This window comes from Candidatus Accumulibacter sp. ACC007 (assembly GCF_907163205.1).
GTDB classification, from domain to species: Bacteria; Pseudomonadota; Gammaproteobacteria; order Burkholderiales; family Rhodocyclaceae; genus Accumulibacter; species Accumulibacter regalis.
The window spans coordinates 230,687-343,326 of record NZ_CAJQUD010000001.1; the positions used below are offsets into that span (position 1 = coordinate 230,687).

At 64.1% G+C, this 112,640-nt stretch carries 103 protein-coding genes, 1 pseudogene and 2 riboswitches (2 of these 106 running past the window's edge); of the genes and pseudogenes, 47 read left to right on the forward strand and 57 right to left on the reverse strand.

The features are described 5' to 3' along the window. A protein-coding gene (gene guaB, locus QZ634_RS00915) for an IMP dehydrogenase (RefSeq protein ID WP_291984764.1) crosses the window boundary here: on the reverse strand, positions 1-24 show its beginning. It extends 1,437 nt beyond the left edge of the window; the window shows 24 of its 1,461 coding nt (coding positions 1-24); the start codon lies at positions 22-24; its stop codon lies beyond the left edge, outside the window. A 62-nt stretch (positions 25-86) separates the two neighbouring features. Between guaB and QZ634_RS00920 the strand changes: the two genes are divergently transcribed. Continuing rightward, on the forward strand, positions 87-530 hold the full coding sequence (locus tag QZ634_RS00920) for a DUF4124 domain-containing protein (protein ID WP_291984765.1): 444 nt from the start codon (positions 87-89) through the stop codon (positions 528-530). A gap of 68 nt (positions 531-598) precedes the next feature. On the opposite strand, the gene QZ634_RS00925 is transcribed toward QZ634_RS00920, so the two are convergent. Together QZ634_RS00925 and QZ634_RS00930 are read right to left on the reverse strand one after the other, a co-directional pair. Further along, positions 599-913, reverse strand: a complete 315-nt coding sequence (locus QZ634_RS00925) for an RnfH family protein (RefSeq protein WP_291984766.1) — start codon at positions 911-913, stop codon at positions 599-601. Then, positions 906-1,349, reverse strand: coding sequence for a type II toxin-antitoxin system RatA family toxin (locus tag QZ634_RS00930; protein WP_291984767.1), 444 nt, complete (start codon positions 1,347-1,349; stop codon positions 906-908). Before QZ634_RS00930 ends, QZ634_RS00925 begins: the two co-directional genes overlap by 8 nt. Positions 1,350-1,427: 78 nt before the next feature. Here QZ634_RS00930 and smpB point away from each other — a divergent pair, with 78 nt between their 5' ends. Then, the gene (smpB, locus tag QZ634_RS00935) at positions 1,428-1,874 is read left to right on the forward strand and encodes an SsrA-binding protein SmpB (RefSeq protein ID WP_291984768.1); all 447 of its coding nucleotides are present in this window, start codon (positions 1,428-1,430) and stop codon (positions 1,872-1,874) included. A 193-nt stretch (positions 1,875-2,067) separates the two neighbouring features. Here the strand turns inward: smpB and QZ634_RS00940 are convergent, their stop codons facing one another. Continuing rightward, complete coding sequence (locus tag QZ634_RS00940; protein WP_291984769.1) at positions 2,068-2,820, reverse strand: FCD domain-containing protein; 753 nt, start codon at positions 2,818-2,820, stop codon at positions 2,068-2,070. Positions 2,821-3,086: 266 nt separating this feature from the next. On the opposite strand from QZ634_RS00940, the gene QZ634_RS00945 reads away from it, so the two are divergent. The 4 genes and pseudogenes from QZ634_RS00945 (at position 3,087) to QZ634_RS00960 (ending at position 7,967) form a co-directional block, all read left to right on the forward strand. Then, on the forward strand, positions 3,087-3,869 hold the full coding sequence (locus QZ634_RS00945) for a (Fe-S)-binding protein (RefSeq protein ID WP_291984770.1): 783 nt from the start codon (positions 3,087-3,089) through the stop codon (positions 3,867-3,869). Continuing rightward, positions 3,866-4,543 (forward strand): lactate utilization protein, encoded by a 678-nt coding sequence (locus tag QZ634_RS00950; RefSeq protein WP_291984771.1) that lies wholly within the window; start codon positions 3,866-3,868, stop codon positions 4,541-4,543. Before QZ634_RS00945 ends, QZ634_RS00950 begins: the two co-directional genes overlap by 4 nt. After that, complete coding sequence (locus QZ634_RS00955; RefSeq protein WP_291984772.1) at positions 4,540-5,979, forward strand: LutB/LldF family L-lactate oxidation iron-sulfur protein; 1,440 nt, start codon at positions 4,540-4,542, stop codon at positions 5,977-5,979. Before QZ634_RS00950 ends, QZ634_RS00955 begins: the two co-directional genes overlap by 4 nt. Before the next feature lie 181 nt (positions 5,980-6,160). Next, positions 6,161-7,967: pseudogene (locus QZ634_RS00960) on the forward strand (SLC13 family permease). A 494-nt stretch (positions 7,968-8,461) separates the two neighbouring features. Here QZ634_RS00960 and QZ634_RS00965 read toward each other — a convergent pair. From QZ634_RS00965 to QZ634_RS00975, 3 genes are all read right to left on the reverse strand, one after another. After that, positions 8,462-9,712 carry a nidogen-like domain-containing protein gene (locus QZ634_RS00965; RefSeq protein ID WP_291984773.1) on the reverse strand — a complete coding sequence of 417 codons (1,251 nt, stop codon included), beginning with the start codon at positions 9,710-9,712 and terminating at the stop codon, positions 8,462-8,464. A 589-nt stretch (positions 9,713-10,301) separates the two neighbouring features. Continuing rightward, positions 10,302-11,702, reverse strand: a complete 1,401-nt coding sequence (aspA, locus tag QZ634_RS00970; RefSeq protein ID WP_291984774.1) for an aspartate ammonia-lyase — start codon at positions 11,700-11,702, stop codon at positions 10,302-10,304. 141 nt (positions 11,703-11,843) lie between these two features. Then, on the reverse strand, positions 11,844-12,746 hold the full coding sequence (locus QZ634_RS00975; RefSeq protein WP_291984775.1) for a LysR substrate-binding domain-containing protein: 903 nt from the start codon (positions 12,744-12,746) through the stop codon (positions 11,844-11,846). A 293-nt stretch (positions 12,747-13,039) separates the two neighbouring features. On the opposite strand from QZ634_RS00975, the gene QZ634_RS00980 reads away from it, so the two are divergent. From QZ634_RS00980 to phnE, 5 genes are all read left to right on the forward strand, one after another. Next, a complete protein-coding gene (locus QZ634_RS00980; RefSeq protein WP_291984776.1) occupies positions 13,040-14,386 on the forward strand; it encodes a dicarboxylate/amino acid:cation symporter in 1,347 nt (448 codons plus the stop codon). Between the two features lie 69 nt (positions 14,387-14,455). Beyond that, complete coding sequence (locus tag QZ634_RS00985) at positions 14,456-15,946, forward strand: amino acid racemase (protein ID WP_291984777.1); 1,491 nt, start codon at positions 14,456-14,458, stop codon at positions 15,944-15,946. A gap of 160 nt (positions 15,947-16,106) precedes the next feature. Further along, the gene (locus tag QZ634_RS00990; protein ID WP_291984778.1) at positions 16,107-16,976 is read left to right on the forward strand and encodes a putative selenate ABC transporter substrate-binding protein; all 870 of its coding nucleotides are present in this window, start codon (positions 16,107-16,109) and stop codon (positions 16,974-16,976) included. Positions 16,977-16,981: 5 nt separating this feature from the next. Next, on the forward strand, positions 16,982-17,809 hold the full coding sequence (locus QZ634_RS00995) for an ATP-binding cassette domain-containing protein (RefSeq protein WP_291984779.1): 828 nt from the start codon (positions 16,982-16,984) through the stop codon (positions 17,807-17,809). A 53-nt stretch (positions 17,810-17,862) separates the two neighbouring features. Next, positions 17,863-19,422: a phosphonate ABC transporter, permease protein PhnE gene (phnE, locus tag QZ634_RS01000; RefSeq protein WP_291987929.1), complete on the forward strand. Its 1,560-nt coding sequence runs from the start codon at positions 17,863-17,865 to the stop codon at positions 19,420-19,422. A gap of 74 nt (positions 19,423-19,496) precedes the next feature. On the opposite strand, the gene QZ634_RS01005 is transcribed toward phnE, so the two are convergent. Together QZ634_RS01005 and QZ634_RS01010 are read right to left on the reverse strand one after the other, a co-directional pair. Next, the gene (locus tag QZ634_RS01005; protein WP_291984780.1) at positions 19,497-20,156 is read right to left on the reverse strand and encodes a peroxiredoxin; all 660 of its coding nucleotides are present in this window, start codon (positions 20,154-20,156) and stop codon (positions 19,497-19,499) included. 140 nt (positions 20,157-20,296) lie between these two features. Beyond that, positions 20,297-21,337, reverse strand: a complete 1,041-nt coding sequence (locus QZ634_RS01010; RefSeq protein ID WP_291984781.1) for an MBL fold metallo-hydrolase — start codon at positions 21,335-21,337, stop codon at positions 20,297-20,299. Between the two features lie 195 nt (positions 21,338-21,532). On the opposite strand from QZ634_RS01010, the gene QZ634_RS01015 reads away from it, so the two are divergent. Further along, positions 21,533-23,077, forward strand: coding sequence for a nodulation protein NfeD (locus QZ634_RS01015; RefSeq protein WP_291984782.1), 1,545 nt, complete (start codon positions 21,533-21,535; stop codon positions 23,075-23,077). Further along, positions 23,074-23,844 carry a slipin family protein gene (locus tag QZ634_RS01020; RefSeq protein ID WP_291984783.1) on the forward strand — a complete coding sequence of 257 codons (771 nt, stop codon included), beginning with the start codon at positions 23,074-23,076 and terminating at the stop codon, positions 23,842-23,844. The genes QZ634_RS01015 and QZ634_RS01020 overlap by 4 nt, the downstream gene beginning before the upstream one ends. Positions 23,845-23,855: 11 nt before the next feature. Here the strand turns inward: QZ634_RS01020 and QZ634_RS01025 are convergent, their stop codons facing one another. The 6 genes from QZ634_RS01025 to QZ634_RS01050 form a co-directional block, all read right to left on the reverse strand. Further along, the gene (locus QZ634_RS01025) at positions 23,856-24,638 is read right to left on the reverse strand and encodes an alpha/beta hydrolase (protein WP_291987931.1); all 783 of its coding nucleotides are present in this window, start codon (positions 24,636-24,638) and stop codon (positions 23,856-23,858) included. A 106-nt stretch (positions 24,639-24,744) separates the two neighbouring features. Next, positions 24,745-25,746 (reverse strand): ATP-dependent Clp protease ATP-binding subunit ClpX, encoded by a 1,002-nt coding sequence (clpX, locus tag QZ634_RS01030; protein ID WP_291984784.1) that lies wholly within the window; start codon positions 25,744-25,746, stop codon positions 24,745-24,747. A gap of 91 nt (positions 25,747-25,837) precedes the next feature. After that, positions 25,838-27,031 carry a multidrug effflux MFS transporter gene (locus QZ634_RS01035; RefSeq protein ID WP_291984786.1) on the reverse strand — a complete coding sequence of 398 codons (1,194 nt, stop codon included), beginning with the start codon at positions 27,029-27,031 and terminating at the stop codon, positions 25,838-25,840. Positions 27,032-27,053: 22 nt separating this feature from the next. Beyond that, positions 27,054-27,863: a ferritin-like domain-containing protein gene (locus QZ634_RS01040; RefSeq protein ID WP_291984788.1), complete on the reverse strand. Its 810-nt coding sequence runs from the start codon at positions 27,861-27,863 to the stop codon at positions 27,054-27,056. Further along, entirely contained in the window at positions 27,860-28,450 is a 591-nt protein-coding gene (locus tag QZ634_RS01045) for a DUF2946 family protein (protein WP_291984790.1), read from the reverse strand. Before QZ634_RS01045 ends, QZ634_RS01040 begins: the two co-directional genes overlap by 4 nt. 78 nt (positions 28,451-28,528) lie before the next feature. Next, positions 28,529-29,011: a glutathione peroxidase gene (locus QZ634_RS01050; protein WP_291984792.1), complete on the reverse strand. Its 483-nt coding sequence runs from the start codon at positions 29,009-29,011 to the stop codon at positions 28,529-28,531. Positions 29,012-29,262: 251 nt separating this feature from the next. Here QZ634_RS01050 and QZ634_RS01055 point away from each other — a divergent pair, with 251 nt between their 5' ends. Beyond that, positions 29,263-29,823 carry a hypothetical protein gene (locus tag QZ634_RS01055; protein ID WP_291984794.1) on the forward strand — a complete coding sequence of 187 codons (561 nt, stop codon included), beginning with the start codon at positions 29,263-29,265 and terminating at the stop codon, positions 29,821-29,823. Positions 29,824-29,885: 62 nt separating this feature from the next. On the opposite strand, the gene gcvP is transcribed toward QZ634_RS01055, so the two are convergent. The 3 genes from gcvP to gcvT are packed head-to-tail and all read right to left on the reverse strand — an operon-like array spanning position 29,886 to position 34,368. Next, positions 29,886-32,819: an aminomethyl-transferring glycine dehydrogenase gene (gcvP, locus tag QZ634_RS01060; RefSeq protein ID WP_291984796.1), complete on the reverse strand. Its 2,934-nt coding sequence runs from the start codon at positions 32,817-32,819 to the stop codon at positions 29,886-29,888. Between the two features lie 28 nt (positions 32,820-32,847). Beyond that, a complete protein-coding gene (gene gcvH / locus QZ634_RS01065) occupies positions 32,848-33,231 on the reverse strand; it encodes a glycine cleavage system protein GcvH (protein WP_291984798.1) in 384 nt (127 codons plus the stop codon). A gap of 48 nt (positions 33,232-33,279) precedes the next feature. Beyond that, positions 33,280-34,368, reverse strand: coding sequence for a glycine cleavage system aminomethyltransferase GcvT (gene gcvT, locus QZ634_RS01070; RefSeq protein ID WP_291984800.1), 1,089 nt, complete (start codon positions 34,366-34,368; stop codon positions 33,280-33,282). Positions 34,369-34,445: 77 nt separating this feature from the next. Next, positions 34,446-34,546, reverse strand: a riboswitch (glycine riboswitch). Positions 34,547-34,549: 3 nt separating this feature from the next. Then, positions 34,550-34,640: riboswitch (glycine riboswitch) on the reverse strand. A gap of 477 nt (positions 34,641-35,117) precedes the next feature. Here gcvT and QZ634_RS01075 point away from each other — a divergent pair. The 5 genes from QZ634_RS01075 (at position 35,118) to QZ634_RS01095 (ending at position 41,983) form a co-directional block, all read left to right on the forward strand. After that, complete coding sequence (locus QZ634_RS01075) at positions 35,118-35,939, forward strand: NF038130 family PEP-CTERM protein (protein WP_291984803.1); 822 nt, start codon at positions 35,118-35,120, stop codon at positions 35,937-35,939. 171 nt (positions 35,940-36,110) lie between these two features. Further along, entirely contained in the window at positions 36,111-37,646 is a 1,536-nt protein-coding gene (locus QZ634_RS01080) for an MraY family glycosyltransferase (protein WP_291984804.1), read from the forward strand. Positions 37,647-37,658: 12 nt separating this feature from the next. Next, positions 37,659-38,099, forward strand: coding sequence for a low molecular weight protein-tyrosine-phosphatase (locus tag QZ634_RS01085; protein WP_291984806.1), 441 nt, complete (start codon positions 37,659-37,661; stop codon positions 38,097-38,099). 285 nt (positions 38,100-38,384) lie between these two features. Beyond that, positions 38,385-39,578 carry a polysaccharide biosynthesis/export family protein gene (locus QZ634_RS01090; RefSeq protein ID WP_291984808.1) on the forward strand — a complete coding sequence of 398 codons (1,194 nt, stop codon included), beginning with the start codon at positions 38,385-38,387 and terminating at the stop codon, positions 39,576-39,578. A gap of 143 nt (positions 39,579-39,721) precedes the next feature. Next, positions 39,722-41,983, forward strand: coding sequence for a polysaccharide biosynthesis tyrosine autokinase (locus QZ634_RS01095; protein ID WP_291984810.1), 2,262 nt, complete (start codon positions 39,722-39,724; stop codon positions 41,981-41,983). On the opposite strand, the gene rlmB is transcribed toward QZ634_RS01095, so the two are convergent. The 8 genes from rlmB to QZ634_RS01135 form a co-directional block, all read right to left on the reverse strand. Further along, positions 41,980-42,762, reverse strand: a complete 783-nt coding sequence (gene rlmB, locus QZ634_RS01100; RefSeq protein WP_291984812.1) for a 23S rRNA (guanosine(2251)-2'-O)-methyltransferase RlmB — start codon at positions 42,760-42,762, stop codon at positions 41,980-41,982. The two genes, QZ634_RS01095 and rlmB, sit on opposite strands and share 4 nt — an antisense overlap. Before the next feature lie 94 nt (positions 42,763-42,856). Beyond that, entirely contained in the window at positions 42,857-43,933 is a 1,077-nt protein-coding gene (locus QZ634_RS01105) for a carboxysome shell carbonic anhydrase domain-containg protein (RefSeq protein ID WP_291984814.1), read from the reverse strand. A 129-nt stretch (positions 43,934-44,062) separates the two neighbouring features. Beyond that, positions 44,063-45,370 carry a sulfate adenylyltransferase subunit CysN gene (gene cysN / locus QZ634_RS01110; RefSeq protein WP_291984816.1) on the reverse strand — a complete coding sequence of 436 codons (1,308 nt, stop codon included), beginning with the start codon at positions 45,368-45,370 and terminating at the stop codon, positions 44,063-44,065. Further along, a complete protein-coding gene (cysD, locus tag QZ634_RS01115; RefSeq protein ID WP_043569499.1) occupies positions 45,370-46,290 on the reverse strand; it encodes a sulfate adenylyltransferase subunit CysD in 921 nt (306 codons plus the stop codon). Before cysD ends, cysN begins: the two co-directional genes overlap by 1 nt. Before the next feature lie 42 nt (positions 46,291-46,332). Next, positions 46,333-47,058, reverse strand: coding sequence for a phosphoadenylyl-sulfate reductase (locus QZ634_RS01120; RefSeq protein WP_291984818.1), 726 nt, complete (start codon positions 47,056-47,058; stop codon positions 46,333-46,335). Then, positions 47,055-47,582, reverse strand: coding sequence for a DUF934 domain-containing protein (locus QZ634_RS01125; RefSeq protein WP_291984820.1), 528 nt, complete (start codon positions 47,580-47,582; stop codon positions 47,055-47,057). Before QZ634_RS01125 ends, QZ634_RS01120 begins: the two co-directional genes overlap by 4 nt. Continuing rightward, positions 47,575-49,293, reverse strand: coding sequence for a nitrite/sulfite reductase (locus QZ634_RS01130; RefSeq protein WP_291984822.1), 1,719 nt, complete (start codon positions 49,291-49,293; stop codon positions 47,575-47,577). The genes QZ634_RS01125 and QZ634_RS01130 overlap by 8 nt, the downstream gene beginning before the upstream one ends. A 64-nt stretch (positions 49,294-49,357) precedes the next feature. Continuing rightward, positions 49,358-50,134 (reverse strand): sulfite exporter TauE/SafE family protein, encoded by a 777-nt coding sequence (locus QZ634_RS01135; RefSeq protein WP_291987933.1) that lies wholly within the window; start codon positions 50,132-50,134, stop codon positions 49,358-49,360. A gap of 107 nt (positions 50,135-50,241) precedes the next feature. On the opposite strand from QZ634_RS01135, the gene QZ634_RS01140 reads away from it, so the two are divergent. The 9 genes from QZ634_RS01140 to dksA all read left to right on the forward strand — a co-directional run bounded on the left by QZ634_RS01140 (position 50,242) and on the right by dksA (position 62,372). Continuing rightward, positions 50,242-51,189, forward strand: a complete 948-nt coding sequence (locus QZ634_RS01140; protein WP_291984824.1) for a CysB family HTH-type transcriptional regulator — start codon at positions 50,242-50,244, stop codon at positions 51,187-51,189. A gap of 325 nt (positions 51,190-51,514) precedes the next feature. Continuing rightward, positions 51,515-53,380, forward strand: a complete 1,866-nt coding sequence (locus QZ634_RS01145) for an HlyD family efflux transporter periplasmic adaptor subunit (protein WP_291984826.1) — start codon at positions 51,515-51,517, stop codon at positions 53,378-53,380. A gap of 13 nt (positions 53,381-53,393) precedes the next feature. Beyond that, positions 53,394-55,541 carry a PqqD family peptide modification chaperone gene (locus QZ634_RS01150; protein ID WP_291984828.1) on the forward strand — a complete coding sequence of 716 codons (2,148 nt, stop codon included), beginning with the start codon at positions 53,394-53,396 and terminating at the stop codon, positions 55,539-55,541. After that, on the forward strand, positions 55,534-56,451 hold the full coding sequence (locus tag QZ634_RS01155) for a hypothetical protein (RefSeq protein ID WP_291984830.1): 918 nt from the start codon (positions 55,534-55,536) through the stop codon (positions 56,449-56,451). The genes QZ634_RS01150 and QZ634_RS01155 overlap by 8 nt, the downstream gene beginning before the upstream one ends. A gap of 24 nt (positions 56,452-56,475) precedes the next feature. Then, positions 56,476-58,707 carry an IS4 family transposase gene (locus QZ634_RS01160; RefSeq protein WP_291984831.1) on the forward strand — a complete coding sequence of 744 codons (2,232 nt, stop codon included), beginning with the start codon at positions 56,476-56,478 and terminating at the stop codon, positions 58,705-58,707. A 15-nt stretch (positions 58,708-58,722) separates the two neighbouring features. Next, the gene (locus tag QZ634_RS01165; RefSeq protein ID WP_291984833.1) at positions 58,723-59,937 is read left to right on the forward strand and encodes a hypothetical protein; all 1,215 of its coding nucleotides are present in this window, start codon (positions 58,723-58,725) and stop codon (positions 59,935-59,937) included. Between the two features lie 25 nt (positions 59,938-59,962). Then, positions 59,963-60,862, forward strand: coding sequence for an efflux RND transporter periplasmic adaptor subunit (locus tag QZ634_RS01170; RefSeq protein ID WP_291984835.1), 900 nt, complete (start codon positions 59,963-59,965; stop codon positions 60,860-60,862). A 161-nt stretch (positions 60,863-61,023) separates the two neighbouring features. Beyond that, positions 61,024-61,776 carry a helix-turn-helix transcriptional regulator gene (locus tag QZ634_RS01175; RefSeq protein WP_291984837.1) on the forward strand — a complete coding sequence of 251 codons (753 nt, stop codon included), beginning with the start codon at positions 61,024-61,026 and terminating at the stop codon, positions 61,774-61,776. Between the two features lie 170 nt (positions 61,777-61,946). After that, on the forward strand, positions 61,947-62,372 hold the full coding sequence (dksA, locus tag QZ634_RS01180) for an RNA polymerase-binding protein DksA (RefSeq protein WP_291984839.1): 426 nt from the start codon (positions 61,947-61,949) through the stop codon (positions 62,370-62,372). A 159-nt stretch (positions 62,373-62,531) separates the two neighbouring features. On the opposite strand, the gene pnp is transcribed toward dksA, so the two are convergent. From pnp to QZ634_RS01215, 7 genes are all read right to left on the reverse strand, one after another. Continuing rightward, on the reverse strand, positions 62,532-64,643 hold the full coding sequence (gene pnp / locus QZ634_RS01185) for a polyribonucleotide nucleotidyltransferase (protein WP_291984841.1): 2,112 nt from the start codon (positions 64,641-64,643) through the stop codon (positions 62,532-62,534). 195 nt (positions 64,644-64,838) lie between these two features. After that, on the reverse strand, positions 64,839-65,108 hold the full coding sequence (gene rpsO / locus QZ634_RS01190; protein WP_043569481.1) for a 30S ribosomal protein S15: 270 nt from the start codon (positions 65,106-65,108) through the stop codon (positions 64,839-64,841). A 237-nt stretch (positions 65,109-65,345) separates the two neighbouring features. Continuing rightward, complete coding sequence (locus tag QZ634_RS01195) at positions 65,346-66,032, reverse strand: choice-of-anchor E domain-containing protein (protein WP_291984843.1); 687 nt, start codon at positions 66,030-66,032, stop codon at positions 65,346-65,348. Between the two features lie 133 nt (positions 66,033-66,165). Continuing rightward, positions 66,166-66,792 carry a molybdenum cofactor guanylyltransferase MobA gene (gene mobA / locus QZ634_RS01200; protein WP_291984844.1) on the reverse strand — a complete coding sequence of 209 codons (627 nt, stop codon included), beginning with the start codon at positions 66,790-66,792 and terminating at the stop codon, positions 66,166-66,168. 52 nt (positions 66,793-66,844) lie between these two features. Continuing rightward, the gene (locus QZ634_RS01205) at positions 66,845-67,426 is read right to left on the reverse strand and encodes a hypothetical protein (RefSeq protein WP_291984846.1); all 582 of its coding nucleotides are present in this window, start codon (positions 67,424-67,426) and stop codon (positions 66,845-66,847) included. 31 nt (positions 67,427-67,457) lie between these two features. Then, positions 67,458-67,928 (reverse strand): ProQ/FINO family protein, encoded by a 471-nt coding sequence (locus QZ634_RS01210; protein ID WP_291984848.1) that lies wholly within the window; start codon positions 67,926-67,928, stop codon positions 67,458-67,460. A 96-nt stretch (positions 67,929-68,024) separates the two neighbouring features. Beyond that, positions 68,025-70,010: an SDR family oxidoreductase gene (locus QZ634_RS01215; protein ID WP_291984850.1), complete on the reverse strand. Its 1,986-nt coding sequence runs from the start codon at positions 70,008-70,010 to the stop codon at positions 68,025-68,027. A 178-nt stretch (positions 70,011-70,188) separates the two neighbouring features. On the opposite strand from QZ634_RS01215, the gene QZ634_RS01220 reads away from it, so the two are divergent. The 4 genes from QZ634_RS01220 to QZ634_RS01235 all read left to right on the forward strand — a co-directional run bounded on the left by QZ634_RS01220 (position 70,189) and on the right by QZ634_RS01235 (position 73,801). Beyond that, positions 70,189-70,764: a phasin family protein gene (locus QZ634_RS01220; RefSeq protein ID WP_291984853.1), complete on the forward strand. Its 576-nt coding sequence runs from the start codon at positions 70,189-70,191 to the stop codon at positions 70,762-70,764. A gap of 251 nt (positions 70,765-71,015) precedes the next feature. Further along, a complete protein-coding gene (locus QZ634_RS01225; RefSeq protein WP_291984855.1) occupies positions 71,016-72,233 on the forward strand; it encodes a patatin-like phospholipase family protein in 1,218 nt (405 codons plus the stop codon). Between the two features lie 104 nt (positions 72,234-72,337). Further along, positions 72,338-72,979 (forward strand): TetR/AcrR family transcriptional regulator, encoded by a 642-nt coding sequence (locus QZ634_RS01230; RefSeq protein ID WP_291984857.1) that lies wholly within the window; start codon positions 72,338-72,340, stop codon positions 72,977-72,979. Between the two features lie 48 nt (positions 72,980-73,027). Next, a complete protein-coding gene (locus tag QZ634_RS01235) occupies positions 73,028-73,801 on the forward strand; it encodes a hypothetical protein (protein WP_291984859.1) in 774 nt (257 codons plus the stop codon). On the opposite strand, the gene QZ634_RS01240 is transcribed toward QZ634_RS01235, so the two are convergent. After that, positions 73,720-75,324, reverse strand: a complete 1,605-nt coding sequence (locus QZ634_RS01240) for a wax ester/triacylglycerol synthase family O-acyltransferase (RefSeq protein WP_291984861.1) — start codon at positions 75,322-75,324, stop codon at positions 73,720-73,722. The two genes, QZ634_RS01235 and QZ634_RS01240, sit on opposite strands and share 82 nt — an antisense overlap. 78 nt (positions 75,325-75,402) lie before the next feature. Here QZ634_RS01240 and QZ634_RS01245 point away from each other — a divergent pair, with 78 nt between their 5' ends. Further along, positions 75,403-75,663, forward strand: a complete 261-nt coding sequence (locus QZ634_RS01245) for an acyl-CoA-binding protein (protein ID WP_291984863.1) — start codon at positions 75,403-75,405, stop codon at positions 75,661-75,663. Positions 75,664-75,691: 28 nt separating this feature from the next. On the opposite strand, the gene QZ634_RS01250 is transcribed toward QZ634_RS01245, so the two are convergent. From QZ634_RS01250 to QZ634_RS01265, 4 genes are all read right to left on the reverse strand, one after another. Continuing rightward, complete coding sequence (locus QZ634_RS01250; RefSeq protein ID WP_291984864.1) at positions 75,692-75,970, reverse strand: polyhydroxyalkanoic acid system family protein; 279 nt, start codon at positions 75,968-75,970, stop codon at positions 75,692-75,694. Positions 75,971-75,991: 21 nt separating this feature from the next. After that, positions 75,992-76,789, reverse strand: coding sequence for a ribosome small subunit-dependent GTPase A (rsgA, locus tag QZ634_RS01255; protein ID WP_291984866.1), 798 nt, complete (start codon positions 76,787-76,789; stop codon positions 75,992-75,994). Positions 76,790-76,854: 65 nt separating this feature from the next. Continuing rightward, entirely contained in the window at positions 76,855-77,196 is a 342-nt protein-coding gene (locus QZ634_RS01260) for a 4a-hydroxytetrahydrobiopterin dehydratase (RefSeq protein WP_291984868.1), read from the reverse strand. A gap of 26 nt (positions 77,197-77,222) precedes the next feature. Then, positions 77,223-78,461: a M48 family metallopeptidase gene (locus QZ634_RS01265; RefSeq protein ID WP_291984870.1), complete on the reverse strand. Its 1,239-nt coding sequence runs from the start codon at positions 78,459-78,461 to the stop codon at positions 77,223-77,225. Between the two features lie 44 nt (positions 78,462-78,505). On the opposite strand from QZ634_RS01265, the gene orn reads away from it, so the two are divergent. After that, on the forward strand, positions 78,506-79,051 hold the full coding sequence (gene orn, locus QZ634_RS01270) for an oligoribonuclease (RefSeq protein WP_291984872.1): 546 nt from the start codon (positions 78,506-78,508) through the stop codon (positions 79,049-79,051). A gap of 21 nt (positions 79,052-79,072) precedes the next feature. On the opposite strand, the gene QZ634_RS01275 is transcribed toward orn, so the two are convergent. The 4 genes from QZ634_RS01275 to trxA all read right to left on the reverse strand — a co-directional run bounded on the left by QZ634_RS01275 (position 79,073) and on the right by trxA (position 83,009). Then, positions 79,073-80,752, reverse strand: a complete 1,680-nt coding sequence (locus QZ634_RS01275) for a glycosyltransferase family 39 protein (RefSeq protein ID WP_291984874.1) — start codon at positions 80,750-80,752, stop codon at positions 79,073-79,075. Between the two features lie 82 nt (positions 80,753-80,834). Further along, positions 80,835-81,050: a 50S ribosomal protein L31 gene (gene rpmE / locus QZ634_RS01280; protein WP_043569451.1), complete on the reverse strand. Its 216-nt coding sequence runs from the start codon at positions 81,048-81,050 to the stop codon at positions 80,835-80,837. Positions 81,051-81,186: 136 nt separating this feature from the next. After that, positions 81,187-82,443, reverse strand: a complete 1,257-nt coding sequence (rho, locus tag QZ634_RS01285) for a transcription termination factor Rho (RefSeq protein ID WP_291984876.1) — start codon at positions 82,441-82,443, stop codon at positions 81,187-81,189. Between the two features lie 239 nt (positions 82,444-82,682). Next, a complete protein-coding gene (trxA, locus tag QZ634_RS01290; protein ID WP_042333888.1) occupies positions 82,683-83,009 on the reverse strand; it encodes a thioredoxin TrxA in 327 nt (108 codons plus the stop codon). Positions 83,010-83,205: 196 nt separating this feature from the next. Here trxA and fdxA point away from each other — a divergent pair, with 196 nt between their 5' ends. Together fdxA and fadD are read left to right on the forward strand one after the other, a co-directional pair. After that, the gene (gene fdxA, locus QZ634_RS01295; protein ID WP_043569446.1) at positions 83,206-83,529 is read left to right on the forward strand and encodes a ferredoxin FdxA; all 324 of its coding nucleotides are present in this window, start codon (positions 83,206-83,208) and stop codon (positions 83,527-83,529) included. Between the two features lie 382 nt (positions 83,530-83,911). Continuing rightward, positions 83,912-85,588 (forward strand): long-chain-fatty-acid--CoA ligase FadD, encoded by a 1,677-nt coding sequence (gene fadD, locus QZ634_RS01300; protein ID WP_291984878.1) that lies wholly within the window; start codon positions 83,912-83,914, stop codon positions 85,586-85,588. A gap of 61 nt (positions 85,589-85,649) precedes the next feature. Here fadD and QZ634_RS01305 read toward each other — a convergent pair whose 3' ends face one another. Continuing rightward, on the reverse strand, positions 85,650-86,264 hold the full coding sequence (locus QZ634_RS01305) for an ankyrin repeat domain-containing protein (protein WP_291984879.1): 615 nt from the start codon (positions 86,262-86,264) through the stop codon (positions 85,650-85,652). 314 nt (positions 86,265-86,578) lie between these two features. On the opposite strand from QZ634_RS01305, the gene QZ634_RS01310 reads away from it, so the two are divergent. The 7 genes from QZ634_RS01310 (at position 86,579) to ftsB (ending at position 92,778) form a co-directional block, all read left to right on the forward strand. Then, complete coding sequence (locus tag QZ634_RS01310; protein ID WP_291984881.1) at positions 86,579-87,646, forward strand: ABC transporter substrate-binding protein; 1,068 nt, start codon at positions 86,579-86,581, stop codon at positions 87,644-87,646. Between the two features lie 17 nt (positions 87,647-87,663). Then, positions 87,664-88,206: a hydrolase gene (locus QZ634_RS01315; protein ID WP_291984883.1), complete on the forward strand. Its 543-nt coding sequence runs from the start codon at positions 87,664-87,666 to the stop codon at positions 88,204-88,206. Positions 88,207-88,311: 105 nt separating this feature from the next. After that, positions 88,312-89,955, forward strand: coding sequence for a CTP synthase (locus QZ634_RS01320; RefSeq protein ID WP_291984885.1), 1,644 nt, complete (start codon positions 88,312-88,314; stop codon positions 89,953-89,955). Next, positions 89,952-90,788: a 3-deoxy-8-phosphooctulonate synthase gene (gene kdsA / locus QZ634_RS01325; RefSeq protein WP_291984887.1), complete on the forward strand. Its 837-nt coding sequence runs from the start codon at positions 89,952-89,954 to the stop codon at positions 90,786-90,788. The genes QZ634_RS01320 and kdsA overlap by 4 nt, the downstream gene beginning before the upstream one ends. Next, a complete protein-coding gene (locus tag QZ634_RS01330) occupies positions 90,788-91,084 on the forward strand; it encodes a DUF1330 domain-containing protein (RefSeq protein WP_043569435.1) in 297 nt (98 codons plus the stop codon). The genes kdsA and QZ634_RS01330 overlap by 1 nt, the downstream gene beginning before the upstream one ends. 25 nt (positions 91,085-91,109) lie before the next feature. After that, positions 91,110-92,393, forward strand: a complete 1,284-nt coding sequence (gene eno, locus QZ634_RS01335; protein WP_291984889.1) for a phosphopyruvate hydratase — start codon at positions 91,110-91,112, stop codon at positions 92,391-92,393. 28 nt (positions 92,394-92,421) lie between these two features. Then, a complete protein-coding gene (gene ftsB / locus QZ634_RS01340) occupies positions 92,422-92,778 on the forward strand; it encodes a cell division protein FtsB (RefSeq protein ID WP_291984891.1) in 357 nt (118 codons plus the stop codon). An 84-nt stretch (positions 92,779-92,862) separates the two neighbouring features. Here ftsB and QZ634_RS01345 read toward each other — a convergent pair whose 3' ends face one another. Continuing rightward, positions 92,863-93,564, reverse strand: coding sequence for an SIMPL domain-containing protein (locus QZ634_RS01345; protein ID WP_291984893.1), 702 nt, complete (start codon positions 93,562-93,564; stop codon positions 92,863-92,865). 256 nt (positions 93,565-93,820) lie between these two features. Here QZ634_RS01345 and QZ634_RS01350 point away from each other — a divergent pair, with 256 nt between their 5' ends. Next, positions 93,821-94,291, forward strand: a complete 471-nt coding sequence (locus QZ634_RS01350; RefSeq protein ID WP_291863487.1) for a peroxiredoxin — start codon at positions 93,821-93,823, stop codon at positions 94,289-94,291. A gap of 2 nt (positions 94,292-94,293) precedes the next feature. Then, on the forward strand, positions 94,294-94,794 hold the full coding sequence (locus QZ634_RS01355) for a peptidylprolyl isomerase (protein ID WP_291987935.1): 501 nt from the start codon (positions 94,294-94,296) through the stop codon (positions 94,792-94,794). Between the two features lie 47 nt (positions 94,795-94,841). Here QZ634_RS01355 and QZ634_RS01360 read toward each other — a convergent pair whose 3' ends face one another. The 3 genes from QZ634_RS01360 to mutS form a co-directional block, all read right to left on the reverse strand. Next, positions 94,842-95,984, reverse strand: coding sequence for an ABC transporter substrate-binding protein (locus QZ634_RS01360; RefSeq protein ID WP_291984895.1), 1,143 nt, complete (start codon positions 95,982-95,984; stop codon positions 94,842-94,844). 86 nt (positions 95,985-96,070) lie between these two features. Continuing rightward, positions 96,071-97,027 (reverse strand): metallophosphoesterase family protein, encoded by a 957-nt coding sequence (locus QZ634_RS01365; protein WP_291984897.1) that lies wholly within the window; start codon positions 97,025-97,027, stop codon positions 96,071-96,073. Next, entirely contained in the window at positions 97,024-99,603 is a 2,580-nt protein-coding gene (gene mutS / locus QZ634_RS01370; protein WP_291984899.1) for a DNA mismatch repair protein MutS, read from the reverse strand. Before mutS ends, QZ634_RS01365 begins: the two co-directional genes overlap by 4 nt. Before the next feature lie 344 nt (positions 99,604-99,947). Here mutS and QZ634_RS01375 point away from each other — a divergent pair, with 344 nt between their 5' ends. After that, positions 99,948-100,793 carry a SapC family protein gene (locus tag QZ634_RS01375; RefSeq protein ID WP_291984901.1) on the forward strand — a complete coding sequence of 282 codons (846 nt, stop codon included), beginning with the start codon at positions 99,948-99,950 and terminating at the stop codon, positions 100,791-100,793. Positions 100,794-101,253: 460 nt separating this feature from the next. Continuing rightward, positions 101,254-102,423, forward strand: coding sequence for a Fic family protein (locus tag QZ634_RS01380; RefSeq protein ID WP_291984903.1), 1,170 nt, complete (start codon positions 101,254-101,256; stop codon positions 102,421-102,423). A 519-nt stretch (positions 102,424-102,942) separates the two neighbouring features. Here QZ634_RS01380 and QZ634_RS01385 read toward each other — a convergent pair. The 10 genes from QZ634_RS01385 to QZ634_RS01430 form a co-directional block, all read right to left on the reverse strand. Continuing rightward, positions 102,943-103,428 (reverse strand): PaaI family thioesterase, encoded by a 486-nt coding sequence (locus QZ634_RS01385; protein ID WP_291984905.1) that lies wholly within the window; start codon positions 103,426-103,428, stop codon positions 102,943-102,945. A 63-nt stretch (positions 103,429-103,491) separates the two neighbouring features. Continuing rightward, entirely contained in the window at positions 103,492-103,803 is a 312-nt protein-coding gene (locus tag QZ634_RS01390) for a YdhR family protein (RefSeq protein WP_291984907.1), read from the reverse strand. Between the two features lie 183 nt (positions 103,804-103,986). After that, positions 103,987-105,906, reverse strand: coding sequence for a 2Fe-2S iron-sulfur cluster-binding protein (locus QZ634_RS01395; protein WP_291984909.1), 1,920 nt, complete (start codon positions 105,904-105,906; stop codon positions 103,987-103,989). 101 nt (positions 105,907-106,007) lie between these two features. Further along, positions 106,008-106,505, reverse strand: coding sequence for a hypothetical protein (locus QZ634_RS01400; RefSeq protein ID WP_291984911.1), 498 nt, complete (start codon positions 106,503-106,505; stop codon positions 106,008-106,010). Then, positions 106,498-108,069: a hydrogenase iron-sulfur subunit gene (locus QZ634_RS01405; RefSeq protein ID WP_291984913.1), complete on the reverse strand. Its 1,572-nt coding sequence runs from the start codon at positions 108,067-108,069 to the stop codon at positions 106,498-106,500. The genes QZ634_RS01400 and QZ634_RS01405 overlap by 8 nt, the downstream gene beginning before the upstream one ends. A gap of 187 nt (positions 108,070-108,256) precedes the next feature. Then, a complete protein-coding gene (locus tag QZ634_RS01410) occupies positions 108,257-108,721 on the reverse strand; it encodes a tRNA (cytidine(34)-2'-O)-methyltransferase (RefSeq protein WP_291984915.1) in 465 nt (154 codons plus the stop codon). Further along, positions 108,718-109,539 (reverse strand): SCO family protein, encoded by an 822-nt coding sequence (locus QZ634_RS01415; RefSeq protein WP_291984917.1) that lies wholly within the window; start codon positions 109,537-109,539, stop codon positions 108,718-108,720. The genes QZ634_RS01410 and QZ634_RS01415 overlap by 4 nt, the downstream gene beginning before the upstream one ends. Positions 109,540-109,646: 107 nt before the next feature. Then, positions 109,647-110,543, reverse strand: a complete 897-nt coding sequence (cyoE, locus tag QZ634_RS01420) for a heme o synthase (protein WP_291984920.1) — start codon at positions 110,541-110,543, stop codon at positions 109,647-109,649. 160 nt (positions 110,544-110,703) lie between these two features. After that, positions 110,704-112,398 (reverse strand): cbb3-type cytochrome c oxidase subunit I, encoded by a 1,695-nt coding sequence (locus QZ634_RS01425; RefSeq protein WP_291984921.1) that lies wholly within the window; start codon positions 112,396-112,398, stop codon positions 110,704-110,706. A gap of 14 nt (positions 112,399-112,412) precedes the next feature. After that, positions 112,413-112,640, reverse strand: the 3' portion of a protein-coding gene (locus tag QZ634_RS01430) for a cytochrome c oxidase subunit II (protein ID WP_043564523.1). 312 nt of this gene lie beyond the right edge of the window; only the last 228 of its 540 coding nucleotides appear in the window; the start codon falls outside the window, past its right edge — the gene reads right to left on this strand; its stop codon occupies positions 112,413-112,415.

The following is a 112,640-nucleotide window of genomic DNA, read 5'->3' on the forward strand; positions in this document are numbered from 1 at the left end:
CAGCGCCCGTTGGATTAAACGCATAGCCTTTGATCCGAGGTCACAAAAACGTATTATACAGCGTGCTCCCTTACCGCTGACCGCCCATGAAGCGCATTGCTCTTGCTGCCGCCACGCTGCTTGCCGCCTTCGCCGCGCAGGCACAGATCTATCAATGGCAGGACGAAAACAACAAGACGGTGATTTCCGACCGACCGCCGCTTGGGAAGGTCAAGGGCGAGCGGCAAATCGAAGCCGAGGCACCGGCGGCAGCCGGCGGAAACGGCAAGACGCTGGCGGACCGCGAGATGGACTTTCGCAAGCGGCAGAAGGAAGCCCGGGAAGGCGCCGAAGAGGCCGACAAGGAGCGGCTCGTCGCTGCGCAGAAGAAGGAACACTGCGACGAGGCGCGTCGCTCGCTGCAGATGCTGGAGTCCGGCGAGCGCGTGGCGATGCGTGACAGCAGGGGCGAACGCTACTTTCTGGATGACGCCCAGCGCGCGCAGGAGATCGTCAAGTTGCGCCAGGACGTGCAGGTCAACTGCCGCTGAGCGAAACACGCGCGAAACACGCGCAAAAGACGCACAAAACGGCAGAAAACCACGGCAAGCGAGGTCGGCTACTCGCCCTCGCCAGCGCCTTTTTTCATGACCTTGCCTTCGGCGGCGCGCTGCTTGCGCACTTCTTTCGGATCGGCGATCAGCGGCCGGTAGATCTCGACGCGGTCCTGATCGCGCAGCACGGCGTCGGCTTTGCTGAGTTTGCCGAAAATGCCGATCTTGTTCCTGGCGAGGTCGATTTCCGGGTGCTTGTGCAGCAAGCCCGAAGCGTCAATCGCCTGCCGCACGGTGCTGCCGGTCGGTAGCTGCAGCTTGACCGGCTGCTGCTTGTCCGGCAGGGCGTAGATGACGTCGATGGCGAGCAGTTCAGGCATGGGGCAAGCCGTGCACTTCGTTGGCGCGTTTCACGAAGGCATCGACGAAGGTGTTGGCGATCTGGCTGAACACCGGACCGATGACTTTTTCGAACATCTTGCTGGAAAACTCGTACGACAGCTGGAACTCGATCTTGCACGCGTAGTCGGCCAGCGGCTTGAAGCGCCACAGACCGTCAAGGCGGCGGAACGGGCCATCGACCAGGCGGATTCTCATCCACTGTGGCGACTCCTTGTCGTTCTCGGTGGTGAAGTGCGAGCTGACATTGCGGTAGCTGATGTGCAGGGTGGCGACCGTTTTCTGCTCGTCGCGAAACTCGCAGCGCGTCTGGCTGCACCACGGCAAAAATATCGGATAGTCCTCGACGCGGTCGACAAGGTCGAACATCTGCTGCGATGAACGTTCGATCAACACCGATTTCTTGACCATGGCCATCCTCTGCCGTACTCCGTCAATCCTGTAGAATCAAACATTCTAGCATTCCACACCTTCAATTTCCCGAGAAAAGGCACCATGAGCATCGTCGCCAACAAGAAGGCTTTTCATGACTATTTCATAGAAGAGAAGATCGAGGCGGGCTTGGTTCTGGAAGGCTGGGAAGTGAAGGCGATTCGCGCTGGCCGGGCGAGTATCAAGGAGGCCTATGTCGTCGTCCGCAATGGCGAGGTTTTCCTCTTCGGGATGCACATTACGCCGCTGATGGAGGCGTCGACGCACGTCAAGCCGGACGCGGTGCGCACCCGCAAGTTGCTCCTGCACGCCAAGCAAGTCAGCAGGATGATCGGCCAGGTCGAGCGGGCGGGCTATACGCTGTTGCCGCTCGACCTGCATTTTCAGCGCGGGCGCATCAAGGTCGAGATTGGTCTCGCCAAGGGCAAGAAGCAATACGACAAGCGGGAAGCCGACAAGGACCGCGACTGGGTGCGTGAAAAGGCGCGCCTGATGCGCGCCAAGGTCTAGTGTAGTGCAGCATTCTTGATGAGACTTTTGGCGACGGCTGAAAGCAGGGCGAAAACCCTGTGGTGGCTGAAACTCGCAGGGTCCGTGCCGGGGCGGCCCGCGTCGCCACCCCTGACGATCGTGCCCCACACCCCGTCATTGCGAGGAGGCGAAGCCGACGCGGCAATGACGAGCGCGCTGGCGTGGTGCCGCCTTAGCTGAAGTGGCGCAGGGAGCGCTGCTGTCGCTGCTCCGAATCGGCAGCTTCCTCGAGTCGCTGGCGGACAAAGGCGATGTGTGCCTGCGCCGCCAGGCGGGCGGTTTCCGGCTGGCGGGCGCGAATCGCGTTGCGGATTGCCAGATGCTGCGCCATCAGTTGCCGCCCGGTCTCCGCGCTGACCGCGATCTCGCGAAGGTTGCGTCGTACATGCTCGTGCAGCAGTCGCAGGACACTCCCCACCAGATGACCGAAAAGCACGTTGTGCGCCGACTCGGCAATGGTCAGGTGAAAAGCGACATCGGCAGCGACCTGCGCATGGCGGTCGTCACTGGCGTAGGCGGCGTCGAGTTTCACGTACGCCTGTTCGAGACGTTCCAGGTCGCTCTCGGTTGCCCGCCGCGCGGCCAGTTCGGCGGCCGACGCCTCGATCAGGTAGCGGAATTCAAGGACATCTTCCTGCAGGCAGGGGTGTTGATCGATCAGTTGCTGCCAGGGATCCGCGAAGCTGGCTTCGAGCCGGTCGGTGACATAGGTACCGCCGCCGTGGCGGCTGACCAGCAGGTCCCGCGAGACGAGCTTCTTGATGGCTTCGCGCAGTGACGGGCGCGAGACACCCAGTTCGATGGCCAGTTCGCGTTCGGCGGGCAGGCGGTCGCCGGGTTTCAGGGAGCCCTCGAGAATGCGCGTCTCGATCTGATGGGCGACGGCATCCGGGATGCGCGGGAGGGTGAGCTTGGCATAATTCATGTTAATTTGTCGGGGTCCTTGGCGCGCGCGCCAGAATTGTCGCCGGTGAGCAGTGGTCTTACCAATTCTCTCCCTGGCGAAGTCTGAGAATATTTTGCTGGCCTCTTCGCTTTGCCAATCAGATCAGGCAAGTGTAACGTCAAAGGCTGGGCTAATGGTGTGCAATGGCACCAAAACTGCGGTAGATTGACAAAAGCGCGGGGCGCAATTAGAGTGGCGTGCAATTGGTCTTACCACTTTTGCGGGCAATGGCAGAGGAGACGAGCATGAACGCAACAGGCAGCCGCCACTATCCGGACAAGCCGGCCAAGGTCTACCTTTTTGGCACCTGTCTGATCGACATGTTTTGCCCGGAAGCGGGAATGAATGCCGTCCACCTGCTCGAGCGCGAGGGAATCGAGGTGCTTTTTCCGGCCGACCAGACCTGCTGCGGGCAGCCGGCGCACAGCAGCGGCTTTCCCGAACAGGCGCGCGCCGTCGCCCTGGCGCAGTTGCAGCTCTTTCCAGAACCCTGGCCAGTGATCGTTCCCTCCGGTTCCTGCGCGGGCACCATGCGCCACCACTATCCGGAGATGTTTGCCGACGATGCGCGCCTGCAGGCGCAGGCCAGCGCGCTCGCCGAGCGAGTTTTCGAACTCAGCGAGTTCCTGGTGCAGGTCGCCAGGGTCAGTCTGACTGATCGGGGTGGGCCGGCACGTGTCGCATTGCACACTTCATGCGCGGCGCGGCGCGAGATGGGCACGCACGAGCACGGCCGTGCACTGCTGGCGCAGCTGGCGGCGGTGGAAGTGGTGATCCACGAACACGAATCGGAGTGTTGCGGTTTCGGGGGCACCTTCTCGCTGAAGCACCCGGCGATCTCGTCGGCGATGGCTGGCGACAAGGTCGACGCGCTCAAGGAGACCGGTGCCGAAACTTTCCTGTCCGCCGATTGCGGCTGCATGCTCAGCCTGAACCACACCTTGCAGAAACGGCGTGACGGTTTTCAAGGCCAGCACCTGGCGACTTTCCTGTGGCAGAGGACGGGCGGCGAAGGGGGGCAGCGATGAGCGCGCGTGACAACATCCTGCGCCGGCTGCGCGCCGCGCCGCAAGGCGAGGCGCCGCTGGCGCCCGACGTGCCGGCTTTCTACGCGGCGGTCAGCGCCTCGGCGCCGCCCAGCACGCGGGCATCGAGAATCGAGCTGTTCTGCGAGAAAATGGCTTTTTGGCGCGGCGAGGTCGTCCGCGTGAGCCGCGCCAACTGGCCGCAAAAGCTGCGCGAGATCTGTGCAGAAAAGGGCGTGCGCTCGCTCCTCCACGGCGAAGCGAGCGTGCACGCCGAAGCGCTGAAGGCAGCCGGCATCGCCGGGCTCAAGCCTTACGATCGCCCGCTCGGCGAGTGGAAGAAGGAGCTCTTCGAAGACACCGACGCCGGCTTCACCTCGACCCGCGGCGGTATCGCCGAAACCGGCACGCTGATCGTCTGGCCGGACGCCAGCGAGCCGCGGCTGATGTCGCTGGTGCCGCCGATCCATTTCGCGCTGCTCGACGCCGACCAGCTTCACGACACGCTCTTCGACGCCATGCACGCGCAGCGCTGGAGCGACGGCATGCCGACCAATGCGCTGCTGGTTTCCGGTCCGTCGAAGACCGCCGACATCCAGGTCACCCTGGCCTACGGCGCGCACGGTCCGAAGGAGCTGGTGGTGCTCTTGCTGGTCAATGAGGAGGAAATGCAATGAACAGCCAGCCGCTCGATTTCGTCCCGGCCAGCGAGTTCAAGCAGCGGGCTGCCGACGCCGTCGCCGACGACCACCTGCGCAAGAGCTTCCGCGGCGCGATGGACTTCCTGATCGGCAAGCGTGCCGCCCAGTTTCCCGATCCTGCAGCGCTCGAAAGCCAGCGCTCGCTTGCCGAGCACATCCGCAAGTACAGCCTGGCGCGGCTGCCCGAGCTGCTCGAACAGCTCGAGCGCAAGCTGACCGAAAACGGTGTGCAGGTGCACTGGGCCGAGACTGGCGAAGAAGCCTGCGCGATCATCGTCGGCATCGCCCAGCGTCACTCGACGAAACTGATGGTCAAGGGCAAGTCGATGGTCAGCGAGGAGGTCGAGCTCAATCACGCCATGGCCGACGCCGGTATCGACGCGCTGGAGAGCGACATGGGCGAGTACATCGTCCAGCTCGACGGCGAGAAGCCCTCGCACATCATCATGCCGGCGATCCACAAGACCAAGCAGCAGATCGCCCGCCTGTTCGCCGACAAGGTGCCCGGCGCCGGCTACACCGAATCGGTCGACGAACTGATCGGCATCGGCCGCGCCGTGCTGCGCGAGAAGTTCATGAGCGCCGAGGTCGGCCTGTCGGGCGTCAACTTCGCCGTCGCCGAAACCGGTACCCTGTGCCTGGTCGAAAACGAGGGCAACGGGCGCATGTGCACCACCGTTCCCGAGGTGCATATTGCGATCACCGGCATCGAGAAAGTGGTCGACAAGCTCGAACACGTACCGCCGCTGTTCGGCCTGCTGACCCGCTCGGCAACCGGGCAGGCGATCACCACCTACTTCAACATGATCAGCGGTCCGCGCAAGCCGGGCGAGAAGGACGGCCCCGGCGAGATGCACCTGGTGCTGGTCGACAACGGGCGCACGCAGGCCTACAGCGACGAACAGCTGCGCTCGACGCTGCAGTGCATCCGCTGCGGCGCGTGCATGAACCATTGCCCGGTGTATACGCGCATTGGCGGCCACGCCTACGGCACGACCTATCCCGGTCCGATCGGCGAAATCATCTCGCCGCACATGCTCGGCCTGAATGCCACCCACGTCCTGCCGACCGCGTCCAGTCTCTGCGGTGCCTGCGGCGAGGTCTGCCCGGTGCGCATCCCGATTCCAGAGTTGTTGGTCCGCCTGCGCGAGGAGGCGCAGCACGATGCGCGTCCCGGACACGCACCGCTGCGCGGTCAGGGCGCCGCCAAGAGCCGCCTGGTCGATGCCGTGTGGTCGGGGTGGGCAGCCCTGTACACGCGCCCGGCGCTGTATCGGGCCTTCGGCTGGCTGGCGACGCGTTTCCGTGCGCTGACCCCGCCGATGCAGGGCGGCTGGACCGTCAGCCGCACGCCGATGAAGCCGGCAGCGCGAACGCTGCACGAGCTGATGGCGGCGAGAAGAAAACGGTGACGCGGTCGCTCGGCGCCGGCGGCCCGCGCTGCGCGGTGGCGGTGCTGCTCCGGTGATTCCCGGTCGCGGCGCAATAGACTGAGAACGCATAACCGGCGAACTTTTTATTCTTTTGCAGTCTTTGGAGTTTGCGCTACCTTGGCGCGCCCGGTTCGTCTCCACCTATTGCAAAGACCCGTCGATGCCGCTTCCCGAGTCCCTCCACGCCGTGATTGTCGGCCTGACCCTGATCGCCCTGTTTGCGTGTTTCGTACGCGAATGGCTGAAGCCGGATATCGCGGTGATGAGCGCAGTGGCCCTGCTCATGGCCCTCGGCCTGCTGTCTCCGAAGCAGGTGCTCAGCGTGTTCAGCAACAGCGCGCCGATTACCATTGCCTGCCTGTTCATCATCAGCGGGGCGCTGAGCAAGACCGGTTGCGTCGATCGTCTCGGTGACTGGCTGGGGGCGATGGCCGGCCGCAGCGAGCGTCGGCTGCTGTTGGCCATGCTCGCCGTAGGTTTGCTGGTGTCGCCGTTCATCAACAATACGCCGGTGGTGATGGTGATGATTCCGGCGGTGATCTCGATGGCCGGGCGATACGGCGTCGCACCATCGCGGCTGCTCATTCCTCTCTCGTACGCGACCATTCTCGGCGGCATGATCACCATGGTCGGGACCTCGACCAACATCCTCGTCGATGGCGTTGCGCGCCAGCAGGGGCTCGCGCCGTTCCGGATGTTCGAGGTCAGTGCTCCGGCCATCGTCATCGCCTTGATCGCCTGTGCCTTGATTCTCTGGCTTGCGCCGCGCTTCCTGCCCGCGCGCGAAACGCTGACGCAGCAGTTCACCGGCAGTGGCGACCGCCTGTTCATGAGCGAGCTGTTCGTGCCGGAAGGCTCGCACCTGGCCGGACAAACCCTGCACCAGGCGCGCCTGGCCAACGGCACGATCAAGGTGTTGAAGCTGTTTCGCGGCGACGACGAGTGCTCCGCACCATCGCCAGAGACCGCACTGATGGTCGGCGACCGCCTGGTGGTTCACAGCCGCAGCAGTGCGATGATGGATCTGCGCAGCAGTACCGATCTGATGGGGGTACAGGCGCAGGTGACCGATCGGCATGACCTGGAAACGCTGCGCCGGCGTGGCGTGTTGATGGTCGAGGCGATCGTCGGCCAGACCTCACGCTACGTCCTGCGCCCGATCCGCGACCTCGACCTCGCCGCCCGCTACGGCATCCATCTGGTCGCCGTGCATCGCAAGAACGCCTCGATTGCCGACATCGGCGACGACTTTCAACTGCAGTTCGGCGATGTCCTGCTCGTCGAAGGAACGCTGGCCCAGGTCAAGCGCTTCTGCGAAAACGGCGATCTGTTTGCCATCACCGAGGGGCACGCGCCGGCGAACAATCATCGCCAGGCACCGATCGCGCTGGCCACCATCGTCGGCGTGATGACGCTGGCGGCGTTCAACGTGATGCCGATCGAAGGGCTGGCGATCATCGGCGCGGTGGTCGTCGTGGCGACGGGCTGCCTGCGCGCCGACGAGGCCTACAAGTCGATCGAGTGGCCGATTCTGGTGCTCATTTTCGGCATGTTGGCACTGAGCATCGCCATGCACGGTTCCGGGCTCGACCGATTGCTGGCCAGCGCACTGGTCGACGTCGGGGGGGGGGTTGTCGCCGTGGATGATGCTCTCGCTGGTGTTTCTGATCACCTCGATAGCCACCGAGTTCATCAGCAACAATGCCGTGGCGGTGTTGTTCACGCCGATCGTGATCGGCATCGCCGAGCATCTGGGCGTCGATCCGCGCCCCTTCGTCGTCGCCGTGATGTTTGCCGCCAGCGCCAGCTTCGCAACGCCGATCGGTTACCAGACCAATACCTTGGTCTACACCGCCGGCAATTACCGCTTCACCGATTTCGCCCGCCTCGGCATCCCGCTCAATCTGCTGGTCTGGCTTGCGGCGAGCGTGCTGATCCCCGTTTTCTGGCCGCTGACGGCGGTTTGAGCGAAGGCGCTTGTGTCGTGTTTCATTCTTGATGCGACTTTTGGCGACTGCTGAAAGCAGGGCGAAAACCCTGTGGCGGCTGAAACTCGCAGGGTCCATGCCGGGGCGGCCCTCGTCGCCACCCCCGGCGCTCATGCCCCACACACCGTCATTGCGAGGAGGCGAAGCCGACGCGGCAATCCAGAGGTTTTGCTGTTCGCGTGGTCGATGCGGTGGAAGATAGCAAGAGGAGGGGACTGGATTGCCGCGTCGGCTGCGCCTCCTCGCAATGACGAGCGGGCTGACGTGTTGCCGCCTTTCCCGACGAGACTTTCAGCAAGCCCGACAGAGCAGCGCGCAACCCCTGTGGTGGCTGGGATGTCTATGTTCCACCCAGCGTGCAACACTACATCAGCGCCCTTCGCCCGTTTCGCTTGCGCTTCGTTCGCTTGCTTTCCGTCAGGCGAAAAAAAGCCGACGCAGGGCGTCGGCTTTTCCGTGTTGCGATGAAGCGATCAGGCAGTCTTGCGGCGGCGCGAGGCACCCAGACCCGCCAGGGCAAGGCCCAGCAAGGCGAGTGAAGCGGGCTCCGGAATCTGGCCTGGCGTACCGGGCGTGGTGTCGGTCGTCACCGCGTTCTGGCTCATCTGAACGTTGCCGGTACTGGCGAAGGTCAGGCCGGTGACGAAAGCCAGGGGATCCAGGGGGTCGAGCATTGCGCTGGTTTCGATCCCGAGAATACGGAAGCGATCGACACCGAGGCCACCGAAGAAATGCTCGATTCCGGCGGTGAGGGTATCTTCGAGCAACCAGTTGCTGCCGTTCCACAGATAGAGGTCAAAGAGGCCATCGCCGATATTTGGCAGCAAGACCGACGCGAACAGCGGGCCGGAGCTGACCAGGTAGTCGTAGCCCGTGGCGACGATCGGGTCAATGAAGATCCGCTGATTCAAGACGATGTTGAAGTTGAAGTCCCAGCCGTTCGCAGTGGCGACCGGCAAGAGCGGGTTGCTGGCGCTTGATCCGTTGGGCGGCGTGCCGCCATCGCGAAAAGCAAAGGTCCACAATCCCGGCGAGGCGAGAGCAACGTTGCTGGTGTTGACCAGTTGCAGGACGTCGTTGGTGAAAGAACCCGGCAAGGCGAAGAAGTTGGTGCCGTCGCCGGCGTCAAAGCCCGCCTGCGCCGGGGTGCCGCCGAGTCCGGCGACGCCGCCGCTCGCGCTGCCGGTGGTCCATTGCAGGATGTTGTAGCGGAAGTCGGCATCGAAATTGCCGGCGCCCGTCTCGGCCCGGTTGCGCAGGACGAGCTGGAAGTCATTGATCTTGTCGACGTTCCGGTTGTAGTAGCCGACCTGGTCCCAGGTCACGACCACGGTATTCGCATTGGGCGAAGCGACATAAACGTTGTTGCTGAAAGGAGGGCCGCCGGTCTGGCCGCGGGTGTCAACGTCTGCCCAAAACGGCGCGATCATCGGCTGGTTCGAGATCGGGAAGGCCTGGGGGGTGAATGAGCCTACCTGAGAATTGAAGGTGATGTTGCCGTTGTTGTTGATATAGAACTGGTTGTAATTATTGCCGAAGAAATTGACGTCGAAGGGCAGGTTGATCAAGTTCGACGAGCCGTCATCGTTGGCCAGCATGGCGAGATCGCCGTAATTGCGATCGCCGCCGAAGCCGTTCAACAGCGGCACGGCGAGTGCGCCTTGCGTTCCGGCCGCCATCAGCAGGGCTGCAATGGCGAGTTTCTTGATGCTTGGGGTTTTCATGGTGCCTCCTTGGCTGGATCATGGGCAACGCCGAAACGGGTCTTCAGCGGTGGTGATTTTCTGAGGTGGATGCTCCGCGGGAAGGATATAAACGGAGTTTCTGCATGAGAGTACAAAGCATAAGTCGTGCCAATTTCTTTGGCGATTGACTATCCATTGAAAAACAATGTCTTGAAAGGGGCGTGTGGGAATCCGCCCGTGGTCGTGTACCGCGGGCTGTAAAATTTTCCGACAAATAAGGGAAAATAATCGACTCAGGGCGCGTGCACGGCACGGCATTTTTCGGGCGGGGCGTGAATAATTTCCTGTCTTTTTTTGCCGGCGAAGGTGGCGCGCGGCAAGGGCGGCCAGGGCGGCAAGGGCGGCAAGGGCGGCCAGGGCGGCCAGGGCGGCCAGGGCGGGAACGAACAGGCGCCGCTACTCGGCCAGGGCGGCGCGAAAGCGGCGGCTGCGGAGCGGTCGGCAGGGTGGCGGCGAGCACGGCGCCGGCGCCGGAACGAGGCGAGCATCGCCCCGTTGCCGGAATTTCCGGGTGCCGCCGCGACCGCGGGCGATGATCAGAGGCGCGGGCGTGCGGGGTGCGCCGCTTTCAGTCGCCGCTGACGCGGGGTGCGGTAAGGACGTCGGGGCGCAAGGCCCTTTCGAGTTCCTCGCGCGTCATCAAGCCTTTCTCCAGCACCAGCTCGGTGACGCTACGACCGCTGCGCAGGGCCTCGCGCGCCACCCAGGTGGCGTTCTGGTAGCCAATGTGGGGATTCAGCGCGGTGGCCAGTCCGGCCGAACTGCGTACCCGCTCGGCGAGCAGTTCGCGGTTGGCGGTAATCCCCTTGATGCAGTTCTCGGTGAGCGTCCGGCAACCGGCGGCGAGGTGCTCGATGCTCTTGAACAGCGAGTGGCCGATGATCGGTTCGAAGGCGTTGAGCTGCAGTTGCCCGCCTTCCGAAGCCATGGTGATGGTGACGTCGTTACCGATGACTTCGAAGGCAATCTGGTTGACCACCTCGGGGATGATCGGGTTGACCTTGCCCGGCATGATCGACGAGCCGGCGGCCCGCTCGGGAAGGTTGATTTCGTTCAGCCCGGCTTGCGGTCCGCTGGAGAGCAGGCGCAGGTCGTTGCACACTTTGGAGAGCTTGCAGGCGACGCGTTTCAGAACGCCTGACAACTGCACGAAGGAGCCGGTGTCCTGGGTCGCTTCGATGAGGTTGTGCGCGGGAACCAGGCGTACGCCGGCGAATTCCGAGAGCAGTTTGGTGGCCAGCTTGGCATAGCGGATGTCGGTGTTGATCCCCGTACCGATCGCCGTTGCCCCGAGGTTGACCTCCTGCACCAGCGCGATGGCCTCGTGCAGGCGCGTACTGTCTTCGGCGATCATCACCGCATAGGTCATGAATTCCTGGCCGAGGGTCATCGGCACGGCGTCCTGCAGCTGGGTGCGTCCCATTTTCAGCACATCGGCGAACTCGTTGGCCTTGGCCTCGAAAGCGTCGCGCAACGCGCTCATGGCGTCCAGCAGGTCCTTGATGGCAAAGACGATGGCCAGCTTGAGGGTGGTCGGGTACACGTCGTTGGTGCTCTGCGCCATGTTGACGTGGTTGAGCGGGTGCAGCTCTTCGTAGTCGCCCTTGGCGCGTCCCAGTTTCTCGAGGGCGAGGTTGGCGATGACCTCGTTGGCGTTCATGTTGGTCGAGGTGCCCGCACCGCCCTGAATGACATCGACAACGAACTGATCGTGGTACTTTCCGGCCTCGATATCCTTGCACGCGGCCATGATGACGTCGGCACGCCGGTCGTCGAGGTGGCCGAGTTTCTGGTTGGCGCGCGCGGCCGCGCGCTTGACGAGCGCTATGGCGCGTATGAGTTCGGGATAGCTGCTGATCGTCCGGCCGCTGATCGGGAAGTTTTCAATGGCGCGCAGCGTATGGATACCCCAATAGACGTCGGCGGGGACTTCACGGTCACCAAGCAGGTCGTGTTCGGTGCGAGTCATGGAAGAGGGCATGGTAGGGGTCCGGTTGAGAGAAGGGGTTATTGTCGTCTGCAGAGCGCCTCCGGGTGATGCTGTTTGCGAATTGTCGATGCTGCGTCTGCATGGGGCTTTCGACAGGGAAATCTCCGGCCGGTTCGGCCATCAGCGTGCCGCCGCGCCGACGCAGACGTTCCAGATGCGTTCGACCTCGGGACGGCTGAGCTCGGCCTGGCGATAGAGCGAGATCCCCAATTGCGCCGTGTGGCGGTCGTCGCCCGCGTGCACGAGGGCGCCGGCGGCAAGTTCGTCACGCACGGCGAGCTCGGGGATCCAGGCGATTCCTGCGCCGGCCAGGACGCCGCTCTTAAGCACGTCGGACATCGAGCACTCGTAGCGAAAATCCAGTCTTGCTGCGAGATCCTCGCGATCGATCACCGACGCCGTCAGGCGGCCGAGGTAGCTGCTGCTCGGATAGCAGAGATAGGGGAGTATCGCCTTGCCGGTCAGGGGATAACGCGCCGAACCATGGCTCTCCGGCGCACTCACGGGTACCAGCCGCTCGCTGGCCAGCGGCGCGGAGGGGTAGCGGTTCATCTGGGCCAGCGTCGGCAGTGCAGCGCTGCTGTACGCCAGCATCAGGTCGCAGTGTCCGGTGAGCAAGGCTTCGATGCAGCCGGCGACGTTATCGGCAATGACCCGCGCCTTGATTGCCCCTGTGCTGGCCTGCAAGCCGGCGTGCCAGTCGGCGAAGAAGCTGACGGCGATGGTGTGTGAGGCAGCGATGGAGACGATTTCCCCGGACTTTGGCATCAGCCCTTGCGCCTCCTCGCGCCCGTTGCGCAGGTTGTCCAGAGTCTCCTGGGCCGTCTTGCGGAAGGCGTCTCCGGCCGGAGTAAGGCTGATCGGAAAGAGGCTTCGATCGATGAGCACGGCGCCGACCCAGTATTCGAGATTGCGGATTCGCCGACTGAACGCTGGCTGGGTGACGTTGCGCAACTCGGCCGCGCGCGAGAAATTGCGGGTAATCGACAGGGTCAGGAAATCTTCCAGCCAGTTTACTTCCATGCAATCCTCCGTTTATTCTCCGCCGCCCTTGGCGTCACCTCCGGGATCAGTTTTCTCCATGTTAACCGGGAAGCGCTGGTCCCATGCAATGTTTGCATGGGCTGTTCAAGAATGGAACTGGACGAGGCGTCGAGCGCTCCGTATAAGATGCGGTCGAGGTCGATGAACGGGGCCTGAGTCCCGTGACTGCGCTGCTGCCCGCCTGGACCCTGCGGGTCCGGCAGCGTTTTGGGTCAGCTGATACGGCAACTTACCATGGCTCGGACGTCCCGAGCCCAGATCAGGAGGAAACGATGGGGAATTCACCGACACGCGCCCGCGGCGGGATGTTCGCATTCTGGACGGGTATGCAGCTCTGGAAACAGATTTTCATCGCCTTGACACTGGGCCTGGTCTTTGGCGTGGTGCTCAATCAGACGGGCAACGCGGACCTTGCCAAAAGCATCAAGCCGGTTGGCGACCTGTTCATCCGTGGCATCAAGATGCTGATCGTGCCGCTGATCTTCGTTTCCCTGGTCACCGGCGTGGCGTCGCTGCGCGATTTGTCGACCATGGGCCGCCTGAGCCTGAAGACCATCGCTCTCTATCTCGGCACGACGGCGGTGGCCATCACCATCGGCCTCGTTCTGGCGACGGTCTTCGAGCCGGGTGTGGGAATCGACCTCGGCGCTGGCAAGGCCGTCGTGGCCAAGGAGGCGCCCACGGCAGTGGATACGATTCTCGGCCTCGTACCGACCAATCCGATGGCGGCCTTTGCCGAAGGCAACGTCCTGCAGATCATCGTTTTCGCCATCTTTGTCGGTATATCGATCACGCTCGCCGGAGACGCTGCCAGGCACGTGCGCAACTTCTTCGAATCGGCTGCGGAGGTGATCTACAAGCTGACGTCGATCATCATTTCCTTCGCTCCCTACGGCGTCTTCGCACTGATGACCTGGGTCGCCGGTACCTACGGGATGGACGTCCTGGCCCCGCTGGCGAAAGTGATTGCCATGGTCTACGTCGGCTGCGTCATCCACGCCGTGGTCGTCTATGCCGGACTGATCAGGTTCGTCGCCGGCCTCAATCCGGTACGCTATTTCCAGGGCGCCGTCGAACCGATGATGGTCGCCTTCACGAGCACCTCAAGCTCGGGAACGCTGCCGGTGACGATGATGTCCTGCGAGCGCAACCTGGGTGTCTCGCGTAGCGTTTCAAGCTTCGTGTTGCGCCTCGGCGCGACCATCAACATGGATGGTACGGCCCTGTATCAGGGAGTTTGCGCCGTGTTCATCGCGCAAGCCTACGGCCTGGACCTGAATTCCAGCCAGTACCTGACGATCATCCTTACGGCCACCCTGGCGTCGATCGGGACGGCTGGGGTCCCCGGCGCCGGACTGATCATGCTTTCTCTCGTGCTGACCTCGGTCGGCTTGCCGCTGGAGGGGGTGGCGATCATTGCCGGCATCGACCGCATCCTCGACATGGCCCGTACGGCGCTGAACGTGACCGGCGACTGCGCAGTCGCTTGCGTGGTTGCCCGCAGCGAGGGCCAACTCGATGAGACGGTCTTCAACCGCGCACATGTTCTCCGCGCCGACGCCGATGTCGTCGGCGCCCCGGAAGCGGTCGCGGCGCCGTCCTCGCAATCCACCAATTGAGCGGCCGGAGGGGGCGCGGGTAGTCTTCGCTCCCTCTGCGCGCTCCAGCCTTCCCTTTTCAGGTACGTGATGAGCAAGCGGCGATTCGCGGCGACCAGTGACAGCAAGACCCTGGGTAAGCACCGCTATGGCGTGGTCGGCGGCCTGGGGGTCGTCGCCGGCGCCGACCTGCTGCTGAAGATGATTGGCGCGACTCAGCGCAGGCCGGACATGCGTGACGTCGACATCGCTTTCGAGCAGCGGCACTTCGATAGCGGGCCAAGCATTGCCGACGAGAATTACAATCCAGGCCGGCGCAAGTTCTACGTCTACAACACGCTCAAGGACATGGAGGCGCGCGGCATCGACACCGCCCTGGTGCCGTGCTTTGTGTCACACACCTTCCTGAGCGAGATCACGCCCGAGCTCGACATGCGCGTGATCAGCCTCTTTGACGCCTTGCGTGACTGGCTGGCGCGCGAGCATCCGGCGCTGCAGACGATTGGCGTATTGACCTCGACCTACGTGCAGAAATCGGCAATCTTCGAGCGCCAGTTGGGCTCCCGATACCAGATCGTCTACCCGCATCCGGCGGTGCAGTCCGACAAGCTGATGCGTGCCATCTACGGGCCCAGCGGGGTCAGGGCGGGACACCACGGCGGCGAGTGCGTCGAACTGCTCGCCGAGGCCTGTCATTGCCTGGTTGCCAGCGGTGCGCAGATCATCGTCCCCGGTCTGACCGAAGTGTCGGTCCTGATCGACTCGCTGCGCCCGCTGCTTGCCGTTCCGGTCGTCGATTCCAATCTCGTCTATGCCGAGTATGCGCTGGGCTGCGAAGCGGCGCCGCCGGTGCGCGAGTTCAAACTCGGGGTGGTGGGTGGCGTCGGGCCGGCAGCGACGGTCGATTTCATGCATAAGGTCGTGCGCCTGACCGGCGCTGCGCGCGACCAGGACCACATCAAGATGATGGTCGAGCAGAATCCGCAGATTCCCGATCGGACCGCCAACTTGATCGGCAGCGGCGCTGACCCGACGATCTCGCTGCTGGCCACCTGCAAGCAGCTCGAAGCGGGTGGCGCAAACGCCGTGGCCATCCCCTGCAACACGGCGCACGCCTTTGTCGACCGCATCCAGCCCTACCTCGGCATTCCGATCGTGAACATGCTGTCCGAAGTGGTTCAGCATATCCGCTCGCAGATGCCTGCCGTTGGCCGAGTAGGGTTGCTGGCCACGTCGGGAACGGTAAGCAGCGGCGTTTATCGCGAAGTTGCCGAGGCGGCAGGGCTGCGCCTGCTGGTTCCCGACGACGCGGTTCAGGATCTGGTCATGGCGGCGATCTACGGCGAGCGGGGGGTCAAGGCAGGATTCACCTCCGGCGTGTGCAGCGACCATCTGGCGACGGCGATCGACCACCTGGCCAGCAAGGGTGCCGAAGTGATCATTCTCGGCTGTACCGAACTGCCGCTGATTGCCATCGATGTCGGCGTACGGCGATCGATCGTTCTTCTCGATCCCACGGAAATCCTGGCCGCCCGCTGCGTCGCGCTCGCCGGCGCGTCGACCGTGGAAGTTCGTCGGTGAGGGGACGGACGTCCTCGCTTGCCTGATCGTGTGCGTCCGGCTATAGTCCGCCGGCGGTCCAGGTACCGCTTTGATTCTTGCTAGCGGCCGCGCTTCGACGCCGGCCGCGTTCAAGCTGCGGCCCACTCCGTGCTGTGGCGGGTCTTTACAGGGAGTTCCAATGGTCCACTTCTCGCGCCGCCTGGCGCTCAAAAGCGCGCTTGTCTGCGCCCTCGTCAGCTTGTTGTTCAACACCGCTGCGGCTGCTGACACCGTGCTGCGCGTCTCGGCGATTCCCGACGAGGCGCCGACCGAACTGCAGCGCAAGTTCGCGCCGCTCGGCAAGTATCTCGAGAAGGAACTGGGGATGAAGGTCTCCTTCGTTCCGGTGTCCGACTACGCGGCAGTCGTCGAAGCGCTGGCCAGCGACAAGCTCGATCTGGCGTGGCTTGGCGGTTTTACCTTCGTGCAGGCCAACATCCGTACCAAGGGAACGGCCATCCCGATCGTGCAGCGCGAGGAAGACGCCAGGTTCACCTCGAAGTTCATTACCGCCGACCCGAATATCAAGACACTGGCCGACACCCGGGGCAAGGTCTTCGCCTTTGGCTCGCCGTCGTCGACTTCCGGCCACCTGATGCCGCGCTACTTCCTGATGCAGGACGGCATCAACGCCGACAGCGACTTCAAGAACGTCGCCTTCTCGGGCGCGCATGACGCGACGGTGGCTTTCGTGGCTTCGGGAAAGGCCGACGCCGGGGTGCTCAATGCGTCGGTCTGGGCGAAGCTGGTCGAGCAGCAGAAGGTCGATGCGAAGGTGCGCGTGATCGCCACGACGCCGCCGTACTTCGACTACAACTGGACCGTTCGTGGCGATCTCGATCCGGCGCTGATCAGGAAGATCGAGGCGGCTTTCCTGAAGCTTGACGCCAGTAACTCGGAGCACGCCGAGATTCTCGCCCTGCAGAGGGCCACGAAGTTCATCCCGACAAAGAAGGAGAACTACGCCGGCATCGAGCAGGCAGCGAAAGCGGCTGGCCTGCTGAAGTAGTCCGCTTGTTTCACCTGCATGACGTTGGGTTGACGCACGGCAACGGCTTCGTCGCCCTGCGCGAGGTCGCCATGGCGGTTCAGGCCGGCGAACAGCTCGCCATCGTCGGTCCTTCGGGGGCGGGCAAGACCACCCTGCTGCGCCTGATCGGTGCCGCCCTGCGTCCGAGCAGGGGGTCCATCGATCTGCACGGGGGCGATCCGTGGACGCTGTCGGCGGCCGAGCTGCGCCGCTTGCGCGCGCGCATCGGCGTGGCGCATCAGGCACCCCCGCTGCCCCCGCGGCAGCGCGTGGTGACCGCGGTTCTCGCCGGCCGCCTCGGGCAATGGCCGTGGTGGAAGGGAATCGCCTCGCTGGCTTATCCCGTCGATATCGTCGGCGCACGCGCGGCGCTGGCGCGACTCGACCTCGGCGAACGGATTTTCGATCGCTGCGACCGCCTCTCGGGCGGTCAGCTGCAGCGCGTCGGCATTGCCCGCGTGCTTTATCAGCAAGCGCAGCTGGTCCTTGCCGACGAGCCGGTCTCTGCCCTCGACCCGGCGCTGGCGCTGCACACCGTGCAGGTATTGAGCAGCGACGCCGCGGCGCGCGGGGCGACGCTGGTCGCCAGTCTGCACGCGGTCGACCTGGCGCTGTCGTGTTTTCCGCGCATCGTCGGCATGCGCGACGGGCGGATCGCTTTCGACCGCCCGGCCGCCGAGGTCGACGAAGCGCTGCTGAGCGAGCTCTACGCCACCGAAGGCGGCGGCTTGCCACTGCTCGCTGGCGAGCCGGCAACGCTTCCGTCGCCGCTCGCCGCGGGTGGGCCACGGCGCGGCACCTGCTGGCGGTGAAGCACCCCCGCGACCCGGCAGCGCCCGGGCGGGTCGCCGCTCTGCTGCTGGCGATGGTCATCCTCTGGCCGCTGGCGGTGGTCGGCGAATTTCGGCCGTGGATCCTCTTCGAAGCCCAGAACCTGCGCGTCATGGGCGGCTTTCTCGCCGCTTTTCTGCCGCCGGCAAGCGGGAGCGAGTTTCTTGCCTATTTGGGCCGCGCGACGCTCGAAACGCTGGCCATCGCCAGCGCGGGCATCGCGCTGGCCTTCGTCCTCGCCGTGCCGCTGGCCATGGCCACGACGCAGGCCCTGTCGATTTCACGCCTCGGTCCGGGAGTGGGGCGGCGCCGTGCCGAATGGCTGCGGGCGGCCCTGCGGATGTTGCTGGTCGTGCTGCGTGGCCTCCCCGAGCTGGTCTGGGCGCTGCTTTTCGTGCGCGTCTTCGGCCTTGGGCCGGCCGCCGGCGTTCTGGCGCTGGGGCTGACCTACGGCGGCATGCTCGCCAAGGTCTATGCCGAAATCCTCGAGTCTGGCGACAGCCGGCCGGCGCGGGCGCTGCTCGAAGCCGGTGGCAGCCGCCTGCAGGCGCTGTGCTACGGCCTGCTCCCTGGTGCTGCGCAGGAACTGACTTCCTATACCGTCTATCGCTGGGAGTGCGCGGTGCGTGCTTCGGTGGTCATGGGCTTTGTCGGCGCCGGCGGGCTCGGCCAGCTCATGGATCAGTCGATGCGCATGCTCAACGGTGGCGAGGCGGCCAGCATCCTGCTCACCTTCCTGCTCCTGGTGCTCGCCGCAGACGCGCTCTCCGGCCTGTTGCGCCGCCAGCTTGGCAACCCCGCTGCCCGCGCCGGTGCGCCGGCCGTCGGCCCACGGGCGCTGGCGTGGTTGCTGCTGCTCGGCAGTGCGTTGCTGGCCAGCTACGTGTGGCTTGACCTGGGGCTTGCCGCCCTGCTCAGCCGCGCGGCGCTGGCGTCGATGGCCGACTACTTTCGTGCTTTCTTCCCGCTCGATCTCTCGCCCGGCTGGTTGGCGAAAGTCGCCTGGGGGTCCCTGGAAACGGTCGCCATTTCCGCCCTGGGGACGCTGCTTGCGGCGTTAGCCGGCCTGCTCCTGGCCTTGCCGGCGTCGGGGCGCTACGGGCAGGGGCTGGAGCAGCTGACGCGTTTTCTGCTCAACGCCCTGCGCTCGGTGCCGGAACTGGTGTGGGCGACGCTGATGGCGCTGGCCGCCGGGCTTGGGCCGTTTGCCGGCATTCTGGCCTTGGCGCTGCATACCAGTGGCGTGCTCGGGCGCCTGTTCGCGGAGGCCCTGCAGAACGCGCCGCCACGGCCTCGCGACGCCCTGCTCGAAGCCGGCGCGCCGTCCGCTGCCGCGTTCCTCTACGGCACTCTGCCGGAGGTGTCGCCACAGCTCATCGCCTACTCGCTCTACCGCTGGGAAATGAACATCCGTATGGCAGCCATTCTCGGCTTCGTCGGTGCCGGTGGCCTGGGGCAACTGCTCTACGTCGAGCTGTCGCTCTTCCACTACGCGCAGGCAAGCACGGTGATCGCCGCCATGCTCGTCCTTTCGATTGCCGTTGACGCCGGTAGTGCCTGGCTGCGTCGCTGGCTGGCTGCGCCGGGCGCCTGAAGGCGTTGCCGGTGCTTGCCGGCGGCGCGGTCGCGCTTGCTGCGTTCCCGGCCGCCAAGTCATCTACACCCGGCCTACTTGGGCTGGGTGACGACGCGCAGGTAAGGCTTGAGCGTTGTCCAGCCGCTTGGATACTTGGCCCTGGCAGCTTCGTCCGACACCGACGTCGGGATGATCACGTCTTCACCCGGACGCCAGTTCACCGGCGTGGCCACCGTGTGCTTGGCGTTGAGCTGGATCGCATCGAGCGCTCGCAGGACCTCGGAAAAGTTGCGTCCGGCGCTCATCGGATAGGTCATGGTCATTTTTATCTTCTTGTCCGGACCGATCAGGAATACCGACCGAACGGTGGCGTTATCGACCGCCGTGCGCCCCGCCGCGTTGCCGCTGGCGTTGGGGTGAATCATGTCGTAGAGCTTGGCGACGACCAGTTCGGTATCGCCGATAAGCGGGTAGTTCAGCGCCGTGCCCTGGGTTTCGGCGATGTCGTCGGCCCAGCTCAGGTGATCTTCGACGCTGTCGATCGACAGGCCGATGACCTTGGTGTTGCGGCTGTCGAAATCTGGCTTGAGGCGGGCGAGATAGCCGAGCTCGGTGGTGCACACGGGGGTGAAATCCTTGGGGTGGGAAAAGAGGATGGCCCAGCTGTCACCGATCCATTCGTGGAAATGAATCGTGCCTTCGGTGGTCGGGGCAGTGAAGTCCGGCGCTTCGTCGCCTATGTGCAGGCCCATGGTTGGCTCCTTTTTGCTGTGCGTGGGAAAACAGGGGGAGGTAAACAGTGAGAATCAAGAGGTAAAGAGGGAAGCGCCAGCGTTGGCCGCCTGTGCGCTACTGCCTTTACCCCTGGTCGACTTGCCACCTTTCGATTGACCTACGGCTCTGCTCCCGAGTTCAACGGATACGCGGCCACGCGCCAGGCTTTCATGCCGCCGTCGAGGGCCACCACGTGCGGGAACCCCATCTCGCGGAGGGTGGCTGCGGCCAGAGTCGACACCTGACCCAGTTCGCAGCAGGTGAGGATGCGCCGCGTCGGGTCGGGCAGCTCCTGGTTGACCCGCAACTCGAGCTGACCGCGCGGCAGCAGGCGGGCGCCGGGAACATGGCCGCTTTCGTAGGCTTCGCGCTCGCGTACGTCGAGGACGATCAAGTCCTTGTCGGCGGCTTCGACGCGTGCCTTGAGCTCGGGCAGGGACATGAACGGCACTCGGGCAGCAGCCTCGGCGAGCAGCTGGGCGACCGACTTGCCACCGCTCATGTTGGTGCGCAGCGCCTCGGTGACATGCCTGGGCATCGACAGGTTGAGCTCGCGCATCATGTCGACGAAGGCGGCACGGTCACGCTTCTGCAGGCGCGGGTTGCTGGCGATTTCCTCGCCGATGGTCGAGCTTTGCCGGCCCTTGTAGTCGTGTGCCGGGAACACCCTGACGCTGGGCTCGAGTTTCAGCAGGCGCTGGAAGAGGCTGTCGTAGAGGGCTTCCGGATCGCCGCTGGGCAGGTCGGTGCGCCCCGTTCCGCCGATCAGCAGGGTATCGCCGGTGAACACGCAGTCCTCGATCTGCAGGCACATCGAGTCGCTGGTGTGACCGGGCGTGTGCATCACCTGCAGGCGTAGCCGCCCGAGCATCACCATTTCGCCGTCACCAATGCGCATATCGACGAAGGGCGCGGCACTCGTTCGGTACATCAGCACCGGCACGGCCAACTGTCGGGCCAGTTGCCGGGTCGCCGAGAAATGGTCGGCGTGGGTGTGGGTGTCGATCAGGTAACGGATACGCAGGCCGTCGCGGGCGGCGAGCGCCAGATAGTGGTCTATCTGACTGATTTCCGGGTCGATCAGTGCCGCCGAGCTGCTGTCGCTGCAGCCGACGAGGTAGGACTGGCAGCCGCCAGTGGCGATTTGTTCGAGAATCATTGCGTCATCCTCCTGTCTGGCCAAGGGAAGCCTCACCGCTGCGCAAGGCCGGGCAGCGCCCGGCGGGTGCTTGTGTGCCATGGTAGCGCAGCTTGGCGATGCTCGCGTGATGCAGAAAAGAAAGCGTGCGGCAGGTGTTTGGGCTACTTTGAGGTGAGGGGAATTGCGGCATTCCAATCCTGAAAGGGGAAACGGATGAAGGCGCTGTTCAGTCGTCCCGCAGGGCGATGGTCCATCGTTGCTGGTCGCGGCACCTGGCCACGGCTGCTGTGCTTGCTGGCGCTGCTGGCGATGTCGGGGCTGCCGGGCATGGCCGGCGCCGGCCCGGGCGTTGCGTCGGCTGCGCCGGTGATCGTGCTCACCGTCCAGGACGCAATCGGTCCGGCCAGCGCCGATTACGTCGTGCGCAGTCTGCAGCACGCGCGCGATCAGGGTGCGCCGCTGGTCGTCCTGCGGATCGATACGCCGGGTGGGCTGGATAGCGCGATGCGCCAGATTGTCCAGGCCATTCTAGCGTCGCCGGTGCCGGTGGTGTCCTACGTCAGTCCGCAGGGCGCGCGGGCGGCGAGCGCGGGCACCTACATCCTCTACGCCAGTCACCTTGCGGCGATGTCGCCCGCGACGACGCTGGGTGCCGCGACGCCGGTCTCCATCGGACTGCCGGGAGGCGCGCCGAATCGCCCGGAGCCGCCGCCCTCGTTGCCGGCGCCGGCAGCCGCGCCCGCTTCTAAGCCTGTTTCTGAGCCCGCTTCTAAGCCTGCTTCTGAGCCTTCTTCCAGGCCCGTTCCGGCCTCCGAACCCACTCCGGCGGCAGCACCGCTCGCCGGCGACGCGATGAAAACCAAGCAGATCAACGACGCTGCGGCGTTCATCCGCGGCCTCGCGCAGCAGCACGGTCGCAATGCCGAGTGGGCCGAGCGTGCGGTGCGCGAAGCGGTCACCCTGACCGCTTCCGAAGCCTTGCGCGAGAAGGTCATCGACGCCGTTGCCGTCGATCTTCCCGATCTGCTGAGCCAGATCGACGGTCGCAGCGTGCAGCTGCAGAGCGGCAGGCTGACGCTGGCCACGCGCGGTCTGGAGACGCTGGAGGTGCTGCCCGATGCGCGGCACCGGCTACTGTCGGTGATCGCCAACCCGAGCTTTGCGCTGATCCTGATGATGATCGGCATCTACGGCCTGATCTTCGAGTTCTCATCGCCGGGTTTCGGTGTTCCGGGCACGGTCGGCGCGATCTGCCTCTTGCTGGCCATGTTTGCGCTGCAGATGCTGCCGGTCAACTACGCCGGCCTGGCACTGATCGTGCTCGGTATCGGCTTGATGGCCGCCGAGTTACTGACGCCGACCTTTGGCGTACTCGGAGTCGGTGGCGTTGCCGCGTTCATCGCCGGTGGCCTGCTCCTTTTCGATCGTGATGTGCCGGGGTTGGGTGTGCCGCTGCCGCTGCTCTTCGGCCTGGCCGCCAGTTCCGCGGCGTTGATCCTGCTCGGCGGCAGCATGGCCCTGCGCGCACGCCGCGCACCGGTGGTCAGTGGGCGCGAGGAGATGATCGGCGCCAGCGGCGAGATCGCCTCGGTAGACGGCGACGAGGTCTGGGTACAGGTGCACGGGGAGCGCTGGCGCGTGCGCGCCAGCGGCCCGCTGCACGCGGGCCAGCACGTGCGCATCAGCGCCATCGACGGTCTGACGCTCGAAGTGCAGGCAAACGACGACTCTTCCTCAGCAAAAGGAGAAACACCATGATCTTCGAACTCAACCTGGGACTGGGCGGCGTCCTGGTGCCGATCTTGCTGATTCTGCTCATCGCCTCGCTGCGCATTCTGCGCGAGTACGAGCGCGGTGTGGTCTTCCAGCTCGGCCGTTTCTGGAAGGTCAAGGGGCCGGGACTGGTGATCGTCATCCCCGGCATTCAGCAGATGGTGCGCGTCGACCTGCGGGTGGTGACCATGGACGTCGAGCCGCAGGACGTGATCTCGCGCGACAACGTCTCGGTGAAGGTCAACGCCGTCGTCTTCTTCCGCGTCGTTGACCCGCAAAAGGCGATCATCCAGGTCGAGCAGTTCCTCATGGCCACCTCGCAGCTCGCGCAGACGACCTTGCGCGTCGTTCTCGGCAAGCACGAGCTCGACGAGATGCTGGCTGAACGCGAACGGCTTAATCTCGATGTGCAGAAGATCCTCGACGCGCAGACCGACTCGTGGGGAATCAAGGTCACCAACGTCGAGATCAAGCATATCGACCTCAACGAGTCGATGATCCGGGCCATCGCCCGCCAGGCCGAGGCCGAGCGCGAGCGGCGGGCAAAGGTGATTCACGCCGAAGGCGAAAAGGAAGCGGCAGCGGCACTGCTGGAAGCCGCGACGATGCTCGCGCAGCGTCCGGAGGCGATGCAACTGCGCTACTTGCAGACCATGACCCAGGTCGCCGGCGACCGGGCAACGACGGTGATCTTGCCTTTGCCGCTCGACCTGCTCGCCGCCTTGAAACCGCGGGCGACCGCAGATCGTTGATGGCGCCCTGGTCAGGGTGCCTTGTCGGCCAGCAGGAAGTCGACCGCCTGTCGCCACCAGGCGTCGTCGAGGCGAGAAAACCAGTCGTTATGCTCGGCGCCGGCGATGACCTCCAGTCGTTTCGGTTCGGCGAGTGCCGCGTAAAGTGCGCGCCCGAACTGGGGCGGGACGATGGTGTCGCCGGCAGCGACGGCGACCAGGACCGGGCGCCCGAACGACGCCAGGTGGGCGACGCTGTCGTAACGGTCGTGCAGCAGCCAGCGCACGGGCAGCAGCGGGTAGTGGTGAGCGGCAACCTCTTCGAGCCGGTCCCACGGCGTGATCAGCAAGAGGCCATCGACCCTCTCCCGCTGGGCGGCGCTGGCGGCTGCTGCCACGCCGGCACCCAGCGATTCGCCAATGACCAGCAGCGGTCCACCGTAGCTGCGCTGGGCGAGAGCAATCGTCTGTTCGGCGTCGGCGACCAGGCTCTTCTCGCCCAGGTCGCCGCTGCGCGGGCCGTAAGCCGGATACTCGGCGAGAATGACGCGCAGACCGAGCCGCTTCAGTGCGCCGACGTAGAACCGACGGTGGCCGGCATGGCCGGCGTTGCCGTGGAAAATGATCGCCGTGGCGCGCACCGCGCCGTCGGGTTCGGCGAGCAGGCCGCGGAAGTCGGACGCCGTCGGCCACGGCGACAGGCCGCCGGACGCGCGCTCCATGTCGGCGACGCTGGCCCGCTCGGGGAAGTAGAGGAGCTGGTCCTGGAACATGCTGATTCCTGCCAAAACAATCAGATAGACGAGTAGCACCATGCGCGCAGTACGCACGATACGCACCAGCGGCAAGGCGGCATCGCCTTGCGCACGCCTGTCGCCAGGCGATCCGGCGGGCGGCAGCGACGAAGCGGCCAGCGCGGGCTTACTTCCTGCCGACAAGGCGGGGGTCTTCGAAGAGCGAGGCGATCTCAACCCTGGCAATCTCCGGGTGGTCGGGAACGACGTAGAGAATCGGTGTGATCAGCTCCTCGAAGATGCCGCGCAGGCTGCGCGCGCCGGTCTTGTACTCGATGGCAATTTCGGCGATCTGCTCGAAGACCTTGGGGCCGATGCGCAGGTCGACGCCTTCGCCACGAAAGATCTCGATGTACTGGCGATAGATGGAGTTCTTCGGCACGCTCATGATACGCACCAGCATCGCCTTGCTCAGCTGATGCAGGTTGGCGATCACCGGCAGGCGACCGGTGAACTCGGGAATCAGGCCGAACTCGAAGAGGTCGGTCGGCTTCACCCGCTTGTTCAGGCGATCGAGGATGTTCTGGTTGTCGTCGGCCGAGGTGGCGATGAATCCGAAGCCATGGGTCTTGGCCATGATGCTCTCGATGCCGACAAAGGCGCCGCCGCAGATGAACAGCACATTGCTGGTGTCGAGGTACTGATTGTCCTTGAGCTTGACCGGCGAACCTTCCATGATCTTCAGCAGCGCGTGCTGCACGCTTTCGCCGGAGATCGCCCCGGACTGGGCGTTGGTCGCTTTCAGCTTGTCGATTTCATCGATGAAGACGATGCCGCGCTGGGCATTCTCGATGTTGCCGTCAGCCCTGTCCAGCAGCCGCTGCAGGATGGCCTCGATTTCTTCATTGACGTACTTGGTCTGGGCCAGCGAAGTCGCGTCGGCGGTGACGAAGGGAACCTTCAGCATCCTTGACAGGGTGTCGCAGAGCAAGGTCTTGCCGGTTCCCGAAGGGCCGACGAGGAGCACATTGCTCTTGGCGATCGCGCCCTTGTCGTGCGCGAAAGTGGCGATCTTCCGATAGTGCGAGTAGACGGCCACGGCGAGGACCTTCTTGGCGTCTTCCTGGCCGATGACGTACTGATCGAGATACTTGACGATTGCGCTGGGGGTGGTTTCTCTGGCTAGCAAGCGGGTGGTCCCAAAGTCGACGAAGGGTTGCGGCAGGCGCTCATCTTATGCCGAAACCAGTCTTGGCGCCCGGCCGGCGAAGCGGCTCCACTCAGGCGCTGCGCTGGGGCCGGATGAGCATCAGGTAGGACAGCGGCGCGAGCGCCGTGCACGTGGCTACACCCGCCGCCAGCGCCCCGCCACCGCTCGGTAGCGCGTGCCCGACGGCGATGCCGACCACGGCGGCGAGGGTCATCTGCACGCAACCCATCAGCGCCGACGCCGACCCGGCCATGGCCGGATACGGGGCCAGTGCCTTGGCAATCGCGTTCGGCATGACCAGGCCGGTGGCCACGGTACAGAAGAACATCGGCGCGAGAATGGCGGCAATGCTGTTTGCTCCCGAGAACTCCAGGGCCGCCATGCTCGCGCCGGCGACAGCGCCGAGGCAGGCGCCGAAAGCGAGCAAGGTATCGCCACCGAAGCGCTTGACCAGTCGGCCGGAAGCGAGAGAGCCGACGACATAGCCGGCGACGACCAGTCCGAAACTCATCCCGTAGACCTCCGGCGTCAGGCCGTATCTCTCGCTGAGCACGAACGACGACGCCGAGATGAAGGCGAACAGCGCGCTGTAGGAAAAGGAAAAGGTGAGGACGTAGCCAAGGTAGCTGCGGTTGGCGAGCAGCAGGCGGAAGTTGGCGAGGAGCTGACGGGGATGCGTCGCTCGCGGGTTGCGCTGGACGTTGCTTTCGCGGAGCAGGTGGGCGACGGCAATGACCTGGACAGCACAGACCAGGAGCAGGATGACGAAGTTCGATTGCCAGCCGAAGAGTACCGTCAGAAAGCCGCCCAGCGTCGGCCCGAGCAGCGGCGCGATGGCCATCGCGCCGCCCATGTAGGCGATGATGCGTGCCGACTCGGCGGCCCCCCAGACGTCGCGGACGACGGCACGGCCGAGGACCGGTCCGGCGCAGGCGCCTATCGCCTGTACGAAGCGCGCGGCAATGAGCATCTCGATGCTCTGTGCCAGGATGCAGGCGACGGTGGCCAGGCCGTAGATGGCCAGTCCGCCGAGCATCAGCGGCCGGCGACCGAAGCGATCGGAGAGCGGTCCGTAGAACAACTGGCCGACGGCAAAACCGGCCAGGAAGACCGACAGCGTCAGCTGCACGCCGGCCGCGTCGCTGCCGAAGACGCGCGCGAGCGTCGGCAGCGCGGGCAGGTAGAGGTCGGTGGACAGGGGGCCGAGGGCGACCAGCGTCGTGAGCAGCAGCGCGAGGCCGAAAGAGGGCGCCGGGGCAGTCATTCTGCCTCGCCCGGTTGGCGCGTCATGGCGCCTGCAAGGCTGCCAGTTCCCGTTCGTCGAAGCCCGCTGCGCGGCGCGCTTCAAGGTTGAAAGGTCCGCGCAGGCGAGGCGCACGATAACGCTGCGCGAACTCGGCGTAGCAGGTCACCGGGTCCAGCCCGCGTTCTGTGCACAGCCAGCGGTACCAGCGGTTGCCGATGGCGACGTGGCCGATCTCGTCGGCGAGGATGATGGCCAGGATCGCTGCACCGCGCTGGTCGCCGACGTTTTTCAGCTTGTCGCGAATCGGCGGTGCCGCGTCGAGGCCGCGCGCTTCGAGCGTTCGCGGCACCAGCGCCAGCCGGGCCAGGACATCGTTGCTGGTCCGCTCGGCCATTTCCCAGAGGCCGTCGTGGGCGGGAAAGTCGCCGTAGGCGTAGCCCATCGCTTGCAGATGTTCGCTGAGCAGGGAGAAGTGGCGGGCCTCTTCGCCAGCGACGCCGATCCACTGGCGATAGAAGTCGGCCGGCATGGCGTCGAAGCGCCAGACGATGTCGAGCGCCAGATTGACGGCGTTGAGTTCGATGTGAGCCAGCGAATGAATCAGCGCGGCACGTCCTTCGACGCTGTTCACCGGCCGCCTGGCGAGTTGCGCCGGTGGCACCAGCGCTGGCCGGGCCGCGCGGCCGGGGAGCGTCTCCACCGCCAGTCGGCACGTGTCGGGCGCGGCGACGATCTGGCCGTCGTCGCCCAGCGCAGCGGGTGGCGTCAGCACGATACTGTGGACCGCCTGGCACTTTTCGTCGGCGGCCGACAACAGCAGCGCGTCGAGCGCGAGCTGCCGCAGGGTCAAGGCGCAGTTCCCGGCGGTGCTTCCTGCGGTGAGGCAATGAAGCCGTAGCGTTGCGGAACTTCACAGCGGCGCACCGTCCGCACGGGAAGGCGTTGCTCTTGCCAGACGAGGGTCAGCGCGCCGACCTCGCCAGGCTCTCGCGCGATGGCCGCGAGCAGGGCGTCGTCGTCGGCGACGGCGCCGTCCGCCAGGCGCAGGCAGGGGAGCAGGGCCGGCAGGTCGCGGTCGCAGAGCAGCGCGATCCCGGGCGGAATTTCGAGCAGCAGATTGCCTTCCTCGTCGATGGCGGCGCCGCGCAGTTCGTCGACCGTCTCGCCGACCTGCGTTTCGAGGCGATTCGGCGCCGGCAGGTGCACAACCCATGGCGTGTAGTCGAGAGCGACGAAAACGCGTTGCGGGCCGTTCTGGACGAAGTAGTTGCCGTCCTCGTCGTGCGCGTACTGCCGATTGAGGAAATCGCTGAGGCCGCGATGGCTGAGCGTTTCGCCGCGCATTCGCCAGCGCCCGCGCTGGTCGAGCGACAGCCAGCCGTAGCAGGCCGGTACGTTCGGCCAGCGCAGCATGGCGCTGAAGTCAGGCGTCGGCATTGGCGGCTTGCTTCACAGGGGGCGGAAGCGGTTGCCGGACAAAGGTCTGGCAGGGCTCCGAGGTCACTTGCGCAGGCTTCACAGGAGGGCTTCGATGTCCTTGGTGATGCTCTCGGGCGCGGTCGCCGACGCGTAGCGTTCGATTACCTCGCCCTGGCGGTTGACCAGGAATTTGGTGAAGTTCCACTTGATGCCCTCGCTGCCGAGCAGGCCGGGAGCGGCCTTCTTCAGATACTGGTAGAGCGGGTGGGCGTGCTCGCCGTTGACGTCGATCTTGGCAAACATCGGGAAGGCGACACCGTAGTTTTTCTGGCAGAAGCTGGCGATTTCATCGGCTTCGCCGGGTTCCTGCGCACCGAACTGGTTGCAGGGGAAGCCCAGCACCTCGAGGCCGCGCGGGTGATAGCGCTGGTAGATGTCCTCGAGGCCTTCGTACTGCGGCGTGAAGCCGCAGTTGCTGGCCGTGTTGACGATCAGCAGAACCTTGCCGGCGTAGTCGGCAAGCGACTGAACGCCCCCTTCAAGGCGCTCGGCGGAGAACTCGTAGATTGGTGCGCTCATGGTCATCGTCTCCTGGAGAGTGGCGGAGTGGGGAAGTCTGTGGAGGAAGGGAAGTGTACCGAGAAATTGCCCCCCGTGCGTACGCCTGCCCTGCGCTGCAAAGCCCTTTGCTTGTTGCGGCCTGGGCCATCTCTTCTTACCATTGGCTGATGCGACGGACCCCGTCCGGCAACCCTGAGCAGCGAAGTCGACCGATGAACCACGCGAAAAGTGTTCCTGGTGCTGAGCGCCGAGTGCTTGTGGCGCAGCTCGTGGCGTTCGCGCTGTGGCTCGGCGGTTGCACCAGCATGGCGGAAAACGGTGAGCCAGGGCACCGCTTCGGCGAGCGCTCATGGGACAGTCTGCGTACGGAGATTCAGCTTGCCGAGCCGGCTGCGAACGAAGTGGTCGTGGTCATCAACAACAATGCCGCGCTGGGCAATCACGCCGGGATTTTCGCCGGTGAGCGCCTCAGCGATCCGGCCGGGAGCTACAAGAACGTGCGCGCCAGATCGCCCGCTTGGCAGCGAGTCAGCCTTGCCGACTACGTTGCCTATCAAATGGACGATGGCCTGAGAATACAGATCTATCGCTTTACGCTATCGGAGCAGCAGTTTTCAGACGTCGTCGCGCGTCTGCCGGAGGCCGACAGCGCGCTGCCCCTGTTCTGTGGCGCGGCGGTGCAGAACGCGCTTGCCGGCATCGGGCCTTTCGCGGGCATCGACGCGACGTGGTGGACCTCGCCGGCCGAGTTGGCGCGGCGACTCGAACCGCTGACCGACGGCGCGAAGGCCGTCGGCGTCTGCCTGTGGCCCGATGGCCTGCCTTGTTGAGGAGCAAGCATCCGGCGTCGCCGTGCCTGGCTTGAAATCGGGCGACACTGGCTCAGGCTGCCTCAGCTCGTCGCTTCTTCCTTGGCGTCCACGGCGTCGATCGGAATGCAGGAACAGAACAGGTGGCGGTCGCCATGAACGTCATCGACCCGATTGACGCTCGGCCAGAACTTGTTCTCGGCGACGTAGGGCAGCGGCAGGACGGCCTGCTGGCGGCTGTACGGTCGTTTCCAGTCACTGTCGACGATGTCGGCCTGGGTGTGCGGGGCATTCTTTAGCGGGTTGTCGTCGTTCGGCCAGTGGCCGAGTTCGATCTGGCGGATTTCCTCGCGGATGGCGATCATCGCGGCGATGAAGCGGTCGAGCTCGGCTTTCGACTCCGACTCGGTCGGCTCGACCATCATCGTTCCGGCAACCGGGAAGCTGACCGTCGGCGCGTGAAAACCGTAGTCCATCAGGCGCTTGGCGATGTCGGTCTCGGAAACGCCGGTGGCTGCCTTGAGCGGGCGGATGTCGAGGATGCATTCGTGCGCCACGCGGCCCTGGCTGCCGGTGTACAGCACCGGGTAGTGCTGGCGCAGGCGACTGGCGACGTAGTTGGCGTTGAGAATCGCGACCTGCGTTGCGCGCGTCAGTCCGCTGCCGCCCATCATGGCGATGTACATCCACGAGATCGGCAGGATTGACGCCGATCCCCAGGGGGCTGCAGCCACGGCACCCTGGCGCTGGTGTGGTCCGCTGACTGGCTGCACGCTGTGGTTGGCCATGAACGGCGCCAGATGCGCCTTGACGCCGATCGGCCCCATCCCCGGACCGCCACCCCCGTGCGGGATGCAGAAGGTCTTGTGCAGGTTCATGTGGCTGACGTCGGCGCCGATCAGGGCCGGTGAAGTCAGGCCCACCTGTGCATTGAGGTTGGCACCGTCCATGTAGACCTGGCCGCCATGGGCGTGCACGGTGGCGCAGATCTCCTGGACGGATTCCTCGAAGACGCCGTGCGTCGACGGATAGGTGATCATCAGGCAGGCGAGGGTGGCCGCGTGCTGCGCCGCCTTGGCAGCGAGGTCGCCGAGGTCGATGTTGCCCGAGTCGTCGCAATCGACGACGACCACGCGCATGCCGCACATCTGTGCCGTGGCGGGGTTGGTGCCGTGTGCCGAGCGCGGGATCAGGCAGACCTTGCGTTGCGTCTCGCCGCGGCTGGCGTGATAGCGCGCGATGGCCACCAGACCGGCGTATTCGCCCTGTGCGCCTGAATTGGGTTGCATGCAGATGGCGTCGAAACCGGTGATCACCTTGAGCCATTCCTCGAGTTCGCCAATCATCTGCAGGTAGCCTTCAGCCTGGTCGAGCGGCGCGAAGGGGTGGATGTCGGCGAACTGCGGCCAGGTGATCGGAATCATCTCGCTGGTGGCGTTGAGTTTCATGGTGCATGAGCCGAGCGAGATCATCGAGTGGTCGAGCGCCAGATCCTTGCTCTGCAGCTTCTTGAGATAGCGCAGCATCTCGTGTTCGGTATGGTGGGTGTTGAAAACCGGGTGCGTGAGGATGGCGTCGCTGCGCAGGAAGGCCGGCGGCAGGCCGGGGTCGTCGTGGCGCAGTTGCTCGTCGAGTGGTCCGAGGTCGGCGTTGATCCCGGCGAGGAGCTTGATCAGCACGCTGATGTCGGCTTGCGATGTCTTTTCATTGACCGCGATCCCGAGGATTCCGGGAGCGACCTGGCGCAGGTTGTAGCCGGCATCGAGAGCCGCCTTGTAGGCGCTCAGGGCGTGCCCGCCGAGGTCAACGCACAGGGTGTCGAAGAAATGCCGCGTCGCCACCTCGATCCCGGCACGGCGAAGGCTTTCGGCGAGGATGGCGGTCAGCCGGTGAATTCGCCTGGCGATGGTGCGCAAGCCTTGCGGGCCATGATAGACGGCGTACATGCCGGCGATGTTGGCCAGCAGGACCTGCGCGGTGCAGATGTTGGAGTTGGCCTTTTCGCGACGGATGTGCTGCTCGCGCGTCTGCAGCGCCATGCGCAGCGCCTTGTTGCCACGGCGGTCGATAGAGACGCCGATGATGCGGCCGGGCACCGAGCGCTTGTATTCGTCGCGGGTGGCGAAAAACGCCGCGTGCGGACCGCCGAAGCCGAGCGGGACGCCGAAGCGTTGCGAGGAGCCGAGGGCAATGTCGGCACCCATTTCGCCCGGCGAGCGCAGCAGGACCAGCGCCATCAGATCGGCAGCGACGGCCACGACGGCGCCGCGCGACTTGACGGCGGCGATCGGGCCGCTGAGGTCGCTGACTTCGCCGCGTTCGTTCGGATACTGGAAGAGGGCGCCAAAGACCTCCTGTTGCGCGGCCACTTCCGGCGTGCCGAAGACGAGGTCGAAGCCAAAATACTCGGCACGCGTCCTGACGACGTCAATCGTCTGCGGGAAACAGCCCGAATCGACGAAGAAGCGGTTCGATCCCGACTTGCTCACCCGGCGCGACATGCTCATTGCTTCGGCAGCGGCGGTCGCTTCGTCGAGCAGCGACGCGTTGGCCAGTTCCAGACCGGTGAGGTCGATGACCATCTGCTGGTAGTTGAGCAGCGCCTCGAGTCGACCCTGCGCGATCTCCGCCTGGTAGGGTGTGTACGCGGTATACCAGCCAGGGTTCTCCAGCACGTTGCGCAGTACGACGGCGGGGGTCAGTGTGTCGGCGTAGCCAAGGCCGATCATCGCGTGCTGGACACGGTTTCGGCCGGCCAGCGCCCGTAGCGCTGCGAGGGCTTCACGCTCGGGCCGTGGCTCGGCGAGGGCCAGCGGTGCGCGCAGGCGAATCGCTGCCGGGACCGTCTGATCGATGAGCTGCTCGAGGCTGGACACGCCGATGCTGGACAGCATGGCAACGGTTTCGCTGGCACAGGGACCGATGTGGCGAGCGACGAAATCGTCGCGCTGTTCGAGTTCGGTGAGCGTCGGGGAATCGGCGAGCTGAGAGGGTTGCTGCGCGGGCGTGGCGTCCATGGCGTTTTCCAGTGGCGATGCGATTTGCCTAGGCGGCGTCTACGAGTTGCTGGTAAGTGGCGGCATCGAGCAGCGCATCGAGGTCACCGGCAGCGGCGGGCTGCATTTTGAACAGCCAGGCAGCGTAGGCGTCTTGGTTGACCACTTCCGGGGTCTCCACGGCGGTCGGGTTGATGGCGACGATGCTTCCGGTCACCGGTGCGTAAACGTCGGATGCGGCCTTGACCGATTCGACGACGGCCACCTCCTGATCGGCGGAAAACTCGCCGCCGACGTCCGGAAGTTCGACGAAAACGAGGTCGCCAAGCAGCTCCTGAGCGTGGTCGGTGATCCCGACGGTGATCGTTCCGTCGGCTTCGACGCGGACCCATTCGTGATTCCTGGTGTACTTGAGGTCGCTGGGGGTATTCATTTCCACTCCTGACAAATTAGATAAAATTTAACGACTAACAATTGGAAATCAAACAAGAATGTTTCCGTTTCGCACAAAGCAAGGCTTGACGACCCGGGCCGCGAGCAGCTTGTCGCGAATCGCCACCTCAACGCTGTCGCCAACGGCGACGGCGAGCGGCAGGCGGGCCAGGGCGATCGCTTTCTGCATCGTTGGCGAGAAGCTGCCGCTGGTGATTTCACCAGCACCCTGCCTGGCAATAACCTTCTGGTGCGCACGCAGTACGCCGCGCTCCGCGAGCACCAGGCCGAGAAATTGCTGCTGCTGTGGCCGGGCGACGAGCGCCGCCTTGCCGACGAAGTCTCGTTCGGCGACGAGATCGACGGTCCACGCCAGGCCGGCGTCGAGCGGCGAAACGTTTTCGTCCATATCCTGGCCGTAAAGATTCATTCCCGCTTCGAGGCGCAGCGTGTCGCGGGCGCCGAGGCCGCAGGGCTGGACGCCGGCAGCGGTGAGCCCTGTCCACAGTTTGCTCGCCTGCCCGGCGGGCAGCGTGATCTCGTAACCGTCTTCACCGGTGTAACCGGTGCGGGCGATGAAGAAATCCCCGCTGCGCGCGGCGAAAAATGGTTTCAGCGATTCGCACGCCGAACGGGAGTCAGGCAAGACCTGCCAGACCTTCTGGCGGGCGTTCGGTCCCTGCACGGCGATCATGGCCAGGGCGTCGGCACCCTCGCGGCGTGGCGTGATCGTTGCGGCAAGCTGCCAGTCGGCGAGGCGGGCAGCCATCCAGCGCAGATCCTTCGCCGCCGTGGCGGCGTTGATCACCACCCGGTAGCTGTTCTCGTCGAGGTAATAGACGATCAGGTCGTCGATCACTCCGCCGGCTTCGTTGAGCATCGCGCTGTACAGCGCCTTGCCCGCGACCTGCAGCTTGTCGATGTTGTTGGCGATCAGGCGGCGCAGGAAAGCCGCGCTGTCGCCGCCGCCGATATCGACCGCGCACATGTGCGAAACGTCGAACATGCCGGCGTCGCGACGCACCGCGCGGTGCTCCTCGATCTGCGAGCCGTAGTGGAGAGGCATCTCCCAGCCGCCGAAATCGACCATTCTTGCGCCGCTTTTGAGATGGTCTTCGTTGAGGACGGTTTTCTGCATCGTATCAAACCCTTGTGAGAGATTGTTGAGGTTGATTCCAGAAACGAAAAAGGGGCGAACTCGCATCGAGTTCACCCCCCTGTCCATGTACCTGAGAGATTTTGCGGTGGCAAGGTGGTCGCCGCCGCACGCCCCATCGGTGGGCGCTGCACCGACAGGCGCGCGCCGCTCTCCAGAGTTCATTGCACGAACGGTCCTTTTTGCCTGAGCGTTTCCGGGTGGATTGCGCCTTCGGCGGCGGCTGCCTTGCCGCCCTCTCCCCTTCGCGCCGCAACTATAGCGCGCTGTCCGGCGTGCTCGCAAGTGCGCTGCGGACAGCGCGCAAAGGCGTGCAGCAAGCCGCAATGGCATCTTGACCGCTGATCGCGTTGGCAGTCATGTGGCAGGCGCGCAATGCCGTGTCCAATTGCCGGCGAGGCGCGAGCGGGCGGCGGAAAGCCGCCTTTCGGCAAGGGCTTCCCTGTCGGCTGCTATACTTCAGGGGTAGAGGGGGTCGTCACGGCACGCCAAGTGTCGGGTTTTTTTACACGACCCTCTTGGTTCCCCGCTGGGGGCATTATAAGTGGCGGATTTTATACGCATTCATTTTTTGGCATGAAATTTGCTTTGTGTGTACCGAGTCAGGTTTTGTCGAGGGAAGCAGGCGCGGGCCTGTGTGGCATCCCAGAAACCAAGACTTGTTAAGCCCATTCAACCCTCATCAACCGGTTTCCGACAAGGGCTGGTACTCGATGTCAAAGGAGTCTCTTATGAAAGCATTTTGCAGCAAGACAAAGATCGCCCTGGCCGTAGCGGCCCTGGTGGCGTCGGCCGGCGCGTCAGCCGTCTCAATAGCGCTTGACCCAGTCCCATTTGCGGGGCCTGGCGTTTATACCGTCTGGAGTGAGACCTTACCCGGTGTGATCACCAACACCGGCCCTCAGACCCCGGCTGCTGCGCAGGCTGTGTTGAATGGCAACGGAAACGTCGAGCTGTCCAAGCTTGGTGGCCCGGTCACGACCATGACCGGTATGGTGGGTGCCCATCAGGTGGTCATGAGCAGCCTGATTCTGACCGACTGGACCGCGAACGGCAACGCGCTGGCGACCCGCTACATTACCGACGCCTTCGCCTCGGTCAACCAGATCCTGAGCGGAACCCAACTCACCGCCTTGACGGGTATATTCCTGGGTAGTACGGCCGGCTACGGACGCGTCAGCGATCCGAACGTTTCGTACGTCGAGACCTCTGCCAACGGAACGATCTACGTCGGCCTCGATGGATTTCTCAATGCGAGTCCGGTCCTGAACGCGCTGGTTGCTGCCGTCAATGCGGCGCTTCCCGGAACGGCTGACGACCTCGCACCGGTTGCCGATGGCGCGCAGGCCAGTGAGGTGGTCAAGGTGCAAGTTGATGGCGCATCATGGCAGTATCTGTATGGCTTCTCGGCGACGCCGACGGGCTATTCTGCGCCGGACCCGTTCCACTCCTTCAGCGGTTCATACCGCTTGCAGGTTCCCGAGCCCGAGTCGCTGGCACTGCTCGGCATCGGTCTGCTCGGTCTTTGCCTGAGCCGTCGTCGCCGTGTGTGACAACGGTTGAACGCTTCTCGGTGAGAGAGTGTTCTTTGATTGTGGTCGAAGAGCCCGCAAGGGCTCTTCTTGTCTGGGGCTGATCGGTTTGTGACGTCCCCGCCTGGGCATGCTGATGTTGATGCAGGGGGCCAAGGCGCAGGCAGGGAATAGTGAGTCGTGGAGGTGGCCATGGAACTGGCCCTGTTGTTTTGCGCCTGTTTATTGATTTCCGGTGTGGCCATCCGGCTGGGTGCGGATCTGGCCGATCGCCTGGGGATCGTGGACCGCCCGGGGGGGCACAAGCAGCACGAGGCGAGCACGCCATTCGTCGGTGGGGTGGGCATCGTTGCCGTCCTGCTCAGCCTGTTCCTTCTCCTTGACCCCTTGTTCGGCGGTCTTGCCCTTTCCCCCCTGCAGGGCATTTTGATTGGTGCGCTGATCCTCTTTCTGACCGGCTTTGCCGATGACATTGTGCACCTCAGCTTCAAGCTGCGTTTTGTCGTTCAGGCGGCGGTCGCCCTGTCAATGGTGTTTTTTGGTGGGGTCGAACTGCTGTCTTTCGGAGAGCTTCTTCCTGGCGTGCAGTTTGACCTTGGTTTGCTGTCCATCCCACTGACCGTTTTCGCCACCGTCGGCTTGATCAATGCGGTCAATATGATCGACGGGATCGACGGGCTGTCGGGCTCGATAAGCCTGGTCAGCCTGGTGCTTGCCGGGATGGTGGCCCTTATCGCGGGCCAAAGCGCCTATGCGGTCCTCATCGTCGCGCTGATCGCTGGCCTTGCCGGCTTCCTGTACTACAACCTGCGCTACCCGGGGAACAGCCGGGCGCGGGTGTTTCTCGGCGATAACGGCAGCATGGTGCTCGGCTTCTTGTTTGCCTGGCTGTTCATCGCCCTGTCGCAGGGCAACTCGCCAGCGATGACCCCGGTGACTGCTCTGTGGCTGTTTGCGCTGCCGCTGATGGATACGGTTGGCGTCATGTTGCGCCGCATCTGGCTGCGCAAGTCGCCGTTCCGACCCGACCGTCATCACTTGCACCACCTCTTCGTTCGTGCCGGCTACCGGGTCTGCGATGTCGTCGCGTTTGCCGCTTTCGCGCAGCTTTTCCTCGGTCTGGTGGGCGTCGGTGGCCTGCTGCTGGGGGTTCCCGAATATCTGATGTTCTGGCTATTCGTGGGTGTTTTTGTCGCTTACTTCCTGGTGATTCTGCGCCCATGGCGGCTGGTGCCCGGACTGCGCCGGATCAATCGTGCCTTTGGCCTTCCTTCGGTTCAGGTACGCGGCATTTTCGTTGGCTACGTTCGCAAGGAGAAGTTCCCCGAGCTGCTGGCCTCGATCGGTGAGCAGTTGAGTGCCACCAGCTATGACTACCAGTTGAGCGTCTACCAGACAGACCGCGCCGCGAGCGACGGCCGCAACGTTTACTGCGTGGTGCACGTTCCGGTGAATGGCGATGAGCGCCTGATCGGCAAAGTTCAGCGTGACGCATCGGCAATCAAGAAGCACCTGTTTGGGCAGCACGATGTCGAGGTTCGCCTGTTCATTTGCCGTCAGAGCGAGAACGACCTGCGCAGCAGTCCTTCGGCAGGCGGCGCCACGGTTGGCCAACGTGGCCGCGAACGGCGCTCTGCGCGCACTACCCTTCTCTACTCGATGGAGCGCGGTGGTGGTACCGTGGGCCCCGGCGGAGTGGGGTTCGAAGTCAGCATTCCTCCGGCGTGATGGGGAGCTGAGGTGTTCAACCGAATTCTCACCGTTTGCACCGGCAACATCTGTCGCAGCCCGGCGGCCGAATTTTTCCTCCGCCAACGCATCGAGCAGGTTGGCCGACCGGTTGAGGCTCAGTCAGCGGGTATCGGTGCGCTGGTCAATCATCCCGCCGAGGAGACGACCTGCTCGATGATGCAATCGCGCGGCGTTGATCTCAGCGCTCACCGGGGCAGCCAGTTGACCCGCGAACTCCTGCGCTGGGCCGAACTGGTGCTGGTGATGGAACCACACCATCGCGACGCGGTGCTGGCGCTGGACCCCACTGCGCGCGGAAAGACCTTCCTGCTCGGGCACTGGACGAATACCGAAATCCCCGATCCCTATCGGCGTGGGGACGAAGCGCACGCGGAAGCACTGCGTCTGATCGAAGCCGCTGTCGAGCCCTGGGTCACGAAACTCGGCTGAACAAGCCGAGCCGTTGCGTGGGCCATTGCGCTGCGACGTGAAATAGAGCACGCGGAATCACCCCGAACGGCGTTATCCTGCGGGCGTGATTCAGAGGAAACCCCCGCATCACCAACAGCATCGGCGCCGTGTTTTGCGCTGCGTTCTGACCTGTCGGATCGGCAGGCACGGCGCAGAGCTGGCGGCTGAATTTGCGGCGCCTTCGCTCGCGATGTACACTTCGCGGCGCTTTGTTGCCCGGGCGTGTCGGCGAGAACAAGTACGAATAGAAACGAGGAGCTATCCATGAAATTGTCGCTTGCGGTGCCTGATCGAATCCGGCACCTCCTGATTGGTATTGCCGCCATTGCCATGACTGGCTGTAGCCTTGTTCCGGGCAACCAGAGCTACAGCAACCGCGAGGAGTCCGCGGTGATGTTACCGGTCCAGCAGGGGGACGCACTGGTACCGTCGAACGTCAAGATCAAGCCGATTACTGCCGAACTGATCGTCGACATGTTCAAGGCGGCGCGGCCGCCGCGTGGCGACGGCACCAGCCTCGCCGGCGTGGCGACGAAAGACGCGCCGCGTCCCGGCAGCAGCGACGCCAGGCCGACGCCCGAGTACAGGCTCGGGCCTGGCGACATCATTTCGATCATTGTCTGGGATCACCCCGAGCTGACCATTCCGGCCGGCAGCTTCCGCACTGCGGAGCAGGCGGGCACCGTTGTCGCCGACGATGGAACGATCTTCTTCCCGTACGCGGGCGTGCTCAACGTCCAGGGCAAGACGACCGGCGAGGTACGCAAGCTGCTGTCGGCCAAGTTGGCCAAATACATCGAGCAGATTCAGCTCGACGTGCGCATGGTCGCTTTTCGCAGTCAGCAGGTCTATGTCGTCGGCGAGGTGGCGAAACCGGGTATCCAGCAAGTGACCGATATTCCGATGACCGTCGTCGAGGCCGTCAACCGCGCCGGTGGCTTCACGCCGGAGGCCGACTATAGCCGCGTCTTGCTCACCCGTCGTGGCGCCACCTACCTGGTCGATATCCAGGCGATGTACGATTTTGGCGCGACGGCACAGAATGCCCTGCTTGAGCACGGCGACATCATCAATGTTGCCGACCGCAGTTTCAACAAGATCTTCGTTCTTGGCGAAGTCGTCCGGCCCGGCTCGCAAGTGATGAACAAGAAACGCTCGACGCTCGCCGAAGCGCTCAGCGACGCCGGCTACATCAACCAGGCGACCTCCGACCCGCGCTGGATCTACGTCATGCGCGGCGACACCGAAACTCCCGAGCTCTTCCATCTCGATTCCCGCCTGCCTGACGCGATGCTGCTCGCTGACCGCTTTCCGCTGCGTCCGCGCGACGTGATCTACGTCGATGCCGCCGCAGTCGTACGCTGGCAGCGCGTGATCTCCAATATTCTGCCGACAACGACGATGCTCTATCAGACGAGCTTGACGCAGTACCCGCTTTTCGGCGCACGGCAGCCGTAAGCGTCTGACGGGTGCTGGACCTGAGCCGGACTTTTTCGCGGGTGGTCCGCTGGCTGCACAAGCCAGCGGCAGAAACCCGCCAACCTACTTGACACCCCATAGCGCGTCGCCACATAGCTGGTGGCGGCAACCACGGACGATCGATGGATAACGACCAGTCACAGACCTCCTTCAATACGGCCGGTGCCGCCGGCCGGTCCGGCGCTCAGGCGCCAACGCAGTCGCTGCAGCAGACGTCCTCGGAAGACGACGACGAGGGACTGGCGCTTGGCGAGATCATCGCCGTGCTCATGGATTATCGCTGGCTGATTGCCGCGGTGACCCTGTTTGCCCTCGTCCTCGGCCTGGCCTGGGTGTTTGTCGCCAAGCCGATCTACCGGGCGGATGGCCTCTTGCAGGTCGAAGAGAAGAGTTCCGGAATGGGCTCTCTCAAGGCCTTGCAGCCCTTGCTCGGCGAAGAGACGAGCGTATCCGCGGAACTCGAGATTCTCAGCTCGCGGATGGTCCTTGGCCGGGTGGTCAAGAAGCTCAAGCTGGACATCGTTGCCGTTCCCCGGACATTTCCGTTGATTGGCGGTGCGCTGAGCCGGCGCTACGACGGTGACGATCCGAATTCGCCGTGGCTGGGTTTGTCGAGTTTCTCCTGGGGCGGCGATCGCATCCAGGTCGATTCGCTCGAGGTTCCGGCACAAGCGCTGGACATGCAGCTGACCCTGGTCGCCGGTGACGGGGGTGGCTTCGAAGTGATGGATGGGGACGGGCAGTCTGTCCTCAAGGGCCAGGTCGGAACACGTGCCAGTGGCCAGGATTACTCCATTTTCGTTGCCCAGCTCAAGGCGCGCCCAGGGACACGCTTCCGGCTGATGAAACTCTCCGCCGAAACCGCGGTGGACAATCTGCGCAGGAACTACTCGGTCAAGGAGCGCGGCAAGAAATCGAGTCTCCTCGAGCTCAGCCTGACGGGTGGCGATCCGGAGCAGATCGGTATCGTCCTCGACGACATCATGAATACCTACCTTCGCCAGAACGTCGAACGCCGTTCGGCCGAAGCCGAGAAGACGCTGGCCTTTCTAGAAACCCAGCTGCCTGCGCTCAAGACACAGGTCGACAGCGCCGAGGCGGCGTACAACAACTATCGTCAGAGTCGCGGCTCGCTCGATTTGAGCCTGGAAACGCAAGGCGTGCTGAAGTCCCTGGTCGAGGTCGAAAACGCCGCCGTACTGCTCAAGCAGGAGCGTGACGAACTGCGCCAGCACTTCACTCCCGAACACCCCAGGATTCAGGCGGTGGACAACAAGCTGCAGCGTCTCACTGAGCGCCGCAAGTCCTTTGACGCCGACGTGGCCGCCTTGCCCGATACGCAGCAGACGGTTCTGCGCCTGGCGCGTGACGTCGAGGTCTCGAATCGACTGTATACCGAGCTGCTCAATACCGCCCAGCAGTTGCGCGTGTCGAAGGCCGGGACCGTTGGCGACGTGCGCATCATCGATTCCGCGGCCGTCGGTCGCGAGCCGGTCGGCGCCAAGCCGATTGCCATTCTGGGCATTGCGCTGCTCCTCGGCGTGCTGTTCAGCATGGTCATCATCTGGCTGCTACGGGCGCTGCGCGTGGTCGTCGAGGACCCGGAAATCATCGAGTCCCAGCTCGGCCTGCCGGTCTATGCAACGGTGCCGCATAGCAAGATGGAAATCGATTTGCAGCGCCGAGCAAAATCCGGCGTCGGCGAATTGCTGGCCGTCTCCTTTCCGGAAGACGACGCCGTCGAGAGCCTGCGCGGCTTGCGCACAACGCTCCACTTCGCGCTGCTTGACGCACAACGCAACTCGCTGTTGATCACCGGATCGAGCCCCGGTCTGGGCAAGAGCTTCATTTCCAAGAACCTGGGCGTCGTGCTGGCACAGGTCGGCAAGCGCGTGGTGATCGTCGATGCCGACCTGCGCCGCGGGCATATCCACAAGGAGTTCGGCAGGGAGCGCGCGCTGGGCGTCTCCGAGTACGTCGCCGGGCAGGCTACGCTGGACGCCGTTCTTAAAACGACCTCTGTGGCCAATCTGTGTGTGGTGTCGACCGGCCAGATTCCCCCGAATCCTTCCGAACTGCTGATGCACGAGCGCTTTGCCACGCTGCTGAGCGCACTCGGCGAACGTTTCGACACGGTGATCGTCGATGCGCCGCCGGTGCTGGCGGTTTCCGATGCGGCGATCATCGGTCGTCATGTTGGCGCCACGCTGATGGTCGCCCGCTCAGGAAAACACCCGATCCGCGAACTCGAGCAGGCGGTCAAGCGCCTCAATCAGGCCGGCGTCGAGGTCAAGGGCTTCGTCTTCAACGATCTAAATGTCAGCCGCCAGCGTTACCGCTACGGCTACAAGGGCTACGTCTACCGTTACTCGTACAAGACTTAGGCGCTGGGACCGGGGCTCGGGAGGGGGCCCGGAGTACTGGCCGGCGCGCGCCGGCGGCGTGCCTCGTAGAGGCATACGCCGGTGGCCACCGAGACGTTGAGGCTGGCCACCGAGCCGAGCATCGGGATGTTCACCAGTTGGTCGCAGGTTTCACGGGTCAGGCGGCGCAGGCCGTCGCCCTCGGCGCCGAGCACCCAGGCGCAGGCCGTTGGCCATTGGGCGGTATAGAGGTCGTCGCTGGCGTCGGCATCGGTGCCGACGACCCAGATTTCCCGTTCCTTCAACTCGCGCAGGGTGCGCGCAAGATTGGTCACCGTGACGTAGGGCACCGTTTCGGCGGCGCCGCTGGCCACCTTCACCGCCGTCTGCGTCAAGCCGACCGCGCGATCCTTGGGGGCGATCACCGCGTGCGCGCCGACGGCGTCGGCCACCCGCAGGCAGGCACCGAGGTTGTGCGGATCCTGAATGCCGTCGAGAACGAGCAGGAAGGCCGGTTCGTCAAGGGTGTCGAGAACGTCGTCGAGTGTCACGTGTCGCTGCGCCGCGTCGACGGTGGCGATCACTCCCTGGTGGCGGGCGCCAGGCGCCATGGCCTGCAGGCGTGCGCTGTCCACCGGCAGCACGCGCACCGTGGCGAACTCCGCGTGGCGAACCAGATCACGCAGGCGGGCGTCATGGCGCGCCGCGTCGACGTAGATTTCACGTATCGCACCGGGGTCGTGACGCAGTTTGGCGAGCGTCGAATGAAAACCGAAGATCAGGCGTGAATTCTGGGACATGGTAGGCAAGGCCGACAGGGAAAGGGCGCGATTCTAACAGTTTGCCGCCTCGCTGTCGGTTCGCTGGCCACGGCTCGGCGGCCGGCCAACTCGGCTACTGCTTGCTGGCGATCGCCTCCAACGTTCGCGAGCGCCAGTCGAGGACTGCCGTGCGCGTCGTCATCTGCCCGCCCAGGCGGGGAAATTCACGGCGAATGACGTCGGCGGCGAAGCTCGACAGGAAGCTCGACTTGAGCTCGGCACGGGCGCGGTCGACGCCGATCTCCTCGTACGGTACCGACGCCAGGAGCAGAAAACCATCGTCCGGGATGCGTCCGGCCTGCATGTTGGCCTCGATGATGCCGGCCGCCCTGCGGATCGGAACGTCCAGGTTGGGGCTGTAGGGGCCGATGATCAAGGCCACGTTGGGCGTGTGCAGGAAGTCGAAACCGCGACCCAGACAGATCGTCCACTCGCGGTGCTCGATGTCCAGCAGGCGCTCGCGACTGCGGATCTGCGAGCGTACGCTCTCGATATGTTCGAGATTGCCGTGCAGCAGTGGCAGCAGATCGGCGCGCATCTGTGCCGGCATGTCGGGCAGCAGGGCGGCGAGGCGCTGCTCGAGCGTCGTCCGGTCGGCGGCCGTCAGGTTCGCCAGGTGCAGCTGCTCGCCCGCCGTGCCGTGGATCACCAGGGCATCCTCGTCGGTTTCGAAACCACAGACCAGCGGATAGACGGTCGCATGATCGCCGCCGAAAATGTGTTCGACCTGGCGGCGTATCTCGTAGGTGTGGGCGATCGCCGCCGCCGTGTCGTAGTCGAAGCCCGCGCAACCGCGCTTCGGCTCGCCTTGCGAATAGTGGTAGGTGACCAGGAAGAGCACATGCCGACCGGCGCTGACCACGCGCTGGACATGGTGGGCGAGCACCTCGCCGAGGTGCGGCCAGCCAAGGTCGAAGATTCCGCCGAGGTTGCGAAAGGGCATCAGCAGGCCGACCGGCGTGTTGGTCGCCACCGGGATGTTGATGCGCCCGTCCATGCACTTGAGGACGGCGATTGCCGTCGGGTGCTCGGCCTGATAGCGCTGGCGGGCCAACCAGGCTTCCGGGCTGCGGTACATCGCCGCATGGCGGTCGGCCAGACCGAACAGCCAGTCGATGCGTTCGGCGATCGGCTTTCCGTGAATATCCATGGCCGCAGCAGCCTCGCGAAGAAACGGTCGCGCGGCGACCGGACGTTTCAGCGACCCGTACACCGCTGAACGCTATGAAGTATCGGTGGCGTCGGCGTTCAGGTCAAACGCTGCCGCGAAGCGTGCCGATCAGACGATCATGCCGGCGCCGATGGTGTTGTTCGACGACTCGTCGATGACGATGAAGGCGCCGGTGCCGCGGCTCTCCGCGTAGGGGTCGGCGAAGATCGGTTGCGCCAGTTTGAAGCGCACGCGGGCGATGTCGTTCATCGCCAGGCGCTCGGAAGCCTGCCGTTCCATGGTGTTGATGTCGATCCGGTAATCGATGCCGGCGAGCATCGCCTTGCTGTCGCGCGTGGTATGACGAATGAGGTACTTTCGGCGCGGGTCGAGCGGCGCTTCCGCCAGCCAGCAGAGCATGGCGTCGATCTGCTTGCTGACCATCGGCAGTTCGCCGCTCTTGACGATCATGTCGCCGCGCGAGATGTCGATCTCGTCGTCGAGCAGAATGGTCACCGACTGCTCGGCGACTGCACGCGGCACCGATTCGGCGAGAACCTGGATGTCCCTGACGCGTGTTTCCAGCCCCGAGGGCAGCACCGTCACCGCGTCGCCGATGGCCAGCTCGCCGGACTCGACACGGCCCATGAAGCCGCGGTAGTCGTGCAGCTCCGGGTTGGCCGAATCCTGCGGACGGCACACGTATTGCACCGGGAAGCGGAATTTCTCGGCGTGCGCGCTATGCACCGCCGGCACCGTTTCGAGGACCTCGATCAGACTCGGCCCCGCGTACCAGTCGAGGCGTTCGCCGCGCTCGACGATCATGTCGCCGTGCAGCGCCGACATCGGCATGAAGCGTACATCTTTGATTCCCAGCTTGCCGGCAAAGGCCAGGTAGTCGGCCTTGATGCGTGCGAAGACGTCCGGTGAGTAGTCGACCAGGTCCATCTTGTTCACCGCCACGACGACGTGCGGGATACCCAGCAGGTGCGCAATATAGGAGTGGCGGCGGGTCTGCGCGAGAACACCCTTGCGGGCGTCGATGAGGATGATCGCCAGGTCGGCTGTCGACGCGGCGGTGACCATGTTGCGCGTGTACTGCTCGTGGCCCGGGGCGTCGGCGATGATGTACTTGCGCGTGCCGGTGGTGAAGTAGCGGTAGGCGACGTCGATGGTGATTCCCTGTTCGCGCTCGGCCTGCAGGCCGTCGGTGAGCAGCGACAGGTCGACGACGTCGAGGCCGCGCTTTTCGGACGTGCGCTGGATGGCGTGCAGGGTGTCGGCGAGGATCGTCTTGCTGTCGTAGAGCAGGCGGCCGATGAGCGTGCTCTTGCCGTCATCGACGCTGCCGCAGGTCAGAAAGCGCAGCAGGCCGTTGTCGGGGACGTCTTCCAGGGAGAATGCTTGCATGGGTTCAATGGGGTCGATTGCGGACATCAGAAATAGCCTTCCTTCTTGCGTTGCTCCATCGACGCGTCCGAGGTCTGGTCGTCGAGGCGGGTTGCGCCACGCTCGGTGATCGTCGTGATTGCCGTCTCGGCGATGATCGCCGCGACGCTGTCGGCTTCCGACTCGACCGGCGCGGTGCAGGTGATGTCGCCGACGGTGCGAAAGCGAACCATCATTTCCTCGACCACGTCGCCGGGCTTGACCGGTGTCACCGCGGTCACCGGCAGCAGGCCGCCGCTGCGGCGAACGATGGGGCGGCGGTGGGCAAAATAGATCGACGGCAGTGCCAGTTGCTCGCGTTCGATGTATTGCCAGACGTCGATTTCGGTCCAGTTCGAGATCGGGAAGACACGAATGTTTTCACCCTTGAAACTGCGTGCGTTGTAGAGATCCCAGAGCTCGGGGCGCTGGTTCTTCGGGTCCCACTGGCCGAATTCGTCGCGGAAGGAAAAAATCCGTTCCTTGGCGCGTGCCTTTTCCTCGTCGCGGCGCGCACCGCCGATGCAGGCGTCGAAGCCAAATTCCTCGATCGCTTCGAGCAGCGTCACCGACTGGTGTTTGTTGCGCGGTTCGTCGGCCGATTTCAGCACCACCGTGCCGCGTGCCATCGAGTCTTCGAGCGAGCGAACGATCAGCCGCTCGCCGAGTTCGGCGGCGCGCTGGTCGCGGAAAGCGGTGACTTCCCGGTAGTTGTGGCCGGTATCGATGTGCATCAGCGGGAACGGGAAGCGGCCCGGGCGGAAAGCTTTCTCGGCGATGCGCAGCATGCAGATCGAGTCCTTGCCGCCGGAAAAGAGCAGCACCGGGTTGCTGCACTGGCCGGCGACCTCGCGCATGATGTGGATGGCCTCGGATTCGAGCCAGTCGAGATGGGATAGGGTGACACTTGAGAGTGCTGCGCTGCTCATGGTTGACCTGTGTGATTCATCGATTGTTTGTCTTGGCGGGTGTCAGGCGCGCTTGATGTGCAAGCCGCATTCCTTCGATTCCGGATTCTCCCACCACCAGCGGCCGGCGCGCACATCTTCTCCGGGCGTGATGGCGCGCGTGCACGGCGCGCAGCCGATGCTCGGGTAGAACTGGTCGTGCAGGGCGTTGTACGGCACCTGGTTCTGCTTGAGGTAGGCCCAGACTTCGCGTTCGCTCCACGCAGTGAGCGGGTTGAATTTCTCCAAACCACCGCTGCCAGGGTCGAAGCTACGCACCGGCAAGCCTTCGCGGGTCGCTGATTGCTGCGCGCGCATGCCGGTGATCCAGGCCTTGCGGCCGGCCAGCGCGCGCTGCAGCGGTTCGACCTTGCGGAAATGGCAGCAACCCTTGCGCAGCTCCACCGACTCGTAGAAAGCGTCGATGCCGTTCTCGCGCGTCCAGGCTTCGGCCAGATCGTGGCGTGGATAGTACAGGCGCAGCGCCAGGCCGTAGTGACTCTTCACCTTGGCGATCAGCGCATAGGTCTCGGCCGGCAGGCGGCCGGTATCGAGCGAGAAGATCTCGATGGCGAGTGCATCACGGACGATGAGGTCGGTGAGCACCATGTCTTCGCCACCGAGACTGCTGGCGAACGCCGCTGGCGAGAAGTCGTCGGCGATATCGCGCAGCAGGCGCCGCGCGTCGGCGACCTTGCTCGCCAGCGCGTCGAGCAGCGCCGGGTCGTCGAGCTTGCCGAGGTGGTTCATGCCGCCTCCTTGCCGTCTTCCGGGCGCCGCCGGAAGAGCGGTTGCGGCTGGTCGACCGCCGCCTGGTAGGTGTCGCTGAACACCGCCAGGCCGGCAAGCGCTTTTTCGAGGTCCTTGTCGGCGCGCAGTGCGTAGGCGTCGATCCCGCAGCGGCGCATGAAGAACAGCTGATCCTGCTGGACGTCGCCGAGGGCGCGAATCTCGCCTTTGTAGGCGTAGCGCTCGCGCAGCAGACGGGCGCTCGAGTAGCTGCGGCCGTCGGTGAACTTCGGGAAATTGACGCCGATCACGGCCAATCGGTCGAGGTCGTCAGCCAGCGCTTCCGGGCCCTCGCCGGCGTCGAGCCAGACGCCAATGGGTAGGCTGGCGGCGACGATCCCGTCCCTGCGCGCGAGCCACACGGCCAGCGGCAGCAGCGTCGGTTCGTCAGGCAGGGTGACGCTTTCCGGCGTCTCGCCCTCGGCCAGCGTCAGCACCTGCCAGTGGTCGTCGACGATCTGCGTGTTCTTGATGATCCTAGGCATTGACGATTTCCTTTGCGTTGCTGTCCTTGCCGGCGACCTTGGCGGTTCGGCGACGGTCGCGGCCGGCGTAGGCGCGCGCCTTGAAGGGCTCGACACCGACCCGCTGCCAGGTGTCGATGAAGCGCTCGCTGGCGGTGCGCTGTTCGAGATAGACGGCGATCAGCGCCTCGATGACCTCCGGCACTTCCTGCGCATAGAACGAGGGGCCGATGACCTTGCCGATCGTCGCGCCGTTGCCCTGCTGGCCGCCGACGGTGATCTGATACCACTCCTCGTCGTTCTTGTCGACGCCCAGGATGCCGATGTTGGCGACGTGATGGTGGCCGCAGGAGTTCATGCAGCCGGAGATGTTGAGCGAGATGTCGCCAATGTCGTAGAGATAGTCGAGGTCGTCGAACCTGTCGTTCACCGCCTCGGCGATCGGTAGCGAGCGCGCGTTGGCCAGGGCGCAGAGGTCGCCGCCGGGGCAGCAGATCATGTCGGTCAGCAGACCGATGTTGGCGGTTGCCAGGCGTTGGCTGCGCGCAATCTGCCAGACTTCATGCAGGTCGCCCAGCCTGACGTCGGCGAGAATCACGTTCTGTTCGTGGCTGACGCGCAGTTCGCCGAAGCTGAAGCGATCGGCAAGGTCGGCGACGGCGACCATCTGGACGTCGCTGATGTCGCCGGGAGCGACTCCCGGCGCCTTCAGCGACAGCGTCACGGCGGCGTAACCCGGGGTCTTGTGGGCGTGCACGCAGCGCTTGACCCAGTTGGCGAAGGCCTTGTCGGTATGCAGACGGGCACTATGCACGGGGTCTTCGGCGGTCAGCGTCTCCCAGGCCGGCGGCACGAAATGGCGCGCGATACGGTCGAACTCGGCGTCGGTGACCGTCGTCTCGCCGTCGCGCAGATGCGCCCACTCGGCTTCCACCTGGCGCGCAAACTCCTCGATCCCGAGTGCCTGGACGAGAATCTTGATGCGCGCCTTGTACATGTTGTCGCGGCGACCGTAGCGGTTGTAAAGGCGCAGGATGGCTTCCAGGTAGGAGAGGATGTGCCGGCGCGGCAGAAACTCGCGAACCACCTTGCCGAGGATCGGCGTGCGCCCGAGACCGCCGCCGACGAGGACCTTGAAGCCGATCTCGCCGCGCTCGTCGCTGACCACCTCGAGGCCAATGTCGTGCGCCCGGATCACTGCGCGGTCCTGCGCCGCGGCATTGACGGCAATCTTGAACTTGCGCGGCAGGAAGGCGAATTCCGGATGGAAAGTCGACCATTGGCGCAGCAGTTCGCAGTACGGGCGCGGGTCGACCAGTTCATCCGGCGCGACGCCGGCAAAGTGATCGCTGGTGATGTTGCGGATACAGTTGCCAGAGGTTTGCACGGCGTGCATTTCGACGCTCGCCAGCTCGGCCAGGATTTCCGGCGTTTCCTCGAATTGCGGCCAGTTGAGCTGCATGTTCTGGCGGGTCGTGAAGTGCCCGACAGCGCGGTCGTAGCGGCGCGAGATTTCGGCCAGTTTGCGCAGCTGCGCCGACGAGAGCATGCCGTAGGGGATGGCGATACGCAGCATCGGGCCGTGCCGCTGGATGTACAGCCCGTTCTGCAGGCGCAGCGGACGCAGCTCGTCTTCCGAGAGTTCGCCGGCCAGATGACGCTCCATCTGGCCGCGATACTGGCTTACCCGCTCGTTGATCAGTTGTTGGTCAGTACTGTCGTAGCGATACATGGGTCGCTCCTTATATGAATGAAGCCATGCCTGCCATTGCGTGGGCCAGGCCGGGCACGGGCATCTACTGGGCGATCAGCTTGCCGCCGATCAATAGCAGCATGCACGCCAGAATGGGGCGAAGAATACGGTCCGGGACTTTTGCCGAGGCGTGGCTGCCGAGCCAGATCCCGGGCAGCGAGCCCAGCAGCAGGCTGCCGAGCAGCGACCAGTCGATGCTGCCGAGCAGCCAGTGACCGAGGCCGGCGACCAGGGTCAGCGGCACGGCGTGCGCGACATCGCTGCCGATGATGCGGATCGTCGGCAGCCTGGGGTAAAGGTAGAACAGCACGGCGACGCCGAGTGCGCCGGCACCGACCGATGACACGGTGACCAGGACACCGAGCAGCGCGCCGAAGGCGACGGTGATCGGCGCCCGCAGTTGTGTGTGCGCACCGTCGTCGGCGTGTGCGAGCGCGTGGGTCTGCAGCTGGTGGCGGAAGATGATCGCACCGGCGGTGAGCAGCAGGGCGATCCCCAGCGAGACCGAAATGACGTGCGAAACCTCGGCGCTCTGCTTGGGCAGGAACGACAGCCCCCAGACGGTGAGCAGCGCGGCCGGAATGCTGCCGCTCGCCAGCAGGCGCGTGATGCGCCAGTCGACGTGGCCCTTCTTGGCATGCACGAAGGTGCCGCCGGCCTTGGTGATTGCCGCGTACAGCAGGTCGGTACCGACTGCCGTTGCCGGGTGGACGCCGAAGACCAGCACCAGCAGCGGCGTCATCAACGAGCCGCCGCCGACGCCGGTGAGCCCGACGATGGCGCCAACGACAAAGCCCGACAAGGTGAACATCCAGTCCATCAGCAATGAGCCATAGCGGAAACGAGCGCGCATGGTAGCAGCAGGTGGTTTGATCGAAAAAGAATATTCAGTTAGATTGTTATAACCAATAGCAATTAAAGGCGGCAATGAAGCTCCAGCAACTTCGCTATCTCGTCGAAGTGGCGCAGCGTGGCCTCAACGTGTCCGAGGCCGCGGCGGCGCTGTATACCTCGCAGCCGGGAATCTCCAAACAGATCAAGCTGCTTGAAGACGAACTCGGAGTGATCGTCTTCGAACGCAGTGGCAAGCGCCTTACGGCGGTCACCGAGCCGGGCAGGGCAGTGCTCGAAATCGCCGAGCGCATCCTGCGCGACGCCGAGAACATCCGTCGCGTCGGCGAGGAGTATGCCGGCGGTGACTCCGGCAGCCTGGTCATCGCCACGACGCACACGCAGGCGCGCTACGCGCTTCCCGGCGTGGTCAAGCAGTTCGTCGAGCGCCATCCCCGCGTGCGGCTGTCGTTGCGCCAGGGTCATCCGACGCAGATCGCCGAATGGGCGCTGAAAGGCGAGGCCGACATCGCCATCGCCACCGAAGCCCTCGACCAGTACCCGCAGTTGCTGATGCTCCCCTGCTACCAATGGGTGCACTGCGTGATCGCTCCCGACGGGCACGCCATCCTTGGCGAGAAGTCCTTATCGCTGACGTCGCTGGCACGCTGGCCGCTGATCACCTACGACTCTGCCTTCGCCGGTCGCTCGCGGATCAACAAGGCCTTCGAGCTGGCGCAGTTGACACCCAACGTCGTGCTCACCGCCATCGACGCCGACGTCATCAAGACCTACGTCAGCCTGGGCCTGGGCCTGGGCATCATCGCCAGCATGGCTTTCGATGCGGCCCGTGACGCCGGTCTGCAGGCGCTGCCCGCCGAACACCTCTTTGGTTCGAACACCACGCGCATCGGGCTGCGCCGCGGCAACCACATCCGTCGCTACGAATACGAATTCATCGAACTGTTTGCGCCGCAGCTGACGCGAAAGGCGGTCGATATGGCGATTGCCGGTGCGCGGCCGGACGCCGAGTATCAGCTGTAAAGCGGCGATTTTCGGGTGTTCTGCTGGCCTTGAATTGCGCAGCCAGGTTGACTGGCGGCGCGTTGCCAATGGCTGTCGCCGCCGGCTGTATCGGCCGCCGCGATGTCTTGCGAGTCGGAGCGGGCAAGGATTGCTGGCTTTACGGTGGGCAGTCGTGACCCACGCCACCAGCGTGAGAAGTGACGAAGGGTGTTGGCGAGCAGTTTCTTGAGTAGTTGCGTCAATGAAAACAGTGGCTTGCAGATAAGCTTTTTGGCTTGGCTACAATCTATGGCGTCGCTTTACGCTCCATTCGCCATTGCTGCTCTGGTTGCGAGGTCACCACTTGTCTTCCAGTTTCTCCACTTCGAGCGCGCCAGGCGCAGGCCCGTCGCCCGGCTCTGGCGATCACCCCAGGCGGGCGCACGACGACGCGCTGTGGGGGGCTTTCGCTTCAGCGCAGACGTCGAGCGAATTCTGCAGCAGCTGGCTGGCACTGCAATGCCTGCAGGTCACTGACGTGCGCGCTGCGCTGCTGCTGCTCGAGCAGGGCAGCGGCACCTTCGTTCCGGCCGCCGTCTGGCCGTCCGAGCAGACCGACGTCACTTATCTTGCGCCAGCCGCTCAGCAGTGCCTGAGCGAGCGGCGCGGTCTTCTGCTTGCCGGCCAGCCGGGCGCGGTACTGGTCGTCGCCTATCCAGTAGAGCTCGAGGGACAGGTGCATGGGGCGGTCGTGATCGACGTTGCCGAACGCCCGGAAGCGGCACTGCAACTGGTGCTCAGGCAACTGCACTGGGGAATCGGCTGGATCGAGACGCTTTTCCTGCGTCGCCAGAATGGTGACGACGCGCAGGCCTTGCAGCGGGCGCGCATCGCTCTCGACGTGCTTGCCGTGGCGGCCGAGGAGGCCCGCCTCGAGTCCATGGCCATGGCCGTGGTGAACGACCTTGCCAGCCGTTTCGACTGCGACAGGGTTTCGCTCGGCGTCGACCGGGGAGGGCGCGCGCGCTTGCTGGCCATGTCGCACTCCGCGTTCTTCGAGAAGAAGAGCCAGTTTGTCGCCAGTCTCGAAAACGCCATGGACGAGGCGCTCGATCAGCGGCGCAGCATCGTTTTCCCGCCCGCGGCGGAAAGCTCCGGCGCGATTGCCATTGCTCACCGCGATTTTGCCGCGACGCGAGCGGTGTGCTCGGTGGTGCTCGCCAGTCGCGGCATCGGCGTTGGCGTACTGACTTTCGAGCGCAGTCAGGGGACGCCTTTCAGCGGCGACGAAACGACGGCCTTCGAGGCGGTCAGCGCCTTGCTCGGGCCGCTGCTCGATAGCCGGCTTGACCAGCATCGCTGGTTTTCCGGTCGCCTGGCCGACCAGCTGCGCGGTTTGGGGCGGCATCTCAAGGATCCCCGCCGGCCTGGTTTTCGCGTTGCCATGGCTGTCGCCCTGCTCGTGTTGCTGAGCCTTTTCGTGCTTGACGGCGATTATCGCGTCAGCGCCAGGGCGGTCGTCGAAGGTGCGGTGCAGCGCGCGGCGGTGGCCCCCTTTGATGGTTTCCTGCGCCAGGCGCCGGTACGTGCAGGCTTTGTCGTCAAGCAGGGACAGCTGCTGGCGACGCTCGACGATCGCGATCTGCACGTCGAGCGCCAACGCTGGCTATCCGAGCGCGAACAGCACAAGGCGCGCTACCACGAGGCACTGGCCAAGCACGAACGCGCCAATGCCAATGTCGCACTGGCGCAGATGTGGGAAGCCGACTCGCAACTGGCGCTGGTCGACGAGAAGCTGGCGCGTGCCAATATCGTCGCTCCCTTCGACGGCATCGTCGTCTCCGGCGATCTCAGCCAGCTGCTCGGTTCGCCGGTCGAACAGGGCAAGCTCCTTTTCGAACTGGCGCCGCTGGACGCCTATCGGGTGATCCTGAAAGTCGAGGACCGCGATATCCGCGATGTGCGCGTCGGCCAGTCGGGTCGCCTGGTGCTCACCGGGCTGGCCGGTGAAGCCCTGCTTTTCGAAGTGCGCAACGTGTCGATGGCCGAGGCCGAAGACGGCAGGAATACCTTTCGCGTCGAAGCGCAACTCGAGCGCAGCGACCTCAAGCTGCGTCCCGGCATGGAAGGGGTTGGCAAGATCAGTGTCGGCGAAGAGAGCTATGTGTGGATCTGGACGCATCGCCTGAGCGACTGGCTCCGCATGCAGGCCTGGATCTGGTTGCCGTAGGGCGCTGACAGCCATGGCCGCCCCTTTCCTCAGCGCCTCGTGGTATCGCGTCGCCGAGCTGCGCCCCGAGCTGCGCGCGCACGCGCGCATCCATCGTCAGCGCTTTCGCGGCGAGCCGTGGTACGTGCTGCACGATGGCGCTTCGGGCAAGCTGCATCGTTTCAGTCCTGCCGCCTATCGGGTCATCCAGCTGATGGACGGCCAGCGAACGATCGACGAGATGTGGACCGAGGTCGCCGCAGAAGCCGGCGAAGACGCCCCGACGCAGGACGATGTGATCCGCCTTCTGGCGCAACTGCACGCCGGCGACCTGCTGCAGGCCGACCTGCCACCCGACGTCGACGAACTCGCCGAACGTGGTCGCAAGCAGAAGCGCCAGAAACTGTTGCAGAGCTTCATCAACCCGATGTCGATTCGCATTCCCCTGTGGGATCCGGACGCCTTCCTGAACCGTACCTGGCCGCTGCTGCGGCCGATTTACGGCCCACTCGGGGTCGTGCTGTGGTTGCTGGCGGTGCTGCCGGCGATCGTACTCGCGGCTGTGAACTGGCATGAGCTGACGGCCAACCTCAGCGACCAGGTACTCTCGGCGCACAACCTCTTCCTGCTCTGGCTGGTCTATCCGCTGATCAAGGCACTGCACGAACTCGGCCACGCCTATGCGGTCAAGTCCGGCGACGGCGAGGTGCACGAGATGGGCGTCATGCTGCTCGTCCTGGCGCCGATTCCCTACGTCGATGCGACCGCCGCCGGTGCCTTTCGCAACAAATGGCGGCGGGCGCTGGTCGGCGCCGCCGGGATGCTGGTCGAGCTGTTCGTTGCGGCGCTCGCCATGGCCGCGTGGGTGATGGTCGAGCCGGGCCTAGTGCGCTCGGTCGCCTTCAACGTGCTCTTCGTTGCCGGCGCGTCGACGCTGCTCTTCAACGGCAACCCCCTGCTGCGTTACGACGGCTACTACGTTCTCGCCGATCTGATCGAGATTGCCAATCTCGGCAATCGTTCGAATCAATACTGGCAATGGCTTGCCAAGCGCTACCTGTTCGGCGTCACGAGCGTCGAGCGACCTCAGGCCACTACTGGCGAGCGCCGCTGGTTTCTCTTCTACGGGGCGGCGTCTTTCGTCTACCGGACGCTGGTGATGATCGTCATCACCCTGTTCATTGCCGGGGAGTTCTTTTTTGTCGGGGTCGTGCTGGCGATATGGGCCGCGACGACGATGTTCGTGCTGCCGATCGGCAAGGGCCTCAGCTATGTGATTTCCAGCCCCGAGTTGCAGCGCCAGCGGACGCGTGCGCGCATCGTCACCTTCGCTTCGCTGGCGCTCTTTCTGGCCTTCGTGCTCGCGGTGCCGATGCCCCTGCGGACGCACGCCGAAGGCGTCGTCTGGGTTCCCGATAAGGCCGAGGTGCGTGCCGGTGCCGACGGCTTTGTCGAGCAGCTGCTGGTTCAGCCAGAGGAGCGCGTCGAGGTCGGCGATCTCTTGCTGGTCACGGCCAGACCGACGCTGTCCGCCGAGGTCGAGCAGGCGCAGGCACGGGTACGGCAGCTCGAGGTGCAGTACACCGCGCAGATGTTCGACGAGCGCGTACAGGCGGCGACAACCCGCGAGGATCTGCGCCGGGAAAGGTTTGCCCTGGCGCGCGCCGAAGAGAAGCTCGATGCGCTGCTGGTTGTCGCCGCCGTCTCCGGCGCGCTCAAGCTGGCGCGGCCACAGGACCTGCCGCAGCGCTTCGTGAAGAAAGGCGAGCTGCTTGGCTATATCGTCGACGGTTCGCCGCGGCTGGCGCGGGTGGTCGTTGTCCAGGATGACATTTCCCTGGTTCGCGAAGCGCGCGACGAGGTGCAGGTAAAGATCGCCGACCGACTCGAACACACCTATACCGCGCGCCTGATACGCGAGGTGCCTGGCGCGCACGAGGAGTTGCCAAGCAAGGCGCTGTCGATCGAAGGGGGCGGCCAGCAGGGCACCGATCCGCGCGACCCGAAGGGCCTCAAGTCGCTGCACAGGCTGTTTCAGTTCGACCTCGAACTGCCGCCGGAGGTGGGGCCGCTGCACATTGGTACGCGCGTCTACGTGCGTTTCCACCACCGCGCCGAGCCCCTCGCCGAGCAGTGGGCGAGGCGGCTGCGACAGCTCTTCCTCTCGCGCTTCGATGTCTAGGGCCTTGCTCGAGCGCTGGCAGGTGCATGAGTTCGCTCCAGGACTGTACCCGGAGCGTCGCGACCCCAAGGACGATCGTCTCGACCGCTTCCTTGGCCGTCTGCTGGGGCGCTGGGCGCAGGCGGGCTCGCCGCTGCGCCTGCACAGGCTGCGCCGTTTTGCCGAGCGCGTACAGGCGCTGGAAGACGCCTTGCTGGCCGACGACGACGCGGGATTGCGCAGCCGGGTGCTGGCCGTGCGCGCGGCCCTGGCCGTCCAGGGGCCAGCCGAGGCGCTGGTTGCCGAGTGTTTCGCGCTGGTGCGCGAGGTCTGTTCGCGCCAGCTCGGCCGGCGCCATTACCCGGTACAGCTGATGGGCGGCTACGCGATGCTGGGCGGCGCGCTGGCCGAAATGCAGACCGGTGAGGGCAAGACGCTGACCGCCGTTCTAGCGGCGGTGACGGTGGGCCTTGCCGGTGCGCCGGTGCATGTGATCACGGTCAACCCCTACCTGGCGGCTCGCGATGCGCAGTATCTCGCGCCGGTCTATGAGTTTTTCGGCTTGCGCGTCGGCCTGATCGTCCCCGACCAGGAGCCTGCGCAGCGCGTCGTGGCCTACGCCGCCGATGTCACCTACTGCGTGAACAAGGATCTGGTCTTCGACTATCTTCGCGATCGGATTACCCGGAAGCGTGTCCGCGGCGGTCAGCGCGCGCTGCTCGACGGCTGGTTGGCGGCGCAGCGAAGTCCGGCCCAGGGGAGCGCCAGCGTCCTGCTGCGCGGCTTGTACTTCGCGATCGTCGACGAGGCCGACAGCGTCCTGATCGACGAGGCGAGAACGCCGCTGATCATCTCCAGCGACGTCGACGACCCGAACGGGCGCGCCCTCTACGAGCCTTACCTTTTCCCAGATCTCCGCTGGACACCGTAGCAACTTTTCGCTATGGTTTCGCCTATGGATATGGCGAAGCGGCTGTGGGAAGGTGATGCCCTGGCGTACGTACGGGAAATGGCCGCGCGTATCGGCATGACGCGCACGCGCTTGTCGCAAGTCGTTTGCGAAGCCTTCGATTTTCGGGACCCCTTGGGGCGCTTGCGCGAGATGACGTGTCGCAAAGTTCTGGCGAAGATGGCAGCGCGGGGGGATGTCGTTCTGCCGGGGACGCAGCGCAGCATTCCAGCGCGAGGAGCGCTGGCCGTGGTGGAGAGCGGCGCGGTGACCTGCGAGTTGGCCGAACTGGGTCGGGTCGAGCTGGTCGACGTTACCGGTGAGGCAGCGCTGTCGCCGGTGTGGAATGGCCTCATGGACACTCACCACGAACTGGGCAGTGGCCCGTTGTGTGGCGCACAGTTGCGCTATCTGATTCGCTGCGAGCACTTCGGCTGGCTCGGTGGTCTGGCCTTCTCGGCGGCCGCCCGCCGTCTGGCAGACCGAGAAGCCTGGCTGGGCTGGAGCGAGGACGAGCGTCGTGAGCAACTCCAGCACGTGGCCTGCAATTCGCGCTTTCTCATTCTTCCCGGGATTCGCGTGCCCAACCTGGCTTCGCATGTGCTTGGCTTGGCCGTCCGACGCTTGGTCCGTGACTGGCCGAAGCGTTACGGTATCGCCCTGTGGGCGCTCGAGACCTTCGTTGCCCCGCCGCGTCTGGGCACGAGCTACCGCGCCGCGAACTGGCGCGAGATCGGGGAAAGCCGCGGTCGTGGCCGGCAGGACGGCCAGCATACGGCCGAGCGGACAAGGAAGCGGGTGTTTCTCCATCTCATCGAGCCGCGCCGCTTTCCGCGTGCCGGACCGCCCGCGACACCAGAGACCGATTGGGCTGCCGCGGAGTTTGCGGGCCTTGAACTGGACGCGCGTTTGCAGCGTCGTACAGTGGCCCTGGCGCGCCGCTTTCAGGCCCGTCCGACGGCCAGCCTGCCGCAGGCCTGCGAAGGCCACCTGGCCGAGCTCAGAGGCGCTTATCGCTTGTTCCAGCACGAGAAGGTCACCATCGATACCCTGCTTGCTCCTCATTATCAGGCCACCCAGGCACGCGCTGCCCAGGAACCGCTGGTCCTGGCGGCCGTCGACAGCTCGGCGTTAAATTACTCGGCTCATCCGGCCACCGACGGGCTGGGACTGATCGGCACGACGGTCAATGGGCCGGTCGGACTGTGGCTGCATGAGACCCTGGTCTTTACGCCCAGTGGCGTCCCGCTCGGGCTGATCGACGTCCAGCATTGGCGGCGTGACCCGGCGGAGCATGGCAAGAAGCGCACGCGCAAGAAGCGGCCGATCGAAGAAAAAGAAAGCGGCAAATGGCTCAAGAGCTTCGACCGGATAGAGGCCGCCCAGCGCGCTTGTCCGCAAACCCGATGGGTGATGGTCGCCGACCGCGAGTCGGACATCTATGAATTCTTTGTCAAGGCCAGCGACGCCACGGCCGGCGTGCTGGTCCGGGCGCAGACAAACCGCCATCTGTGCTCGGACGAGCAGGCGCATCTGTGGCCGGCCCTGGCCGCCGCGCCGGTCGCCGGAACCTTCACCGTGCAAGTCGCGGCCGGCAATGGCAGGCCAGCGCGCGAGGCCACCCTCACCGTGCGTGTGCAGGCCGTCACCCTCAAACCGCCACGCGACCAGACGCGACTGGGAAACGTGCCGGTGTCGGCCATCTGGGCGCACGAAGAACATCCGCCCGAGGGCAGCTCTGCCCTGGAATGGATGCTGCTGACCACCGTGCCGACCCGTACCTTCGATGAAGCCTGTAGCCGTATCGAGTGGTATTGTCGCCGCTGGGGAATCGAGATTTATCACCGCACGCTGAAAAGCGGCTGCCGCATCGAGGACCGCCAACTCGGCTCGGCCAAATCACTGAAGGCCTGTCTGGCGATCGACATGGTCGTTGCCTGGCGGATCTTCCACCTCGTCCATCTCTCCCGCCAGCACCCCGACTTGCCCTGCACCACCTATTTCGATGACGATCACTGGAAGGCGCTCTACGGCTTCGTGCACCGCACGCCCATCCCCCCGGACACGCCACCGACTCTTCATCAGGCGGTGCAAATGGTCGCTCGCCTCGGTGGTTTCCTCGGCCGTAAGAGCGACGGCGAACCCGGCGCTCAAGTCCTCTGGATCGGCATCCAGCGACTCGATGACCTGACCAGCATGTACCGCGTCTTCGCTACACCTCCACCACAAGCTCCTTGAGCCCCGCGCCAACCCATGCCCAGTCACCTTACAGACCAGCGTAATAACAACTCGCTACCGTCTGCTGGCACGATGTGGGTAAGGGTAAGCTACGAGCAGGCGCTGGCGCTGGCCGCCAGCCTGAACGGCAAGGGCCATTACCTGCTCCGGGCGCAGGAACGCAGCATCGAACTGACCGACGCCGGCCGGGCGGCGGTGGGCGAGTTTGCCTGCGGGCTGCCCGGGCTGTGGCGCATCCCGCGGGCGCGCGAGGAACTCGTCGAACAGGGGCTGTCGGCGCTGCATCTTTTTCAGCTCGACCGGCATTACATCATCGCCGACGACAAGGTGCAGATCGTCGACGAGTACACCGGTCGGGTGATGGCCGACCGTTCGTGGGAGCGTGGCCTGCACCAGATGATCGAGGTCAAGGAAGCGCTGGCGATCAGCAAACGACGCGACACCATTTCGCGCATCACCTATCAGCGCTTCTTCCGTCGCTACCTGTGCCTGGCCGGGATGAGCGGCACGGCAACCGAGGTGGCACCGGAAATGCGTTCGGTGTACGCGATGGACGTTCTGCGCATCCCGCCGAATCGACCGATTGTGCGCCGCGACCTCGGGCAGCGGGTATTTCTCGACGGCGACCGGCGCTGGGCCGCGGTGGTGCAGCGTGCGGCCGAAATGTGCCGTGCGGGGCGAGCAGTACTGATCGGAACGCGTTCGGTGGCGGCTTCCGAGCTGGCCGGCGTGCACCTGGGCGCAGCCGGACTGGCGCATGCGGTGCTCAACGCGCGCCAGGACCAGCGCGAGGCGGAGATCATCGCCGACGCCGGTCAGCCGGGGCGGATCACCGTGGCCACCAACATGGCCGGGCGGGGCACCGATATTCTGCTCAGCCCGGAGGTTCGCCAGGCGGGCGGTCTGCACGTCATTCTTTCCGAATACCACGATTCGGCGCGCGTCGATCGGCAGCTCTTCGGCCGTGCCGGTCGGCAGGGCGATCCCGGATCGTGCGAAGCGATCGTCGCGCTCGATGATGAATTGTTTCTCGCCCATGCTGCAGCGCTGCTCGGCTGGCTGCGGGCGCGCGTTTCAGAGGCCGGGCTGCTACCGGCGCCGCTGGCGCGCGTGCTGCGTCAGTCCGCGCAGGCAGCGGCGGAGCGACAGAATTCGCGGGTGCGCCGGCAGACCGTCGAGATGGACAAGCGAGTGGAACAGTCTCTGGCGTTTGCCGGAAGAGGAGAGTAGGAAGATGCCGAGTCGGACAAGTCGAATGAGGGTGAGCGGATTCGGGAGCGCAGTGCTGCTGGCGTTGTTGTGGGCGGGCAGGGGGCTGGCCGACGAGTTCGACTGCATCATCGAACCGAGCAAGACCGTCGACGTGCGCGCAGCGAGCGAAGGTCTGATCGATACAATCTGGGTGGATCGTGGCGATCTGGTCAAGAAAGGCCAGGTGCTGGTGACCCTCGATTCGGGTGTCGAACGCGCGGCGACCGAAGCAGCGCATTATCGTTCGACGATGCAGGGAAAAATCCGCACCGGCGAAAGCCGCGTCGAGTTTTCGACGACGAAGTACAAGCGGCGTGAGAAGTTGGCGGGCCAGTCGTTCATCTCGCTGCACGATCGCGACGAAGCCCTGACCGAGAAGCGGCTCGCCGAAACAGAGCTGCTCGAAGCCCGCGACGACCGTCGCCTGGCGGAGCTTGAGTATCGGCGTCTGTCCGAGCAACTGCGCCTGCGCAGCATCGAGAGCCCGGTCGACGGCGTGGTCGTCGATCGCCTGCTCAGCGCCGGAGAGCTGGCCGACAATCGTGACCTGCGCAAGCCGATTCTCAGACTGGCCGACATCGGCACCCTGTACGTCGAGGTGCTGATGCCGCTTGAGGCTTTCGGCAAGCTCAACGTCGGCGAGAAGGTCGAGGTATTTCCGGAAGCGCCGATCGGCGGGCGGTACACGGCGACGGTGCGGGTGATCGACCGCGTGTTCGACGCCGCCAGCGGGACTTTCGGCGTACGCCTCGAACTGGCCAATGCGGATTTGAAACTGCCGGCGGGAATCAAGTGCCGGGCCAGCTTTCCGGCGATCACCGGTGGCGCGGGCGGACCCTCGTCGAGCTTTTCTCGCCAGGAAGGCCAGAGCGCCGCGCCAACCCCGTCCGGGAGGCCGAGGTAGCCGCCGCCGGCCATGGCGGGGAAAGGCCTTCCCGGCTATAGTGGCCGCTGACCCGCAGGCTGTGCCAGGCCGTTCGCCGGTCGCGGCGGCGAGCCATCGACGCGAACCGGCGGCCGGCACAGTGCTCACCTTTCGACCCGCTACTCTGTGGAGGATTTTCGATGAACAGGCCGCCCGCGTCAGCAGCAAAGCCCAAGGCGGCAGCGCCTGGCAAACGGACAGGGAAGAAAGCCGCGGCGCCGGCGAAGCCGATCGCGGCCGCGGCCAGCGATCCCGGTCTGGTCGACCAGGTGCGTGCCATGGCTGGCAGGCTGCTTGACGTCAGTTCGGCGGCCGGTGTCGCCGGGCGAACGCTGGAAATGGCGAGCAAGGTCTCGCGAGCACTCCTCGACGGGCAGGCCATCGAGGCCGCGTCGGAAGTGTTGCGGGTGGTGCTGCCGAGCGCCGCCGAGTCCGCCGCCTGGGCCAGGACCGGGGCGGCCGTGCGCAGGATGCGTGAGCGCGCGGGGCTGACGATTGCCGAACTCGGCGTGGCCATCGACCTCAAGGACCCGTCGCTGGTCGAAGCGCTGGAGAACGGGCGCCTGGCGGTGTCGTTCGAACTCATCCTGCGACTGGCGGCGGTCCTTGGTCGCCAGGATCCGATCGGTTTCGTCATGGGCCTGACGCGCACGGCCAACCCGGAGCTGTGGGAGAGCCTTGAAGAGCTCGGCGTCGGCAAACTGGTGCTGCAGTCCGTGCGCGAACATCAGTTCGTCAATGTCTATCGCAGCAACGACGACGCGCGCACCCTCAACGACGAGGAATTCGCCGAGATTCTCGGCTTCACGCAGGCCGCGTTCGAGATGGCGATGGCCCAGCGCGCACGCTACAGGCAGAGCCGTCGCGGCCCTGCCGCCGACGTCGCTGAGTGACGCGTTTGGCTGACGGAGTCAGGTGAACGATCGCTGTCGGGAGCATTGCCAGGGCGCTGCCGCAGGGGCCGGAAAACGGTGCTTGCGCCGGCCGGCAGCGGTCCGTCTGCTTGCCAGACGGCGCCATTTCTGATATTTAGTCGTCTCTTTTGCAATCAGGGTCTTCGAACATGGCTGATGAGTTGACGTACAAGCATTTCACCCCTTACGTGCCGCAAGCGGGCGAGGAGTACATGAACAGCAGTCAGCTGGCTCATTTTCGCGGCATCCTCGAGGCGCTGAAGCAACAGCTCATCGAAGACATCGAGCGTACGGTGCATACGATGAAGGACGAGGCGACTGTTTTCGCCGACCCCAATGACCGCGCGAGCCAGGAAACAGACATCGCCATCGAACTGCGCAACCGCGACCGGGAGCGCAAGCTGATCAAGAAGATCGAAGAGACGGTGGAACTGATCAACAGTGGCGACTACGGCTATTGCGCTGCTTGCGGAGTCGAGATTGGCATCAAGCGTCTTGAAGCGCGTCCGACGGCGACGATGTGCATCGACTGCAAGACCCTCGAAGAAGTGCGCGAGAAGCAGATGGCCAAGTAGCTGGCGGGCGCGTGTAGCCGCAGGACGTAAGCGCGAGGGACGACACCGCCGGCTGGCGAGCGGCAGGGCGCTTGCCCGCCGTGGCCAAAAAAAGGACGCCGAGGCGTCCTTTTTGCTGCGCACGACAGCGGCTCGCTGGCCGCCGTCAGGCGATGCCGGTCAGGCGGCCGGCGGCACGCCGCCCTCCTCGACGGTGAGCGCCTTCATCGACAGGCGGACGCGTCCCTTCTCGTCGGCTTCGAGGACCTTGACGCGGACCTTCTGGCCATCCTTCAGATAGTCGGCAACGGCATTGACGCGCTCGTTGGCGATCTGCGAAATATGCAGCAGGCCGTCGCGACCGGGCAGGATGCTGACGATGGCGCCAAAGTCGAGCAGCTTGAGAACCGTGCCGTCATAGACCTTGCCGACTTCGACGTCAGCGGTGATCGACTCGATACGTGCCTTGGCGGCGTCGGCGGCCTCGCCGCTTACCGAGGCGATGGTGATCGTGCCGTCGTCCTTGATGTCGATGGTCGTCCCGGTTTCCTCGGTGATGGCACGAATGACTGCGCCGCCCTTGCCGATCACGTCGCGGATTTTCTCCGGATTGATCTTCATCGTGTACAGGCGCGGGGCGTAGGTCGACACCTCTTCGCGGTGCGCCGACATCGAATCCTGCATCTGCTTGAGAATGTGCAGGCGGGCTTCGCTGGCCTGCGCCAGCGCAATCTTCATGATTTCCTGGGTGATGCCCTGGATCTTGATGTCCATCTGCAGCGCGGTGACGCCGCTATCGGTACCGGCAACCTTGAAGTCCATGTCGCCGAGGTGATCCTCGTCGCCGAGGATGTCGGTCAGGACGGCGACCCGATTACCTTCCTTGATCAGGCCCATGGCAATGCCGGCGACGTGGGCCTTGAGCGGTACGCCGGCGTCCATCAGGGCCAGCGAGGCGCCGCAGACCGAGGCCATCGAGCTCGATCCGTTCGACTCGGTGATCTCCGAGACGACACGGATGGTGTAGGAGAAGTCTTCCGGCGACGGCAGCACTGCGAGTATGGCCCGCTTGGCCAGGCGGCCGTGGCCGATCTCGCGGCGCTTTGGCGTTCCGACGCGCCCGCATTCGCCGGTGGCGTAGGGCGGGAAGTTGTAGTGCATCATGAAGCGCTCGCGATACTCGCCGGCCAGTGCGTCGATGATCTGTTCGTCACGACCGGTACCGAGCGTGGCGACGACGATGGCCTGCGTTTCGCCACGCGTGAACAAGGACGAGCCGTGTGCGCGCGGCAGCACGCCGGAGCGGATGGCGATCGGCCGGACGGTGCGCGTGTCGCGACCATCGATGCGCGGCTCGCCGGCCAGGATACGGCCACGCACGATGCGTGCCTCGGCGTCGGAAACCATCCGGCGGACGGCGCTGGCGTCGGGGGCGTTGTCGTCGGCGGTCATGGCCTCGACGGCGTAGGCGGTGATCTCCTTGAGGCGCTGGCTGCGCAGGCCCTTGCTGGTGATCCCGTAGGCTTCCTTCAGCTCGCCTTCGACGAGTTGGTCGAGCTTGGCGTGGACGGCCTCGTTTCTGGCGGCAGCTGACCATTCCCAGTCCGGCTTGCCGGCTTCATCGACCAGTTCGTTGATGGCGGTGATCACTGCCTGCATCTGCTGGTGGCCGAACATCACGGCACCGAGCATCACCTCTTCGGACAGTTCCTTGGCCTCCGATTCGACCATCAGCACGGCCGCCTGCGTTCCGGCGACGACCAGGTTCAGCTGGCTTGCGTCGAGCTGGCTGGTGCTCGGGTTGAGCACGTATTCGCCGTTGAGGTAGCCGACCCGGGCGGCACCGATCGGGCCGTCGAAGGGAATGCCGGAGATCGCCAGCGCGGCCGAGGCACCGATCATCGCCGGGATGTCGGGGTCGATTTCCGGGTTCAACGACATGACCATGGCGACGATCTGGACTTCGTGGTAGAAGCCCTCGGGGAAGAGCGGGCGCAGCGGCCGGTCGATCAGGCGCGAGGTCAGCGTTTCCTTCTCGGAGGGACGACCCTCACGCTTGAAAAAGCCGCCGGGGATCTTGCCGGCGGCGTAGGTCTTTTCGATGTAGTCAACGGTCAGCGGGAAGAAATCCTGGCCGGGTTTGGCGGTCTTGTTGCCGACCGCGCTGACCAGGACGACGGTGTCGTCAACCGAGACGATGACCGCACCACCGGCCTGGCGCGCGATTTCGCCGGTTTCCAGGGTGACCTGATGGGCGCCATAGGCGAAGCTTTTCTTGACGATATTAAACATTGTTGCCTCTCTCAATAGTCTGGTACGTGCCTGCCCACGACTCCGGCAGGGACTTCAACAGCTCAACCATTCAAACGACGTACCAATATGCCAGCCGCGGCAGCAGAAACAGCGGCGCAGCCCGCGTGGGGCTGGCCGCTGGCGGCTCTGGGAATGGCCTGCACCTCCGACCGCAGGGCGGATCGGCGAGCGGGCCTATTTGCGCAGGCCGAGACGCTGAATCAGGGTGCGGTACGAATCGACGTTGGTTTGCTTCAGGTAATCGAGCAACTTGCGGCGGCGGCTGACCATGCGCAGCAGACCGCGGCGCGAGTGGTTGTCCTTCTTGTGCTCTCTGAAGTGACCGGTAAGGTCGTTGATGCGCGCGGTAAGCAGCGCTACCTGGACTTCGGAAGAACCGGAGTCGCCGGCAGCACGCTGGTACTCGGCCATGATTTGAGCTTTCTGCTCAACATTGATCGCCATGTCAAACTCTCTTTCGTAAGAACGACGCAGCCCCAGTTTGATAGAGCCGACGCCAGATGGATGAAGGGTGGGATTCGCTCGGCGAAGCGAACCCGCGATTCTATCTTGCGGGCGGTCGGGCGGCAAGGAGTGTGTTTTCCGCCGTTCGCCGCGGGTGGTCGGCGCGAGGCCGGCAGGGCAAGAAAAAAGCCGCTCCTGGGAGCGGCTTTTCCGGCGACGCAGACCTGTCGTTGTCGATCAGGCCTTGCGACGGCGTGCTGCGCCGAGGCCGAGCAGAGCAAGACCGACCAGCGCCATCGAGGCAGGCTCTGGTGTCTGGTTGCGAGTCTCGTATTCATAGGCGATTCTCGCGCCGCAGGCGGCTTGGGTGGTCTGAGCGAAGGACACCTGACCACCACCGCCCAGCAGAGTGACGCCACTCAGCGAGCTGCAGCTGATGCTGAATTGTTGGCCGGCCCCGTCTGTGGAGAAGATTGCCAGGATCGGGTTCAACGTCAGCGCGTCCAGAACTGCCGAGCCACTTGCCGTGAGCAAGCCGGAGTTAAACGTTCCACCAGCAGCCAAGGTTTGGAGGCCCGTCGGGTTGGTGAGCGAGATCCGAGGATTGCCACTGACGATAATGCCATTGAGCGGAGCGAGCGAGCTGGTGTAATTCAGGAAAACATTGCCCGTTGCAATGACATCTTGCGACTGCTGTGCGCTGTTGCTCAGCACAATGGTCATCTCGTCCTGGCCGGTGAGCGTCAGGACGGCGCTGGTCAGGGTGCGGGTACCTCCCATCGTGTCGAACAGGCCCAGGTTGCCGCTTTGGGAAATCTCGGTCCCCTGCAGGGGGTTGCTGAATTGGTAGGTGAGGAAAGCCGCGTGTGCCGCACCGCTACCCAGGGCGGCGAGAACTGCGCCGGCCAAAAGCTGTTTTTTCATTATCGTATCCTTCCAGTGAGTAGGTATGGGTGTCTCGTATGCCGTGACTACTGCGCTCGGCAGCCACTTGCCGTTACCAAGCACGTACCATGCCAGCATAAAAAACTCCATAGTTAGCAATGGCTTGCACAATTCACTCGATGTTGTTGGCCGTTTTGTGTAAAAAATTCCGACAGTGATGGCGGCCCACTTCGCTCAGCTCTGCCGCATCGTTGATGTTGCGGAAAGCGTCGACCTGGTCGTCAAAAGGTACCTCGACACGTTCTAGCATCCCGTGCCACAAGTCGATCTTGCGCCCCCCCCTGGCCAGGAAGTCGGTCAGTTGCGGAAGGAGTTCGCGCCGGCAGAGCGAGAACACCGGCTGTGCCCGCCCGCCGCTGCGTACCGTGGCCAGGTCGGCGCCGCTGCTCAGCATCGCCGTACGCAGGCGGGCGACGAGATCGGTCGGCAGGAATGGCGAGTCGCAGGGTGCGGTGAGCAGCAGCGGGTGCGCCGAGCGACTCAGCGCGGCGTGCACGCCGGCGAGCGGGCCGGCAAAGCCGGCAATCTCGTCGGCGATGACCGGGTAGCCGAAGCTCGCGTAGTGAGCGGCGTTGCGATTGGCATTGATCAGCAGCTCGTCGACCTGTGGCGCGAGGCGCTCGATCACCCAACGGACAAGCGGCTTGTCGGCAAGCAATTGCAGCCCCTTGTCGACGTTTCCCATGCGCCGGCCGAGGCCGCCGGCCAGGATCACGCCGCTGATCGGCGCGTCGTTCATTGGCCGCCTGAGCCGGTGCGCAGCGATGTTGCCCGCGAAGGCTTGCCGGACGTCATGCGAAGCCGGGTAGCCAGGCGCTTTGTGGCGTCGGGATCACGGTTTCCAGCGTGCCTTGAAATACGGCTTCGATCACCGGTGGCTCGCGCCAGCGCTCATTGAGGAAAGTCAATCCAACTTCTTCGACCAGCGCGCCTTTCCAGTAATGATTGGCGATTTCGTCGAGTGTCGCCAGGCTCAGGCTGTGCGGCAGGCGCAGGTAGTCCAGCCAGCTGGCATCATGAAACGAACAGCGGTAGGTCCCCTTGCTCCGCGCCGGCGTGAGGGCCTTGCCGAAAACGCGGGCTGGATGCTTGCTGCGGAAGGTCTCCGCGTCGACACGGGTGGCAAAGAGCACGACGGCGTGCAGGCGGCTTGGGAAGTGCTGGTACAGGCGTTGACGGAAGTACTCGAGGTGGTACTCGGCAAAATAGTTCTGAACGGTCGCCATGCGGTCTGCCGCGAGTGCCTCGGCGAAGGGGTTGCCGATGAGAATGTCCCAGCCTGGCAGCTCGCCATCGCCATCGCCATCGCCATCGCTGTCCAGCCAGGCGTACAACTCGAGTGTGGTGCTGTCCCTGAGCAGGTGATCCATCATTCTCTGGCGAGTTGTGAACGGCGCCGGGCGGTCACGTGCTGCGGCCGAACTTCTCGACCAGTTGGCCGAGCTTGGCCGCGTGCTGGCGCTCCTGGGCTTCTGCCTGGCGCTGCATCTTGCGCTGTTCGGCTTGTTTTTTCAGGCGCTCCTTGACCAGTTCGGATGCATGCAGGCGTTGCTCCGGCGTTATTTCGCCGGCGGGCTGGCCGTCGAGGTCGACCCGGCCAGGGGCCTTTTCGCTCGCTTTCAGGTAGCGTAGCGAGTGCGTGTGGATCCCCAGCGCGATACGCAAGGGCTTGCGCTCGAGACCCGGCAGTCGCGCCATGAGTTGTTTGTCGATGCCGATGGCCAGTGGCTGGCAGTCGCGGAAGACCGGAAATCTTTCCTGCAGGTCCTTCAACAATTGGCGAGCGTTCTGGGCCGGAAGCGGTTTGTCCGGCGGGCTCGCCTGCGGGTTGAGGGCGTCCGGGCTGGTTTCCGGGCTAGCGGTGGGTGTATTCATGAATGGTGGGCTTGATAGTGTGTTTGGCGCAAAGGCAGGAAGGAAAAAGCGCAGGGAATCTGCGCTGCGCAGCGGCGTAGACTGCCCCGGCCCGGGTCAGAAGTGAATTCCGCGCATCACTTGCGAGAAGGCGATCTGGTCCGCAGTCTGTGGTGCCGTCTCACCCGGTTTGTGCGTGGCGGCGCTGGAATCGGTAAACATGCGGAAGCTGGTGTTCATCATGATCTGCGCCGCCTTTGGCGTCAGCGAGTGCAGCAAGGCACCGAAGATACCCAGTCGCGTGGCGATACGCACCGGTTTGTGGATGATCGCTTCGACAATCAGGTCGGCGGCTTCTTCGGGCGATAGCGTCGGCACCTGCTCGTAGATCTTCGTCGGTGCAATCATTGGCGTGCGCACCAGCGGCATGTTGATGGTCGTGAATTCGATGCCGCGGTCGGTAAACTCGGAGGCGGCGCAGCGCGCCCAGGCGTCCATTGCCGCCTTCGAGGCGACGTAAGCCGAGAAGCGCGGGGCGTTGGTGAGGACGCCGATCGACGAGATGTTGATGACCTGTCCCTTGCGCTTGGCAAGCATTCCGGGCAGCAGACCCATGGTCAGCCGCAGTGCGCCAAAATAGTTCACTTCCATCGTTCGCTCGAAATCGTGGAAGCGGTCGAAGGAGTTTTCGATGCCGCGGCGAATCGAGCGCCCGGCGTTGTTGACCAGGATGTCGACGCCTCCGTGCTGGTCATTGAGCGTCCTCACAAGCGCGTCGCATTGTTCCTTGTCGGCAATGTCGACCGCGTGGGTGATCAGTTGCAGACCGGCGGCCTCGAACTCCCGGCGGGTTTCGTCGAGCGTCTGTTGATCGCGGGCGATGGTGATGGCGATGGCCCCGGCCTCGGCCATCTTGCGGATGGTCGCCCGGCCGATCCCGGACGAACCGCCGGTGACCAGCACCACTTTGCCCTCGATCTGGCCGCGCAAGGTGCGATCGATGAACAGGTCCGGATCGAGGTGGCGTTCCCAGTAGTCCCACAGGCGCCAGGCGTAGCTGTCGAGCGGCGGCACGCCAATGCCGCTGCCCTTGAGTGCGCGTTGCGTTTCGCGGCAGTCGAAGCGGGTCGGGTAGTTGATGAAGTCGAGGATATCGTCGGGCAGCCCAAGGTCTTTCATGACGGCGCTGCGGATGCGTCGCACCGGGGTAAGGGCAAACATCGCCTTGCGCACCGAGCGCGGGATGAAGCCGAGCAGCGCGGCGTTGATGCGCATCGCCATTTCCGGCGCGTGCGCCGCGCGCGCGAAAGTGTTGAGCAGGTCGCCAACGCGCATCGGTGTTGGATCGGTGAGGTGGAAGCAGCGACCGTCTTCGTTCTTGAGGTGCGCGATGTGGTCCATCGCGGCGACCACGAAGTCGACGGGTACGACGTTGATGCGCCCGCCCTCGATGCCGATGGTCGGCATCCATGCCGGAAAGGCCTTGCGGATCTTCTGGATCAGCTTGAAGAAGTAGTAGGGGCCGTCAATCTTGTCCATTTCGCCGGTGCGCGAGTCACCGACGACGATGGCCGGACGGAATACACGCCACGGGATCGAGCACTCCTTGCGCACAATGCCTTCGGAATCGTGTTTGGTGCGGAAGTAGGGGTTTTCCAGGTTTTCCGCTTCGTCGAACATGTCTTCGCGAAACAGCCCTTCGAAAAGTCCGGCCGCGGCGATCGAACTGACCAGATGAAAGTGCCTGGCGGCGATCTCCTCGGCCAGTTGCACGGTGTTGCGCGTACCGTCGACGTTAGCCCGCTGTTGCTCCTCGGCGCTGGCCTTGAGGTCATAGACGGCCGCCAGATGAAAGAAGTGATCGATCTTGCCTTTCAGCTTGCGAATATCGGTTTTCGAGATTCCGAGCTTGCCCTGTGTCAGGTCGCCGACGATGGCGATGACCCGCTTGTCATCACTGTTCCAGTATTCGCGCAATTCCCCGAGGCGCTCTGCTTCGACGCTGCGTACCAGAAAATAGACGACTGCGCCCGGGCGAGCCAAGAGCCTTGCAATCAACCGCTTGCCGATGAAACCAGTGGCGCCCGTAACGAAGTAATTCATTGCTGTCTCCCGAAATTCATGGCCTTGTTGCGCATTGGGTATTTGCTAGACTGTCGATTCCTAGGCGCTGCACTCTAGGCCTTTAGTGTGCGTCCTCTAGATATTGTCACTAGACTGGCTTTCCAGGGCAAGCGAAAAAGCTTGTCACCTTTTGATTGGTACGTTCAAGGAGATGAAGATGGGCAAGAAACTCAAAGAACTGGCGGGTGACGTCAAAGAAAACCAACTGGCATCGACGGTCAAGGATTCTGCCCAGCAGATCTGGCTGGCGGGTCTGGGTGCTTTTGCCAAGGCACAGGAAGAGGGCGGCAAGGTGTTCGACGCGCTGGTCAAGGAAGGCGAGAGCATTCAGGCGAAAACGCGCAAGGCCACCGACGAGAAGATCGCCGAAGTGGCGGGCAAGGCAACCGGTACCTGGGATCGTCTCGAGCACGTTTTCGAGGATCGCGTGGCGCGGGCGCTGGGAAGCCTTGGCGTACCGAGCAAGCAGGATATTGATCGCTTGTCCAGACGCGTCGTCGATCTGAGCGCCGCCGTGCAGGCGCTGACTGAAGGGAAGCCTGTCGCCAAAGCGGCCGCTCCAAGAGCCGCCGTCAAGTCGACGACGCAGGCGGCGGCAAGCGTCGCGCAGGCCGTTACGGCGGCCAAACCGGCTGTCCGCAAACCTGCGCCGCGTAAACCTGCGGCAGCAAAGCCGGCGGCTCCGGTCACTCCCGCCGACGTGCTGAATACCCTTCCCAAGAGCGGCGAGTAGTCGCGTCGCCCGCTTGCGGCGGCTGCGCTGACTCCGGAAGCGTCGGGCAGCGTTTCATGGCGCGCAGCGGGCTCGCCCCCCCGGGTGAGCCCTGGCTGCCCCACCGCCGATGACCCGCGATCAGGCGGCAGTCCTGCGCCGCCACTGTTCGCGCCATGCGGCGTGCGCTGAAACATGGATGCAGGGCCGAGATCGAGGCGGGGTCTCGTCGACCGCCATAGGCTGCTTCCTTCGACGATAGGGGCTACTCGATGACTGCTACAGGCAGACGTTCCAAGATCGCTCTGGCGCTCGCTGGCGGCGGTCCGGTCGGCGGTATCTATGAAGTCGGTGCGATGGCCGCGCTGGCCGAGGCACTGGAAGGCGCCGACTTTACGGCGTTCGACATCTACGTAGGTGTCAGCTCCGGGGCGCTGCTTTCGGCCTCGGTCGCCAACGGGCTTGGCCCCGCTTCGCTGGCCAGGATGCTCGTGGAAAACGATAGCAACGAAGTGTTCGACCCCGGCGTGCTGTTGCGGCCCGCTTTCGGTGAATACCTTCGGCGCGCCCTGTCGGTGCCGGTGCTCTTCTGGTCATCGCTGCGCCAGTACCTCGCCGACCCCTGGCATGTTCGTCTGCTCGAGGCTTTCCAGGGCCTCAGCCATGCCATTCCGACCGGCGTTTTCAACAACGCCGGAATTGATGAGTTGCTCTGCAAGCTGTTTTCGAGCGGCGGGCGAAGCAATGATTTTCGCAAGCTCAAGCACCGGCTGTTTCTGGTCGCCACCGACCTCGATAGCGGGGAATCGGTGGCCTTCGGCTCCGCGGGTCACGACGACGTGCCGATTTCCGTCGCCGTGCAGGCCAGCGCCGCCTTGCCCGGTCTGTTTCCGCCGGTGAGGATCGGCGAGCGCTATTTCGTCGATGGCGCCCTGATCAAGACCCTGCACGCTTCGGTCGCGCTGCATGAAGGGGCCGAGTTGGTGATCTGCATCAACCCTCTGGTGCCCTTTGATTCCCGCCTGGCGGCCAGGCGGCCGGCTCACGAGCGGCCGACGCCGGCGCCCGCACATCTGGTCGAAGGCGGTCTGCCGGTCGTCCTGTCGCAGACCTTCCGCGCCATCATCCATTCGCGCATGCGTACCGGCATGGATCGCTACCGGCTGGAGTTCAAGAATGCCGACGTGGTGCTCTTCGAACCAAGCCGTGACGATGCCGACATGTTCTTCACCAATGTCTTCAGCTATCGTAGCCGTAGTCGCCTGTGCGAGCATGCCTATCAGCGGACCCGCAAGGACCTCTATCAGCGGCGCCACGAACTACGGCCGATTTTCGAACGGCATGGCATTCACCTGAATCTCGGCGTGCTCAAGGATCACACGCGATCCTTGCTGTCACGCAGGCGCCGCCCCGATCTGGCGACCAGCGTCAGCGCGCTGGATTCGTCCTTGGCCGATCTCGAGCTCTGGTTACAGGGGCAAAAAGGCTGATCGTTTCGATCCCGGCGTTGGCCTTCAGGCAGGTGGCGTTCCCTGCGCTTTGCGGCGGTGCTATGCTGACCGCTGTCGACAATCATCATGGCGATAGGGTGCTGATGGAAAAGAAGCCCAAGCGGCGGACCCGCGAGCGAATCATCGAGACCAGCCTGCGGCTGTTCAACGACTTTGGCGAGCCGAACGTGACGACGACCGTGATTTCCGACGAGATGAACATCAGTCCCGGCAACCTCTATTACCACTTCCACAACAAAGACGAGATCATCGAGGCGATTTTCGTCGCTTTCGAGCGCGAGATCGAGGAAACGCTCGCTGCGCCGACGCGCCGCCTGGCCGACGTGGAAGACATCTGGCTGTTCCTGCATTTGCTGTTCGAACAGATCTGGAAGTATCGCTTCTTCTATCGTGACCTCAACGATCTGCTCACCCGCAATCGCCTTCTCGAGATCCATTTCAAGCAGATCATGGCGCACAAGGTGCACACCGCGACGATTCTCTGCGAGGGCCTGGTGTCGACCGGTGCCATGCGTGCGACAACGCTGGAACTGCGTGCGCTGGCGACAAACATGGCGGTGATCGCCAGTTACTGGCTGTCTTTCGAGTACGCCTGCGATCCGCGCGGCAAGGTCGAAAGCGATCGTATTGGACGAGGTGTGTATCAGGTGATGGCGATGATTTCGCCATTTCTGCTTGAAGAGTCGAAAGGACTGCTCGAAAAGTTGTCGCGAGAGTATCTCTGACCATAAGCGCTGGCTCGCGGTGGCGATTCACGAACCTGGAGGAAGATCATGGCCTGGCGCAAGTTTCCCTATCCCGAAAAAGCCTATAGCTATCCCGGTGCTGCGCTGCAGAAGAACTGGGCACGCCTGCATTGCGGCGACTGCGAGCCGTTTCCGGATGATCCGAAAGTAGCGGACGCCTGGCGCAGTTATCACTCCGGAGACTTCGGCCAGGCCGTCGAATCGGGTCTGGCCTGTGGTCCGGCCGGCTACAACGTGGCCAACAAGGCGGCCGCCATCTACGCGAATTACCTCGAGACTGATGACGAGCGCAAGTGCGCCCTGCTCCTGGAGGTCGCCCGACGCTGCGAGGAGCAGCAGAAGGAAGCGCCGACCGATGCCAATGGCTGGTACCTGCATGCCTACGCCCTCGGCCGCTACAGCCAGAGCATCTCGGTGGTAAAGGCGCTGGCGCAAGGCCTGGGTGGCAAGATCAAACACAGCCTGACGCAGGCGCTCGAACTCGAGCCGAGGCACGCCGATGCGCACGTTGCTCTCGGCGCCTATCACGCCGAGGTCCTCGACAAGGTCGGGGCGATGGTCGGCGGGCTCACTTACGGCGCCAAGAAGAGTACCGGTAACGGTCTCCTCGAAGCGGCTCTCAAGCTGAATCCCGATTCGGCGATCACGCGCATTGAATATGCGAATGCACTGGTGATGATGTTTGGCAAGGCGAAAATGAAGGACGCCGAACGCCTCTATCAGGAAGCCGCGGATTTCGTGCCGATGGACGCGATGGAGCGTCTCGACGTCGAAGCTGCGCGCGCCGAACTAGCCGACTGAGGTCTCGCTGCCGCACGCGGGCCGCGCGCGCCGCGGGCCAGGTCTTCGGCAACGGCGTTCGGGTCGGCGAGCCGGTCGACAGGTTGCAACAGGACCAGCCAGAGCAGCTTTTCGAATTCGTCGGCAAAGCGATCGACGATGTTCTGCGGATCGTCGACCATGCTCTTGTCGGTGAGTAGGCCAAATTGTACCCGGCCGTCGTAGGAAAGGACGCTCACGCCCATGCCGATGTCGCCGGCCTGCGGGACCCAGACCATCTGCTGGTCGATCCTGGCGCCGGCAAAATAGCGGGCTTGCTGCGCGCCAGGGACGTTGGTCATCACCGCGGTCGTCTTGCTGGCCAGCACTTTGAGCACCTGTTCCTCGACGAAGCTCGGTGCCATGCCCGTTGCTCCGAGCAGGGTGAAGGTCAGCAAGGCTTGATAGGAGCCCTTCAACGCGGCCATCCGGGCACGGATTGCATACAGCCTGGCGAGCGGGTTGCCGATGCCGATAGGTAGTTCCAGCGCGACCAGGCCGAAGCGGTTGCCAAGCGTCTCGACGTCGTCCGGCGCACGCAGATTGACCGGCACCATGACGCGGATTTCAGTGTTCTCCACGCGGTCACCCTTGGCCACCAGGTAGCCGCGCAAGGCGCCGGCCACGCACGAGAGCAGGGTGTCGTTGACCGAGCAGCCGAGCAGCTTGCCGCAGGCCTTGATCTCCGCCAGTGACGCAGGTTCCGACCAGGCCACGCGTTTGACCGTCCCCGGCCGGCCTTTGAAACGCGTCTGGCTGTCGCTCGGCAGCAGCGCGAGCTTGCCGATTTCCTCGGCAATGGCGGCGGCGACGCGGGCGTAGTCGGCGATTGCGCCAGGCTGGTTGCGCAGGCCGAGGTATTGCCCCCAGAGCTGGCCACCGACGCTGAGCACGCCTTGGGTGAGGTCGGTAAGCGGCGCAATGGTCCAGCGCCAGAGACGGTTGCCGGCATCGGTATCGCCTGCGTCAATGGCGCCGTGCACCTTCTTGCGCCGATCAGCGTCAGCGCCCGGCTGCGTCTGCTGGCGGTCATCCTCGGGAGCGTCGCTTCGCTCGTCGGTCAGCGTGTTCATGACGCCGATCAAGGCAATCCCGTCGGCAATTGCGTGATGGATGCGGGCGACCAGCGCCGAGTTTCCGTCGGCAAGTTCGACGAGATTGAATTCCCAGCGCGGGCGCGCCGGGTTGAGCGGTTCGCTGGCCATCTCGGCGACGAACTTCTGTAGCTCGTGTTTGCCGCTGGGAGCGGGAAGCAGCGAGTGGCGAAGATGGCGGTCGATGTCGAAATCGGCATCGTCCACCCAGCAGGCGCCGTCAGCGTCGAGTGTTGCGATTTGCCGGAAGCGGCGGTAACGCAGAAGGCGCTTGGCGAGGGTGCGCTTCAAGCGCGCGGCGTCGATACGGCCGACGAAGATCATCACCCCGACGATCTGCATCAGGTTTTCCGGCCGGTCCATGCGCAGCCACGCCGTGTCGACGTGGGACACTGTCTCGCGCACCGTCATCGCAGCTGCTCCCGGAGAAAATGGCGAAGCCATATAATAGCAAGCCATTCAAACAGTTCATCGACCGGAGAGATCAGCATGAGTGATTTACAGGCTCAGTTCGAGGCCGCCGTGGCCAGTTCCCGGACGCTCAGCGAGCGCCCCGACAATGCTTCCTTGCTGAAGCTCTATGCCCTCTACAAACAGGCGGTTGATGGCGACGTCGAGGGACGTCGGCCAGGGTTTACCGACATGGTCGGTCGTGCCAAGTTCGATGCCTGGGCGGCGGTCAAGGGCACCGCCGGTGACGATGCGATGAGCCAATACATCGCCCTGGTCGAGGGCTTGCAAGCCGGCTGAGGGGCCACCTGACCCGCGCCGAGCGTGTTCAGGCGGGAAAGTTCTCGTCGAAGAAGCGGTGAGCTTCGCGCTCTATGGTTGGCTTGAGGGCGAAGAGCATCAATCCGAGGCTGATGTCGAGGGTGACCTCCTGCTTGTCGAGCACCAGCTCGCCGACAATTCCCGGCCGCTTGAAGGTCATCACGTCGCCGTCCCAGGCGTAGTCCAGGTCGAATTCATCCTGCAATTCGGAGGCCATGTGTTCGGCGGAGGCACGGGCCTCGGCGCGGGTCTTGCCGTGTTGGCGGCGAATGCTGATGTCGCTCATCGGAAGTGGGGTCCTGAAGGGTTAGCCGATTTCGGCACAAAGTGAGCGGAACGCCGCATAGCGGCGCGGGTTGATTTCGCCATTCCGGAGCGCCGCATGTACGCTGCAGTCGGGTTCACGGTCATGTCGGCAGTTGCGAAAGCGGCACTGGCCGAGCAGGGGGCGAAGTTCGAGAAACGCCAGCGCGATGTCTTCCAGCGACAGGTGGTGCAGGCCGAACTCGGTCATCCCGGGCGAATCGATCAGCGCGCTGGTCGTTCCCAGACGATAGAGCCGGGAATGGGTGGTGGTGTGCTTGCCGGTGTTGAGCGCTTCCGAGATCTCGCGTGTGGCTGCTCGCGCGTCGGGAACCAGGGCATTGACCAGCGTTGACTTGCCCATCCCGGACTGCCCGATCAGGAGGCTGAGGTGGTCCGCGAGATACGGCAACAGCCGCGCGCCGTCGTGCGTTGCACTGAGCTTGACGACCCGGTAGCCGAGCTTCTCGTACTGCACCAGTGCTGCGCTGGCGGCTGGCACACGCTCGCCAAGGTCGCACTTGTTGAGAACGATGAGCAGCTTGATGTCCTGACTCTCGGCAGCGACGATGCAGCGGCTGATCAACTCGTCGGAAAAAGCAGGTTCGGTGGCGACGACGATAATCACTTGCGTGACGTTGGCGGCAATCAGCTTCTGCTTGAAAGGGTCCGATCGATAGAGCAGCGTCTGGCGCGCTTCGATCGCGCTGATCACGCCCTGGCCGGGACTCGTCTGCTCGACCATGACCCGATCGCCGCAGGCGACATCGCTCTTCTTGCCGCGAGGGAAGCAGAGCAGCATCGCGCCGTCGGCCAATTCGACGCGGTATTGGCGGCCGTAGGCAGCGACAACGGTGCCGGCGAGTTTCAGATCCGTATCAGGGCCTCGATCTTGGCAGCGCAGGTAAAGTCGTTGCGTGACAGGCCGCCCACGTCATGGGTGCTGTAGCTGACCCGGACCCGCCCATAGCCGACTTCCAGGTCCGGGTGATGGTTTTCGCGTTCGGCGAGGCCGGCGACGGTATTGACGAAGAGCAGCGTCCCGGCGTAGCTGGCAAAGGTGAATTCCTTCTCAAGCAGACCGCCGTCGGAAACGGACCAGTCCGGCAGGCAGGTCAGCAGACGGGTGGCCTGCGCGGCAGTGAGCAGGTGTTCGCTGCCGCGCAGGGGGCGGCAATGTTCGCGGCTTAGTTCGTCCAAGGTGGTCATGGTGGCGAGGTCCTCGGTTGCTTTGATTACACCTGCTGCAGGCGTGCAATGCGCAGCGCGGCGGGTGGGTGAGAATCGTAGAACAGCGAGTGCAGCGGGTCCGGCGTCAAGGTGGCAGCATTGTCCTCGTACAGTTTCACCAGTGCGGCAGCGAGATCGCTGGCGGAGGCCTTGTCGGCCGCGTAGCGGTCGGCCTCGAACTCGTCGCGGCGTGAGAGCAGACTGAGCAGTGGCGTCAGGAGAAAGGAGAAAACCGGTCCGGCAAGGAAGAAGAGCAGCAGTCCGAGGGCCGTATTCTGCGTTTCGACACCAAGGCCCGTGAAGAACCAGCTGGCGTCGATCAGCTGCCCGAGGAGGGCGAGAAAGCCGAGCGACAGCGCAAAGAGCATGGCAATCCGCTTGAGGACGTGCCGGTGCTTGAAGTGGCCGAGTTCGTGCGCCAGCACGGCTTCCACCTCAAGGGGCCGCAGGCGACCGAGCAGGGTATCGAAAAAAACGATGCGTTTGCTCTTGCCGAAGCCCGTGAAATAGGCGTTGCCGTGGCTGGATCGCTTCGAGCCGTCCATGACGAAGAGCCCCGAACTGCTGAAGCCGCAGCGGCTCAGCAGGGCTTCGACGCGCGCTTTCAGTTCGTTGTCCTCGACAGCGACGAACTTGTTGAACAGCGGCGCGATCCAGGTCGGGTAAAGGAACAGGATCAGTAGATTGAAGGCGCACCAGAAGATCCACACGTAAAGCCACCACAGGCTGCCCATTCCTTCCATCATCCAGAGCACGACGAGCAGCACCGGCGCGCCGATGGCGACGCCCAGCGCCGCCTGCTTCAGGAGGTCGACGAGAAAGAGTCGTGGGGTCATGCGGTTGAAGGCGAACTTTTCTTCGATGACGAACTGCCGATAGAAGGCCAGTGGCAGATCGATGGCGGCCGAAATCGCCAACACGCTGAAGATCAGGGCGACGCCGTAGGAAAGGCCGTCGAGTCGTGGCGACCAGAAGGCGTGCAGCGCCTGCAGGCCACCTCCCAGCGTCAAGGCAAGCAGCAGCGCCACTTCGACGGCCAGGCCGATTCTGCCGAAACGGGTGCGCGTCACCGTGTAGTCAGCGGCTTTCTGGTGCGCGGGCAGTTCGATGCGTTCGGCGAAGCTGTCGGGAACGGCCGCGCGGTGCGCGATGACGTGCGAAATCTGGCGCTGGCCTAGCCAGAGACGCAGGATGAACATAACCGCCAAGGCGGCAAGAAAGGCGAGAGAGAAGGGATTGAGCATGCGAGTGTGACACAATGGTTGTTTTGTCGGTTCAGGCGGATTATATGGCACAGGATGCGAATCACCTCGTTTGGCTGGACATGGAAATGAGCGGCCTGGAACCCGAGCGCGATCGTATCATCGAGCTGGCGATGATCGTCACCGACAGTCAGCTGATTACGATCGCCGAATCACCGGTGTGGGTGGTGCATCAGGACGACGCTTGCCTGGACGCCATGGACGAGTGGAACCGAAAAACGCACGCGCGCTCTGGCCTCATCGATCGAGTCAAGGCGTCCCCACTTGACGAGGGGGCGGTCGAAGCGGCGGCACTGGCCTTCATGCGGGAATACGTTGCCGAGTCGGTCAGCCCGATGTGCGGTAATTCGGTTGGTCAGGACCGTCGTTTCATGGTCAGGTACATGCCACAGCTCGAGGCATGGTTCCACTACCGGAATCTCGATGTCAGCACGCTGAAGGAACTGTGTCGGCGTTGGAAACCCGAGGTGGCGAAAGGCTTTGTCAAGAAAGCCGATCACACCGCGCTGGCGGATGTCCGGGAGTCTGTTGAAGAGCTGAAATACTACCGCGAGCACTTCATCCGGTCTTGAGAGCGTCGCTGCCGGTGGCTCTTACTGCCGAGCGCCGCCTGGCTGATCCCTGTCGGCCGTATCTACTTCGCGCCGGTAGAGCTGCAGCTTGTCGTTGTTGCGACGATCGCCTGGCCGTCCCCCCTCCCATACCTTCTGCCAGCCTGCGGGGCTGGGCGCACCGTGTGTCAGCAGCAGGTCGCATTTCATTCCCGCGCGGCTGGACAGGCTGAGCGTGCGTATGCCGTCAAAATAGTCGAACGAGGCGAGCAGCGAGTCGGCGAGGTTCAGGCTGGCGATGCAGGCGCGCTTCTCGGGCAGTGCTTTGGCCAGGGCTGCCGATACCGGGCGATAGGTTTTTCCGTAGTCGATCCACGGCATCCACAGCGTCGCAATGAGCAGCCAGAAAAGCGTCAAACCGGCCATCCAATGCATGATGCCGCGCATCGGCGAGCGTGGACTGGTGGCGATCAGCCAGCACCATATCAGTGTGCCGAGCACCGCGAAACCGCTGCTGAAAAGGTTGAACTGACCGACGAAGCCGGGCTCAAGTTGCCTGGCCTGTTGTCCGAGTTTCTCCGGCCAGTCGAATACCAGTGCCGACCAGCCGATCCAGGCGAGCAAGGCGAAAAAACTGAAAGTGATCATGTTGAACCAGTCAAAGGCATTCGCCGCACCTCGGCGCAGCGATGAGACGCCCGGGACGGCAAGCAGGACCAGCGGCGGTAGCAGTAGCAGGGCGGTCGCGCTGCGTGCACCAAGGCAGGTAATGATGGTCAACAGGGTCAACAGAAAAGCAAGAAGCGGCAAGGCCATGGGGAGCGTGCGCAGTTGCCGGCGTTTTGCCCAGAGCGCCCATCCGGCAAGTGGCAGAGCCGGCCATGCATACCAGGGGAGCAAGCCAAGAAGACGCATCAGATTGAGCAGCGGCTGATCGCCACCACGGAGCAGGGCCAGTTCGCCCTGCCAGAACGCCGCCAGGAAGTCGGGGGCGCCGAGCAACAAGGGGCCCAGCCAGGCGCCGGCAAGCAAAGCGGCCACGAGCAGCGAGCCGAGTAGCATCAGCATTGCACGCTGGCGGTCGCTGGAGTGCCAGGCAGCAAAGGCGGCCACGGGTAGCAGCGGCAGCATCGGCGCCAGACCGTTGGCGAGGAAACCCAGGCCGAGAGCGGCGCCGAAGCAACAAGCACCGCGCAGCGCCCGCCTGTTTAGTTGGGCGAGGCCCCAATAGGCGGCGGTGTGCGCAGTCAGTGTTGCCAGCATTGGTTGCGCTTCATGGGCGTGGAACAGGAAGCCGATGCTGCCAGCCAGCAGCAGAGGGGCGGCCGGAGCCTGCTCACGGCCGTGCAGTTCACGTGCGGCGAGATGGATGAAAGCCAGGGCGAGGAGCGTAAACGCGCCGCTGGCCAGTCGCGCCGCCTCATGGAGTGGCAGAAGCCAGGCAAACAGGTGGCCAGTGGCCCCCGCCACCCAATAGTGCAAGGGCGCGTCGGGGTAGGGAGTGCCCGCCAGGCTCAGGGTCAGCCAGTGGCCGTTGCGGACCAGATCGTGGACCACGCCGATGGTCACCGCATCGTCGTTTTTCCACGGGTCGTGGCCGATCAGCCCGGTAAAAATGTACAGGGCGAGCAGAACCGCCAGAGTCCAGCCACTCGGCGGCAGCGTGATCCCCTTGCATCGCTTCTGCTCCGGCGGAGCTGACATCGCTGAACTGGTGCTCATCCTCGTTTTCTGCCGATGCACATAAAAAAGGCAGCCCCGCGGCTGCCCTTTCTGCCGACCCCAGTCGACTCCTTGCGTTGACCTAAGCCGATTTGCGCATGGCGCCGTACTTCTGGTTGAATTTCTCGACCCGACCAGCGGTATCGATGATCTTCTGCTTGCCCGTGTAGAAAGGATGACAGGCCGCACAGACCTCGACATGCAAGTCTTTCTTCATCGTCGACTTGGTGGTGAAGGTGTTGCCGCAGGAGCAGGTCACCGCGAGTTCGTTGTATGCAGGATGGATGTTGGCTTTCATCTGGTGCTTGTCCTGTGTGTTAGATCAGTCCGTCCATCGCCAGGATCGGCGATCGGCAGGTGAGGCTTTTTTGGAAGGAACGCGATTATCGGTGATTTCTTGATCATCTGCAATCTGCCGCTGATCGCGGCGTCGATCAGCGGCGCATCGAGTCGAAGAACTCGGCGTTGTTCTTGGTCGCCTTGATCTTGTCGAGCAGAAACTCCATTGCTTCGAGATCGTCCATGTTGTAGAGCAGCTTGCGCAGGACCCACATCTTTTGCAGCACATCCGGTTTGAGCAGCAGTTCTTCACGGCGAGTGCCCGAGCGGTTGACGTTGATCGCCGGATAGACGCGCTTTTCGGCCATCCGACGATCGAGGTGGATTTCCATGTTGCCGGTTCCCTTGAACTCCTCGTAGATCACGTCGTCCATGCGGCTGCCGGTGTCGATCAGAGCGGTGGCGATGATGGTCAGCGAGCCGCCCTCCTCGATATTCCGTGCCGCACCGAAGAAGCGTTTCGGCTTTTGCAGTGCATTGGCATCGACACCGCCGGTGAGCACCTTGCCCGATGCCGGCTGTACGGTGTTGTAGGCGCGCGCCAGGCGGGTGATCGAGTCGAGCAGAATAACCACGTCGCGCTTGTGTTCGATAAGGCGTTTGGCCTTTTCGATGACCATCTCGGCAACCTGCACGTGGCGTGTGGCGGGTTCGTCGAAGGTCGAGGCGACGACTTCGCCACGCACCGAACGCGTCATCTCGGTGACTTCCTCCGGGCGCTCGTCGATGAGCAGGACGATTACCGTAACGTCCGGGTGGTTGGTGGTAATGGCGTGCGCGATGTGCTGCATCATTACCGTCTTGCCGCTCTTCGGGCTGGCCACCAGCAGGCCACGCTGGCCTTTGCCGATGGGTGCGATGATGTCGATGATGCGGCTGGTGATGTTCTCCTCGGCACGCATCTCGCGTTCAAGTTTCAGATGCTCCGAGGGGTGCAGCGGTGTCAGATTCTCGAAGAGGATCTTGTTCTTCGACGCTTCAGGCACTTCACCGTTGATCTTGTCGACCTTGACCAGTGCGAAATAGCGTTCCCCGTCTTTGGGCGTGCGAATTTCGCCTTCGATGGTGTCGCCGGTGTGCAGGTTGAAGCGCCTGATCTGGCTGGGGCTGACGTAGATGTCGTCGGTGCTGGCCAGATACGAGGTGTCGGGCGAGCGCAGAAAGCCGAAGCCGTCTGACAGCGTTTCCAGGGTTCCATCGCCGAAGATGGTCTCGCCTTTTCGCGCCTGATTCTTGAGCAGGGCGAAGATCAGCTCATGCTTGCGCAGGCGGTTCGCGCCCTCGACATTGTTGGTGACGGCCATTTCAAGGAGCTGGCTTACGTGGAGAGCTTTGAGTTCGGATAGATGCATGTGCCGGAGACGAAGAAGGGGGAGAGCGGGAAGAGAAAAACCAGAAGCGCCGCGCGCTGTCGCGAACGAAGCGCGTACTGGACGCAGTGCGGCGAAGGCGGGAGGGAGCTACGGTCGGGAGAGGAAGCCTGCAGGTTCAACTGAAGGTGGTGCAGCGCCGAATCGACTCAGCGCCGGCTCTTGATTGGCTATGGGCCAGAACTTGCGCCCAACGAACCTCCCGATTCAGGGTATCGGCTTCAAAGATTGTTGTCAATGAAAGTGGTCAGTTGCAGTTTGGACAGCGCGCCGACCTTGGTTGCTGCCGGTTGCCCGTTCTTGAAAATCATCAGCGTCGGAATGCCACGAATTCCATAGCTGGCAGGCGTCTGCTGATTGTCATCGATGTTCAACTTGACAACTTTGAGACGGCCCGCGTAATCGTTGGCGATGTCGTCAAGAAGGGGGGCAATCATCTTGCAGGGACCGCACCACTCGGCCCAGTAGTCAATCAGGACAGGCTGCTCCGACTGAAGGACATCGGCGCCGAAGCTGGCGTCCGTAACATGGTGGATGTGTTCGCTCATAAAAGAAGCCTCTTGCGGGGGACTGGGATGGGATGCGTAACGGAAGCGAGCCGCATGCTTGGAGAAAGTCACGCGCGTAGTGTCAGCTAGCCTTGCCATGCTAGCGAAAAAACCCCGGGAAGGGAAGCCGCTGAGCTGTCTCACGGTTCGCAAATACGCTATAGTGTTGCGCGTTTCAATTTTCAGAATAGAGACAATGACCTACGTCGTTACTGAGAACTGCATCAAGTGCAAATTCACGGACTGTGTCGATGTCTGTCCCGTCGACTGCTTTCATGAAGGTCCAAATTGCCTGGTCATCGACCCGGAGGAGTGCATCGATTGCACCTTGTGCGTCCCGGAGTGCCCGGCGGAGGCTATCTTCGCCGAGGACGACGTGCCCGACTCGCAGCAAGCCTTCATCGCGCTGAATGCCGAGTTGGCCAAGAGCTGGCCGATCATCTCCGAACGCAAGGAGGCTCCACACGATGCCGACGAGTGGAACAACAAGCCCGACAAGCTGAAGCTTCTCGAGCGCTGAGCCTGCGGCACGGCGGGTTTGCCTTTGGCGCTTGCCGCCCGGGCCCGGATTTTCGTGATCGCCGGATGGCGTTGTCCTAATCGCCGCCGACGCCTTGGCCGTCCGTCGCGGCATCCTGGGCGAGCCGCGCGAGTGCTGCGCGGGCAGTGCTGCCGGAATGCTCTGGCGCGCGATGGATCGTCGGACAGCCGCTTCGAGTCAGCGCGCCGCATTGCGGCGCTGGTGCCGCGCGAAGTGCAGTCGGGGCAGCAAGAATCCCTTAGAATTGGAACAGTAGCGCACAGATGTGCGTTAGTTGTTGCGCTGGTGAGCCGCCGCGAGGCCGCGAGCCACGTGGCGCTAGCGGTTCACCCATAAACAGCGTGACTGAGGAGGAGAGCAGGTGGAAAAGATCTGGCTCAAGAGCTATCAGCAGGGCGTGCCCGCCGAGATCGAATTGAACGAGTTTCAGTCGCTTGGCGAGCTTTTTGAGAAAAGCGTCGCGCAGTATCGTGATCGTGTCGCCTATATCAACATGGGCGTCGAACTCAAGTATGGGGAACTCGACAAGCTGTCGCGTGATTTCGCCGCCTACCTGCAATCGGTCCTCAAGTTGCCGCAGGGGGCGCGTATTGCGCTGATGATGCCGAATATTCTGCAATATCCCGTTTGTATATTCGGGGCCTTGCGTGCAGGCTACGTGGTGGTGAACGTCAACCCGCTGTACACTCCGCGCGAACTCGAGCATCAACTCAAGGATTCGGGCGCCGAAGCCATAGTCATTCTCGAGAATTTTGCCGTCACTCTGGAGCAGGTGGTGGCGCGGACGCCGGTAAAGCACATCGTGGTGGCTCGCCTCGGCGACATGCTCGGTTTCCCGAAAGGCGCGATCGTCAATCTTGTCGTCAAGTACGTCAAGAAAATGGTTCCGGCCTGGAGCCTGCCCCGGGCGGTCAATTTCCGGGCCGCGCTGGCCAAGGGCGCGGCAGCGGAACTGCAATCAGTGACCGTCGCCCAGGACGATCTCGCCTTTCTCCAGTACACGGGTGGCACGACCGGTCTTTCGAAAGGGGCGATGCTGATCCATCGCAACATCCTGGCAAATCTGGCGCAGGCGCATGCATGGATCAGGCCGGCGCTTGGCAAGGAGCGGCATCTGGTGGTCACCGCCTTGCCTCTCTACCACATCTTTGCCCTGACCGCGAATTGCTTCACCTTCTTCAAGGTCGGGGCCAGCAACTTGTTGATCACCAATCCGCGCGATATCCCGGCCTTTGTCGCCGAGTTGACCAAGTATCCATTCACGGTGATCACCGGTGTCAACACCTTGTTCAACGCAATGCTCAACAACGACGCTTTCTGCGCACTCGACTTCAGCAAGCTGAAGGTCACGCTTGGCGGCGGCATGGCCGTACAGAAAGCGGTCGCCGAGAAGTGGAAGCTGGTCACCGGCAAGCCATTGATCGAGGCTTACGGCCTGACCGAAACCTCGCCGGCGGCGACCATCAATCCGCTCGACATTCCCGCGTACACCGGGTCTATCGGCCTGCCCGTATCGTCGACCGAAGTGGTGATTCGTGACGACGCGGGTGCCGATGTCCCGCTCGGTGAGCGCGGCGAGCTTTGCGTGCGTGGCCCACAGGTGATGAAGGGTTACTACAATCGTCCCGACGAAACCGCCAAGGTCATCATGCCCGATGGTTTTCTGCTTACCGGCGATATCGCGGTGATGGACGAAAATGGTTTCGTGCGCATCGTCGACCGCAAGAAGGACATGATTCTCGTCTCCGGATTCAATGTCTACCCGAACGAGGTCGAGGATGTTGTTGCGCAGCATCCTGGCGTGCTGGAAGTGGCGGCGGTCGGCGTGCCGCATGAAAAATCGGGCGAGGCGGTCAAGATCTTCGTCGTCAAGAAGGATTCAGGGCTGACCGCCGAGGCGCTGATCGCCCATTGTCGGGAACATCTGACGGGCTACAAGGTGCCGGGCCAGGTCGAGTTTCGCAGTGAATTGCCGAAGACCAACGTGGGCAAGATCCTGCGCCGCGAACTGCGCGACGAGGCGCTGAAGAAGGCTTGATTTGCTCGCTGCCTACGAACGGCGGTTCGGTCCTCGTGCTGTATCGCCTGCCCTCGCGCTCTCAATCCTTGTTCTTGACGTATTTGCTGAGCACGCCGGTGGTGATCGGGTGGCCGTTTCGCGAGGCATAGAAGAGCGGCGTCTTCCCGTCGCGGTCAGTGCTATTCGGATCGGCGCCTTGTGCGATCAGGTACTGCGAGAGCTTTGGCTGGCCGGTGGCGGCCGAGAGGTGGAGCGGCGTCTGTCCGGCGGCGGTTTTCGCGGTCACGTCGGCGTTTCTCTCGATCAGCGTTTCCACCTCGCGCCGGCCTCCTGAAATCACCGCTGCATGCAAGGGCGTCATCCCGATGCCGTCCCTGGCTTCGATGTTTGCCCCACGGGCAATCAGCAGTGCCGTCGTACGCGGATGGCCGTAGAAGGCGGCCAGGTGCAGTGGCGTTCTGCCCAGTGCGTCGGTGGCATCGATTTCTGCGCCAGCGTCGAGCAAGGCCCTGATTTCTGCCAAGTCGCCCGCAATGGCCGCCTTGACCAGTGGCGGTGCTTCAGCCGGCGTTTTTTCCACCACCTCGGGCGTGACCGGCTGTGCATTTTCCGCCGACTTCTCTCCGCATCCGGTCAGGGCGAGCGCCAGGACGGCAGCGGCCAGCAGCGCGGTGCGAGGTGCGGCTGTTTTCATCTGCGTAGTTCTCCTGCCCGAATGAAACTGCTGTTCACTTGCTCTCAGGCCCCAGTTTGATGGCCCTGGCGCCTGCCTGTCGACCGTCTGATCGACGGCTCCGGCGCTAGTCGCCAATTCGTTCATCATTCTGCGCGATCTCTTGCTCGGCGCTGGTCGGCCGCGGCCTGGGCCGGCTTCCTGCGCGTCTGCAATGTCCAGTCAATGCTTGGCACCCAGCGTCGCGCATATTACCATCGCTGCCGATGACTACGTTTCCCCGCCTCCGCACTTGGCCCGATCAGCCGCGTCGCCTGTTGCGCGCCCTTGCCCGAATGACGCTTGTCCTGACCGCCTGGGCCCTGATTACCGCCCTGCCTGCGGCGGGAGCACAGGCCCTGGCCGTCGAGGGCAAGCCTCGGCAGGTGGTTTCCGTGCAGCTTGGCGGGAAGTATCAGTTCGAGTTCGCCGCCTTCATCGCGGCTCTGGAGAAGGCTTATTACCACGAAGCCGGGCTCGATGTCTCGCTCAGGGAATGGTCACCCGGTGTCGACGTGGCCAAGGAGGTCGCTGACGGGCGGGCCGACTTCGGTACGCTCGATTCGACGCTGATCGTCGAGCGTGCCGACGGGCGGCCGGTAATTGCCCTGGCGGCCTTGCTGCAGCACTCGCCGGTGGCCCTGCTGGCCCGTCGCCAGCCGGGAATCGCCGCGGCGGGCGATCTTGTCGGCCAGCGCGTCGGTACCGATCGCGCTACCGAGGACGAGATTCTGGCCTTCCTCGCGGCGAGCGCGCTACCGTCAGGGAAATTCGAACATCTGCCGGCTATCGGCGATGCACGCCGGGCGCTGTTGGCTGGGCAGGTGGATGCGGTCGGTGTGTTCGTCGGCGACGAGGCGGTAGGCGAGCTGATCGGCAGTAGCGATTACCTCCTGCTTCTGCCGCGCAGCGCGGCAATCGACTTCTACGCGACGCTGCTGTTCACTTCGGAAAGTGTTCTGCAGTCGCAGCCCGACATGGTGCGCGCGTTTCGCGCGGCCACCCTCAAAGGCCTGGATTACGCGCTCGATCATCCCGAGGAAGTGGTCGATCTGATCCTCGCCCGCTACAACACGCAGAGCAGGAGTCGCGAGCAGCTACTCTTCGAGGCGCGCCAGATCGGCGACCTGGCGCGACCAGCGGGCGTCGAGTCCGGAGTGATGAGCATCGCTCGCTGGCAGCACATCGTCGACGTCTACACCGGGCAGGGCAGGCTCAAGCCGGGCACCGACCTGCTGGGCTTTGTGTACGATCCCGACGCTGGCGGTCTGGGCCCATTCGTACCCTGGATGCTGGGCGGTGCCGTGCTCGGCCTGCTGCTTGTCGCCTGGGGTACGCGCCGCTTCCTGGCCACCCGTGTTTGATTGTCTGGAGAGAGAAGATGTTGATCCATGCTGACCGTTCCACTTTGTTGCTGGTCGATTTGCAGGAGCGCCTGTACCCGGCCATCCACGACGCGGCAGGCGTCCTTGAAGCCGGCTTGTGGTTGACCCGACTGGCGCAGCGTCTCGGGGTCCCGGTCATCTGCAGCGAGCAGTATCCGCAAGGCCTCGGGCCGACCATGGCGGCCTTGCGGGCCTTGCTGCCCGACGACTGCCTGGTCGAGAAGATGCATTTTTCGGCGGTCGCCGAAGGTGTCCTGTTTCGGGCGCCCGGTGGCGAGCGCGCGCAGTTTGTCGTTGCCGGCACCGAAGCGCATGTCTGCGTTCAGCAGACGGTGCTTGATCTGATCGCCGCCGGCCGCCGTGTTTTCGTCGTCGACGACGCCGTTGGCTCACGACGAAGTAGCGACAAGGCGTTGGCGCTGGAGCGCATGCGTGCGCACGGCGCCGACATCGTGTCACGTGAAATGGTCGCCTTCGAGTGGTTGGGAAAGGCCGGGACGGACGTTTTTCGTGCGGTCAGCCGCGAGTTCATTCGCTGACCCGTTGCGGCGACGGGGCGCTCGCGAGGTCCCAAGCCATGTCCGTGAGGTTTGAGCAGAGCGTCTTTTCCGCTACAATTTGGCTTTCCCGCTGCAGCTCTCTCCATGATCAAATACGTATTCGTCACCGGCGGCGTGGTTTCGTCCCTCGGCAAAGGTATTGCGGCCGCATCCCTGGGGGCGATTCTCGAGTCGCGCGGGATCAAGGTCACCAACCTCAAGCTCGACCCCTACATCAACGTCGATCCCGGCACGATGAGTCCGTTCCAGCACGGCGAGGTCTTCGTCACCGAGGATGGTGCAGAAACCGACCTTGACCTCGGACACTACGAGCGCTTCACCAACGCGCGCATGGAGCGGCGCAACAACTTCACCACCGGCCAGATCTACGAATCGGTGATCAAGAAGGAGCGGCGCGGCGAGTACCTCGGCAAGACGGTGCAGGTGATTCCGCACATCACCGACGAAATCAAGGCGCACATCCGGCGCGGCGCCGAGGGTGCCGAGCTGGCGATCATCGAGGTCGGTGGGACGGTCGGCGACATCGAGTCGCTGCCCTTCCTCGAAGCGATTCGCCAGATGGGTTTGCAGGAAGGGCGCAACAACGCCTGCTACATGCACCTCACGCTGGTGCCCTACATTCCGACCGCGGGTGAACTTAAAACCAAGCCGACGCAGCACTCGGTCAAGGAGTTGCGCGAGATCGGTATCCAGCCCGACATCCTGCTCTGTCGTACCGATCGGCCGATTCCCGAAGACGACAAGCGGAAAATGGCCCTGTTCTGCAATGTCCAGCGCGAGGCCGTGATCGAGGCGCGTGATGCCGACTCGATCTACAAGATCCCGGCGATGCTGCACGACCAGATGCTCGACGAAATCGTCTGTCACAAGCTCGGTATTCTCGCCAAAGCGGCCGATCTCACGGTCTGGAAGACGATTGTGAATGCCCTCGAGCATCCGGAGCGGGTGCTCAATGTCGCTTTCGTCGGCAAGTACGTCGACCTCACCGAATCGTACAAGTCGCTGACCGAGGCCATCGCCCATGCCGGCATTGCCACGCGCAGCAAGGTCAAGATCAGCTACATCGATTCCGAAGAAATCGAACGTCAGGGTTGCGCTGCGCTGCAGGGCATGGACGCGATCCTCATTCCCGGAGGTTTCGGGCGACGCGGGACCGAAGGCAAGATTGCCGCCATTCGCCACGCCCGCGAAGGCGGCATTCCGTTTCTCGGCATCTGCCTCGGCATGCAGCTCGCCGTGGTCGAGTTTGCGCGCCACGTCGCCGGAATGAACGGCGCGCACAGCAGCGAGTTCGACCAGGATACCCCGTATCCGGTGGTCGCCCTGATCACCGAATGGCAGGACGCCTCGGGCCGGCTCGAAAAGCGCGACGAGAACTCCGACCTGGGCGGAACCATGCGTCTTGGTGGGCAGCTGTGCAAGCTTGCCGAAGGCACGCTGGCGCGTCTGATTTACGGACAGCCCGAGATCACCGAACGGCATCGCCACCGCTACGAGGTCAACAACACCCTGCTCGACAAGCTCGAGGCGAGCGGCCTGGTCGTCTCGGGTCGGGCACCGGTGACCGACCTTTGCGAGATCGTCGAGCTGCCGACCGATGGCCCGCACGCGCACCCGTGGTTTCTCGGTTGCCAGTTCCACCCCGAATTTACCTCGTCGCCGCGCAAGGGCCACCCGCTGTTCACCTCGTTCGTCGTCGCCGCCGCAGCGTACCAGGCGAAGGCATGAAACTCTGCGGCTTCACTGCCGGCGTCGACCAGCCGCTGTTTCTGATTGCCGGCCCGTGCACCGCCGAGTCGCTGGGTTTGTGCATAGACGTCGCCGGGCAGCTGAAGGAAACCTGTTCGCGGCTCGGTTTGCCGTACATTTTCAAGGCCTCGTACGACAAGGCCAACCGCAGTTCGGGTCGGACGGCGCGCGGGCCTGGCGTCGACGCCGGTCTGCAGATTCTCTCGGAAGTGCGCCGTCAGATCGGCGTTCCGGTGCTTACCGACGTGCATCGCGAGGAGGATGTCGCCGCTGTTGCGGGCGTTGTCGATGTCCTGCAGACCCCTGCTTTCCTCTGTCGGCAGACCGACTTCATCCAGTCCGTCGCCGCTACCGGCAAGCCGGTGAATATCAAGAAGGGGCAGTTCCTGGCGCCCGCCGACATGCTCAATGTGGTCGCCAAGGCCCGCGATGCCGCGGCCGGGGCCGATACGATCATGGTCTGCGAGCGTGGCGCATCGTTCGGTTACAACAATCTGGTTTCGGACATGCGCAGCCTGGCCATCATGCGCGAGACCGCCTGCCCGGTCGTCTTCGACGCCACGCATTCAGTGCAGTTGCCAGGCGGACAAGGGAGCGTTTCCGGCGGCCAACGCGAATTCGTCCCGGTGTTGGCGCGGGCGGCGGTGGCGGTGGGAGTCGCCGGGCTGTTCATGGAAACGCACCCCTGTCCCGAAAAGGCATTCTCGGACGGGCCGAACAGCTGGCCGCTGGCGCGCATGGAGAGCCTGTTGACGACGCTGGTGGCGCTCGACCGCCTGGTCAAGGCCGCGGGTTTCGAGGAGTTGCGCTAATGGCGGCTTATCTTTTGGCCGAAGCGAAGATCAGCGACCCGCTCGCCTATGAGACTTACAAGAGTCTGGCGCAGGCGGCGATCGCACTCTACGGCGGGCGCTATCGCGCGCGTGGCGGACGTCTCGAAGTTTTTGAAGGCGAGTGGTCGGCGCCGGAGCGGCTGGTGATTGTCGAGTTCGATTCGCTCGAGCAAGCCAGGAAGTTCTATCATTCTCCCGAATACCAGGCAGCCAAAGCCGCGCGCAAGGATGCGGCGAAAATGAACATACTGGTCGTCGAGGGATTACCAATCTAGTATTTTTGCAGACGAGGGAAAGACCATGAGCTCTGTCGTTGATGTTGTCGCCCGCGAGGTTCTCGACTCGCGCGGCAACCCTACTGTCGAATGTGACGTTCTGCTCGAATCCGGCGTCATGGGCCGGGCAGCGGTGCCTTCGGGCGCCTCGACCGGCTCGCGCGAGGCCATTGAACTGCGCGATGGCGATGCCGCGCGTTATCTGGGCAAGGGCGTGCTGCAAGCCGTCGAGAACGTGAATACCGAGATCTCCGAGGCGATCATCGGTCTCGACGCCCAGGAGCAGGCGTTCATCGATCAGACGCTGATCCATCTCGATGGCACCGATAACAAGGCACGTCTGGGCGCCAACGCCATGCTCGCCGTGTCGATGGCCGTCGCCAAAGCCGCGGCCGAGGAATCCGGGCTGCCGCTCTACCGCTATTTTGGCGGTTCCGGGCCGATGCAGATGCCGGTGCCGATGATGAACATCATCAACGGTGGCGAGCACGCCAACAACAGCCTCGATTTCCAGGAGTTCATGATTCTCCCGGTCAGTCAGAACTCGTTCCGCGAAGCGCTACGCTGCGGAGCCGAGGTCTTTCATGCGCTCAAGAAGCTGCTGCACGAGAAAGGCTTCTCGACCGCCGTCGGCGACGAAGGCGGCTTTGCGCCCAACCTTGGCAGTCACGCCGAAGCCCTTGAACTGATCGTTACGGCGATCGAAAACGCCGGTTATGGTGCCGGCGCCGACGTCCTGATCGGTCTCGACTGCGCGGCGTCAGAGTTGTACAAAGATGGCCGTTACCACCTGAAGGGCGAGAACCTGCAGCTGAGCGCGCACGAACTGACCGATTACCTGGCCAATCTGGCCGACCGCTTTCCGATCGTCTCGATCGAGGACGGGATGTCCGAAAACGACTGGGACGGCTGGAAAGTGCTCACCGCGCGGCTGGGCAAGAACGTGCAGATCGTCGGCGACGACGTCTTCGTCACCAATACACGGATTTTCAAGGAAGGCATCAAGCAGGGAATCGGCAATTCGATCCTGATCAAGATCAATCAGATCGGCACGCTCTCGGAGACCTTTGCGGCCATCGAAATGGCCAAGCGCGCAGGCTACACAGCGGTCATTTCACATCGTTCCGGGGAGACCGAGGACAGCACCATTGCCGACATCGCCGTCGGCATGAACGCCTTGCAGATCAAGACGGGCTCGCTGTCACGTTCCGACCGCATTGCCAAGTACAACCAGCTGCTGCGCATCGAGGAGGATCTTGGCGACACGGCGGGTTACCCGGGCCGCGATGCCTTCTACAATCTGTCCTGACCCCCCGGCGCCCTAGACGTCCCGCACCGTGCGCTGGCTTGCTGTCGGGCTATTGGTCGTCGTCGTCTTGCTGCAGGCCCCCCTGTGGATCGGCAAGGGGGGCTGGCTGCGGGTATGGGATGTCGACCGGCAGTTGCAGCAGCAGAAGGAAATCAACCAGACGCTCGAGATGCGCAACGCCGGTCTCGACGCCGAAGCGCGCGACCTGAAGCAGGGTTACGAAGCCATCGAAGAGCGTGCGCGCTTCGAACTCGGGATGGTCAAGCAGGATGAGGTTTTCGTGCAGATTCCTGATCGGCCTCGCGCCGCGCCAGCCGTCGCGCCGGTAGCCAGGAGCGCTGCTGTCACCGCTCAAGTCGCTCCGGCAAAACCGGCCAAGCGCTAGCGAAAGCTACGGAGCGCGCTCGCCCGGTCGCACCCAAAGGAGGTCCCGGCGCGCCGGCGCTGCCGGCCGCAGCGCCTGCGGCGACTAGTCGGTCAGCTCGATCTGGCCGGAAATCGTTGCCCGGATCAGCGTCTCGCCGGCTTCGATCGGCATCGGTGCGGCCTCGGCCGAGGCCAGGGCTGCCGAACGCATCATGGGTCGAGCGGGTGGCCGACCGCCGCTGCCGATCGACAGTTGCTTGATGCGGTAGTTTTTTCTGAGGGCGTCGGCGACTGTTCTGGCGCGTTCCCTGAACGCGGCGATGGCTTCGATGATGGCCTCGTTTTCAGCCTGTTTTCTGGTTTCCGGGCTCGGCAGCATGATCAGGTTGGCGACCCCCAGCGCGGTCTGGAGCTTGCCGAGGAGCTCGGAGAGCGCAGCGCTGTCGCGCGACTCGAGAATCAGTTCGGAGCGCATTCGCCAGGCTTCGATCCTGGCGCCTTTGCCATAGATCGGATAGGTATGCGTGGCGCCGCTTTGCGTCCGGACCTTGGCGTAGGTCCTGGCAGTGGTCAGGGCGTCCCTGATGAGCTGATTGACCCGGTCGGCCAGTTCCGCCGGCGTCGCTCCGCTGGCCTCGGCAAAGACCGAGGCGCGCGCCAAATCGTTGGCCGCCGGGCGTTCCGCCTCGGCCGAAAGTTCGATGGTGGTGATCGTCGCCACGTCGCTCGCTGCTGCCGGTGCCGGCGTGGCGAGCGCCATGAGCAGCAGGGGTGCGGCGTGCAGCAGAGGTCGAATAAACGTCATGGGGTCGCTCTCCGGGTTTGCGGCGCGCGAGGATGGCAGGTATCCTTCAGCTCCGCGCGCAGGTGGGGGTGGCGACGATGCGCGGAGGTACCTGGCGTGTAACTGAAGTCACCGCGCATCTTCGTCGCCAGCTCATTGTAGCCTGAGCTGCCAGCGCTTTCTTGTGGTCAGTTGCCGGAAGCTTGGTTAGAATCGGCTTCACCCATTTGCGCGCGTACGGGCCGTAAGGGTCGTTGGGAAGCTTTGAGGGGTCACCATGCTGAAAGCAGGACAGGCAGCACCGATGTTCGTCCTCCCCGATGCGGACATGGAACTCATCGATATTGCCCGCTTCCAGGGCAAGAATAATGTCATTCTCTTCTTTTACCCCAGAGATGACGCGCCGTGCTGCACCTTGCAGGCAACCGATTTCTCGGATCATGAGGATCAGTTTGCGCGCCATGATTGCACGATCATCGGCATCAGCCGTGACGACTGCATCAGGCACGCCGAATTCAGAGACAAGCACGGGATTTCGGTCGCGCTCCTTTCCGACAGCGAAGGAGCGGCTTGCAAGCGGTACGGTGTCTGGCAGGCGAAAGAAGTGAATGGTGTCAAGAAGTACGGCATCGTGCGCTCGACTTTCGTCATCGACAAACAGGGCGTCCTCCGTCTCGCGCTTTACGGAGTGACTGCCAAAGGCCATGCGCTGGAAATGTTGCGCAGGGTGAAGGAACTCAATTCATGAACATGCAAGTTGCCAAGAACACCGTGGTTACCCTTGACTACAGCGTCGCCGATTTCGAGGGAGAATTGGTCGATGCGGGTCAGGAACCGTTGGTCTATCTGCACGGGGGCTACGACGACATTTTTCCCCTCATCGAAGAAGCGGTGCAGGGCAAGAAGGTTGGTGAGTCGGTGGTCGTCAAGATGCAACCGGACGATGCCTTCGGCGAGTACGACGCAGCGCTTGTCCAGGTCGAACCCCGCGCGCAGTTCCCGGAGGAGTTGCAGGTTGGCATGCAGTTCGAAGGGATTCCCGAGGGCGCCGACGACGATGACGACGACGAGGATGTCCTGATCTATCGGGTGACGGAAATGGCCGACGACAAGGTGGTTCTCGACGGCAACCATCCGCTGGCGGGAATGGCGCTGGTGTTTACCTGTACGGTGACCAGTGTCCGCCCGGCGACTGCCGAAGAGATCAGCCACGGTCACACGCACGACGGCGACTTCGACGACGAGGACTGAGTGGCGCTGGCGACCCAGTGCGCGCCAGGGTTGCGTGCCTGCGTCGCCTAGCGCAGCAGCTTGCCGGCCTGATTGAGGATGGTGATGTCGACGTAGCGCGAACCGGTGTGCCGGTTGGCCGAGAAACTGATGAATACTTCGCCAGCGTCATAGTTCTTCATCGATTCGAGGGCCTCGCGCACTTTCTGGCGGGTCGGGTTCGGGCCGGCACGGCGCAATGCTTCAGCGAGCACCTTGGCGCCGAGATAGCCTTCGACGAAGGTGTGATTGGCAGTGACGTCCTTCGGTTTGAACTTCGCGAAGTTGTGCTGGATTTCCTTGATCAGGGGAACCGTCGGGCTGTTCGGGTCCGGCACCACCTGGGTGAGTACCAGTCCCGCTGCCTTGTCGGCGCCGATTCGCTTGACCACCTGCGCGGCGTCGGTGACCGAGAGGGCGACGTACTGCGCGAAGTTGCCGTCTTCGCGTGACTGTTTCAGGAACTCCGAACTGGCCGCGGTGTTGGCGATCATGATCACCGCTTGCGGCTTGGCGGCGGCGATGGTCTTCACCGCCGCGCCGACGTCGGTGGTGTTCTTGGCGTACGAGCCGGTGGCCACCAGCGAGCCGCGGGCTTCCTTGATGGCCGCTTCGGCGCTCCCCAGCACGTCGCGTCCGAAGGCGTCGTCCTGATAGAGGATGGCAAAGCTGCTGTAGCCGGTGGTGGCGTACTGATCGACGATCTTCTGCACTTCCGCCGCATAGCTGGCGCGGGTCATGAACAGCAGCGGGTCGTTGCGTTGGACGACCGATGCCGCGCCCGTGCGCACGGCAACGAGCGGAATCCCTGCCTCGCTGAGCACCTTGTTTTCGAGAATCGCCTCGACGTTTCCGGTGCCGACAAAGCCGAAGAAGGCCACCGGTTGCGCCTCCTTGAGCAATTCGCGGGCCAGGCGAATCGTCTCCTCGGTCTTGTAGCCGTCGTCTTTGGAGAGCAGGCGGATCTTGGCGCCGTGAATCCCGCCGGCGGCGTTAACGGCGTCGAAATAGAGCTGCGCGCCGGCGCGCATGTGTGTTCCGGTCGGCGCCAGAGGGCCGCTGAACGCGGCTACCTGGCCGATGACGATATCGGCGGCATGGGCGCCGAACGATGCCAGCCCGATGAGGACAGTCGCCAGGACGCTGCCCGGCAAAGAGATCAGCTTCATCATCCACTCCGCTTGAATGTCTGCGCAAGTCTAGGGCCTGCCGGCACGGCTGTCGACGCACTTCTGCAGGGCCTTTCCGGGTCGCGGAATCAGCGCGCGCGGTGCGGGTGCACCTCGAAGCGGAAGATCTGCGGGAGCTCGCTATCGATGATCACCTTGACCCAACCCATCAGCGGGTAGCCAAAGGTCTCCAGGCGAGTGAAGTTGGCGATCGGCCGATTGCCGGGCTTGTCGGTGGTGCTGGTCGGATCGCGCAGTGGCTGGTCGATACGCTGCCAGTGCGTGTCGCCGTGGATCAGCAGCACCTGTCCGCGGAAGGCGAGCGTCTCGCGGCGCAGCGTGGCCAGCAACTTCCGGTAGCCGACGTGCGTCAGGCCGGCGGCGGCGTGCTTGAAGCCGGGGTTGGCCTGCATGACGATCACCAGCCCGGCGGCATTCTCGCGCCGCGCAGTGGCGAAGCTCTGCTCCAGCCATTCGATGACCGCCGGGTTGCGGGCAAGGTACTCCGGGCTGGGCGTCTTGCGATGGCCGAAGTTGTTGTTCGACCCCGGCACGTTGAGCGAGACGAAGAGCACCGGTCCCAGCCGCCAGCGCAGTTGTTCCGGATAGGCGCCGGCCTGCTGTTCGACCGCCAGCGTCTGCTGGCCCAGCGAGCGTGGCGCGGCGAAGAACAGCTGGCGGAGCTTTTGCAGCCGCTCCAGCGGGTCGAAGTGGCCGGCGCTCTGCCGGTCGCAGTCGGTCCATTCGTTGTCGCCGGGGACGTAGATCAGCGGTACGCGCGAGGCGTCGAAGAGCGCCCTGCGGTCGCTGAACAGCGCGTCGCTGCAGGGCTTCGAGCTCGACTTGAAGTCGCCGGCGTGAACGACGAACTGCGGGTTTTCCGCGGCGATGTCGTCGAGCATTGCCGGTAGCTGGCGTTCTTCGTAGCTGCTGTACGGCGTGTCGCCGATGACCGCGAAGCGCCAGGTTTCGGCGTGCAGGCCGGCGGCGAGCAGCAGGCCGAGGCCGCCGAGCAGACTGCGCATCGTCGTCGCGGGCGAATTCATTGCAGCCGCGCCTTCAAGGCGTAGAGCACGTCGAGCGCTTCCCGCGGGGTCAGTTGGTCGGGGTCGACGCTGCGCAGGTGTTCGAGGGCCGGATCGATGGCCGGCTCGCCGGCTTCGGCGGCGCTGGCCAGTGCGCTGGCGAAGAGGTCCGGTTGCAGCGGGTTGATCGACGCGCGCTGCTCGAACTCGCGCAACTGCCGGCGCGCCGCCCTGACCACCGACGCCGGAATGCCGGCCAGCGCAGCAACCTGGATTCCGTAGCTCTGGTTGGCCGGACCTTCCTCGACCGCGTGCAGGAAGACGATGCCGGCGCCGTGTTCGACGGCGCCGAGATGCACATTGGCCAGTTCGCCGTATTCGTTGGCGAGCAGCGTCAGCTCGAAGTAATGGGTGGCGAACAGCGTCAGGCAGCGGTTCTTCTCGAGCAGGTGGCGACAGATCGCAAACGCCAGCGCCATGCCGTCGAAAGTCGAGGTGCCGCGCCCGACCTCGTCCATCAGCACCAGGCTGCGCTCACTCGCGTGATGCAGGATGGCGGCCGACTCGGTCATCTCGACCATGAACGTCGAGCGCCCCGCGGCGAGGTCGTCGGCGGCGCCGATGCGCGTGAAAATCTGGTCGAGCGGCCCGAGAACGGCCTTGTTCGCCGGCACGTAGCTGCCGACGTGGGCGAGCAGGGCGATCAGCGCCGTCTGCCGCATGTAGGTCGACTTGCCGCCCATGTTCGGGCCGGTGATCAGCAACAGCCGGCGTCCGTCGCCAAGACGCGTGTCGTTGGCGATGAAACTGGCGCCGCCCGGCAGCTGGTCCTCGACGACCGGGTGACGGCCGCCCTCGATCGACAGGCCCGGCTCGGACGAGAACAGCGGCCGGCAGTAGTTGCGGCGCTGCGCGGTGTCGGCGAAGCCGGCCAGCAGATCGACGTAGGCGAGCGCGTGCGCGATCTGCTGCAGCCGCGGCAGTTCGGGCTGCAGCTCGGCCAGCACCCTGTCGTAGAGCAGCTTCTCGCGCGCCAGCGAGCGGTCCTTGGCCGACAGCGCCTTGTCCTCGAAAGCCTTCAGCTCGGGCGTCAGGTAGCGCTCGGCGTTCTTCAGCGTCTGCCGGCGCCGGTAATCGTCGGGCACCTTGGTCGCCTGCGCGTTGCTCACTTCGATGAAGAAGCCATGCACGCGGTTGTATTCGACCTTCAGGTTGGCGATGCCCGTGCGCTCGCGTTCGCGGGCTTCGAGTTCGAGCAGGAAGGCGCCGCAGTTGTCGTTGAGCGCGCGCAGCTCGTCAAGCTCGGCGTCGAAGCCGCTGGCCATGACGCCGCCGTCGCGGACGAGGCTCGCCGGCTCGGGCAGGATCGCCCGGCGCAAGAGATCGAGCGCCGCATGCGGCGTGGCCAGTTGTGCGTGCAGTTCGGCGAGCAGCGGCGCGGCGCTGTCGGTCAGCGGTGCACGCAGTTCCTCGAGTTGCTGCAGGCTGTCGCGCAGGCTCGACAGGTCGCGCGGCCGCGCGCTGCACAGCGCAATGCGCCCGGCGATACGTTCGATGTCGGCAAGGCAGCGCAAGCTCTGGCGCAGCGCGCGCAGCGTCGATTCACCCTCGTCGAGCAGCATGGCGATCGCCGCGTGCCGGGCGGTGGGGATCGCCGGGTCGCGCAGGGGGTGATGCAGGGCATGGCGCAGCAGCCGCGAGCCCATCGCGCTGCTGCAGTTGTCGAGCAGGCTGCACAGCGTCGGCGCCGGCTGGCCGCGCAGGGTCTCGGTGAGTTCGAGGTTGCGCCGGGTGGCCGTATCCAGGCCCAGATACGTGGCGTCGCGTTCGACGATCAGCGCCTGCACGTGCGGCAGCGCGCGCGCCTGCGTCGCCTGCGCGTAGCGCAGCAGCGCGCCGGCGGCGGCAATCGCCGGCCGCAGGCCGTCGGTGCCGAAGCCGGCGAGCGACGTGGTGCCGAAATGGGTGCGCAGCTCGCGATTCGCCGCCTCGACGTCGAAGTGCCAGTCGGGCCGGCGGGTGAGCGCGACGTCGGCGGCGAAGTCTGCTGCCAGGCTCTCGGCGACGACAATCTCGGCCGGGCGAATCCGTTCCAGCGTCGCGGCCAGTTTCGGCGGCGCGACCTCGCAGACGCGAAACTCGCCGCTCGCCAGATTGATCCACGCCAGTCCGGCGAGCTGTCGGGTCATCGACACGGCGAGCAGCAGCGTGTCGCGCTTTTCGTCGAGCAGCGCCGCATCGGTAAGTGTTCCCGGCGTGACGATGCGCGCCACCGCACGTTCGACCGGTCCCTTGCTCGTCGCCGGGTCGCCGATCTGCTCGCAGATGACCACCGATTCGCCCAGCCGCACCAGCTTGCCGAGATACTGTTCGACCGCGTGATACGGCACGCCGGCCATCCTGATCGGCTGCCCGGCCGACTGCCCGCGCGTCGTCAGCGTGATGTCCAGCAGTCGCGCGGCTTTTTCAGCGTCGTCGAAGAACAGTTCGTAGAAGTCGCCCATGCGGTAGAAGACCAGCAGCCCCGGATGCTGCGCCTTGATGCGCAGGTACTGCTGCATCATCGGGGTATGGCCGGACAGGTCTTCTTGGCTCATTGAAATCGGCTACTTCTCTGGGTGTTTTTTTTCGGGCAACTTGCGCGCGCCGCAAAGTGTACCGCAAAGCGCGTTCCTGCTCGCTGGCTGTTCCGGCGCGCCATCGGAAGCAGTGGTGCGTGGCGGCCGTTTCGCCGTGACGAATGTCGCTGAAGTCCAGCGCTGACCGTGCTTTCATTGACGGGCCGGCGGGAAAGCTCTATTTTTGCTTTCACGGGCTGACCATTGCCGGGCCGGAACCAGCCGGGTCCAAGGTCCGTTCAGGCCGATGTCGCGCCACAGGTCAGGAGCAGGCTGCCGCGCCTTCCTTCCAACACAGGAACATTCCAAAGGGGATTTTTCGCATGGCCACCCAGTTGCTTATCTACGAAACCGCAGTCCCGGTCTCCAATGCCAGGCACGGCACGTGCTCGGTCGAAGTCGGCAAGGGCTTTGCATTTACGCGCAACGTCAACTCCGTTCCCCTGATGGCCATCGAGTTCCCGCAGGCTTCACCCGAGTATCCGGTGGTCTTTGCGCAAGGCGCCGACCAGGTGCTCCCGGCGGTGATTCTCGGCGCCCGCCAGAACGAAAACCTCTATCTCGCCGGCGACGAGAGCTGGCGCGCCAGCTACCTGCCCGCCTTCATCCGCCGCTACCCCTTTGTCTTTTCACCCGGCGAAGACGGTCAGACGTTCACGCTGTGCGTCGACGAAGCCTTTCCGGGCCTGAATCGCGAAGGCCGCGGTCAGGCGCTGTTCACCGCCGAGGGCAAGCCGAGCGAATACGTCGACCAGGTGCTCAAGTTTCTCCAGGAGTATCGTCTGCAGTTCGTGCGTACGGAGGCCTTCTGCAAGAAGCTCCAGGAGCTTGACCTGCTGGAGCCCATGCAGGCGCAGTTCACGCTCCCCAGCGGCGAAAAGATCTCGCTGAGCGGCTTCCTGGCCGTCGATCGCAAGCGCCTCAAGGCCTTGCCGGCCGACAAGCTGCACGAGCTGGCGGCCAGCGACGAGCTCGAACTCATCTACCTGCACCTGCAGTCGATGCGCAACTTCAACGCGCTCAAGGACCGCCTCGCGCCAGGCAGCGAAGCGGCCAGCCCGGCCGCCGGAAAAGGCGACGAGGCAGGGAAAACCGGAAACGCGGACGGCGGCGACGATCCGGCCGCACAACAGCGCCCGCCCGCTGGCGCGAGCAGCCAGCTCAACTGAGCTGCCCGGCCCGGGTTTCACGCCGTATCCCGATCATCTGAACTCTGGATCTGCGCTGCGCAGCGCTGGCTCTCGAGGGCGCGCAGGGGAGAACTTTTCCGTCGCCGCGTTGCTTTTCACGTCATCTGCGGGGCGTATGGCAACGCCTTGCTGCGGTGAGCGCGTTGGCTTTCCTGCGGCAGCCCGGGCACGCCCTGGACTGCCGCGTCGCTGCGCTCCTCGCAGTGACGGGTTACGACCCCGGCCTTGGCTGAAACGCCATCGCCCTCGCCGACACATTGAAGGCATCCGCAAACACGCTGCGGCTTCGCCGCCTCTCTATTTTATGAAGGGGAAGATGGCTTCGACCGTGCGCAGCGAGCTTTCGGCGGAGATCTGTCAGCCGCAAGCAGACATCACCCTGTTTTATTTTTCCCCTACATCCTAAAATAACGGCAACGCTTATTTCAGGTTCGCGCACATGCACCGACCACCGCCCGGCCAGTACGTCACCGTCTCGACGGCCGAAGGGCCCTACCAGGCCTTCGTCCCGGCGCCGCTGCCGCCGCAGCCGCCGCTGGCGTGGACGCCGGCGCTGCGGCGGCGCTTCGACGACGCGCTGGTCGCGCTCGGGCGGCTGGACGCGGTCAGCGCGCTGCTGCCGAACGCCGCGCTGCTCGTCTACGGCTTCGTTCGCAAGGAGGCGGTTCTGTCGTCGCAGATCGAGGGCTCGCAGTCGTCGCTGGCCGACCTGCTGCTTTTCGAGATCGACGAGCAGCCCGGCGTGCCGCTCGACGACGCACATGAGGTCAGCCGCTACGTCGCCGCGCTGGAGCGCGGGCTGGCGCTGCTGCGTGGCGGGCTGCCGCTGTGCGGTCGGCTGCTCAGCGAAGTGCATGCGGTGCTGCTCGACCATCCGCGCGGGCGTGGCAAGGCGCCGGGCGAGTTCCGCCGTTCGGCGGTATGGATCGGCGGTACGCGGCCGGGCAACGCGGCCTTCGTTCCGCCGCCGGCAGACGCGCTCCCCGCGTGCCTCGCCGCTTTCGAGCGTTTTCTCAACGACCAGCCGGAGGCGACTTCGCCGCTGCTCAAGGTGGCGCTGGCGCACGTGCAGTTCGAGACCATCCACCCCTTCCTCGACGGCAACGGGCGCATCGGGCGGCTGCTGATCGTCCTGCAACTGGTCGCCGACGGCGTCCTGCGCGAGCCGCTGCTGTACCCCAGCCTGTTCTTCAAGACCCATCGCCCACTGTATTACGAGCTGTTGAACGCGGTTCGCCTGCACGGCGACTGGGAGCGCTGGCTCGATTTCTTCGCCGAGGGCGTGCAGGTCAGCGCGGCGCAGGCGGTGGTCACGGCGCAGGCGCTGCTTGCACTGGCGAATGAAGACCGAGATCGAATCGCGGCGCTGGGACGTGCGGCGCAGTCTGCGCTGGCGGTGCATCAGGAGCTGCAGCGCCAGCCACTGACCACCGCGGCCACGCTGGCAAGGGCCGCCGGGCTGAGCGCGGCGACGGTGAACAAGTCGCTCGCTCACTTGAGCGCGCTCGGTATCGTCACCGAGCTGACCCAACGCCAGCGCGGGCGGGTGTTCAGCTATCCGCGTTATGTCGAGCTGCTGAACGCCGGGCTGCCTCCGCCGCGCGCGTAGAACGACCGTCGGCACAACGAGGTGGAGTGAGGCAAACTCCCATGCTTCTCCATGGCTGTTGGCAGGCGGCGCCGCCACGGTGACGTTCGCGTTGGCGCCAAGCCCCGCGCTCGCCACCCCGTCACTGCGAGGAGCGCAGCGACGCGGCAGTCCAGCGCCACCTTCTGACTGCTTGAGAGCTTCGCCCGCAATTCACGCATCCCGGATGTGACTTCCACGGGGGAGCATCGGTTTGCGCATGGCGAGCCCCGCCTTCGCGGCCAGAACCATGAGTTTGGCGTTCTCTCTCGCGGTCGCTTGGCTATACTGTCTCGCCAATCGCCTTCCGGGACTGCCAAGATGACCGACAAGAACAGGCTTCTCCTCGCTTCCTCGTCAGAGTTGGCGGCGGACCGGCGGGAATTCGAGGTTTTCCTGCAGCAGCCGTGGCAGGCCCTGGACTGCCGCGTCGCTGCGCTCCTCGCAGTGACGGTTTGGCGTGCCGGGGAAATCCCCGCGGCGTCACTTTTCGCTGGCGGCCTATTGCTTTCCTGCCGCGGAATCGGGCAGCCGCACGGCGATCATGTGCCCGCGCGCGCAGACCTCGCCGTGGGCGCTCAACGACAGGCTAACGGTGACCTTGCGCGGCTTGACCTCCACTATTTCACCTCGGACTTCCAGTTCGGCGTCTATCGGCGTTGGGCGGAGGTAATCGACCTTGAGTGAGGCGGTGACAAAGCGCATGGGTGGGGTGCTGCCCATTTCGCGGCCTTCTGCTTTGCACGCGGCGGCGGCGGCAGAACCTGCGCCGTGACAATCGAGCAGCGAGGCGATGAGGCCGCCATAGACGTTTCCGGGAACGCCGCCGGTGTGGTAGGGCTGGGGTGTGAAGCGTGCAACGGTCGTATCGCCGTCCGAATCATCCCAATGGCTCTTCAAATGATGGCCGTGTTCGTTGTTCTTGCCGCACCCGTAACAATGCGCGAAATCATCGGGATAACAATCCTGAAAAGCCGTGCTGGGCATGTTTGCTTCCTTTCTTCCTTTGTCTCGCGGCCGGCGCGCCGGCCTCGTCGTGATTCGGACGGGTTAGTCGGCAATGATTTCGTGCGTGAGGTTGTCGACCACCAGCGGGCATTCGAGGTAGGTCAGCGATGGCTCGCTGGCGTATTTGCCGCGCACGAAGGCTTTCCATTCTTCCGTGTACACACGCTCCGCGTCGGCACGTGAGCTCCAGAGATAGATGCCGCCGGCCCGGTTGCCGTCTGCGGAAAGAAAGTAGTACTTGCGAATCAGGCCGGGCATGTCCTGGTATTTTGGCGCGGTGCCCTGGAAGGTGGCCTGGGCCTGCTCTCGGGACAAGGTCTGCGGCAGCTTGAATTCGACGATGACGGTGATCATGGGCTTCTCCTGGCGTGGTGAGTTTACTCCAGCGACACATCGCCCGATGAATCGGGCTCCTACAGATCATGACTCGCCTGCGTCCGTGGGAGCCCGATTTATCGGGCGATAAAAGCTGCTCGGTCGCTCACCACGCTGATAGGCGACTAAACATTTGGCATGCCCTGGGCAGCCAGGCCGGCTCTACGACCCCTGCCTGGGTTGAAACGCCATCGACCGCGCCGAGACGCTGAAGGCGTCGGAGAAGCACGCGCCGTCTTCCGCGCCGTGCTGCTTGAGGAAGGGGAAGATGGCTTCGACCATGCGCACCGAGCCGCAGGCATAGATCTCGTGTTCCTTGAGTTCGGGGAAGTCTTCCAGGATGGCTTCGTGGACCAGGCCGGTGCGGCCGCTCCAGGCGGTTTCCGACTCGGGCTCCGAGAGCACCGGGATGAAGTGGAAGTTGTCGTGCTCCTGCGCCCAGCGCGTCGGCAGTTCGGGCAGGTAGAGGTCTTGCAGCGTCTTGACGCCCCAGTAGAGGTGGATCTGGCGCTTGAGGCCGCGCTGGAAGGCGTCCTCGACCATGCTCTTGACCGGCGCAAAGCCGGTGGCGCCGGCGACGAAGACGATCGGACGCTCGGATTCGCGCAGGCTGAAGTCGCCGATCGGGCCTTCGAAGCGCACTTCGTCGCCTTCCTTCATCGCCTCGAAAACGTGCGTCGTGAACTTGCCACCGGGCATCAGGCGGATCTGCAGCTCGACGAACTCGGGTTCGTGCGGCGGATTGGCGAAGGAGAAGGCGCGCCGCTGGCCGTCGTCGAGGATGATGTTCACGTATTGGCCGGCCTTGAACCTGATCTGCTGGCCTTCGGGCAGTTTGAGCAGGACGCGCATTACGTCGTGGGTGAGCTTTTCCATCCTGACCACACGGGCCGTGTATTCCGGGATGCGGCTGGTGGCGGCGCTCGCCTGGTACTCGATGATCACGTCCTCGAGTGCGGTGGCGCAGCACGACAATACCTTGCCCTGCGCCAGCTCGGCGTCGGACAGCGCGTTCGGCTGGTAGAGGCCGGGGTCGACCTTGCCCTGCAGGACGGTGCATTTGCAGACGCCACAGCCGCCGTTGCGGCATTCGTAGGGCAGGTTGATGTCCTGGCGCAGGCCGGCGTCGAGCAGGGTTTCGCCAAAGCGCGCGCTGACCGCCTTGTGGTCGGGCTGGAAGGTGATCGAGGTCACGGCCTTGGCCGTGCCGAGGCGCTTCGGCGGCAGCCAGGGAACGAGGAAGAGCACGGCGGTGAGGCCGAGCACCCAGAACCAGAGATGAAGGGGGTTGGTGACGTAGACCAGCGCCAGCACCGGCAACTCGAACCAGTCGAAAGCGATGCCGGTGGGTACCACCGACATGTCGGCTTCGCCGCCCTGGCTGAGGATCGGCTTGACCAGCGACAGGGCGAGGAACATCAGCGTCACGGCGATGGCGATCGGGCGCGGCGGATTGATGTGCGCGCGCGGGATGCGCTGCACGTGCACCCACATCACGATGCCGATGATCAGGGGGACACCGATGTGCAGGAAGGCGAGGAGGGTGAACAGGCGGCTATTGACGCTTTCGAGGTACAGGAAGTTGCGGATCAGCGTGCCGTTGAACATCGGCAGGACGTCGAACCATTCGGCGGTGGCGATGACCACGAACTGCGCCAGCTTGTCCCAGACGAGCATGAAGCCATTGACGCCGGCGATGTAGATCAGCCACAGCAGGGCGACGCCGGTAAGCCAGGAGAACGAGCGGAAGCCGCGATAGCGGTCGTAGGCGAAGTGCCGCAGCATGTGCAGGAGCATGGTCAGGATCATGCCGTCGGTGGCGTAGCGGTGCACGCTGCGCAGGATGCCACCCAGCCACCACTGGTCGTGGGTGATGCTCTCGACCGACTCGAAGGCGTCATGGACGCCGGTGTCGGCGAAGATGTAGAGGTAGAGACCGGAGATGAGCAGCAACCAGAATTGCCAGAAACTGATCGTGCCGAGGTGGTAGAAGGGGTTCATCTTGTCGCCGAAGGCGACGTTGAACACGTTCTCGATACGCATGAACAGCCAGCGGATGACCTGTTGAATGATTTTGACCATTTGTATGTCAGCTCAGAAGATTGATGAGGCGTATGTGTCGCGTTGGCCAGCCTGGCTGCGCCGCTTTCGGCGCGGCCTGCGGGGCCTGGCAGCGGCGGCGATCACTTGAAGAACAGCCCGCCCTGGTCGGGATTGAAGTCGATGACCATCACCTGGCGCGGCGCGAGGGTGATCGGCTCGTCCTTGACGTAGTCGAATCCGGGCTTGACGAGGTTGTCGTCCATGCGCACCGTCAACTGGTGGCTGCCGGCCTTGACCTCGAAGCGTTTGTAGACCGTCGACACGCCGTCCTTGTACAGGCCGGTCGGGTGCAGCACGGTGCGAAAAACTTCCTTGCCATCGAGGTCGACTTCCAGCCGGATGTCCGAGCGCTCACGCGGGCAGTCCATCGGCGCGCGCATGTTCGGCGGCATCTTTGCCAGCTCTTCGGGTGTCCGTTTGCGGCATTCGCGGTCGCCGAGGTGGCTGATCGAAAGCTTGATCAAGGCGACGTCGTCGGGAATCTGGTGGTAGGTCGGCGAGGTGGCAAAGTAGCCGATGAAGGCGGCAAAGGCGCCGTAGAGAATCACCTGGCCGACGATGGCGGCGGGTTTAAGCATGATGTGAAGCTCTCCGCAGATAGGATGGAAGTCGATCGTTCGCAACCCCGAGGGTTTCGATCCGGGCTCGGAATTCGGCCAGCGCAGCGGCCAGTGTGTTGCTGTCGCTCGCTGAGCCGAGCCACAGTTGCAGCCGCGAGCCCGGCACGCTGTGGCGCAGGTGCGGTTCGCGCTCGCCGAGCAGGCGCTCGTCGGTCCACCGCTCGCCGAGGCGGAAATCGCAGCCGCCGCTGCGGCAGGCGGTCACCAAGACCCCGTCGGCGCCGCCACGCAGCGCATATTCCACGAAAGCCGGCGGCAGCATGCCGGTGCATATCAGGTCGATGACCGCGGTGTCTGCGCCGCCCAGGGGGGTGGCCCGGGCGCCGCGTGCGCAGGAAAAGACGACGATGCGCGTGCGCCCGGCGAGTTGCGCCAGTGCCTGTTCGAGTTGCTGGCGCAGGGCGTTGACCGGCAGTTGCGGCATGTCGATGCCGGTGATCAGCGTCTCGCGGCGGCGGAAGGGGGTCGACGACGGGCACGAGCCGGCACAGATGCCGCAGCTGGCGCAGAGGTCGGCGTCGACGACGGCGAGCTGGTAGCCGGGTCGGCCCGGGTGGGGCGCCATCGAGATCGCCGCGTAGGGGCAGTCGACGTGGCAGCGGTCGCAGCCGGTACAGTTGGCCGGGTCGACGACGGCGACCGGCTGCGCCTTGGCGTGCGGCAGCAGCGGCAAGGCAAAGAGCAGCGCGGTCAGCGCGAAAAGCAGGGTCCAGACGAGGGCTGGCGAGGTCAGGTCGGTGAGCGGGTGGATGAAGAGGATGAACCAGTCGAAAGCGAGTTCGCCGGGAACGATGGCCAGATCGGCCGGCGGGTTGCTGAGCGCGGGCCGGAACAGCGCGAGCAGCGTCAAGGCCGCTGCCGTGGCCAGCATGACGGGTCGGGTCGGCAGGTAATCGAGGTGAGCGACGCGATGAACGTGCGCCCACAGGCCGAGGATCAGGAGCAGCGGTACACCGATATGGATGAAGATCAGGACGGTGAAGAAGCGGTCGTTGATCGCGCCCGGGGACATGAAGTTGCGCGCCGACGGTTCGCTGAAGATCGGCAGCCAGTCGAGCAGTTCGGTGGTTGCGGTGGCCGACACCTGTGCGAGCTGGTCCCAGACGATCCAGTAGCCGCCGATTCCGGCGATATACGCCAGCCAGATCAGCGGGATGCCGGTCATCCACGAATAGAGGCGGAAGCCGTAATAGCGGCCATACGACCACTCGCGAACGAGGTGCAGCATCATTACCAGCATGAAGCCGTCGGAAGCATAGCGATGCAGGCTGCGCAGGACGCCGCCGAGGTACCACTGCTCGTGCGAGAGGTAGCCGATCGAGTTGTAGACGGCGTCGATGCCGGTGTCGAGGACGGTGTACAGATACAGACCGCTGCCGACGACGATCCAGAGCAGAAAGAGGCCCATCGCGCCAAGGTGACGCAGGGGGTTGTCCTGGCCCCCGAAGGGCGCATCGAAAGCTTCTTCCACGCGCAGGAAAATGCTCTTCGTGCCGTTGCGTAGTGCTGCGTGGAAGCTCACGTGGCTGGGGCCTCTGAAGCTTGGTTGAGAATAATTATTAGCCGCTGATTATATAGTTTGCGGGCAGGAGGCGACTTGACACGAGTCAAATTGAAAACAAGCCCGCACAACGCCAAGCGGGCTGGAGCGCGTCGCTTGCCGCCGGTGTCTGCCGGTCGGGAAGGCTGCCGGCGCGGCCGTTGGCGGCTTAGACGCCGGCGGCGAATCCTCTTTGCCGCCAGGCCTCGAAGACCATCACCGCGACCGCATTGGAGAGGTTGAGGCTGCGCTGTCCGTCGAGCATCGGCAGGCGCAGGCGCTGCTCGTCGGCAAACTCGGCCATCACCTCGGCCGGCAAGCCACTGGTTTCCTGGCCGAAGACGAAGACGTCGTCGGCGGCAAAAGCCGGGTCGTCGAAGCGCCGTCCGCCGCGGGTGGTGATCGCGAAGCGGCGCCGCCCGGCCAGCGCCTGCTTGCAGGCTTCCCAGTCGGGGTGCCGGAAAACGCGCGCGAACTCGTGATAATCGAGGCCGGCGCGTTTCAGCGAGCGGTCTTCCCAGCGAAAGCCGAGCGGCTCGACGAGGTGCAGTTCGCAGCCGGTGTTGGCGCACAGACGGATGACGTTGCCGGTATTCGGCGGAATTTCGGGCCGGAAGAGGACGACGGCAGTCACGGCGTCTTGGGCGCGTCGCGGCGCCGGTTTCTCCAGAAGTTGATCGACAGGTAGATCATGAAGCCGGTGAAGGTCAGGAAGCCGGCGAACATGAAATACAGCGAGTAGTCGGTGCGATAGCGCCCGGTCTGGGGGTCGTAGACCGAGCAGATGATGCGCACACGCTCCATGATCTCGCGCAGGGTCCCCATCTCGGGCGGGATGGCCGAACCGGTGATCAGCAGCTTGAGTGGTTCGGCGAGGTCTTCGGCGGTGAATTTCTCGCCATAGACCTGGCGGACGATCGTGCCTTCGGCGTTGACCATGGTCACCTGGTTGAGGTGGTCGAAGCCGGCCGCGGTGGCGACGAAGCGGAAGCCGAAATGAGCCGTCAGTGGGTCGACGATCGCCGTCGCCGGGCTGAGAAAATTCCAGTTGGGCAGGTCGATGCCGTACTGCCGGGAAAAGTCCTTCAGCGCCGCCGGTGAGTCGAAGGGCTGGTTGAAGCCGATGCTGATGACGTTGAAGCGGTCGGCGCCCATGACGCTGACCGTGTTCTCGAGCGCTTTCTGCAGGTTGCGGGTGGTCGTCGGGCAGACCTGGAAACAGGCGGTGTAGATGAAGTTGACCAGCAGCGGCTTGCCCAGATAACGCGACAACTCGACGGGTTTTCCGTCACGATCGAGAAGAACGAAGTCGCCCAGCGGTCGGCCGATGGCGGCTTGCGAGAAGGCGAAGGCGGCTTTCTCGTCGAGCGCGGTCAGCGTCAGGTCGCCGCGCAACACGCCCTGTGGGCGAGCGGTGAGCTTGGGCTTGTCGGCATCCGTTTCGGCGGCCATGAGCGAGGCGGCTGCAAGGTAGAGAAGCGCCGCAAGGAGGGCGTGAAAACAACGAGCAATCATCGGAACATGCCAGCGGTGGATCGGAACGCCAGGGCGTCCGAGCGTCAGGACGCGAATTGACTGTCCACGATGGCGGCCAGCAGCACCAGTGTCAACTGGATCAGGGAGGCATGGAAACAGACCATCGCCGTTTTGCGCTGGGTGTCGCGGGTCAGCAGCCAGGCTTTGTGGATGAACAGGAAGCCACCGGTGGCGGCGCCGACGAAGTAGACGACGCCGAGGCCGAAAGCCAGCGGTACGAAGGAGGCGGCAACCAGTGCCAGGGTACTGTAGAAGATCGTCTGCGCGGCCCGCCGGTCACCGACGACCACCGGCAGCATCGGTACGCCGGCGGCGGCGTAGTCATCGCGGAAGGCGATGGCCAGGCTCCAGAAGTGCGGCGGTGTCCACAGAAAGAGGACCAGCGCCAGCGCCAGCGGCACGGCGCCGAGGTGTGGATCGGCGGCTGTCGCGCCAGCAAGCACCGCCCAGCTGCCGGCCAGGCCGCCGAAGACGATGTTCAGCCAGGTGCGGCGCTTGAGCCAGACGGTATAGACGATGGCGTAGAAGAAGGCGCCGAGAAAAACGAAAAGCGCCGACCAGGCATTGAGCGCGATCCAGGCGGCGCCGACCGAGAGGACCATCAGCGTGCCGATCACCAGCAGCCAGAGCGGCCCGTGGCGCAGTTCGCCGGTGACGAAGGGGCGCTTGCTGGTGCGCGCCATGAGGTGGTCGCTATCGTGTTCGTAATACTGGTTGAAGGCGCCTGCGCTGGCCGATGAAACGAGTACCGAAAGGGTCAGTACCAGCAGTTGCAGCGGGCTCAGGCTGGGCCCGGCGCCGACCGCCAGGCCGGCCAGGGCGGTAAAGGTGATGACCACGCCGATACGCAATTTGAAGACGCCCAGAATGGCACGGAAGGGAAAGCCGGAAGTGCTGTTCGGTGGGAGCGTGGATTGCATGAGTCTCGGTGGCGCGGCGAAGGGAAGAGAAGAGGTCGGGATTTGGCGTGAAAATCGCCCCGAGGGGGCGGGCGTCGGACCTGCTTGAATCGGGCCTGGAGCTGTTCCCCAGGCCCGATTGAGGCAGGCCCCCACGCCATGGGCGTGGGGGAGCGCTCGATCAGCTGAGCAGCCAGACTTCGGACAGGTACTTCCAGTTGACGAAGTAGTAGAGCACGAAGGACACGAAGAGCAGCAAGGCCAGGACGACGGTACCGGGGACCGGGATGTGGTCGCTGCCGTGCGCGACGGCCGAGGCCGCTTGCGTGTTGCCCGGGATCGGGGTCGGCTTGTCGGAGACCTTTCCGCCGTCGAGTTTCTTGCCGAAGAGCAGCGAGCCGACGATGAGCAGGATCCACAGGCCACCACCGATGACGGCGATGACCCCGAAGATACCGGTCAGGCCCATCATCAGGTAGGCAGCACCCGGCCATTCATACTGGAACGGTGCGCCCGAGAAGGCCATGTCCCAGTGCCGGCGGGAGACGCCCAGCGTACCGGCGCCCATCATCACCAGGCCGAGAACGCCCATGCTGATGCCGTACAGGTAGGGCTGGATCTGGCACAGCTTGGGCAGGATCAGTTCGCGCCGGAAGAGCACCGGGACGAGCAGGAAGGTGATCGACATGAAGGCCAGTGTCGTGCCGCTGACCACCGTGGTATGGAAGTGGCCCGGGACGTAGAAGGTGTTGTGCATCAGCATGTTGATCTGCTCGGTGCCGAGGACGACACCGGAGATGCCGCCGAGGAAGCCGAAGCTGACCAGCGAGATGAACATGCCCGAGAACACCGGGTTACCCCACGGCGCCTTGCGCAGCCATTCGAACATGCCGTTGGTGAAACCTCTGCGCCGTTGCGCCGCTTCGATTGCGCCCGGGACCGTGAAGCCGTGGATCATCGACGCCATCACCGCGAAGTACATGAAGTACGAGGTGTTCAGCACTTTCCACTCGGCACTCATGCCCGGGTCGGACAGCAGGTGGTGCGCACTGGCCAGTTGCAGGAAGAGGATGTAGAGCAGGAAGGCAAAGCGCGAGACTTTCTCGGACAGCGGCTTGGCGTTGAAGAGCACGGCGGCGGTCAGGTACCAGACCGAGACGTGCGCGGCAACGTTGATCTGCTGCGACGAGTGCCCCAGGCCCCACCAGACCATGCGGTACAGCTGGGCGTCGATTTCCTTGATCCAGCCCATCGACCAGAAGAAGGTCGGGATCAGGATGCCGGCACCGGAAAGGATGGTGAAGGTGGCGATGATCGCCGCGGTCAGCGCGCCGAAGGTCACCAGTGGCAGCGAGCCCTCATAGGTCTTGTCCTTCTTGGCGACGACCAGCGTGCCGAAGAAGACGCAGGTACCGAGCAGCGCGCCAACAGCCACCAGGATGATGCCCAGGTAGAAGTGCGGCTGCGCCTGCATCGGAACGTAGGAGGTGAACATGACGCTCGATTCACCCTGGAAGATGGCGACGTTGGTGATGATGCCGCCGACGACCATCAGCCAGAAGCCGAGCCAGGCGATCTTCGGTGTCGCCAGTCGACAGCGGAGCAGCGTCGATGAGGCGAAGTAGAGAACGGCCATTTCGAAGAACAGGATCCACAGGATCAGCATGTCGATGCCGTGGGCGGTGAGAATCAGGTAGAACTGGTCGGCCGGCAGCAGCTTGATCGCCGGCCAGCGGGTAAGGATCACCAGCAGGGCGGTGATGCCGCCGACGAGCAGCCAGAGGACGCCGGCGACGGCGTTCCAGCGCATCAGTTTCTCGGCCTGGTCCTCAAACTGCATTCCCGAGATTGGACAGGTGCGGTACGTGGTTGCCATCTATTTACTCCCCCTTATTTCACGTAGATACGGCCGAGCATCCAGGAATGGCCGATGCCGCAGAATTCGTTGCAGACGATGGCATAGGTGCCCTTTTTGGTGGGTGTCATCTTCACCACGTGCTCGTAACCGGGGATTACCTGAATGTTGATGTTGACCGGTTGCAGCGAGAAGCCGTGGTTGTAGTCCATCGACGAGAGGTGAATCTTGTAGGTTTGACCTTCCTCGAGTTCGAGGATCGG

Bases quoted from the DNA above. Each gene is read 5' to 3' on its own strand.
- QZ634_RS00920 (WP_291984765.1), top strand. From the start codon at position 87: ATGAAGCGCATTGCTCTTGCTGCCGCCACGCTGCTTGCCGCCTTCGCC.
- QZ634_RS00925 (WP_291984766.1), bottom strand. From the start codon at position 913: ATGCCTGAACTGCTCGCCATCGACGTCATCTACGCCCTGCCGGACAAG.
- QZ634_RS00930 (WP_291984767.1), bottom strand. From the start codon at position 1,349: ATGGCCATGGTCAAGAAATCGGTGTTGATCGAACGTTCATCGCAGCAG.
- smpB (WP_291984768.1), top strand. From the start codon at position 1,428: ATGAGCATCGTCGCCAACAAGAAGGCTTTTCATGACTATTTCATAGAA.
- QZ634_RS00940 (WP_291984769.1), bottom strand. From the start codon at position 2,820: ATGAATTATGCCAAGCTCACCCTCCCGCGCATCCCGGATGCCGTCGCC.
- QZ634_RS00945 (WP_291984770.1), top strand. From the start codon at position 3,087: ATGAACGCAACAGGCAGCCGCCACTATCCGGACAAGCCGGCCAAGGTC.
- QZ634_RS00950 (WP_291984771.1), top strand. From the start codon at position 3,866: ATGAGCGCGCGTGACAACATCCTGCGCCGGCTGCGCGCCGCGCCGCAA.
- QZ634_RS00955 (WP_291984772.1), top strand. From the start codon at position 4,540: ATGAACAGCCAGCCGCTCGATTTCGTCCCGGCCAGCGAGTTCAAGCAG.
- QZ634_RS00965 (WP_291984773.1), bottom strand. From the start codon at position 9,712: ATGAAAACCCCAAGCATCAAGAAACTCGCCATTGCAGCCCTGCTGATG.
- aspA (WP_291984774.1), bottom strand. From the start codon at position 11,702: ATGACTCGCACCGAACACGACCTGCTTGGTGACCGTGAAGTCCCCGCC.
- QZ634_RS00975 (WP_291984775.1), bottom strand. From the start codon at position 12,746: ATGGAAGTAAACTGGCTGGAAGATTTCCTGACCCTGTCGATTACCCGC.
- QZ634_RS00980 (WP_291984776.1), top strand. From the start codon at position 13,040: ATGGGGAATTCACCGACACGCGCCCGCGGCGGGATGTTCGCATTCTGG.
- QZ634_RS00985 (WP_291984777.1), top strand. From the start codon at position 14,456: ATGAGCAAGCGGCGATTCGCGGCGACCAGTGACAGCAAGACCCTGGGT.
- QZ634_RS00990 (WP_291984778.1), top strand. From the start codon at position 16,107: ATGGTCCACTTCTCGCGCCGCCTGGCGCTCAAAAGCGCGCTTGTCTGC.
- phnE (WP_291987929.1), top strand. From the start codon at position 17,863: ATGGTCATCCTCTGGCCGCTGGCGGTGGTCGGCGAATTTCGGCCGTGG.
- QZ634_RS01005 (WP_291984780.1), bottom strand. From the start codon at position 20,156: ATGGGCCTGCACATAGGCGACGAAGCGCCGGACTTCACTGCCCCGACC.
- QZ634_RS01010 (WP_291984781.1), bottom strand. From the start codon at position 21,337: ATGATTCTCGAACAAATCGCCACTGGCGGCTGCCAGTCCTACCTCGTC.
- QZ634_RS01015 (WP_291984782.1), top strand. From the start codon at position 21,533: ATGAAGGCGCTGTTCAGTCGTCCCGCAGGGCGATGGTCCATCGTTGCT.
- QZ634_RS01020 (WP_291984783.1), top strand. From the start codon at position 23,074: ATGATCTTCGAACTCAACCTGGGACTGGGCGGCGTCCTGGTGCCGATC.
- QZ634_RS01025 (WP_291987931.1), bottom strand. From the start codon at position 24,638: ATGGTGCTACTCGTCTATCTGATTGTTTTGGCAGGAATCAGCATGTTC.
- QZ634_RS01035 (WP_291984786.1), bottom strand. From the start codon at position 27,031: ATGACTGCCCCGGCGCCCTCTTTCGGCCTCGCGCTGCTGCTCACGACG.
- QZ634_RS01045 (WP_291984790.1), bottom strand. From the start codon at position 28,450: ATGCCGACGCCTGACTTCAGCGCCATGCTGCGCTGGCCGAACGTACCG.
- QZ634_RS01050 (WP_291984792.1), bottom strand. From the start codon at position 29,011: ATGAGCGCACCAATCTACGAGTTCTCCGCCGAGCGCCTTGAAGGGGGC.
- gcvP (WP_291984796.1), bottom strand. From the start codon at position 32,819: ATGGACGCCACGCCCGCGCAGCAACCCTCTCAGCTCGCCGATTCCCCG.
- gcvH (WP_291984798.1), bottom strand. From the start codon at position 33,231: ATGAATACCCCCAGCGACCTCAAGTACACCAGGAATCACGAATGGGTC.
- gcvT (WP_291984800.1), bottom strand. From the start codon at position 34,368: ATGCAGAAAACCGTCCTCAACGAAGACCATCTCAAAAGCGGCGCAAGA.
- QZ634_RS01075 (WP_291984803.1), top strand. From the start codon at position 35,118: ATGAAAGCATTTTGCAGCAAGACAAAGATCGCCCTGGCCGTAGCGGCC.
- QZ634_RS01080 (WP_291984804.1), top strand. From the start codon at position 36,111: ATGGAACTGGCCCTGTTGTTTTGCGCCTGTTTATTGATTTCCGGTGTG.
- QZ634_RS01090 (WP_291984808.1), top strand. From the start codon at position 38,385: ATGAAATTGTCGCTTGCGGTGCCTGATCGAATCCGGCACCTCCTGATT.
- QZ634_RS01095 (WP_291984810.1), top strand. From the start codon at position 39,722: ATGGATAACGACCAGTCACAGACCTCCTTCAATACGGCCGGTGCCGCC.
- rlmB (WP_291984812.1), bottom strand. From the start codon at position 42,762: ATGTCCCAGAATTCACGCCTGATCTTCGGTTTTCATTCGACGCTCGCC.
- QZ634_RS01105 (WP_291984814.1), bottom strand. From the start codon at position 43,933: ATGGATATTCACGGAAAGCCGATCGCCGAACGCATCGACTGGCTGTTC.
- cysN (WP_291984816.1), bottom strand. From the start codon at position 45,370: ATGTCCGCAATCGACCCCATTGAACCCATGCAAGCATTCTCCCTGGAA.
- cysD (WP_043569499.1), bottom strand. From the start codon at position 46,290: ATGAGCAGCGCAGCACTCTCAAGTGTCACCCTATCCCATCTCGACTGG.
- QZ634_RS01120 (WP_291984818.1), bottom strand. From the start codon at position 47,058: ATGAACCACCTCGGCAAGCTCGACGACCCGGCGCTGCTCGACGCGCTG.
- QZ634_RS01125 (WP_291984820.1), bottom strand. From the start codon at position 47,582: ATGCCTAGGATCATCAAGAACACGCAGATCGTCGACGACCACTGGCAG.
- QZ634_RS01130 (WP_291984822.1), bottom strand. From the start codon at position 49,293: ATGTATCGCTACGACAGTACTGACCAACAACTGATCAACGAGCGGGTA.
- QZ634_RS01135 (WP_291987933.1), bottom strand. From the start codon at position 50,134: ATGGACTGGATGTTCACCTTGTCGGGCTTTGTCGTTGGCGCCATCGTC.
- QZ634_RS01140 (WP_291984824.1), top strand. From the start codon at position 50,242: ATGAAGCTCCAGCAACTTCGCTATCTCGTCGAAGTGGCGCAGCGTGGC.
- QZ634_RS01150 (WP_291984828.1), top strand. From the start codon at position 53,394: ATGGCCGCCCCTTTCCTCAGCGCCTCGTGGTATCGCGTCGCCGAGCTG.
- QZ634_RS01155 (WP_291984830.1), top strand. From the start codon at position 55,534: ATGTCTAGGGCCTTGCTCGAGCGCTGGCAGGTGCATGAGTTCGCTCCA.
- QZ634_RS01160 (WP_291984831.1), top strand. From the start codon at position 56,476: ATGGATATGGCGAAGCGGCTGTGGGAAGGTGATGCCCTGGCGTACGTA.
- QZ634_RS01165 (WP_291984833.1), top strand. From the start codon at position 58,723: ATGCCCAGTCACCTTACAGACCAGCGTAATAACAACTCGCTACCGTCT.
- QZ634_RS01170 (WP_291984835.1), top strand. From the start codon at position 59,963: ATGAGGGTGAGCGGATTCGGGAGCGCAGTGCTGCTGGCGTTGTTGTGG.
- QZ634_RS01175 (WP_291984837.1), top strand. From the start codon at position 61,024: ATGAACAGGCCGCCCGCGTCAGCAGCAAAGCCCAAGGCGGCAGCGCCT.
- dksA (WP_291984839.1), top strand. From the start codon at position 61,947: ATGGCTGATGAGTTGACGTACAAGCATTTCACCCCTTACGTGCCGCAA.
- pnp (WP_291984841.1), bottom strand. From the start codon at position 64,643: ATGTTTAATATCGTCAAGAAAAGCTTCGCCTATGGCGCCCATCAGGTC.
- rpsO (WP_043569481.1), bottom strand. From the start codon at position 65,108: ATGGCGATCAATGTTGAGCAGAAAGCTCAAATCATGGCCGAGTACCAG.
- QZ634_RS01195 (WP_291984843.1), bottom strand. From the start codon at position 66,032: ATGAAAAAACAGCTTTTGGCCGGCGCAGTTCTCGCCGCCCTGGGTAGC.
- mobA (WP_291984844.1), bottom strand. From the start codon at position 66,792: ATGAACGACGCGCCGATCAGCGGCGTGATCCTGGCCGGCGGCCTCGGC.
- QZ634_RS01205 (WP_291984846.1), bottom strand. From the start codon at position 67,426: ATGATGGATCACCTGCTCAGGGACAGCACCACACTCGAGTTGTACGCC.
- QZ634_RS01210 (WP_291984848.1), bottom strand. From the start codon at position 67,928: ATGAATACACCCACCGCTAGCCCGGAAACCAGCCCGGACGCCCTCAAC.
- QZ634_RS01215 (WP_291984850.1), bottom strand. From the start codon at position 70,010: ATGAATTACTTCGTTACGGGCGCCACTGGTTTCATCGGCAAGCGGTTG.
- QZ634_RS01220 (WP_291984853.1), top strand. From the start codon at position 70,189: ATGGGCAAGAAACTCAAAGAACTGGCGGGTGACGTCAAAGAAAACCAA.
- QZ634_RS01225 (WP_291984855.1), top strand. From the start codon at position 71,016: ATGACTGCTACAGGCAGACGTTCCAAGATCGCTCTGGCGCTCGCTGGC.
- QZ634_RS01230 (WP_291984857.1), top strand. From the start codon at position 72,338: ATGGAAAAGAAGCCCAAGCGGCGGACCCGCGAGCGAATCATCGAGACC.
- QZ634_RS01235 (WP_291984859.1), top strand. From the start codon at position 73,028: ATGGCCTGGCGCAAGTTTCCCTATCCCGAAAAAGCCTATAGCTATCCC.
- QZ634_RS01240 (WP_291984861.1), bottom strand. From the start codon at position 75,324: ATGACGGTGCGCGAGACAGTGTCCCACGTCGACACGGCGTGGCTGCGC.
- QZ634_RS01245 (WP_291984863.1), top strand. From the start codon at position 75,403: ATGAGTGATTTACAGGCTCAGTTCGAGGCCGCCGTGGCCAGTTCCCGG.
- QZ634_RS01250 (WP_291984864.1), bottom strand. From the start codon at position 75,970: ATGAGCGACATCAGCATTCGCCGCCAACACGGCAAGACCCGCGCCGAG.
- rsgA (WP_291984866.1), bottom strand. From the start codon at position 76,789: ATGCTGCTCTGCTTCCCTCGCGGCAAGAAGAGCGATGTCGCCTGCGGC.
- QZ634_RS01260 (WP_291984868.1), bottom strand. From the start codon at position 77,196: ATGACCACCTTGGACGAACTAAGCCGCGAACATTGCCGCCCCCTGCGC.
- QZ634_RS01265 (WP_291984870.1), bottom strand. From the start codon at position 78,461: ATGCTCAATCCCTTCTCTCTCGCCTTTCTTGCCGCCTTGGCGGTTATG.
- orn (WP_291984872.1), top strand. From the start codon at position 78,506: ATGGCACAGGATGCGAATCACCTCGTTTGGCTGGACATGGAAATGAGC.
- QZ634_RS01275 (WP_291984874.1), bottom strand. From the start codon at position 80,752: ATGAGCACCAGTTCAGCGATGTCAGCTCCGCCGGAGCAGAAGCGATGC.
- rpmE (WP_043569451.1), bottom strand. From the start codon at position 81,050: ATGAAAGCCAACATCCATCCTGCATACAACGAACTCGCGGTGACCTGC.
- rho (WP_291984876.1), bottom strand. From the start codon at position 82,443: ATGCATCTATCCGAACTCAAAGCTCTCCACGTAAGCCAGCTCCTTGAA.
- trxA (WP_042333888.1), bottom strand. From the start codon at position 83,009: ATGAGCGAACACATCCACCATGTTACGGACGCCAGCTTCGGCGCCGAT.
- fdxA (WP_043569446.1), top strand. From the start codon at position 83,206: ATGACCTACGTCGTTACTGAGAACTGCATCAAGTGCAAATTCACGGAC.
- QZ634_RS01305 (WP_291984879.1), bottom strand. From the start codon at position 86,264: ATGAAAACAGCCGCACCTCGCACCGCGCTGCTGGCCGCTGCCGTCCTG.
- QZ634_RS01310 (WP_291984881.1), top strand. From the start codon at position 86,579: ATGACGCTTGTCCTGACCGCCTGGGCCCTGATTACCGCCCTGCCTGCG.
- QZ634_RS01315 (WP_291984883.1), top strand. From the start codon at position 87,664: ATGTTGATCCATGCTGACCGTTCCACTTTGTTGCTGGTCGATTTGCAG.
- QZ634_RS01320 (WP_291984885.1), top strand. From the start codon at position 88,312: ATGATCAAATACGTATTCGTCACCGGCGGCGTGGTTTCGTCCCTCGGC.
- kdsA (WP_291984887.1), top strand. From the start codon at position 89,952: ATGAAACTCTGCGGCTTCACTGCCGGCGTCGACCAGCCGCTGTTTCTG.
- QZ634_RS01330 (WP_043569435.1), top strand. From the start codon at position 90,788: ATGGCGGCTTATCTTTTGGCCGAAGCGAAGATCAGCGACCCGCTCGCC.
- eno (WP_291984889.1), top strand. From the start codon at position 91,110: ATGAGCTCTGTCGTTGATGTTGTCGCCCGCGAGGTTCTCGACTCGCGC.
- QZ634_RS01345 (WP_291984893.1), bottom strand. From the start codon at position 93,564: ATGACGTTTATTCGACCTCTGCTGCACGCCGCACCCCTGCTGCTCATG.
- QZ634_RS01350 (WP_291863487.1), top strand. From the start codon at position 93,821: ATGCTGAAAGCAGGACAGGCAGCACCGATGTTCGTCCTCCCCGATGCG.
- QZ634_RS01355 (WP_291987935.1), top strand. From the start codon at position 94,294: ATGCAAGTTGCCAAGAACACCGTGGTTACCCTTGACTACAGCGTCGCC.
- QZ634_RS01360 (WP_291984895.1), bottom strand. From the start codon at position 95,984: ATGATGAAGCTGATCTCTTTGCCGGGCAGCGTCCTGGCGACTGTCCTC.
- QZ634_RS01365 (WP_291984897.1), bottom strand. From the start codon at position 97,027: ATGAATTCGCCCGCGACGACGATGCGCAGTCTGCTCGGCGGCCTCGGC.
- mutS (WP_291984899.1), bottom strand. From the start codon at position 99,603: ATGAGCCAAGAAGACCTGTCCGGCCATACCCCGATGATGCAGCAGTAC.
- QZ634_RS01375 (WP_291984901.1), top strand. From the start codon at position 99,948: ATGGCCACCCAGTTGCTTATCTACGAAACCGCAGTCCCGGTCTCCAAT.
- QZ634_RS01380 (WP_291984903.1), top strand. From the start codon at position 101,254: ATGCACCGACCACCGCCCGGCCAGTACGTCACCGTCTCGACGGCCGAA.
- QZ634_RS01385 (WP_291984905.1), bottom strand. From the start codon at position 103,428: ATGCCCAGCACGGCTTTTCAGGATTGTTATCCCGATGATTTCGCGCAT.
- QZ634_RS01390 (WP_291984907.1), bottom strand. From the start codon at position 103,803: ATGATCACCGTCATCGTCGAATTCAAGCTGCCGCAGACCTTGTCCCGA.
- QZ634_RS01395 (WP_291984909.1), bottom strand. From the start codon at position 105,906: ATGGTCAAAATCATTCAACAGGTCATCCGCTGGCTGTTCATGCGTATC.
- QZ634_RS01400 (WP_291984911.1), bottom strand. From the start codon at position 106,505: ATGCTTAAACCCGCCGCCATCGTCGGCCAGGTGATTCTCTACGGCGCC.
- QZ634_RS01415 (WP_291984917.1), bottom strand. From the start codon at position 109,539: ATGGCCGCCGAAACGGATGCCGACAAGCCCAAGCTCACCGCTCGCCCA.
- cyoE (WP_291984920.1), bottom strand. From the start codon at position 110,543: ATGCAATCCACGCTCCCACCGAACAGCACTTCCGGCTTTCCCTTCCGT.
- QZ634_RS01425 (WP_291984921.1), bottom strand. From the start codon at position 112,398: ATGGCAACCACGTACCGCACCTGTCCAATCTCGGGAATGCAGTTTGAG.